A 115,343-nucleotide genomic window follows, 5' to 3' on the forward strand; every position below is an offset into this window, starting at 1 on the left:
GGGCGCTGCACCACGAGGTCCTGGAGCAAGGCACCCACGCCGCCAGCATCGGCGAGGCGTACCGCCGCGCGATGCTGTGGCTGTTCAGCGAGGAAGTCGCGGCGGCGCGGGCACGCATGCCTTCAAAGTGACGCGCCGCGAGGCAGCGCGTCATTCCGGACGCGACTCCAACTTCATGCGACGAGCATCCACCGTCTTGGCCGCGGTGCCCGCCCGGCCTACGGCCGCCAGTTCGCGTTGCGTTCCCAGAACGCGACGCTGCGACGGTACGCGTTCCGGTCCAGCGGCACGCCGGAGCCGCCCTCCCCGACGCCCAGCGCGTTGCGCATCATGGTGACCGGCGCCATCGGGATCTCCTCGGGCGTCATCGTGTAGAGACAGCCGACGATGCCCCAGTCGCCGTCGATCGGCGCGCCTTCCTTCTCCAGCTGCGCGGCGCTGTAGAGGATCACGACCAGGTATGCCGCGACCGGCGGTTCCACCCCCTCGAACCAGCGCACCAGCACCGGCAGTTCGTCCCTGGTGCGCGCCTCGTACGCGGAGCGCAGCAGGTGGCGGTTGTCGTTGGTGACCGGCACCGTCAGGCAGCGCGTGGAGGTCCAGTTGCGGTGCACGTGCAGGCGGCAGAACGGCGCGTAGCCCTCGAGCACCGCCAGCGGCGCTTCCCTGTCGATGCGGCGCTCGAACGCTTCCGGCGTGCAGTCTCGGATGGTGTTGCCGCGCGCCGCGCGCGGGAACAGGCGGGCGCGGGCGAACGGGGTCAGGACGATGGACATTGCGCGCGGATGGGGACAGGGTCGGACAGGTTAAACGGGCCGGCGGCCAACCGGCGCGCCCCGCCGCCGGAGAAAGTCTTAACATCCATCGCGATATAGAGATATAATCCCGCCGTTCCCGCCCGGCCGCCGCGATGACACCGATCAGTTTCGAGTTCTATCCGCCCAAGACCGACGAACAGCGCGCGCAGCTCGATCGCACGGTGGCCAGGCTCAAGGAGCACGCGCCCGAGTACGTGTCGTGCACGTTCGGCGCCGGCGGCTCGACCCTGAGCTACACCGCCGACACCGTGCAGCACCTGCTGCAGGCGCACGGGCTCGATGCCGCGCCGCACCTGTCCTGCGTCGGCGGCACCCGCGACGAGATCGCCGAACTGCTTGCACGCTACCGCGAACTCGGCTGCCGCCGCATCGTCGCCCTGCGCGGCGACCTGCCCTCGGGCATGGGCCATCCCGGCGACCTGCGCTACGCCTCGGACCTGATCGCCTTCATCCGCGAACGCCACGGCGACCACTTCCACATCGAGGTCGGCGCCTACCCGGAAATGCACCCGCAGGCCGAGGACGCGCTGGCCGACCTGCGCCACTTCAAGGCCAAGATCGACGCCGGTGCCGATGCCGCGATCACCCAGTACTTCTACAACGCCGACGCCTATTTCCATTTCGTCGACGCGGTGCGCGCGCTGGGCGTCGAGGCGCCGATCGTGCCGGGGATCATGCCGATCTCGAACTATTCGCAACTGCGGCGGTTCTCGGAACAGTGCGGCGCCGAGATCCCGCGCTGGATCTCGAAGAAGATGCAGGCTTTCGGCGACGACGCCGACAGCATCCGCGAGTTCGGCGCCGACGTCGTCGCGCGCCTGTGCCGGCAACTGCTGGCCGGCGGCGCGCCGGCGCTGCACTTCTACACGCTCAACCTCGCCAGGCCGACCCAGGCCGTGCTGGCGCGCATGGCCTGAACGCGGCGGCACACGCGGTGCGCGGTCACGCGTGTTCGGTGCGGTTGCGCCCGGCCTGCTTGGCCCGGTACAGCGCCGAATCGACATCGCCGTAGAACGCGTCGGCGTCCTCGTGCCGGGCCGGGTCGAACTGCCCGCAGCCGATGCTGACGGTCACCGTGACCGGCTGGCCGAGGACCTGCATCGGCTGCGCCGCGAGCGCGCCGCGGAAGCGCTCCGCGCGCAGGAACGCATCGTCCGCCAGCGCCTCGATCACCACGCCGAACTCTTCGCCGCCGAGCCGAACCGGCACGTCCCCCGGTTCGGCGAAATGCTCCCGCAGCCGCTGCGCCAGCGCGACCAGGCAGGCATCGCCGGCGCGGTGGCCCAGGCTGTCGTTGAGACGCTTGAAATGGTCGACGTCGATGATCAGCAGCGAGATCGCGCGCCCCGGCGCGAGCGATTCCACCGCGCGCACCAGCGCGGCGCCGAACTCGCGCCGGTTGGCGATGCCGGTGAGTCCGTCGACCTGGCTCTGCCGCTCGAACAGGTCGCGCTGCTGGCGCAGGTCCTCTTCCAGTTCCACGCGCGCCCGGTACTCGCGATGGCTGCGCCGCAGCACCATGAGCATGTACAGCATGTACACCGTCCACATCAGCGCCACCCAGCGCGAATCGCCGGCCCACAGCACCACCTGGCTGGGCACCATCACCCCCAGGATCGCCACCACCGCCGGCGTGGTGCGCATGCACATGGTGTGCGACAGGGCCATGCCGAACGCGCCGGAGAACAGCAGCGCCACCAGCGGCGCCGGCTCGGGCAGCGCGGCGAACGTCCATGCGCTGAACGCCCCCCAGGCGGTGGTCGACGCCAGCACCACGCCCCACAGCAGGCGAAGCTTGCGGCGCGCCTCGACCACGTCGGGCGCGCCCGAGGGTCCGATCAGGCAGCGCGCGACGGCCAGCACGAGCAGCGTGCCCACCACGATCGCGGCCTGCCAGCGCCATTGCATGATTCCGGCCGCGGCGAACGCGAGCAGCGCCGCCACCGGGTAGAAGAAGCCGCCCAGGCGCGCACGCTCGCAGGTCTCGCGCAACTCCTGCAGCAGCAGGTTGCGCCCGCGCTGCGCCACGCGCTTCCGGCTGAAGTCGTCCTGCCGCATGTCATGGCATGGTCGCGCCGCACTGCGCGACCATCGCCCCTCCCCCGAAGGTCCCGGCCTAGCCTAACCCTCCGGCCGCTCCCTGCACACGGGCGAACATGAACGACCCGCGGCGACGTGGGTCCCGGTTCGCGCGACGAGCGCCTGAACATCGTGCGGTCCGGGCTTCCCGGGGGCCGTAGCCGGCGATACGCTGGCCCGATGCACCTGCCGCGTCGAGCCTGCGCCGCCCTCCTGCTGCTGTCCGCGACGGCCTTCGCCGGCGGACCCGCGCACGCCCAGATCCGGCGCTGCATGACCGAAGACGGCGGCCACGTCTACACCGATCGCGAGTGCAAGGAAATCGGCGCCACCGAGCGCGCGCCGCGACCGGGCGCCGGCCGGGATGGAAGCCGGCTGATCCGCCGCGACTGCAGCCGCCGGCTCCAGGACCTGGTGTTCGAACTGACGGCCGCCATCGACAGCCGCGACGTCAACCGGCTGGCCGGCATCTATCACTGGCCCGGCACGTCCGCGCGCAACGCCTACGCGATCATGGGCCGGCTGGACGCCATCGTGAACCGGCCGCTGCTCCACATTACCCCGCTGCAGCCATCGCCCCCGCCGCGGCCCGCGGCCGCCCCGCCCCCCGCGCCCCTGACCTGGCGCACGCGCCCCGATGTCGCCGGCATGCAGGCGCCATCCGTGGCCGCTGGTCGCGCGTCGACAGCCGCCGACGCCGCGCTCCCCGAATCGGTCCATGCGGCCGCCACGCGCCACCAGCGTGCCAGGCAGGTGCCGACCGGCCTGGTGCTGGACCAGACCGTCGCCAACCGCATCACGCCGTTGCAGACCGTGCTCTCCCTGCGCCGGCACCTGGGGTGCTGGTGGGTGAGCCTCTAGGAAACCTCTGAACAGGTCCGGTTTGTCATTTCGAGCGCAGCGAGAAATCTCGAACAATCAGCGGCATGGATTTCTCGCTGCGCTCGAAATGACACTCGTTCAGAGGATCCCTGGCCGCGGCGCATGCGCATCGGTCTTCCCCGGCGCCGGCAGGTGTCCACCAGACCGTTCGGCGCCGCAGGTCCGGCGCAGGCCTCGAATCGGGCAAAATGCGCCTTTCCGCATCGAGGTCGCCCCATGCAGTACCCGGACCGGATCTGGCACAACGGCGCGATCAAGCCCTGGGCCGAGGCCACCACCCATGTGATGGCGCACGCACTGCATTACGGCTCGTCCGTGTTCGAGGGCATCCGCTGCTACGACACCGCCGACGGGCCGGCGATCTTCCGCCTCACCGACCACAACCGGCGCCTGTACCAGTCGGCCAAGATCCACGAGATCGACATCCCCTACTCGCTCGACGAGATCAACGCTGCCTGCCGCGAGGTGATCGCGGCCAACGGCCACGCCACCGACTACCTGCGCCCGGTCGCGTTCCGCGGGCTCGGCGGCTTCGGACTGTCGGCCGAGACCCCGGTCGACGTCGCGGTGGCGACCTGGAAGATGGGCAAGTACCTCGGCGACGAGGCGCTGGAAAACGGCATCGACGCCTGCGTCTCGAGCTGGCAGCGGTTCGCGCCCAACACGATTCCCGCGGGCGCCAAGGCCGGCGGCAACTACCTGTCGGGCACCCTGGTGGCGCGCGAGGCGCGGCGGCTCGGCTTCGGCGAAGGCATCGCGCTGGCGTCCACCGGCCTGCTCAGCGAAGGCGCGGGCGAAAACCTGTTCCTCGTGTTCGACGGCGTGCTGCACACCACGCCGGTGAGCGCCGCGCTGCTCAACGGCATCACCCGCAACTCGATCATCACGCTGGCGCGCGAAGCCGGATTGGACGTGGTCGAACGCGACCTGCCGCGCGAATACCTGTACCTGTGCGACGAGCTGTTCATGTGCGGCACCGCGGCGGAGATCACCCCGATCCGTTCGGTGGACGGCCGCCAGGTGGGCGCGGGCAAGGCCGGCCCGGTGACGCGGCGCATCCAGGCGTTGTTCTTCGGGCTGTTCGACGGCAGTACGCCGGACCGGCACGGCTGGCTGGAGGCGGTGTAGGAAGACCTTCGGGCGGAATGCCGCGACCTGCGCCCCACCCCGTCTCCCGCAGCCGGGGACGACGGGCAAGACGACAAGACGAGGCGGCGCGGCAGGAATGCCGGCGAGGGACCGCAGGAGGAAGTGCCGGCTCGACTCCCTCCCCCGCCTGCGGGGGAGGGTTGGGGTGGGGGCCACCGAAGCGATGGAACCCCAACCCTGCCACTGCCCCTATTCCGGGCCCCGATCCCGCTCCGCCGCCTCGCCCGTCAGGGGCACGAAGCGCACCGGGGCGATGTCCCGCTCGTGCAACTGTCCGCTCGCGTCCTTCTCCACCACGCGCAGTTCCTGGGCCGACTGAAGCGGTCCCACCGGGATCACCAGCCGGCCTCCGGGCTTGAGTTGCTCGAGCAGGGGCGCGGGGATGCGTTCGGGCGCGGCGGTCACCACGATGGCGTCGAACGGCGCGTGTTCCGGCCAGCCGGCATAGCCGTCGCCGGCCTTCACCACCACGTTCCGGTAACCCAGTTCCTCCAGCAATCGCTGCGCCTGCTGCGCCAGCGGCGCGACGATCTCGATGCTGTAGACCTGCGCGCCGAGTTCGCCGAGCACCGCCGCCTGGTAGCCCGAACCGGTGCCGACCTCCAGCACGCGATCGCCCGGGGACACACGCGCCAGCTGCGTCATCAACGCAACGATGTAGGGCTGGGAGATGGTCTGGTCGTGGCCGATCGGCAGCGGCTGGTCGCGATAGGCGTCGGCCGCCAGCGCCGCGGGCACGAAGCGGTGCCGCGGAACGGCGCGCATCGCCTCCAGCACGTGGGGGTCGTCTATGTCGCGCTCGGCCAATTGCTGTTCGACCATGCCGTTGCGCATCGCGACCGCATCGTTTGCGCGGGGGCCGGGCTGGGCGCACGCGGCGACGTGCACGCAGCACAGGCCCAGCGCCCAGCAGGACCACCGCCACGCCTTCCAGCTGGTACCGCCCACGGGCATCGTCCTCGTCCGGCCGCCATCCCGGGGTGATCATGCCGCGGCGGGTGTTGCGCCGCCGTCAAACCGGGCACGAACGCGAGTGATGGTGGCGCCTCGTTACGCGCATGCGCTAAAAATTGAAACAGCAACTAGCCTTGTGATAGCTTCAAACTGCCCGATTCTCGGGCACTTTTGAGCAGCCCATGGAGGAGCACTCATGCTAGATCTAGTATTGGCACTACTCTTGGCAAGCGGAGGCCAGAACCCACCTAATCCTTCGCCGCCAACGCCAGAACCCGAACCCGAATTGCCATGGGAGGACGAGCTCCCTTGGCATGACGAAGTAATCATTACTAACGGCGGCAATCCATTCGACGGAGAGTGCAATGCAGAAGATGGATGCTCTGTCCCCATTGTTGTCTATTGTCCGAATGGTGAAAACTGCCCTCCTTGATCCTGTGATCTGAATTGTTCGAGTTTGGACAGTGCGGCTTTGTAGCCGCGCTGTCCTCTTTCGGTTACTCGTTCGAGAAAGTCAACGTCGCAATTACACCGACGCTCTCTCCTGGCACTACCCGCACGCTCCAGCCGTACAGCGCGCACAGCCGGCGCACGATCGACAGCCCGATGCCGCCGCCCTGCGAGTGCTCGGCGTGGGTGCCGCGGTAACCGCGTTCGAACAGGCGCGCGGCGTCTTCGGCGCTGAGCCCCGGCCCCGAATCGATCACCTCGACCGCATCTCGGAGCAGCCTCACCACCACCTCGCCCTGCTGGGTGTACTTCACCGCATTGCCTATCAGATTGCCGAGCGCGACGGTCACCGCCGACTCCGGCGCATCGACCACCACCTGGCCATGCCCGCCGTCGAGCCGCAGCGCCAGCCGCTTGCTGCCGAGCTGGCCGCGATGCGCGTCGAACAACTGCTCGGCCACGCGCGCCACGTCGGTCGCGCCGTGGCCGCGCTCGTTGCGCGAGAGCAGCAGCAGGGCGCTGATCAGGTCGGTGCACTGCTGTTCGGCGCGCTGGATGCGCAGCAACCGCGCCCGGGTCTTGTCGTCGATCTCGGGGCGCGAGAGCAGCAGTTCCACCGCGCCGCGGATCACCGCCAGCGGCGTGCGCAGCTCGTGGCTGACGTCGGCATTGAACTCGCGGTCGCGCTGCACCACCTCGGTCAGCCGCGTGGCGTAGTCGTCGAGCGCCTTGGCCAGCTCGCCGACCTCGTCGTCGGGGAAGTGGCCCGCAAGCGCCTCGGGTCGCGTGGTCCCGCCAGAACTGCCGAGCCGGCGCGCCAGCTCGGACACCGGGCTCATGACCCGCGACGCCGACCACCAGCCCAGCACCAGCGACAGGATCGAGAACAGCACCACCGACAACACCAGCGCGCGCATGAGCTTGGCGCCGGTTTCGGCCGCACCGGTAACGTCGTAACGCACCAGACTGGTGAACGGTGTGCCGGTAGGACTCACACCCTGGCGGACCGCCACCTTGTAGTCGTGCCAGCTGCCGTCCGGTGCCTGCTGCCGTACATCGTGAATGCCGGCCGGCAGGTCGCGGTAGAGCGGATCGACCTTGAATGCGTTCTGCGGGCTCCAGGTGCGCGCATCGAAGATCAGAAAGAAGGGCGGCTCGTCCGGATTGCGTTCAACCTGCTCGACGAGGTTGCTCACCTCCCGCTCGAGCGTCTGCTCGATGAGCTGGTTTTCGAGCTTGCTGCGCACGTAGAGCGTAGCCAGCGCAAACAGCGTGGTCAGCCCCAGCCCCAGCAGCACGAACGACAGGATGATCCGGGTCCGCAGCCGCCTGCGGTAACGTCGCCCCGGCTGGCTGCGGACACTGTCGTCCGGCGCCGTTTCCTCAGCCTGCGCCATCGGGCGCCGCGATGCGGTAGCCGATGCCGTGGCGGGTCTGGATCAGCGGCACGTCGAATGGCTTGTCGATCACCGCGCGCAGGCCGTGGATGTGCACGCGCAGCGAATCCGAATCGGGCAGTTCCTCGCCCCAGACCCTGGTTTCCAGGTCCTGGCGGGTGACCACCGCCGGCGAGGCCTCCATCAGCGCCTGCAGGATCTTCAGCGCGGTCGGGTTGAGCTGCACCAGCTTGCCGCGGCGGCGGACCTCGAGCGTGTCGAGGTTGTATTCGAGATCGCCCACGTCCAGCACCCGGGTCTGCACGCCCTTGCCGCGGCGCGAGAACGCGTTCAGCCGGACTTCCACTTCCTGCAGCGCGAACGGCTTGACGAGGTAGTCGTCGGCGCCGGAGTCGAAGCCGGCCAGCTTGTTGTCGAGGCTGTCGCGGGCGGTGAGCATCAGCACCGGGGTCTGCTTGCGGGCGTCGTTGCGCAGCTTGCGGCAGACCTCCAGCCCGTCGATGCCCGGCAGGTTGAGGTCGAGCACGATCGCATCGAAGTCGTGGACCACCGCCAGGTGCAGGCCGGTCACCCCGTCGGCGGCGAAGTCGACGGTGTGGCCGCGATCCTCGAGGTAGTCGCCGAGGTTGGCGGCGATGTCCTGGTTGTCTTCGATGACGAGGATGCGCATGAACGGATTCCGTAGGGGCGGCCTGCTTGGACCGCGGGAGCACTGCGCGGTTCCGCCGGGCGCGGGAGGGGGATTCTGTCACACGCGCCGGTGCGCGCCGTGTCGGCGCGCGCCCACAAAAGAGCCCAGGCGATGCCATCGCCTGGGCCCAAAGGACTGCCCCGATTACCGTAATCCGTTGGCTGACCCTTGGACAAGGAAACAGGAGAGAGCGCGGAATCCGGTGGCGACAAGGTAGCCCCGGATCGATTAAACCCTCGTTAAATCCAGCCGCGCCGATCTGTTAAGCAGGCGCCGGTGGCGAGGCCTGACAGGCCTTTCCGATCCCGACATTTCAGCTCCGTTGACTGCGAGTTGAATGATTTTACCTGCAATATCGACGCCGGTCGCTTCCTCGATCCCCTCCAGCCCTGGCGACGCGTTGACCTCGAGCACCAGCGGCCCACGGTGGGAGCGGATCAGGTCCACCCCGGCCACCCCCAGCCCCACGGCCTGTGCCGCGCGCACGGCGACGGCGCGCTCTTCGGGCGTGGTGTCGATCGCGGTCGCGGTCCCTCCCCGGTGCAGGTTGGAGCGGAAGTCGCCGACCGGCGCCTGCCGCTGCATCGCGGCCACCACCTGCTCGCCCACCACGAAGCAGCGCAGGTCCGCGCCCTCCGCCTCGGCCACGAACTCCTGCACCAGGAAATTCGCGTACAGGCCGCGCAGCGCCTCGACCACCCCGCGCGAGGCCGACAGCTTCTCGGTCAGCAGCACCCCCGCGCCCTGGGACCCCTCGTTGAGCTTGACCACGTGCGGCGGCGGCCCGAGCAGCGCGAGCAGGTCGGCGGTGTCGTCGGGGTTGTCGCCGAACACTGTCGCCGGCAGGCCGATGCGCTGCGCCGCGAGCAACTGGTGGCAGCCGAGCTTGTCGCGCGCGCGCGCGATCGCCGCCGACGGATTCGGTGTGTGGCTGCCCATCAGTTCGAACTGGCGCAGCACCGCGCAGCCGTAGCGCGTGATCGACGCGCCGATGCGCGGGATCACGGCGCCGTAGCCGTCGATCGCGCGACCCTTGTAACGCATCGCGAAACCGTCGTCGCCGATCCGCATGTAGCAGCGCAGCGGATCGAGCACGCGCACGCTGTGCCCGGCCGTACGCGCGGCCTCCACCAGCCGCCGGGTCGAATAGAGCTTGCCGTTGCGGGACAGGATCGCGAGCTTCATGCGCCGGGCGCCAGTGAAAAACGGCGGCACCACCGTTCGATGATGCCGCCGCCTGGATTGGAGCGGGTGATGGGAATCGAACCCACGCTAGCAGCTTGGGAAGCTGCAGTTCTACCATTGAACTACACCCGCGTGCGGCGCCAGTCTAAGCCCTCGCGGCGCGCACTGGCAACGCAGGAACAGGACGCCTCGCGGGCGTCCCGCGCGGTCAGAAGCCGCCGCCCAGGGTGGCGAACGCGGTGGTCTGCTTGCCGCCCTTCTCGCCCGCATTCAGGCTGACGCCGAGGTTGGCGTCGAGCCCGAACACCGAGGTTCGCGCGCCGAGCGTCAGCGTGGTCCAGGCATCGTCGTAACCCGGGCCCGGCACGCCGTACTCCAGGCCGGTCGTCTGCGACTGCGCGAAGGCCTCTTCGGCGCCGTCCTCGAATTCACGGTCGACGGTCAGGCGTGCGTACGGCGCAAGGTGGGCGTTGATCGCGTAGCTGGCCTGCCAGCCGAGGCTTCCCACCAGCGAATCGAACTCCTGGTCGGGGAAGGCCAGCGAGGTGGACGAGGCGGGATCGCTTTCGGCGAAACCGTCGATCTCGATCTGCTGCGCCACCAGGCCCAGCACCGGGCCGTGGCTGAGCGCGCCTTCGCCCATGCGCCAGCCGCCATGCAGTGCGGCGGTGAGGTTGCTGCCGTCGGTGGACCCGCGGTGCACGCGCAGGGCGGGGCCGATCGGGACCTGGCGGTTGGTGTCGATGTCCAGCTGCGTGTAGCTCAGCTGGCCGCCTATCCAGGCGCCGCTGTCCGCCTGCCAGCCGAGGAAGCCGCCGAGCGTCGCCTCGCCCTGGTCCCAGTCGCCGCGGCGCAGGCCCCAGTCGTTGGCCTGGCGGCCGTAGCCGGCAAAGCCGCCGTACACCAGATTCCCCGTGCCCCAGCCCACGCCGGCGGTCAGCGCCGGGCCGGCGCCGTCGTAATTGTCGCCATGGTCGTAGCGCTGGAAGTCGCCGCGCACGTCGGCCCACCAGCGGCGCCCTTCGTGTTGCGTCGCAGCCCCGAACTGGGCGCCCACGCGCTCGGCGCGGCCGCGCCCGGTCATCGCCGCCGAACGCGGCAGCACCGCGACCTGGCGCGGCCCCTCGATCATGCCCAGCGCCAGGTCCGCGATCGCCCGGTGCGCCGCCGAAGACGGGTGCACCCCGTCGGCGAAGAGGTAGGTCTGGTCCGCGCCCGGGCTGACGTAGGTGCCGGGGTTGCAGGTGATCGACTGCGCGGTGATCTGCGGCTGGCACGCGGTGCCGGTGACGTTGCCGAAACCGTATTCGGCCGGGCTGGCCACCACCTCGCGCAGGAAGGTGAACGTGTCCATCGGAATCACGCGCAGGCCGTTCGCGGCCAACCCGCCGTACAGCGCGTCGTTGTAGGCGGCGGAAATGGCGGTGCCCTGCGCCGCGGCAGCGTCGCCCTGCGCCCGGAAGGACGGGGTGATGCCGAGGTCCGGGATGTTCGGCACCAGCACGTAGCGCGCGCCCGCCCCCTGCAGGGTGCCGACGATGCCGACCTGGGCGGTGACCGCCGCGCCGATGATCTGCTGGGCCTGCGAGGGATTGGCGGCGATCGAGAACAGGTCGTTGGCGCCGCCCCAGACGGTGTACAGCGCGTCGGGGTCGGCGCGGCCGCCGTTGGCGGCAAGGTAGTTCGTCGCCTGCGTCGCCAGCGAGGGCGTCAGACCGAACGGCGGACCCAGGCGGTCGTTGGCCACCATCGAGCCGCCCGCCGCGTAGTTGTCGCCGGACTGGCCGTTGCCGTTGGGCGTGGCGTCGGTGCCGTAGTAGTCGGCCAGCCACTCGGCCCACACCAGCCCGGGATTGGTGGTGAAGCGGCCCAGGATCGCGGCTGCGGGATCCTGCTGGACCAGCAGCGGGCGGAAGTAGCCGGCGTCGGTCAGGCTGTCGCCGAAGAAGACGGTGCGGGAGAACGTGTCCGCGGCGAATGCCGGGGCGGCGGCGAGCGCCAGCGCAGCCGCCAGCAGGCGGGTGGCGGGGACGGAACGGGACGTGGAACGGACCATGCGGCAACTCCGGAAAATGGGGACGGCAGTCCCAATACGGGACCGCACGGTGCGCAAGTGTCCACGAAGCGGCCGGCCCGCTCACGCCGCACTGCCGCAAGCGTCGGGCGCCGGCGCGTGCAGCCGCCACCGCATCGGGCGACAATCGCGGCATGGACATCCTGCTCAATGGCGACGCACTGCTCGTCGCGGAAGGCACGACGGTGCAGGCGCTGCTCGAGCGTCAGGGCCTGGGCGAGCGCCGAATTGCAGTCGAGGTGAACGGCGAGATCGTGCCCCGCGGCCGACACGCGACGCAGGTGCTGCAGCCCGGCGACCGCATCGAAATCGTCCACGCACTGGGAGGGGGGTGAGCCACCGCGATTGCGGGCCACTGGCTCGCGCGGTGGCGAACGCCCGCACATGGATGTGCGGGCCGGACCAACCGATGCCCGGGTGGTTGCGCCATGGACGACCATCGCCCCCGAATCCAGGCAACCCGACAAGCCGAGTTGCTCGTCTCCTGCGAATGCGCCCGATCCGCCGCCCTCCGGGACGCCTCGACTGTTTCCGGCTCGGTTGTCATCCCGAGCGCAGCGGGGGACCCATGCCCGACGATGGCAGAGCCGGATCCCTCGCCGCGCTCGGGATGACACTGGACCCGGGACGACCCTGGAGAACCGACTGCACCACCTGGGCCACTCGCCGCGCCGGCGGCAACTGGTGCGCCACGCACCCGTCCGCGCCCATCCGCGACCCGTCCGCACGTGACCACTCCCGCGTATCCGCGCCGCAGGGCCGTGCGTTTGCGCGATAATCCCGCGATGAATTCCACGCCCCCCAACGACGACGCGCTCGTCATCGCCGGAAAATCCTATGGTTCCCGCCTGCTGACCGGCACCGGCAAGTTCCGCGACCTCGACGAAACCCGCCGCGCCACCGAGGCCGCCGGCGCACAGATCGTCACCGTGGCCATCCGCCGCACCAACATCGGCCAGGATCCGAGCGAACCCAACCTGCTCGACGTGCTGCCGCCGGACCGCTACACCATCCTGCCCAACACCGCCGGCTGCTACACCGCCGAGGATGCGGTGCGCACCTGCCGCCTCGCGCGCGAGCTGCTCGATGGCCACAACCTCACCAAGCTCGAGGTACTGGGCGACCGGAAGACGCTGTTCCCCGACGTTGTGCAGACGCTCAAGGCCGCCGAGCAACTCGTCGCCGACGGCTTCGATGTGATGGTGTACACCAGCGACGATCCGATCCTGGCCCGGCGCCTGGAGGAGATCGGATGCGTCGCGGTGATGCCGCTGGCGGCGCCGATCGGCTCGGGCCTGGGCATCCAGAACAGGTGGAACCTGGTCGAGATCGTCGAGAACGCGAAGGTGCCGATCATCGTCGATGCCGGCGTCGGCACCGCCTCGGACGCCGCGATCGCGATGGAACTGGGCTGCGACGGCGTGCTGATGAACACCGCCATCGCCGCCGCGAAGGATCCCGTGCGCATGGCGCGGGCGATGCGCTTCGCGGTACAGGCCGGGCGCGACGCCTTCCTCGCCGGCCGCATCCCGCGCAAGCGGTTCGCGTCCGCCTCGTCGCCCGTCGACGGGCTGATCGGGTGAGCGATCGCCTGCGCAAGCGAAGCGAAGGGCGGGCCTCGATCCGGCATTCCCGCCTGCGGACCCGGCGGGGCGCCGCCCGGTCCGTGGATTGAGCGCATGACGGACCCGTTCTCCAGCGACGGCGCCAAGGTTCCGCCCAAACCGTTCACCGTCACCGAAGGCCGTCGCGCCATCCGCAGCTTCGTGCTGCGCCAGGGACGCTTCACCGAAGCGCAGCAGCGCGCGTTCGACGAACTCTGGCCGCGCTACGGCCTCGACTACAGCGGGCGGCCGCGCGATTTCGACGCCACCTTCGGCCGCCATGCCCCACGCGTGCTGGAAATCGGCTTCGGCAACGGTGAGGCGCTGCGCTTCGCCGCCGCCCACGACCCCGGCCGCGACCTCATCGGCATCGAGGTCCACGCCCCCGGTGTCGGCCGCCTGCTCAACGCGCTGGCCGCCGACGGCGCGGGCAACGTGCGCGTGTACCACCACGACGCGGTCGAGGTGCTCGAGCACGAGATCGCCGACGGCAGCCTCGACGAGATCCGCATCTACTTTCCCGATCCCTGGCACAAGAAGCGCCACCACAAGCGTCGCCTGGTGCAGCCCGCGTTCGCCGCGCGGCTGGCGCGCAAGCTCGCGCCCGGTGGCCGCTTGCACCTCGCCACCGATTGGCAGGACTATGCCGAGCAGATGTGGGACGTGCTCGACGCCACCCCGGGATTGCGCAACCGCGCCGGCGCGCGCGGCCACGTGCCGCGCCCCGACTGGCGCCCGCAGACGCACTTCGAGACCCGCGGCCAACGCCTGGGGCACGGGGTGTGGGATCTGTTGTACGACCGGGATTCGTGATTCGTGATTGGTGATTCGGAAGAGCAGGAGGTTTTCCGCATGCGGCGCGCACATCGTTGCCGCAGGCTCGTGGTTCCGACGGACGTCCCGCCTGCACCGCGCACCCGCTGTCTCGAATCACGAATCACCAATCACCAATCACTCCCAGCCTGATGGACACCCAGCTCGCGCTGACCACCGACATGCAGATCGTCCTGGGCCTGGTCGGCCTGACGATGCTGCTGTTCGTGTTCCAGCGCGTGCGGGCCGACCTGGTGGCGCTGGTGGTGCTGGTGATGCTGGGCCTGACCGGCCTGGTGCAGCCGGAAGACCTGTTCAACGGCTTCTCGTCGAACGCGGTGATCAGCGTGATCGCCACCATGATCCTGGGCATGGGCCTGGATCGCACCGGCGCGCTCAACCGTCTCGCCGCGTGGCTGCTGCGGCGCGCGCGCGGGGTCGAGCAGCGGCTGCTGGTGCTGGTGTCGGGCATCGCCGGCATCAACTCCTCGGTGATGCAGAACCCCTCGGTGATGGCGCTGTACCTGCCGGTGGTTTCGCGCCTGTCCTCGCGCACCGGCATCAGCCTGTCGCGGCTGCTACTGCCGGTGGCGGTGGCGATCGTGATGGGCGGTTCGCTGACCATGGTCGGCACCTCGCCGCTGATCCTGCTCAACGACCTGCTGGTCGCGGCCAATGCCAACCTGCCCTCGGGTGCGGCGACGCTGGAGCCGCTCAACATGTTCGCGCCGATGCCGATCGGGCTGGCGCTGCTGGCCGCGAGCCTGCTGTATTTCCGGTTCTTCGGCGACCGCAAGCTGCGCGACGACGGCGACAGCAACGTCACCCCCGCGCGCACCGAGAGCTACTTCTCGCGCACCTACGGGATCGAGGGCGAGGTCCACGAGCTCACCGTCACCGCCGACAGTCCGCTGGTGGGCATGACCTTCGGTGAGGCCGAGGCACTGCACAACGCGCCGCTCCTGCTCGCGCTGCAGACCGGCAACGAATCGCGCCTGGCGCCGCCGGCGGACGCGCGCATCTGGGTCGGCAGCGTGCTCGGCGCGATGGGGCCGCGGCAACAGGTGGCGGATTTCGCGCAGAACCAGTTCCTGCGCATGAACTCGCGGCTGCGCCAGTTCGCCGACCTGTTCAACCCCAGCCGCGCCGGCATCTCCGAGGCGGTGATCCCGCCGACTTCCAAGTTCATCGGCAAGACCGCCAGCGACCTGCAACTGCGCCGCCAGTTCGGCATCAGCCTGCTGGCGATCAACCGCGACAAGACCGTGATCCGCGACAACGTCCGCGACACGCCGCTGCGCGCCGGCGACATGCTGGTGCTGCACAGCATCTGGCACGACCTCGGCCAGGCCTCGTCCAAGCGCGATTTCGTGATCGTCACCGACTATCCCAAGGGCGAGCAGCGCCCGCACAAGTTCCGCATCGCGATGACGATCTTCGCGGTGACCATGCTGATCGCGGTGTCGGGGCGGGTGCCGACCTCGATCGCGCTGATGACCGGCGTCGCCGGCATGCTGGTGTTCGGCGTGCTGAAGATGGACGAGGCCTATTCGGCGATCAGCTGGAAGACCGTGTTCCTGATGGCCTGCCTGATCCCGTTGGGCTGGGCGATGGACGGCAGCGGCGCCGCGGCCTGGGTCGCCGGCCACACCATCGAGCGCCTGCCGACCGGCCTGCCGATCTGGGTGATCGAATTCGCGGTCGCCCTGCTCACGGCCGCGTTCTCGATGGTGATCAGCCACGTCGGCGCGACGATCGTGGTGGTGCCGCTGGCGATCAACCTGGCGCTGGCCGCCGGCGGCAACCCGACCGCGTTCGCGCTGATCGTGGCGCTGTCGGCCTCCAACAACTTCGTCACCCAGTCCAATCCGGTGATGTCGATGATCACCGGCCCCGGCGGCTACCGCCCGCGCGAACTGTGGAAGATCGGCGTACCGCTGTCGCTGGTGTACACGCTGATCGTGGTGCTGGTGGTGAACCTGATGTTCTGAGCGGGCCGCCGTGGTCGCCGCGGCGACGGCGAGCCGTGTCCTGACGACCGCACCGGCACCACGCGGCTGCCGGTTCGCCATGTACACGCGAAGACCCCACCCTGCCGCATTGCGGACAGAGGGGGAGCACCACGACGTCAAATCGAGCCCCGGATTTCTCGCTTCGCTCGAAATGACAATCCCGGGCTGCTACGGCGACGGCTCGACCAGCACCTCGCCATCCCTCACCTCCACCGCCACCGACCGCAGCGCCTCGCCCCTGCACGGACCCGCGACGCACTCGCCCCGGCCGAGTTCGAAAGTCGCGCCATGCGCGGCGCACACCAGCAGGCCGTCCTTCGTCTTCAGGAACTGGCCCGGCGACCAGTCGAGGCGACGGCCGGCATGCGGGCAGACGTTGAACCAGGCGCGCACCTGGCCGCCCTCGCGGTACAGCAGCAGCGACTCGGCGTCGCCGTCGATCGCCGCCTCGACCTCGGCGAAGCCGCCGTCGGGGATGGCGTCGAGCGCGATCAGGAAAAGATGCGGCGCGGAACTGGTCATCGCACTGGCTCGTGTCGCTCGTTCATGGCGGTGGTTTAACGAACTTGTTACAACTTGGTGAAGGCTGGGGACGATACTGGACGCCCCCGCATTGTCTCACTCCGCCGATGTCCTCCGTCTTCTTCCGCACCCTCCACGCCCGCTACGATGCCTCGGCGCTGCGCGGACTGTTCACGCCCCGCAAGCCGCGCAATCCGCTGCTGCGCGTGGTGCTGGGCCTGGTCGGCATCGCGATCCTCGCGGTCCTGCTGGTGGTCGGCCTGTTCGTCGGCGCGGCGATGGTGACGTTCGGGCTGCTGCGTGCCGCGCTGCGTGGACGCAGGCCGGCTTCCGCGAAGCGCGCGGACGTGCTCGACGCCGAGTACCGGATCGTGTCCAAGCCCGGCCAGCCCGCGCTGCGCTGAACCGCATGCAGGTGCACGACGTCGTTGAAGCGGCGCCGGTCCCCCGCGTCCCGGTGCGTGGCGGCGGCATGTTCCCGGTGCACCGCATCTACTGCGTGGGTCGCAACTTCGCCGACCACGCACGCGAGATGGGCGCCACCGCCCCCGCCTCGAAAGCCGAACGCGGCACGCCGGTGTTTTTCCACAAGCCGGCGGACGCGCTCGTGACCGGTGGCGGATTCGACTATCCGCCCGCCACGCAGGATCTGCACCACGAAGTGGAGCTGGTGGTGGCGCTCGGCCGCGACGCCCCGCCCGGCGAACTGCCGGTGGACGATGCGGCCGCGCTCGTGTTCGGCTACGGCATCGGCCTCGACCTCACCCGACGGGACCTGCAGGCCGCCGCCAAGGCCAAGGGCCTGCCCTGGGATACCGGCAAGGGTTTCGACCAGTCCGCGCCCGTCAGCGAACTGGTGCCGGCGGCCGACGTGGGAGACCTCGCGCCGCGCCTGCTGTCGCTGGACGTCAACGGCGAGCGCCGCCAGCAGGCCACGCTCGACCAGCTGATCTGGGACGTACCCGAGATCCTGCACGAGCTCTCGAAGCTCTATGCGCTGCGTGCGGGCGACCTGGTGTTCATGGGGACGCCCGCCGGCGTGGCCGCGCTGCATCCGGGCGACGAATGCGTCGCGCGCCTGGACGAACTGCTGGAACTGCGTTGCCACGTCCGCGACGCGGGCGCATAGTGGCCGCGGCCCGCGGCGGCCAGCCTGCCTCACCCCGAAGGAGTCTGCGATGGGCATGATCAGCGAGTTCCGTGAGTTCGCGATGCGCGGCAACGTCATCGACCTCGCCGTGGGCGTCGTCATCGGCGCCGCGTTCGGCAAGATCGTCACCTCGCTGGTGGAAAACGTGATCATGCCGCCGGTCGGGATGCTGCTGGGCGGCGTCGATTTCGCCGACATGGGCTGGACCCTGCGCGAGGCGACCGTCAACGCGGCAGGGGAGGAAGTCCCGGCGGTCGTGCTCGGGTACGGCGCGTTCGTCAATACGGTGATCCAGTTCGTCATCATCGCTTTCGCCATTTTCCTGCTGGTGCGCACGATCAACCGCTTCCACCGCAAGCCGGCAGAACCGGAGGCCCCGGCCGCACCGCCGGAGGACGTGGTGCTGCTGCGCGAGATCCGCGACCTGCTGCGTCGCTGACACGCGACTTCCCGCACATCCCCGCCGCGCCGCCGGCCTGTAGGCTGGCGGCTTCGCCGCGTCCGGAATCCAGATCCATGCGCCTTGCGTCCCTCGTGCTCGCCTGCCTGCTGCCCGCCGCTGCGTCCGCCGCCGAACCCACGCGCATCCCCGATGCAGCATTCGAGATCGCGGGCACCCTGCGCGAGCGCGCGCTCGCCGACGACACCGCATGGACCCTGGTCGAGTCGCTCACCACGGAGATCGGCCCGCGCCTGCCGGGCAGCGAGGCCGACGCGCGCGCGGTGGCCTGGGCGCAGGCGAAGCTGCGCGCGCTGGGCTACGACCGGGTGTGGACCGAGCCGGTGCGCTTTCCCACCTGGGAACGCCGCAGCGAACGCGCCGAGGTGCTGGGCGACCACGCGCAGCCGCTGCTGGTGACCGCCCTGGGCGGCAGCCCGGGCGGCACGGTGGACGCGGAGATCGTGCGCTTCGACAGTTTCGAGGCGCTCCAGGCCGCGCCCGCCGGTTCGCTCGACGGCAGGATCGCGTTCGTCGACCACGACATGGAGCGCACGCGCGACGGCAGCGGCTACGGCAAGGCCGGCGCGGTACGCAGCCGCGGCCCTTCGGAGGCGATCCGCAAGGGCGCGATCGGCTACCTGATGCGCTCGATCGGCACCAGCCCGCACCGGGTGGCGAACACCGGCATCACCCGCTTCGACGAGGGGCTGGAGCCGATCCCGTCCGCCGCCCTGTCGCTGGTGGATGCCGACCAGCTGACGCGCCTGCTTCGGCGCGGCCCGGTGCGCGTGCGCCTCGCGCTGGACTGCGGCTGGACCGGCGCCGAATACACCTCGCACAACGTGATCGGCGAGATCACCGGGCGCGAGGCGCCGGACGAGGTGGTGCTGATCGCCGGCCACCTCGATTCGTGGGACCTGGGCACCGGCGCGATCGACGATGCCTCGGGCGTCGGCATCACCATGGCCGCCGGCCACCTGATCGGCCAGTTGCCGCAGCGGCCGCGCCGCACGATCCGCGTGGTGGCCTTCGCCAACGAGGAACAGGGCCTGATCGGCGCGCGCGAATATGCGCGCCGGCATGCGGACGCGGTGTCGAACCACGTGCTCGCCGCCGAGAGCGACTTCGGCGCCGGGCGCATCTACGGCTTCAGCACCGGCGCACCGGCGCACGCACAGGCGGCCTCGCAGCGCATCGCCGAAGCGCTCGCACCGCTGGGCATCGAACACCTGCCGGGCAAGGGCGGACCCGGCCCGGACATCTCGCCGCTGGCGGCGATCGGCGGCACCTGGGCCTGGCTGGGCCAGGACGGCAGCGGGTACTTCGACCTGCACCACAACGCCGACGACACCCTCGACAAGATCGATCCCGACGCGCTGGCGCAGAACGTCGCCGCCTACGCGGTGTTCGCGTGGCTCGCGGCCGAAGCCGAAGGTGATTTCGGCAGCGCGCCGAAGGCGGCCGCGACGCCCTGATGGGCCGCGTTTCGCAGCGGCGACCCGTACACGGAGCCTCCGCCGGGCCTTCAGGCGCCGGGCGCACACCCGCAGGCGGCCACGTCGTCCGGACGTGATCCGGATGGCGGCAAAACACGAATGCGCGCGTGACCTCGCGCTATGCGAATTCGTATTCGAACTATTCCAGACACTGCGCAGGTGACCCGGTACGCTCGCGGTGTCACCCGGGTAGAGGATTCGCCATGCGCGGCCACGCCACGTTGCTCCTGCTCTTGTTGCTGGCCGTGGCCAGCCTCGCACACGCGGAGGCCGCCGAACCCCTGCAGCTGCGATCGCCCGCCGGCACGGCCTCGGCGTCGCTGACGCTGGACGAGGCGGGCCAGCCACGACTTTCGGTGTCCTGGCGCGATGAGCCGGTCCTGCTGCCGTCGCCGCTCGGCGCGCAGTTCGCCGACGACCGCCTCGAACGCGACCTGCGCATCACCGGCACCCGCACGCGCGAACACGACGCACGCTACCGCTTCGTCGCCGGCAAGGCGCGCGAGGGCCGCGACCACTACCGCGAACTGGAGGTCGACCTGGCCGACGCGCAGGGGCGCACGCTCGGCCTGGTACTGCGCGCCTACGACGACGGCATCGCCTTCCGCTACCGGCTGCCGCTGCCGGCGCAGGGCGACCTGCTGGTCCGGCAGGACCTGACCGGCTACCTGTTCCCGCGCGACTACCGCTGCTGGTCGTTCAACGTCGGCCGCTTCAATACCCCGCACGAGGGCGAGTTCGATCCGATCCAGGCCTCGAAGATCCGGCCGATGCACCTGATCGACCTGCCGCTGGTGTGCGAGACCGGACGCGGACAGGCGACCTTCGCCATCGCCGAGGCCGACCTCGACCGGTACGCGGCGTTCTACCTGTCCGGCCGTGGCGATGGCCGGCTGGGACTCGATACCCGCCTCTCGCCACGACACGACACGCCGGAGTTCGCCGTGCGCATCCCGCGCGCCGAGGTCGCCGCAGGCGGGCACCTCACGCCATGGCGCGTGCTGATGCTCGGCGACTCGCCCGGCGCGCTGGTGGAATCGAACCTGATCGCACACCTCAATCCGCCGACTCCGATCGAGGACACGTCGTGGATCGTTCCCGGCAAGAGCGCGTGGGACTGGTGGTCCGGCAGCGTGGCGCCGGACGTGCCGGAGCCCGGCATGAACACCGCGACCATGCGCCGCTACATCGACCACGCCGCGGACATGCAGCTCGACTACATGCTGATCGATGCCGGCTGGTACCCGGGCAGCAGCGGCGGCGACCTGTGGGACCCGTCCGCCGATGCAGGCCGCACGATCCCGGAGATCGACATGCCCGCACTGCTGGCGCATGCGCGCGAGCGCGGCGTCGGCATCTGGCTGTGGGTACACTTCAAGGCGCTCGACACGCGCATGGACGAGCTGTTCGCGCTGTATCGCGACTGGGGCGTGAAGGGCGTCAAGATCGACTACATGGACCGCAACGACCAGGAGATGGTCGCCTTCTTCCACCGCATGATGCGCAGCGCCGCCGAGCACGAACTGATGCTCGACCTGCACGGCGCCTACCGCCCGACCGGCCTCAACCGCACCTGGCCGCACTTCCTCACCCAGGAGGGGGTGCTCGGCGCCGAGTACAACAAGTGGAGCCGCCGGGTGACGCCCACCCACAACCTCACGCTGCCGTTCACGCGCATGCTGGTGGGGCCGATCGATTACACGCCCGGCGGCTTCCGCAACACCGCGCCGGAGAAGTTCGAGGCCTCGTTCGTGCGGCCGCAGGTGATGGGCACGCGCCCGCACCAGCTGGCGATGTTCGTGGTCTACGAGAGTCCGCTGCAGATGGTGGCCGACAGCCCGGACGTGTACGTCGACGCACCAGGCGCGGACTTCCTCACCCTGGTGCCCACCAGCTGGGACGAGACGCGCGTGCTGTCGGGTGCCATCGGCGAACACATCGTGGTCGCGCGGCGCCGTAGCGAAGACTGGTACGTGGGGGCGATGACCAACGAAACCGCGCGCACACTGGAGGTCGACCTGTCGTTCCTCGGCGATGGCCGGTTCGAGGCGACGCTGTGGCAGGATGGCGCCGCACCGACCGACGTGCGTCGCGAGGCGCGCACGCTCGATGCAGGCGAACGCGCGCTGTCGCTGCAGCTGTCTTCGGGTGGTGGCGCCGCGATCAGGCTGTCCCCGGCGCAGTAGTCCGCAGAAGGTCCCCGCGTGTTCGGCGGGCACACGATCAGGCCGCTGGCGTCGCGCCGCGCCCGCGCGGTTCCGGTTCGCTGCCGGGCCTCGCCGCACCGTCAGGACTGGTCTCCGCACGGGTACGCGCCCACTGCGCCAGCAGCACCGCCGTCGCCGCGGCGACGTTGAGGCTTTCCACCGCGCCGGTGCCGGGGATCGACAGGCGCAGGTCGCAGGCCGCCGCCAGCGCCGTGCCCATGCCCTCTCCCTCGGCACCGAGCACGTAGACCAGTCGCGGTGGCAAGGGCGCGGCGAACACGTCCGTGCCGTCGCGCACCACGGTCGCGGCGAGGGTGAAGCCCGCGCCACGCAGGCGCGCGATCGCCTCGGCGTCGGCGCCGAGGCGCACCATCGGCACCGCCTCCGCGCCGCCCTCGGCCACACGGGCGGCCGCGCCAGAGAGCGCCAGGGGGGAACGTTCCGCCAGCAGCAATCCCGCGACGCCGAAATGCGCCGACGCCCGCAGGATCGCGCCGAGGTTGTGCGGGTTGCCGACGCCGTCCAGCCACAGCGCGCAGCAGGGGCCTTCTGGCAGCGCGGCCAGCCAGTCTTCGAGCGTGCGCGGCGATTCGCGCAGCACGTCGGCCACCACGCCTTCGTGGTGGGTGCTGGATGCCAGCCGCCTGAGTTCGTCGACATCCTCGACCACGCGGTAGCCGATGCGCTGGGTAACGCACCATTTCAGCAGCGGCTGCAGCTGGCCGATGCGCTCCTGCGCCACGTACAGCTTGCGGATCGCCTGCGGCCGGCGCGCGAACACCGCGCGCACCGCGTTCAGGCCGTACAGGCGCAGCTCGCCGGGCCTGTCCGCGGGCGCGCGTTCCTCGCGGCCCGGCGCCACCGCCTCGCGCGTGCGCGATCCCCAGGGGCTGTCGCGACCCGGCGACGGCGGCGTGCGCCTGCCCGCCATGTCAATCGCGCTTGCGCCAGAAGTCCGCGTTGCGGATGCCGAGCGCGTCCGGATCGAAGGTCGGGTCGAGCCCCTCCCCCTTCTGCCGCTCGTAGTCGCGCAACGCGGCCAGCGCCGGCTTCTGCAGGATCAGGATCGCGATGATGTTGAGCCAGGCCATCAGCCCGACGCCGATGTCGCCCAGCGTCCATGCCATCTCCGCGCTCCGCACCGCGCCGAAGGTCACCGCGGCCAGGATCACCAGGCGAAGCAGCAGCGTCAGCCACGGCCGGTGCACCTTGCGGTTGATGTAAGCGACGTTGGTCTCCGCCATGTAGTAGTAGGCGATGATCGTGGTGAAGGCGAAGAACAGCAGTGCCAGCGCGACGAAGGCCGCGCCGAAGCCGGGCAGCACCTGCTCCACCGCGTTCTGGGCGAAGCCGGGCCCCACCGCCACGCCGGGCAGCGCCTCGAACAGCATCCCGCCCTCCGGATCGGTGACGTTGTACATGCCGGTCGACAGGATCATGAAGGCGGTCGCGCTGCACACCAGCAGCGTATCGACGTAGACGGAGAACGCCTGCACGTAGCCCTGCTTGGCCGGGTGCGAGACCTCGGCCGCGGCGGCGGCGTGCGGGCCGGTGCCCTGCCCGGCCTCGTTGGAATAGATGCCGCGCTTGACGCCCCACTCGATGGCGAGGCCCAGCACCGCGCCGAACGCGGCCTCCATCCCGAACGCGCTGCGGAACACCAGCAGGAACATCTCCGGGATCTGCGCGTAGTTGAGGAACATGATGACCAGCGCGACCAGGATGTAGGCCAGCGCCATGAACGGCACCACCACCTGCGCGAACGCGGCGATGCGCTTGACCCCGCCGAAGATGATGAAACCCAGCGCGATGACCAGGAACGTCGCGGTCGCCACCGGCGGGATGCCCCAGGCATTGGTCATGCTGGCGGCGATGCCGTTGGCCTGCACGCCCGGGAGCAGGAAGCCGGTGGCCACCACCGTCACCAGCGCGAACAGCCATGCGTACCAGCGCTGGCCCATCGCCTTCTCGATGTAGTACGCGGGACCGCCGCGGTACTGCCCCTTGTCGTCGGTTTCCTTGTAGATCTGGCCGAGGGTGGATTCGACGTACGCGGTCGACGCGCCCAGGAAGGCGACCACCCACATCCAGAACACAGCCCCCGGTCCGCCGAAGTAGATCGCCGTCGCCACGCCGGCGATGTTGCCGATGCCCACGCGCCCGGACAGCGACAGCGCCAGCGCCTGGAATGGCGAGACGCCGGCAGCGGACTTCTCGCCCGACAGCATCAGCCGGATCATCTCGGGCAGGCCGCGCACCTGCAGGAAGCGCGTGCGGATAGAGAAATACAGGCCCGCGCCAAGGCACAGCAAGATCAGCGGAGGGCTCCAGATCCAGCTGTTGAGGGTGTTGACGATCTGTTCCAACGCACGTTCCCCTTGCTTCGGATGGAGGTCGGGCAGCCGGCGCGCGGCTGGCGGACCGCCTGATTCTGACCCATCGGCCCGAAAACGCGAAGCGGCCGGCGGGCGCAGCGCGGTCTGCGCTGGGCGCAATCGCGGCCAGGAGAGGCTGTCGCCGGATGCAGGAGCGGCGGATTCGTCCCGGGAAACCGCACTTCGCCCCGGCGCCGCCTCAACCCTGGCCGGGAGAGGACGAGGACGAGGACAGCCGCGCGAACACGCGCAGGTCGTGCAGTCTCCCGCGCTTGCGCACCGCGCTGCGCAACACGCCTTCCTCGACGAAGCCGTTGCGCAGCAGCACGCGCGCCGATGCGGTGTTGAAGTCGAGCACGCTCGCCTGCAGGCGCAACACGCCGAGCATGTCCATCACCCACGGCGCGAACGCCGAGACCACGCGCGTCATGTGGCCACGCCCCCAATGCTCGCGGCCCAGCCAGTAGCCCAGTTCCGCACCGACCTCCCGCTCGCCTGCGAGCCGGCGCGCACCGATGCCGCCACAGGCCTCGCCGTCGATCTAGATCGCGAACACCGGTGCGGACAGGTCCACCACCCGCCCGGCGAGGAAGGCCTCGCCATCGGCGCGGGTGTAGGGAAACGGGAAACGGTCGCTGGTCCCGCGCGAGACCTGCGCATCGTTCGCGTGGCGCAGCAGCGCATGGAGGTCGGCCGCGCGCCAGGCGCGCAGGCGGATGCGGTGATCTATTGCGGGAATCGACGGGGACACGGTCAATGCACACCCTCCTCGGGCGAGCACCCCGCCCGGCAGACATCGTCCCAGGTATCTGCGGCCAGCGCCTCAGGCGTGGCCGCTCACCGGCTCGACTTCCTCTTCCAGTTTCTCCAGCTTCTTCGCCAGGGCATCGGGCGAGCGGGTGAACGGGGCCAGCAGGGCGTAGAACGCGGGCACCACGAACAGCGACAGCAGGGTGGCGAACGCGACGCCGAAGATGATCACCACGCCGATGGTGGCGCGGCTGGCCGAACCCGGCCCGCCCGCGACCACCAGCGGCACCGCGCCCATGATCGTCGCCGCCGAGGTCATCAGGATCGGGCGCAATCGCACCGCCGCCGATTCGGCGATCGCCTCGCGCACGCTCTGGCCCTCGTCCCGCAGCTGGTTGGCGAACTCGACGATCAGGATGCCGTTCTTCGCCGCCAGCCCCACCAGCATCACGATGCCGATCTGGCTGAACAGGTTGAGCGTGCCGCCCGTCACCCAGAGCCCGAGCAGCGCGCCGAGCACGGCCAGCGGCACCGTGAGCATGATCACCAGCGGGTGGATGAAGCTCTCGAACTGCGCCGCGAGCACCAGGTACACGATCAGCAGGGCCATGGTGAAGGTCAGCAGCACCGCACCGCCGGCGCGCTGGTACTCGCGCGTCTCGCCCTTCCAGTCGATCTGCGCATAGTCCGGGAGTTCCTCCTCCACCACCTGCAGGGTCCAGTCGATCGCCTCGCCCGTGCTGTAGCCGGGCGCGATGCCGGCGCTGATGGTGATCGCGCGCAGGCGGTTGAAGCGGTTGAAGCTGCCGGGCTCGGCGATCTCGCCGAGCGTCACCAGGTTCGACATCGGGATCATGGTGTCGTCGCGGCCACGCACGTAGGTATTGGCGAGGTCGGAGGGCGTCATCCGGGTCTCGCGACCGGCCTGCAGCATCACCTCGTATTCCTCGCCGTTGTCGACGTAGGTGGTGACGCGGCGCGAGCCCATCATCGTCTCCAGCGTGCGCCCGATCTCGGTGACCGAGACGCCGAGGTCCGCCGCGCGCACCCGGTCGATCTCCACGCGCATCTGCGGCCGGGTTTCCTTGTAGTCGGAATCGGGATCCATGATCCCCTCGTTCTCCTCCATGCGCGCTAGCACCCGGTCGCGCCACTGCGCGAGTTCCGCGTAATCCGGTCCACCCAGGACCAGCTGGTAGCGCTGCCCGCGGCTGCCGACCAGCCCGCCCGGCACGTTGGCGCGCACCTGCACGCCGGGCAACGCCGCGAACTGCGCGCGCAGGTCCGCCACCACCTCGTCGGTGGTCTGCTCGCGCGTACCCCAGTCTTCCAGGAACACGATGACGTGGCCGGTATGCATCTCCTCGCTGCCGCCCCAGCCGCGCGGTACCCGAGAATTGGCGCGCTCGATCGGCTTGCCCTCGCCCACCTGCGCGAGCACGATGCGCTCGAGCTGCTGCATCTGCGACACCGTGTAGTCGAAACCCGCGCCTTCCGGGCCGTCCATCATCACGAAGAAGCGCCCCCGGTCCTCCGCCGGCGCCAGTTCGCTCGGCACCCGCAGGAACAGCAGCGCGGCCACGACCGCGCACGCCGCCATCACCGCCATCACCACCAGCAGCAGGCGTGCGGAGGGCAGCGCCACCAACCGCGACACGCGCCGGCCGTAGCCGGCGCTCACCCGCGCCAGCTGGCGGTTCATCCAGGCATTGAAGCCGGTTTCCTTGCCGTGCGGTCGCAGCAGTTTCGAACACATCATCGGCGTGAGCGTCAGCGCGATGAACGCCGACAGCGCCACGGCCCCGGCCAGCGCCACCGACAGCTCCCGGAACAGGCGCCCGGTGTTCCCCTCCATGAACCCGATCGGGAGGAACACCGAGACCAGCACCGCGGTGGTGGCGATCACCGCGAACGCCACCTGCGCCGTCCCGCGCCGAGCCGCCACCAGTGGCGGCTCGCCCAGGTCCACCCGGCGCTGCGCGTTCTCCAGCACGATGATCGCATCGTCCACCACCAGCCCGATGCACAACACCAGCGCCAGCAGGGTGAGCAGGTTGATCGAGAAGCCGAAGGCATACAGTGCGATGAATGCCGCGATCAGGCACACCGGCACCGTGACCGCGGGGATCACCGCCGCGCGCAGGCTGCCCAGGAACAGCCAGATCACCAGGAACACCAGTCCGGTGGCCTCGAGCAGGGTCCAGTACACCCGCCTGATCGAGGCATCGATGAACGTGGTGCCGTCGTAGGCGATGAAGATCTCGGTGCCCGCGGGCAGCGTCTGCTGGATCACCTCGGCCTCGGCCCGCGCGGCGCGGGCCACGTCGAGCGCGTTCGCGGTGGAGGTGCGGACGATGCCCAGACCGACGTTCGGAACGCCGTTGCTGCGCAGGTAGGCACGTCGCTCCTCCGGCCCCAGTTCCACCTGCGCCACGTCGCCCAGCCGGACCACGTAGCCGTCCTCGCCCTTGCGCAGCGGCACCTGCGCGAACTGCTCCGGTTCGCGGTACCCCCGTTCTACCCGCAGGGTGAAGTCGCGATCCTCGGATTCGATCCGGCCCGCGGGAAGTTCGACGTTCTCGCTGCGCAACGCGGCCTCGACATCGGAGGCGGTGATACCGCGCGCGGCCATCGCGTCGCGGTCCAGCCAGATCCGCATCGCATAGCGCTGGCCGCCGCCCAGCTGCACCCGCGCCACGCCGTCGAGCGCGGACAGGCGGTCGACGATGTAGCGGTCGGCGTAGTCGGTCAGCTCCATCGTGTCCATCGCGGTGGAGCGCATGTTGAGCCAGACGATGACCTCGGCATCGGCCTCGACCTTCGAGATCTCAGGCGGGTCGGCCTCGTCCGGCATACGGTCCATCACCCGGCTGATGCGGTCGCGCACGTCGTTGGCGGCGGCTTCGATGTCGCGGGTGAGGTTGAACTCGATGGTGACGTCGGCGCGGCCGTTGCGACTCTGCGATTCGATCGTGTTGATGCCCTCGATGCCCGACAGCGCGTCCTCGAGGATCTGGGTGACGCGGGTCTCGACCACGGCGGCGGAGGCGCCGGGATAGGTCACCTCCACCGACACGATCGGCGGGTCGATGTTCGGCAGTTCGCGCAGGGTCAGGCGCATGAACGACATCAGCCCCAGCACCACGAGCAGCAGGCTCATGACGATCGCGAAGACCGGCCGCTTGATGGAGATGTCGGAAAGCTTCATGCCGGATCAGCCTGCGGGCGCCGCGGGTCGTGCCGGCGGCGTCGCCGGCTGGCGATCCTGCCCTGGCTGCGCCGGCGGTCGCGCCTGTTCCGGCTGCATGGGTGGCCGGTCCGGCTCCGCCTGCGGTCCACTCCCTTCGCTTACGGCCATGCCCGGTCGCAGCTTGCCAGTTCCTTCGACCACGATGCGATCGCCGGCAGCAAGTCCATCCAGTACCTCGACGCTTCCCGCGCGGCGCTCGCCGACGGTGATCGTGGCCCGCTCGACCGTCTGGTCGTCCTTCACCCGCCAGACGAAGGTTTCGTTGCCCACCTGCACCACTGCGATCTCCGGCACCACCAGCGCGTCGCGCTGCGACTGGGCGAGTTCCACCTGGAGCAGCATGCCCGGGCGCAGGCGGTGCTCGGGATTCGGGAAATCGCCGCGCACCAGCACCGCACGCGTGCCGGGATCGATGCGGGTATCGATGCTCGACACCTCGCCCTCGAACGAGCGGTCCGGGTACGCGACGCTGGTGCCGACGATCGACTGCCCCGGGGCGAGCAGGGCGATGTGCACTTCCGGCACCGGGAAATCGACGTGCACGCGCGAGATGTCGTCGAGGGTCGCCACCACCGTGCCCGGCGTGACCAGCGCGCCGGGACTCACCCGTCGGATGCCGAGCACGCCGGCGAACGGCGCGCGGATGCTGCGGTCGCCGATGTCCGCGCGCATCTGCGCCACCCGAGCGAGCGTCGCGTCGCGCGTGGCGCGCTGGCTGTCGAGCTGCGAACGCGCGATCAGCTGCTGCTGCACCAGCTCGCTGCCGCGCCGGTACTGCTGCTCGGCCTCCTTGGCCTCGGCCTCCGCGGCCTGCAGCGCCGCCCGCTGCTGGTTGCCCGACAGGGTGATCAACGTCGCGCCCGCAGCCACTTCGTCGCCACTGTCGAAATGCACGCGCTCGACGGTCTCGCTGACCTTGGCGGTGATCGTGACGGATTCACGCGCCGTGGCCGTGCCGAGCGCCGAGATGGTGTCGTTCCACGGCTGCAGCGACACCTGCTGCGTGCTCACGACGGCGGCGGGGGCGGCATTCGCCGGCCCGGCCGAGGCCGCGTCATTGCCGCAACCGGCCAACAGGAGACACGCCCCGCCCAGGAGCAGGGTCGGGAGCAACAGCACGCGGGGGTGGGAAGGCATCGTCGACGCAGGTGGGGAAACCGTCCGATTCTATCGGGCCGCCGTGAACGCCGACCCCTGCCATTAGCGGGGGCCATCCGCCGACCGATCGTGTCAACCGGAGTCGTGTCCAGGCGTTACGTGGCCACTCCCGCCCGCGACGTATGTCTTCACCCGGTCTCGACATCGGCCCGCGCGGCGCGCGGGATCCGATCCGCTGGGGAGAACGCGAACCGCCGGCATGCGCCGGCGGTCACGGGAAAACAGGCGTCGTCCGGGACGGGCCTCAGGCGGCGGCGCCCCACTTTCCACGCACCGCCAGGCCGTTGTCCCGCGCACGGGCGAACACCGTTTCCTGCGCCTTGCCGACGTTGCCTGCCAGGTCCTGCGACCAGATCTTCATCGCCGCCGACTGCATGGCGCGACCGTAGGAGAACGACAGCGGCCACGGGTGCGGCCCCATCCTGTTCATCGCATCGAGGTGTGCGGTAGCGGCTTCGTCGTCCTGCCCGCCGGACAGGAACACGATGCCGGGCAGGATCGCCGGCACGGTCGACTTCAGGCACATCAGGGTGGCCTCGGCGACTTCCTCGACACTGGCGGCCTCGCCGCTGTCCTTGCCGGGCAACACCATCGACGCCTTCAGGATCGTGCCTTCCAGCGCGACGTTGTGCTGGTACAGCGCGTCGAACAGCGAGCGCAGCACCACCTCGTGCACCTCGTAGCTGGTCTCGATGTCGTGGGCACCGTCCATCAGCACCTCCGGTTCGACCATCGGCACCAGGCCCTGCTCCTGGCACAGCGCGGCGAAGCGCGCCAGCGCATGGCTGTTGGCCTCGATGCATGTGCCCGACGGGATGTCGTCGCCGATGTGGATCACGGCGCGCCACTTGGCAAAGCGCGCACCGAGCTTGTAGTACTCCTCCAGGCGCGGGCGCAGGCCGTCGAGGCCCTCGGTCACCACCTCGCCGGGGCAGCCGGCCAGCGGCTGGGTGCCCTTGTCGACCTTGATCCCCGGCAGGATGCCGTTGTCGGCCATGAACCTGGCGAACGGCACGCCCTCGCGGGTGGACTGGCGGATGGTCTCGTCGTAGAGGATCGCGCCGCTGATGTACTGGTCGAGCCTCGGCGTGGTCAGCAGCAGCTCGCGATAGGCGCGGCGGTTGCCTTCGTTGTTGGCGATGCCGACGCCTTCGAAGCGCCTGGCGAGCGTGCTGGTCGACTCGTCGATCGCCAGGATGCCCTTGCCCGCGGCGACCATCGCCCGGGCGGTTTCGGCGAGCGTTTCGATGCTCATGGCGGTGCGGGGCCGGCTGGGAAGTTGCGGAATTATAGCGGCTGGCGAGATCCGGCCCGCGCAAGCGCGGCCGGGATCGACCCGTCGCGCATGCCGCGCGCCCGCACGCCGTTACAGTTCGCCCAGGCCTTCGGCACGGCCGTCGGCACCGATCTGCAGCAGCCGCAGGGTGTTGGTCGCGCCGTGCGTTTCCATGCGCTCGCCACTGGTGAACACCACCCGGTCGCCAGGCTCCAGCAGTCCGGCCTCGACCAGCAGGCGGATGCTGCCCCGGCCCGCCTCGCCGGGCGTCTGGCCGCGGCTGTCGTAGTCGATCGGGAACACGTCGCGCATCAGCGCCATGCGCCGGCGGGCGCCGCCATGGCGCGAGAACGCGTAGATCGGCGCACCCGAGCGGAAGCGCGACAGGTAGCGCGCGGTACCGCCGGATTCGGTCATCGCCACGATCGTGCCCACGCCGATGTGCTCGCTGAGGAACATCGCCGCCATCGCGATCGCGTGGTCGGCGCGCTCGAGGTTGCGCTGCGCCTTCTCGAAATCGGTATCGTGCGAGAACTGGCGCTCAGCGCCGACGCAGATCCGCGCCATCGCTTCCACCGCGCGCACCGGGAAATTGCCGGCCGCGGTCTCCGCCGACAACATCACCGCGTCGGTACCGTCGATCACCGCATTGGCCACGTCCAGCACTTCGGCGCGGGTGGGGATCGGCGATTCGACCATCGACTGCAGCATCTGGGTGGCGGTGATCACCACCTTGTTGCGCGCCAGCGACTCGCGGATGATCTTCTTCTGCAGGCCGGGCAGTTCGGCATCGCCGATTTCCACGCCCAGGTCGCCGCGCGCCACCATGACCACGTCGCTGGCATCGATGACCTCGGCGAGGTTCTCGATCGCCTCCGCGCGCTCGACCTTCGACACCAGCGCTGCGTCGCAGCCATGCGAGCGCGCGATCGAACGCGCCTCCTCCATGTCGGCCGCATTGCGGCAGAACGACACCGCGATGAAATCGACCCCGATCTGCGCGGCGACTCCGATCAGCTCGCGGTCGCGCTCGGTCAGCGCGCCCAGCGACAGGCCGCCGCCGAGCTTGTTCAGGCCCTTGCGGTCGGACAGCACGCTGTCGTTGAGCACGGTGTTGACGATGCGCTGGCCCTCGATGCGCTCGACCTTGAGCTGGACCATGCCGTCGTCGAGCATCAGCACGTCGCCTGGCGAGAGATCGGCGGGCAGGCCCAGGTAGCTCACGCCCACTTCGTGCTGCGTGCCCGGAGGCGCGTCCTCGCTGGCGACCAGGTCGAAACGGTCGCCGGTCTTGAGCGCGACCTTGCCTTCCGCGAAGCGCTCGACCCGGATCTTCGGCCCCGGCAGGTCGGCGAGGATGCCGACCTCGATGCCGACCCGCGCCGCGGCCTCGCGCACGGCCTGGGCGCGCGCGATCTGGCTCGAAGGATCGCCATGGGAAAAGTTCAGCCGCACCACGTCCACCCCCGCGCGCATGATGGCCTCCAGCACGCCCGGGGGATCGGTCGCCGGACCGAGGGTGGCGAGGATTCGGGTACGGCGGCGGTGTTCGGACATTGGACGGGAACCGGTTGCAGACGTAAGGATTGGCGCCGTCGGCGCCGCAAGAGCCCGCTATCCTAGCCCAGCCCGTTGGCGATATCGCACATGCCCGGCGACATCCATGCCCGTCTTGCCGCCCTGCCGGCGTTTCCCACGCTGACGGGCGCGCGCGTGCGCCTGCGCGAACCGCGCACCGACGACATCGACGGGCTGTTCGCGCTGTTCGCCGACCCGAGGGTCATGCGCTACTGGAGCAGCGCGCCCATGCGCTCGCGTATGCAGGCCGAGGGCAAGGTGGAGGAGATGCGCGAGGCGTTCGAGCGGCGCGAGTCGCTGGACTGGGTCGTCGCCGATCGCCGCGACGACCTCGCGATCGGCAGTTGCACCCTGTTCCGGTTCGACGCACGCCATCGCCGCGCGGAGATCGGCTATGCGCTGCGCTCCGCGCTGTGGGGTCGCGGGCTGGCGTCGGACGCCGTCGCGATGGCGCTCGACTGGGGTTTCCGCACCCTCGGCCTGCACCGCATCGAGGCCGACATCGATCCGCGCAACGAGGCCTCGCGCGCCTTGCTGCTCCGGCTGGGCTTCAGCAGCGAAGGCGTGCTCCGGGAGCGCTTCTTCGTCGGCGACCAAGCGACCGATTCGGAACTGTTCGGCCTGCTCGCGCAGGAGTGGCACGGACGCAGGCGATAGGTCAGGGTTCCCATGCCCGATGGCCGTTGGTCCAAGCCGCCCGATACCGCGGCCACTCGCATGGCTCGCGGCGGCGTCCCACTTCACTGGAAGTCGACTTCAGTGCGATGAGGCTCGACATACCGCTTGCGATCCCGGTACAGCGCCAGGCGCGCGGCATAGCCGTCTTCACGTCGTGAATCGCTAGCGGCCTCGCCGCTCGGGAGCGCGTCGATCGCTTCTTCCTGCAGTTCGACAGCCCTCGGGAACTCGCCCACCGCCGCATGGCAGGCCGCTACGGTGTCGAGCCAGGCGGCCCGGTCGGCATCGGCCAGCAACGGCATCGCCGCATCCCGGCCACCGACACCATCGAACAGCTCCGGCTCGGGCGCCGTGCACAGGGCCCAGGCCAGGTTGTTGCGTGCCACCGCCTCTCCCGCCTCGGCGCCCTTGCGCCAGAGCTCGATCCCGCGCCGACGACTGGCGAGCGTGTTGTCGTGACGATAGAAGTACCAGCCGCCATAGGCCACGTATGCGGGCGCATGTCCCTCCCCGATCGCCCGGTCCAGCCAGCGCTTGCCTTCAGCCTCGTCGCGAGCGCCCATCTCACCGGCAAGGAGGGCGTATCCCAGGCGGGCGGCCGACGCGCCATCTCCCTTCTCGGCGTCGGTCCGCAGCCAAGCAGCCGCGCGTACCGGATCCTTGTCCATCCCCCGGCCCGCGAGCGCCATGTCGGCGAGCCGGCGCCGGGCCTCCGCACTGTCGAGTTGGTCGGACAGTCCGCGATAGGTGTCCACGGCTTGTTGCGGCGTGCCGTGCACTCCCGGGCGCGCGTGTTCGTAGATACCGGCCAGCGCCAACAGGGAATCGACGTCGCCGGCTTGCGCGGCGCCGATCAGCCAGCCTTCCGCCTGTGACCACTCGCCCGTACGCAAGCTTTGCTGCGCACGTCTGCGTGCGCCGAAAGCGCTGCCGCCCTGGGCACCCAGCTCGACCAGTTGCATCGCCTGCCGCCGTTGCGCGTCGGTACTCGCGGCCGCGTACAAGGTCGCGCCCATCGCGGCCTGCGCGTTCGCGTCGCCCGCATCGGCGGCAGACTTCATCCAGCCGTTGACTGCCAGCGCCTCGCCACGTCGATGGTGATAGTTGACCAACAACGAGTAACCCTTGCCGACGCCGTTGTTGACAGGGTCGGCCAGCGCGCGCAATTCCACCGGGTCGAGCTGCGGCACGCCATCGACTGCGAGCTTCCAGGCCGCGGTGATCGCAGGGATCATCGGGTGTCCGTCCGCCTGGGCGGCCTGCATCCTCCGCAACAGGAACGCAGGCGGCGGTTCCTTGCCGGCGAGTTGGGTCCAGAGCCCGGCGAGCAGCACAGTGCCACCGCCGCGATGCCAACGCCGGTCCGCGGCATCCAGCAGCGCTGCCGCCGATTCTGGATTGCGCTCAACGCCTACGCCTAGTGCATAGGCCAACGCCAGCAACGCGGTGTGGGCGGCCTGCTCCCGCTCTGCCTGAGGCAGCAGGGCGTCCACGAGGCCATCTGCGCAGCCTTCGGTCGGGTGGAGCGCGCACGTCATGAGCCAGGCGCCGGATGACTGGACGCCGCCGGCCGAAGCACCGGGCCTCAGCTTGTCGACGACGTCCGGCTTGCCCCCGGCGATACGAAACGCAAGAAGTGCCTGCATGTCGATCGCCGCGACCTCGTTGCTTTCCGCAAGCGACTGGATGAAGCCGTGCGCGAGCTGGCTGCGCTGCACGGGATATCCGGAGAACGGGTCGCCGCGCACCAGGCTGTTGGCGGTGTCGATGTAATCGAACCAGAGGTGGCGCTCGGCAGCTAGCGTGTCGTCCCAAGCCGCTACCACCACGGGATAGTGACGCTGCGGCGCTAGCTGCGGGAAGTATTCGTAGCGGAACTCCAGGCCGCTGGAGGCGAGCAGGGCATAGATGTCCAGCGGCCCCATCACTCGCGCCGGCTCCGGCCAGAAGCCTTCCCGGCGGTCGGACAACGCCAGTTGCGACAGCGCGCCAGTCGCGAGCATCGCCTCCTCCGCAGCCGTCTCGTCGCCCACCGCTTCCGCGCACAGCATGCGCGCCCGATGCAGGGCGATGCTGACCGGCGCCTGGCGAACCGCCGCTTCCAGCCGAGCGCGATGCTCCTTGCACGCCGCGACATCGACCTCCACCAGGGCGTACCCGATCTCGCCCAGCACGTCGTAGGCATCGTAGGCATCGGCGTAGGCGGGATCGGACAGGAAGCGGTCCCAAGCCGCCTGCGGGGCATCGATCACGTCGCGCACCTGCAGGCGCGGCCCGTCGGCCATCGCAGGCCATGCGCACGCCAGCATGGCCGCCAGCAGCGTGGCGCGCAGTGGATGGGATCTCATGGGCCGCTTCCCTCGTCGATGGCTTTGCGCAGCAGTTTCTGCAGGCGCTGCTGCCGGTCATCGACGGCAGCGGCCACGGGAATCCGGAAACGCAGGGTAGCGGAGAGCTCATCCTGGAGCCTGCGGATCTCGCCCAGGTGTCCGGCGGCGTCCGGCCCGGCCACCTCCGGCTGTTTCACTTGCAGCTGGTAGACGATGCGCGCCGTGTTTCCAAGCGTCTCCACGCTGCGGGAATAGTCGAACGCCGCCGCGGACGCCTGAGACTGCTCCTTGCCGAACGTCGCTTTCCACTGCTCCGGCACGGCCACCTCGATCTCATGTCGATAGGCGCCGGGCGCGGCGTAGTCCAACGGCGAGGTCCGCACCATCGAGGCGGGAAGCTGGGTCAGCTCCTGGAGGGTTTCGGCATAGACGTCGAGCGCCTTGACAGTGCCCGGCTCGTCGTCGAACGGCGCCTTGAGCAGGTACTGCTCGGTGACCGTCAGCAAGTTGGCTTCACGGTCATCCTTGATCGTGGGCACGGACACCGCTTCCAGTTCGCCCAGGCGGCGACGGTAGTAGTCCGCGTACCGCCGCGACAGCTCGTCTCCACGCTCGCTCGCGAGGGAACGGCGGCGCTTGTCGGCGAGGTCGCCGCGATAGAGGGTTTCGACCCCGAATCGCACCTCGCGGGCATCGGGCTGCGGCACGTAGCGCTCGATGACCGTGACGCCGTTGCGATCGGCGACACCGCGCGGCGCGACGATCGGCTCGATGCGGGCACGGCCGGGCGTCACAGCCAGCGCCGCGCCGTATGCGCTCAGGTCATATTCGCCCGCGCGCCCACCCTGCAGGGTGATGGTCGGGTCGAGCCACAGCACTTCCCCGCCATCCTCGACCCGTGCGATCACATGGTCGAACACCGAGGCGGAGGGCGCGAACCCGGCCACCGCCTTGCCGCGCGCGGTGCTCACCAGCGCAGGCACGGCGCGGATGCCCATTCGCGTCAACAGGCTCACCAGCAGGTACACCTTGTCTTTGCAGTCCCCGTAGCGACGGCGCCATGTCTCCGCCGGTGGCGTGGGCCGATGGGTGTTCTCGCCCATCTCGACGCCGAAATAGCGGATGTCGTCCTGCACCAGACGCAACGCGGCGGTCATGCGCGCGCGCCGGTCGGACAGCCGCGCCCATTCGGCCAGTTTCTGCTCCAGGGGCTCCGGCAAGCGCTCCACCACCGGATAAAGCGGCAACGCCCACGCCACGACATCGTCCCAGCTGCGCGCCGCGCTCACCTGTGCCAGCGGATAGGGCTGATACCAGGCCGGATATTGTCCGTCGTCCACCACCAGCGGCAGCGCCGCCGCATCGAGCACCACTTCGACCGCATCGGTGCGGTCAAGAACCACTTCCCGGGGTGCGCCGTTTTCGCGATACACGCGGGGAGTGGTCCCTGGATCCAACAGCACCCGCAGTCGCGCGTGCAGCATCGGATGCTGCCAGCCGAAGCGAAGCCAGTCCGATCCCTGCCCGGCCAGCACCGGGTTGCTGCCAGCGATGGTGTACGCGATCCGCACCACGTCACGGGGACGTACGTCGTCCAGTACGATCAGCGCGGTCACGGTGCCGTCGGCCAGGTCCTGCTCGAAGCCGTCTTCGCGCCTTGCCAGCGAGACGCGCTCGGGAGACAGCCTGTCCTGCCAGGCACCGTCGCGTCGCAGCCTGACCTCATGGATCGTCAGTCGCTGGTAGCCGGGGTTGAAACTGACCTGGAAACGACCGGCATCGCCCACCAGCGAGGCACCCCGCGCCTCGTAGGCATAATCGACGAACAGCTGATCGCGACCCTCGCGGCGGTCGGCCTGCAAGTCGTACAGCCAGAAGCGCCAGCGCTCGTCATCCACCCCGGGTGCATCGGAAGGCCAATGGTCCGGAGGGGTCGCGCGCTCGACGAACGCGGGCACCGGTCCGGTCCCGAAGCTGTACTCGCCGCGCTCGTGCTCGACCACGGTCCCCTGCGCCGTTCCTGCCAGCAGGAACAGCACCCACGCTACTGCCCGTATCCCCATTCCCGTCCCACCGTGTCCCCCGGGACGGACGATACACCAGCCGAGCGCGTCCGGTGCAGGCCTTTCGTCAGGCTCGCGCCTCCAGCGCCGCCACCGCCGGCAGTGTCTTGCCTTCCAGGAACTCCAGGAAGGCGCCGCCGCCGGTGGAAATGTAGGACACGTCGCCGGCGATGCCGTACTTGTCGACCGCCGCCAGCGTGTCGCCGCCGCCGGCGATGGAGAACGCACCCGAGGCGGCGATGGCGCGCGCCAGCGTCTGCGTGCCCTTGCCGAACGCCTCGAACTCGAAGACGCCGACGGGCCCGTTCCAGACCACCGTACCGGCTTCGCCGATCATGGCCGCATAGCGCGCGGCCGTCTCCGGGCCGATGTCGAGGATGAGTTCGTCATCGGCGACGTCTGCCACCGCCTTCACCGTGGCCTCGGCATCGGGATGGAACTGCGTGGCCACGACCACATCGGTCGGGACCGGGATGTCCGCGCCTCGCGCTTTCGCGTCGGCCATGATCTGCCGCGCGGTGTCGAGCAGGTCCGGCTCGTGAAGCGACTTGCCCACCGGCAGGCCCTGCGCGGCGATGAAGGTGTTGGCGATGCCGCCGCCGACGATCAGCTGGTCGACCTTGCCGACCAGGTTGGACAGCAGTTCGAGCTTGGTCGAGACCTTGCTGCCGGCGACGATCGCCAGCAGCGGGCGCGCGGGATTGTCGAGCGCCTTGGCCAGCGCGTCGAGTTCGGCCATCAGCAGCGGGCCGCCGGCCGCCTGCTTCGCGAAGCGGATCACGCCATGGGTCGAGGCCTGCGCGCGGTGCGCGGTGCCGAAGGCGTCCATCACGAACACGTCGCACAGGGCCGCGTACTTCTTCGCCAGCTCCTCGCTGTCCTTGCCCTCGCCGGGATTCATGCGGCAGTTCTCGAGCAGGACCAGCCGGCCTGATTCCACCTCGACCCCGTCGACCCAGTCGCGCACCAGCGGCACCTTCATCGAGAGCAGCTCGCCGAGCCGGCGCGCGACCGGCGCGAGCGAGTCCTCTTCGCTCCACTGGCCTTCCTTCGGCCGGCCGAGGTGCGACATCACCATCACCGCGGCGCCTCTCTCTAGCGCCAGTTTCAGTGTCGGGATCGAGGCGGTGATGCGTTGCTCGGAAGTGATCTCGCCGTTGTCGATGGGCACGTTGAGGTCCTGCCGGATCAGCACGCGCTTGCCGGCGAGGTCGAGGTCGGTCATGCGGAGGATGGTCATCGTTGTCCGTCGGTTTGGCGTCACCGCTATTGTCGACGGCGCTGCCATGCCAGGCAAACGTTGCGCCTGGCACCAATCGCGATCAGGTCCGTGGCTTGCGCAACAGGCTCGCGGCGAACGCCGCCACCAGCAGCGCGCCGCCCGCGAGCAACGCCCACAACAACCACGTACGCCAGTCCGGGGGCGCGGGACCGAGCGCCCGCTCGCCGGCCAGGGGCTGCATCTGGCCTGGTGTCGCCACGCCCGGCCGCCAGCCTGCGCCGCGCGCGCGCCGGATGGCCCCGAGCGAGCGTTCCACCGGGGCGTCGGCGCGGCCGGCGCGGGTACTGCCGGCGACCAGGCGGTAGGGTGGCGTGCCCTGGGCGACGAACACCAGCGTCTCGGGGCGCCAGCCCAGCCGCAGCACCGGCGCTTGCGTCGTTGGCGTCGCGCCCACCAGCTTCCACTCGCGGTCGCGCGTGGGCCGCGCGAGCGGTTGCGGCGGGGAACGGTTCGCGCCATCGCCGTCGCCGATCGCAAACGCCACCCAGGGACCGGCGCGCGCGGTCCAGGGCGCATCCGGATCCTCGCGGCTGTACAGGGTCCATTGCCCGGTATCGTTGCCGGGATACCCGATGTCGGCGGATTCCACCGGATAGCGGCCATCGAGCGTGAACAGGTACGCGCGCTCGCCCTGGCCCCCCAGCGGCGTGCCGGACAGCGACTGCCACTGCAGCGTTGGACGTTCCGCCATCGACGCCAGTTCGGCCTGGACCGACCGCAGCCGGATCTCGCCCTGCCCGTGCGTCGGCATCAGCCGCAGGTAGCGCGCCTGCGCGTCCACCGGCACGCGGCGCTGCACGAGGCGTTCGCCCTCGCGCGCGAGGTCCACCAGCTGCGCGACCGGTTGCACCGTCCGCCACGACCGCAGGTCGTCGCTGGCCTCGATCCGGTAGGCCCGGTCGACGTCGCCGCCGCCGATCCAGTCCAGGTGCAGCGCCTGGATCGTCGTGTCGATGGCACTGGTGTCCAGCAGCCACGCATCCGGCCCCGCGGCCTCGTCCGTGCCTGCGCTGCGTGCCTCCACGCGCAGTACCCGGCCGTCGGTGCTGCGCTCGACCGCCATCGCCAGGTCGCCGCGCGAAAGCGAGGCCTGGCGCGGCAACACGAACCAGCGCACCGGCACGCGTCGAGCCTCCGCAGGCTCCACGTCGGGGCCGGACAACTGCGCGGGCACCGTCGCGCCCGCCGCGTTGACGACATCGACATCGCGCAGCGTCGTTGAACGGGCGGCGCGATAGACCGGCGCGCTGAGCGCCACCGCGTACGCGCCGGCGTCGTCGTCGGACAGGACGAGCGGCCATTGCACCGCGTAGTCGTCGGCCGGCGCCGCGAGCGCGAGGTAGGGGAGCAGGAGCAGGCAGGTCGTGGCGATCCGGCGCTTCATGCGGCCTCCTCCCGCAACGCGACCGCATCCCTCGGCGGTGCCGGCGCGAAGTAGCCCACCATCGTGCACAGCAGTCCGTAGGCGATGAACGAGCCGATGCCGAGCAGATCGCCCAGGTGCTGGCGATCGACCAGGACCAGCTTCGCGAGCACCACACCCATCAGCACCGCGCCGGCCAGCCACAGCATGCGCTGGCCGCGGCGGGAGCCCGCGATCCAGCCGATCACGCCGAGCAGGCTCCAGACCACGGTCAGGCTGGTCTGCGCCAGCGCGTCGTCCATCATGCCCGCGTCCCAGGGCACGCCGCCCCAGTGATGCACCGCGCGCAGGGCGACCTGGGTGATCCACAGGAAGCCCGCCGCCGACAGCAGCGGCACGCGCAGCAAGACCAGCGCACGCGCAGCCTGGTCGGACCAGAGCCAGCGCACCAGCAGCACCAGCACCAGCAACTGCCCCATCTCGAGCGGATTGAACAGTGGCACCCACGGCAGCGGCGCGGCGGCGCCTGCCGCGAACTGGGTCGCCAGCCACCACAGCGCCAGCAGGGCGAACGCCACCAGTTGCAGCGGCAGGCGCAGTGCATCGAACCGGGCGCCGCGGGGCGCGCGCAGCCAGCGCCAGCGCCACATCGACATCGCCACCAGCGCAGTCCACGGCAACGCGATCGCCACCAGCATCCAGCCCTGCGCCAGGCCGAAGCGGTCGGCCAGCCAGCCGGCGAACAGCGCCAGCACCGACGGCCATGCCAGCCACCAGGCGAACTGCGCCCAGTCGCCGATCCGGTCCTCGTCGCCGCGCAGGCACAGCAGGCTGCGGACGCCGAACGTCGCGTAGGCGAGCCAGGCCCAAAGGCCCGCGCCTTCGAACGGATGCGCGTGCACCGCGGTCTGCGCCAGCGCGAACGGGATCGCCGAGGCGAGCGCGAACAGCGCCGTCGCCGCCAGCGCGCGGGCCGGCCGCCAGCGATGCACTTCCGCCGCCAGCCACCCGGTGAGCGCAGTGGCCGCCAGCATGGCGTCCACTTGCGCCTCGCCGGCCACGAAGCCGACGATCTCCTGGTGCAGGTTGCCGCACCACCACAACAGGCCCCACGCGTAGTACCCCAGCGCGATGCGCGGTGCGGCTGCGTCGCGATAGGTCCACGCACTCGCGAATCCGGCGAGCGCGATCAGCAACGCGCCCATGAACACGGGATTGGCGATCGCCTGGACGCCGGCCGCGGGTGCGACCGACATGCCGATGGCGTAGGCGACCGCCGCCGCCAGCTGCAAGCCGAGCCCGGCCAGTTGCGGCAGCAGGCGACCCTGCTTCAGCCCGAGCCAGGCCAGCGCCGCGCCCTCCAGCGCGAACACGCTGGCGGTGGCGTTCGCCGACAGCGCCAGCGGCACCGACAGCGTGGCGAACCCCACCGCCAGCAATGCGTGCGCCTGCGCCAGCACCCCGTAGCCTTCGCGCCGCCGCAGCAGCCACGCCAGCACGGCGTACACGGCGGCAAGCGCCAGCGCACAGAACGCCAGCGGCATGCGCGCGCCGTCGAGCAGCGCCGCCTGCAGCGCGAACGCCACCAGTGGCGTGCCGAACAGCAGGCAGCCGTCGATCAGGTCGCGGCGTCCGGGCGGGCGCCGCCGCGCGTAGAGGATCGGCAGCAGCAGGTAGAACGCGAAGAACAGCACCAGGAACGGCTGCGTGCTCGCCTGCTTGTCCGGGGTATAGGCGAGTACGCCCCATGCGACACCGATGCCCCACGTGAATACGAAGCCGAGCAGGTTGAGCACCCGCCACGACTTCACCCAGGCAATCGCGAAGATCGCCGCGTTGAGCACCGCGTAGTACGAGAACAGCGCGACGTGGTTGCCGCTGCCGGTCGACAGCCAGATGGGCGCGAGGAAACCGGCGAGGATGCCGAGCACCGCCAGCGTGCGCGAATCCTGCAACACCGCGAGCACGCCCAGCCCGGCGACCAGTGCGATGCTCAGCGCGAACGCGGCGCCCGCCGGGACCAGCCCGTAGAGCTTGAAGGCCGCGAACACCACCAGCAGCAGCACGCCGATCGCGCCGCCCTGCAGCGCCAGTGCGAACGCCGGCTTGTCGATGCGCTTGCGCCAGCCGAACACCAGGCCCGCCAGCGCCGCGGCCGACACGCCCGCCAGGCGCAGCTCGATCGGCAACTGCAGCCAGCCCTGGTCGTTGGCGTACTTGAGCAGTGCGCCCACGCCCGCCAGCAGCACCAGCATGCCGACCTTGACCGGCACGTTCCCCTCGGTGAACCAGCGCCGCACCGCGCGCACGAAGGTGCCGGCGACGTCGCGCGGTGGCGGGCGGCGCGGCGGTGTGGGCGGGAGTGGCGCCGTGGCACCAGCCCCGCGTGACGGCAGGGGGGGCGGTTGCGGTGTCGGCTGATCGGGCTCGCTGGACAGCGGACCGGCGGCGCCGGTCGTCGAGGCGTCGGCCTCGCGCCGGACGGCGAAGTCATCCGCGATGGCAGGTGACTCGACCGCCGCGTCGGGCGTCGCCGGACGCGCCGCCGCACGCTCAGGCGAGCGCGATTCGGAATCGGCACCGTCGCCTGCCGCGTTCCACTGGGACTGCGATTGCGATTGGCGAGCCGCCTGCGCCCGCGTGGCCGCCCCCGGCGCGGGCACCCATCCCGCCACGCCATCGGTGGCCGACGCACCGGCGCGCAGTTGCGCGACCGCGTCCTCCAGTTCGGCCACGCGTTGCTTGAGTCCGCCGATCGACGCCAGCGCCACCACCAGCAGCACCGGCACGGCCAGCGCCGCCAGCCCCAGCAGGACCAGGAATCCTTCCATTGCGTCATCCCCTCGGGCGCCCGACCAGGCGCATTGCCGGCCACCTTAACGGGGCCGCGTACGAAAACAAGAAGCCCCGCACGGGCGGGGCTTCGGGTATCGCGGATGGCTACCGCCGGCTTACTTGCCGGCGACGACGCGGACCATTTCCAGGCACTTGTTGGAGTAGCCCCATTCGTTGTCGTACCAGGCCACCAGCTTGACGAAGGTGGGGTCGAGCGCGATGCCGGCGTCGGCGTCGAACACCGAGGTGCAGGTTTCGCCGACGAAGTCGGTGGCCACCACCTTGTCCTCGGTGTAGCCGAGGATGCCCTTGAGCGCGCCTTCGCTCTGCGCCTTCATCTCGGCCTTGATCTCGTCGTAGCTGGCGGGCTTCTCGAGCTCGGCGGTCAGGTCGACCACCGACACGTCCGAGGTCGGCACGCGGAAGCTCATGCCGGTGAGCTTCTTGTTGAGCTCGGGGATCACCACGCCCACGGCCTTGGCCGCGCCGGTGCTGGACGGGATGATGTTCTCGAGGATGCCGCGGCCGCCGCGCCAGTCCTTGTTGCTCGGGCCGTCGACCGTCTTCTGGGTGGCGGTGGCGGCGTGCACGGTGGTCATCAGGCCGCGCTTGATGCCCCACTTGTCGTTGAGCACCTTGGCCAGCGGCGCCAGGCAGTTGGTGGTGCACGAGGCGTTGGAGATGATCGCCTCGCCCTTGTAGGTCTTGTCGTTCACGCCGAAGACGAACATCGGCGTGTCGTCCTTCGACGGCGCCGACTGGATCACCTTCTTCGCACCGGCGTCGATGTGCTTCTGGCAGGTGTCCTTGGTCAGGAACAGGCCGGTGGATTCGATCACCACCTCGGCGCCCACCTCGTCCCACTTGAGGTTGGCCGGGTCGCGTTCCTGGGTGAGGCGGATGCGGTTGCCGTTGACCACAAGGATATTGCCGTCGACCGAGACCTCGCCCTTGAAGCGGCCGTGCACCGAGTCGTAGCGCAGCATGTAGGCCAGGTAATCGGGTTCGAGCAGGTCGTTGATGCCGACGATCTGGATGTCGTCGAAGTTCTGGACCGCCGAACGCAGCACGTTGCGGCCGATGCGGCCGAACCCGTTGATGCCTACCTTGATCGCCATGGTGCGCGGACTCCCGGACAGGGTTGGAAAGAACGCCGATTCTAGCAGCACCCGCATGACCGACCCGTGCCACCGCTGGCACGCGGCGGTGGTTGCGATTGCAATGATCCGGATCAAGGAGGCGCCGGCGCGCCGGTTCCAGACTGCGCGCAGACCCCACACGGAACCCGTGCCATGACCCGCACCCCTGCACTCCTGCTCGCGGCCCTTGCCGCCGCCCTCGCCCTGCCCGCCGCCGCCCAGTCCCGGGGCGACTGGACCCTGGGCCTCGGCGCCCACAACGTCGACCCGAAGTCCGACAACGGCAGCCTCGACGCCACCGCCCTGGGCCTGGGCCCGCTGCCGCCGACCGAAGTGGGCAGCAGCGTGCGCCCGACCATCACCGCCGAGTACTTCATCCGCGACAACCTCGGCATCGAAGTGCTGGCCGCGCTGCCCTTCCAGCACGACATCGAGATCCGCGGCGTCGGCAAGGTCGGCAGCACCAAGCACCTGCCGCCCACGTTCTCGCTGCAGTACCACTTCGCCAACGCCAGCAAGGCCACCCCGTTCGTCGGCGTGGGCCTGAACTACACCACCTTCTTCAGCGAGGAGACCACCGGCGCGCTCGCCGGTACCGAACTCTCGCTCGACGACTCCTGGGGCCTGGCCGCGCACGCCGGCATCGACTTCGCCGTCGGCGAACGCAGCGCGATCCGCATCGACGCACGCTGGGCCGACATCGATGCCGACGTGAAGGTGAACGGCGTCGAGGTCGGCACGGCCAACATCGACCCGCTCGTCTACGGCGCCGCGTGGGTGTTGAAGTTCTGATCCATCGCACGCCCGATCAGGCGCCCTTCGGCCGTCTGCGGCGCATTGCGCCCTTCACGGGTGGAGGGTGCCGAAGGCGGATGGGGGCGCGCCAGACAACCGAGGGCGGTGGATCGCCCACGCGACAGACCTCGCCACGCCGGAGCGCCACCGTCCAAACGCACACCGCCCTTCCCCCGCCCGTGGCGGGGAAGGGGCCGAAGGCGGATAGGGCGCGCCGGACAACCCTGGCCGATGCATCGCTACGCGACAGACGTCGATACGCCTGAGCGCAGCCATCCAAAAACACGTCCACCCCCTTCCCCCGCCCGCGGCGGGGGAAGGTGCCGAAGGCGGATGGGGGCGCGCCGCAGGCGCGTGTTGCGACGCCACGAATCGTTCCACTTGCCCGTGGCCAGCCGCGCGCACCACACGCGTCGCACCGTCCACGCGCCAGGCTTCGGTTAAAGTTCCAGCATGCATCGCCTGATCGCCATCCTCCTCATCGCCTGCGCCTTGGTCGGGGCGCCCGCCGCGCACGCCTGGGGCCCGCTCGGCCACCGCCTGGTGGCGCGCCTGGCCGAACCGCTGCTCACCCCGCCCGCGCACGCGGAAGTGCAGCGCCTGCTGGCCACGGAAGGACTGGATTCGCTGGCCGACGTCGCCAACTGGGCCGACGACGTGCGCGCCAACGACCCCGTTCTCGGCAAGCAATCGGCCAAGTGGCACTACATCAACATCGGCGAATACGCCTGCACCTACGACGCCGCCCGCGCCTGCCCGGGCGGCGACTGCGTGGTCGAGGCGATCCGCGCCCAGGTCGCGATCCTCGGCGACCGCAGCCGCAGCGATGCCGAGCGCCTGCAGGCGCTGAAGTTCCTCGTCCACTTCGTCGGCGACGTGCACCAGCCGATGCACGCCGGTTACGCCCGCGACCGCGGCGGCAACACCGTGCAGCTGCAACTGGGCGGCAAGGGCACCAACCTGCACGCGGTGTGGGACAGCCGCCTGCTGGCGTCGGCGCGCCTGGACGAGGACGCCTACGTCGACACGCTGCGCCTCGAAGGGGAACGCCTGCCGGCCGACACCGGCCCCTACGTGCCGGCCGCGCCGGCGGTGTGGGCAGAACAGTCGTGCCGGATCGCCATGGCGCCGGGGGTGTATCCGCAGGGGGCGAAGATCGACGACGCCTACCTGCAGCAGTACCGGCCGACCGCGGAGGCGCAGGTGCAGGCGGGAGGCGCCAGGCTGGCGCGCCTGCTGGACGACGCGCTGCGCTGATCCATCGCGTGAAATCCGCGCCTGCAACACAGGCTGCGTTACAGGGGCCGCCGGGCGGCCGTCGCCATCGGCCGGCCCACGGCTAGCCGCGGTTGCCTCCGTGCATCGGGGCGCCGGTCCCCGGGTGTCCGGGCTGTCCCGGCGCGCCCGGCTGGGTGGGGCCGAACGCGCTGTAGCCGGTGAACTGCCCGAGCGTGCCCTGGAACAGCATCGCCGCCATCGGTGGCGCGGCCACGATCAGTGCGGTGAGGATCATGCCGAGGCCCCCCTGCTGCATCGCCATGCCGGTGACACTCTCGTTCGAGCCGATGAAGGTGCTGCTCACCCAGAACGCCATGCCCACTGCGATCACCATGTCCAGCGCCAGCGTCACCATCACGCTCAGCAGGGCCATGGAGAACAGCGTGCCGATGCCGTAAAACAGCCAGCGCTGGAACAGGGATTTCGTCTGCTCGAACAGCAGGCAGAGAATGAACACCGGGCCTAGCCCGAGGATCAGGCCGATGGCGATCTTGTTCAGCAGCAACGCAGTGGCGGCCATGATCGCGGGCCCACCCAGTCCCACGCCGGTGAACCACATGGCCCGTGTCTTCTGCTCCTGGCTGACCACGTCGTCGCGAACGTCCACGGCATCGATCGCCGTCAGCGCGACCTGCATGATCGCCAGCGTCCGGTCGATGTCGTCGTATGAACCCTCGGCGGCTTCGTCACCGGTCATAGTCTCGTTGATCGTCCGAACCAGGCCATCGGTGAGCGTCTGGTAGACGGGTCCCCACGAAACCGCCACGCCGAGCGCGATCCCGATGATAAATGTCGCCCGCAGGGAACTCACCACGAGCGCCATCATCGATTCGCGTGACTGGCCGCTTGCCAGGGCGGTCGCCTACATGGCCGGCTACAACCTGCGGCTGCTGCCGATCATCCAGTCGATGGCGCAGCTCGATGCGGTATACGGCAAGGAGATCTCGCGCACCCTGATCACCAACCATGCGCTTCAGATCGTCTACGCGCCACGCGAACAGCAGGACGCCAACGACTACTCCGAGATGCTGGGCAGCACCACCGTGCGCCGTCGATCACGGACGCGCTCGCACGGGCGGGGGCGCGGCGTGTCCGACAACGAGGTGCTGGAGAAGCGCGCGCTGATGCTGCCACAGGAACTGAAGGCGCTGGGGCCGGAGAAGCAGATCCTGCTGTACGAGGGCCTGGCCCATCCGGTGCTGTGCCGGAAGATCCGCTATTACAAGGACGGATACTTCACCCGGCGCCTGCGGCCACGGGTGGAGATCGCGCCCTTGCGCGTCGATGTGGACTCGCGACTCTCCGGAGAGGTGACCGGCGCACCCCTGATGCCAACCGGAGCGGAACCGAAGCCGCATACTTTGCGCGACCCTAGTCGTCCGCAGGTGTCCTGGTGAGCCCCAGCCGCTCCCGCACCGCCGCCTCCAGCGCGGGATGCGTGAGCCCGGCGGATTGCCCGAACGCCAGCGCCTCGGTGGGGCTCATCGCGCCGGAGCGCGCGGCGCCGATCGCCAGCAGCGCGCCGGAGCGGTTGGCCGAGGCGCAGTGCACCAGCACCGTGCCTTCGCCGGCTTCCACCAGTTCCCACAGCTTCGCGGCGTTGGCGTCGGTGAGGTCGCCCGCGCCCGCCACGGGGAGGGCGTGGTAGGCCATGCCCGCGCCGGTCACTTCCGCGCGGGCGTCGCGGCCCTTCATTTCCGCCTCGGGCCGCAGGTTGACCACGGTGGTCACGCCGTCGTCCGCCAGCCGTTGCCAGTCGGAGGCGGCGGGCTGTCCGGCGGTGAGCAGGCCCGGGCGCGGCGCGTGCAGGGCGGGGATGGCCTGGGGCGCGGCGGCGGTGCCGGCGCCGGCCACCGGCGCGGGCGAGGTGGCGCAGCCGGCGGCAAGCGCGGCGGCGGCGAAACACGCGGCCAGGGCGGTGGTGCGCGGGATGGGCAGGGGCATGGCGGTGCTCCGCGGCGGGCGAGCCTCCACTTTACGCTTCCCGAATGCGGGGCGTGACAGCATCGCTGCACCCATGCCGCCACGCCCGCCGCCCCCGTGACGCCCGTCGTCGCCCCGTTCTTCCACGAGCCCAGCAGCACCTGGAGCTACGTGGTGTCCGATCCGGGCACGCGCCAGGCGGCGATCGTCGATCCGGTGCTGGATTTCGACGCGGCCTCGGGCCACACCGGTACCGCGTCGGCCCAGGGCCTGCTCGACCACGTGCACGGCAAGGGCCTGGACGTGCGCTGGCTGCTCGAAACGCACGCCCACGCCGACCACCTGTCCGCGGGCCATTGGCTCAAGGGGCGCCTGCCGGCGGCCACGCTGGCGATCGGCGAAGGCATCCGCACGGTGCAGGCGCGTTTCGCGCGGATGTTCAACCTGGGCGGCGATTTCCCGGTGGACGGCTCGCAGTTCGACCACCTGTTCGCCGACGGCGAGGGGTTCACGGTGGGCGGCATCGACGCGAGGGTGATCGCGGTGCCCGGGCACACCAGCGACAGCTGCGCATACCTGGTGGGCAATGCGCTGTTCACCGGCGATTCGCTGTTCATGCCCGACGGTGGCACCGCGCGCTGCGATTTTCCCGGGGGCAGCGCCGCGCAGCTGTTCCGCTCGATCCAGCGGCTCTACGCCCTGCCCGAGCCCACCCGCGTGTTCGTCTGCCACGACTACGGACCGGACGGCCGCGACGTGGCCTGTGAGACCAGCATCGGCGCGCAGAAGCGCGGCAACATCCACGTGCGCGCCGACACGACGGAAGGCGAGTTCGTCGCCGTGCGCGAGGCGCGCGACCGCACGCTGGACATGCCGGCGCTGATCCTGCCCGCGGTGCAGGTCAACATCCGCGCCGGCGCCCTGCCCGAGCCCGACGACAACGGCGTGCGCTACCTGCGGATTCCGATCGATACGTTGTGAGCGGCGGTGGTATCGCGGAGCTCCCGAGCCGCGGGAAATATCCGCGCGCGCGCCGCCGCAAGCCGCACGACCACGCCACGTTCGCGCAGCGCACGGCATGCTGCGCACCTGCCACACGGAGATCGCGATGAAGCCCGTCCGCAAGCGCGCCTTCCCGGTCGAACGCATCCGCCGGTTCCTCGAGCCGGGCCCGGTCCTGCTGCTGTGCACGCAATGGCGGGACGAGCGCGCGGTGATGACGCTGGGCTGGCACATGATGCTGGGCTACGACCTGGTGGGCACGTACATCTGGGACGCCAACCGCAGCCACGCGCTGGCGCGGCGCAGCCGCGAGTGCACGATCAACCTGCCCACCGCCGACCTGCTGGACGTGGTGGTGGGTATCGGCAACTGCTCGAGCCGCGAGGTCGACAAGTTCGAACGCTTCGGCCTGGACGCAGCGCCGTCGCGCCAGGTGGCCGCACCGGGGATCGCGCAATGCCACGCCACGCTCGAATGCACACTGCACGAAACACGGATCACCCGGGACTATCCGCTGTTCGTCTGGCGCGTGGTGGCGGCGCGCGCGGCCACGTCGCCGAAGCTGCCGCGCACCGTGCACTATCGCGGCGAGGGCCGGTTCATGCTGTCGGGCGACGAGGTGTCGCGCCGGCGCCTGTTCCGCCCCGACATGCTCGAACAGTGACGACGGAGCCACGATGACCCAGATGCTCACCGACCTCGACGATGCCGTCGGCTGGATGCTCGAACACCTGCCGCGCGAGTTGCAGGTAGGCGCGCCGCTCGGGCTGGGCAAGCCGCATCGCCTGCTCAACGCGCTGTACACGCGCGTGGCCGCCGATCCGGCGCGGCCGATGACGCTGTACACGGCGCTGTCGCTGGATCCGCCGCGCGCGGCGCCTGGGCTGGAGCGACGCTTCCTCGAGCCGTTCGCGCAGCGCCATTTCGGCGCGGATTTCCCGCGACTGGCCTACGTCGATGCGCAGCGGCGCGATGCCCTGCCCCCGCACGTGTCGGTGGAGGAGTTCTACCTGCAGTCGGGCGCGCTGCTGGGCTCGTCACAGGCGCAGCGGCGCTATGCCAGCCTCAACTACACCCACGTGGCGCGCGCGCTCGCCGACCGCGGCGTGAACTGCATCGTGCAGAAGGTGGCCGCGAACGAAGACGGCACGCAGCTCTCGCTGTCTTCCAACACCGACCTGACCTTCGATGCGGTGGACGCGATCGTGGCCGCCGGGCTGCCGCGGCCGATGCTGGTGGCCGAGATCGATCCGCAGCTGCCCTGGCTGGACGGCACCGCCGCGGTCGACGCCGAGTGGTTCGACCTGGTGGTGGCGCCGCCCGCGCCCTACCCGCGGCTGTTCGCGCTGCCGCGCCAGCCGGTGGGCGTGGCCGAGCATGCGATCGGGCTGTATGCCAGCACCCTGGTGCGCGACGGCGGCACGCTGCAGATCGGTATCGGTGCGCTGTCGGACGCGCTGTGCCATGCGCTGGCGCTGCGCCACGAGGACAACGCCGCCTACCGTCGCGTGCTGCATGCGCTGGATCCTTCCATCGAGCGGCATCCGGCGGTGCGGGCCAGCGGCGGGCTCGACCCCTTCGCGCAGGGACTGTACGGCTGCAGCGAGATGATCAACGAAGGCTTCCGCCGGCTGGTGGACGCGGGCGTGATCCGGCGCAAGGTGGTCGACAAGGCCTCGCTGATGCAGCGCGTGAACGAAGGCGGCGCCAGCGCGCTCGACCTGGAGCTGGTGGAGCGCGACGGTCAGTTCCTGCACGGCGCGTTCTACCTCGGCTCGCAGGACTTCTACGACTGGCTGCACGGGCTGGACGATGCCACCCGCAGCGGCATCGGCATGAAGCGCGTGAGCGAGGTCAACGAACTGTACGGGCTCGACGAAGGGCTCGAGCGCCTGCAGCGCCGCGACGGCCGCTTCTTCAACACCTGCATGATGGCGACCGCGCTGGGCGCGGCGGTGTCGGACGGGCTCGACGACGGCCGCGTGGTCTCGGGCGTGGGCGGGCAGTACAACTTCGTGGCGATGGCGCACGCACTGCCGGGCGGCCGCTCGGCGCTGCTGCTGCGGTCCACGCGCGAAGCCGGTGGCGAGGCCGAATCCAATATCCGCTGGAACTACGGCCACACCACCATCCCGCGCCACCTGCGCGATCTGTACATCACCGAGTACGGCATCGCCGACCTGCGCGGCCAGCCGGACGAGGACTGCATCGTGGCGATGGCGGGCGTGAGCGACGCGCGCTTCGCCGACGGGCTGCTGGCCACCGCGAAACGCCATCGCAAGCTGCGCGGCGACTTCGCCATGCCGGCAGCGTGGTCGGACCACAACGCCGACGCGCTGGCCGCGACGCTGGCGCCGTTCCGTCGCGACGGCACCCTGCCCGATTATCCGCTCGGCAGCGATTTCACCCCGGTGGAGCAGCGGCTGGTGCGGGCGCTGGGCTGGCTGAAGTCGCACACCGGGTCGCGTCGCGACAAGCTGGCGACGGTGGCGGCTGCGCTCGCGGGGCCGGGCGATGCGACCGATGCCGAGGCGATGGAACGCATGGACCTGTCGCAGCCGCGCTCGGCCGGCGACTGGCTGCAAGCGCGGTTGCTGCGCCTGGCGTTGCACCGCACGCAGGCAGCGGCGGCATGAACGCAACACTGCGATGCGGCCCCGGCGGCGCGCGATCACGACCCCAACCAGCGGCGGCGCGTATCATCGCGCCATGAGCACGAAAGCCGATTTGCTGCGCAGGGCCCTGCAGGCGCTGTCGCCCACGTACCTCGAGGTGGCGGACGAAAGCCACATGCACAGCCGTGGACTGGAGACGCATTACAAGGCGGTGATCGCCAGCGAAGCCTTCGCCGGCACGCGCGCGGTGCAGCGCCACCAGTTGGTCTACCGCACGCTCGGCCCGCTGATGCAACAGGTGCACGCACTTGCGCTGCATACCTACACGCCGGAAGAGTGGGCCCTGCAGGACGCGGCGCCCGACTCGCCGTCCTGCCGCGGCGGCAGCAAGCACGATCGCCCCGCGGGCTGAACTTCCGCGCATGGCGAAGCCCACGGTCGCCGGTCCGCCTGTCGTCAACGAACGCGGCGAGCGGCTGCTGGCGTTCCATGCCGCGCACGCGTCTCCTCCGCCCCGGCCCGCCGACTTCGCGCTGGTGCTGGCGTCGCGTGGCTCGCAGGTCCTGCTGGTCCGCAATGCACGCCGCGGCCTCTGGGAGCTGCCGGGCGGCTGGATCGAACCGGGCGAAGCGGCGGAGCATTGCGCGCTGCGCGAACTGCATGAGGAGTCCGGCTACCGCGCCACCGCCCTGCGTGCGCTGGGATGGATCGGGATCGCAGGGACGGCGACCGGGAATGGCGCGCCCTCGACCGGCGCGATCTTCGCTGCACGGATCGATGGCGAACACGCGTTCCTCGCAGGCGACGAGATCTCGGATGCGGCGCTGTGGCTACCAGCCGCGCTCCCGCCCGACACGTCCGCCATCGACGCCTGGCTGGTCGCGCGACTCGCGATGCCGGAATGAGCATGGGCGCTCGCCCCTGGCGCAGGATCACGATGTGGCAGGCGCCGAAAGTGTCGATACCGGTCACGGCACCATCGACAATCACGTGATCGCTACGTGTGCTTGGCGATCGATGCTCCGGGCAGGAAACCCGTCGACATATCGGGACGTTGGACGCTTCGTCAGGACGCCACCGAAAAATGACTTCCCCGCACGCGCGCGACCGCAAGCCAGCCCCGCCGTGGCCGCCGGCTTTGCGGCGAAATCAAGGGGGAGGCATCCGCCTGCAGGCGGATGCCGGAGGACATTCGCCGCAAAGGACCGGGGGTCGCGGCGGGGCCCGTCAGGTCGCGACGCGAGGGTGCGCAGATGCGGGATCGGCAGGTCGGCTATTCGTTGCCGACCTGTCGGAGGCGGGAACCAGCACGAGGACGGAGCACTCGCGTCCGCAAAGATGGGCCGACTTGCGCCGCGCGCTAGAGGGCCCTGGCCGCCTCGACCACCGCATCGACCGTGATGCCGAAGTGCTTGTACAGCTCGCCCGCCGGCGCGCTGGCACCGAAGGTGTCGATGCCGATCACGGCGCCATCGAGGCCCACGTACTGGCGCCAGAAACCGGTGACGCCCGCTTCCACGGCGATGCGCTTGCGCACGGCGTTCGGCAGCACGGATTCGCGGTAGGCCGCATCCTGGCGATCGAACACGGTGGTCGAAGGCATCGAAACCACGCGCACCTTATCGCCGAGTTGTTCGGCGGCCTTGGTCGCCAGTTCCACTTCCGAACCGGTGGCGATCAGGACCAGCTCGGGCGCGCCGACTGAATCCTTCAGCACATAACCACCGCGCGCGATGTCGCGCACCTGCTGCTCGTCACGCGGCTGGTGCTGCAGGTTCTGGCGCGAGAACACCAGGCAGGCAGGCCCATCCATGCGCTCGATCGCCGACTTCCATGCCACCGCCGACTCCACCGCGTCGCAGGGACGCCACACGTCGTTGTTGGGGATGTAGCGCAGCGAGGCCAGGTGCTCGACCGGCTGGTGGGTCGGGCCGTCCTCGCCCAGGCCGATCGAATCGTGGGTGTAGACGTGGATCGCGTGCGAGCGCATCAGCGCGCTCATGCGCACCGCGTTGCGCGCGTAGTCGCTGAAGACCAGGAAGGTCGCGTCGTAGGGGATGAAGCCGCAATGCATCGACAGCGCGTTGGCGATCGCGGTCATGGCGAACTCGCGCACGCCGTAGTTGATGTAGTTGGCCTCGGCCGACCCGCCGGTGACCGGCTGGCTGCCCTTCCACAGGGTGAGGTTGGAATGAGCGAGGTCGGCCGAGCCGCCGATCAGTTCCGGCAGCAGCGGCGCGAACGCCTCGATCGCCATCTGCGAAGCCTTGCGCGACGCGACCACCGGACCTTCGGTCTGGAGCTTCGCGATGTAGGCATCGGCCTGGCTGGAGAAGTCGGCCGGCAGCTCGCCGCGCAGGCGACGCCGCAGTTCGGTCGCCAGCTCCGGATGCGCCGCCGCATACGCCTCGAACAGCGCGTTCCATTCCGCTTCGCGCGTGGCGCCGGCGTCGTTGGCGCGCCAGGCATCGGCGATCGCCGGCGGCACTTCGAACGGTCCGTGCGGCCAGTCCAGCGCCTTGCGCGTGGCCTCGACCTCGTCCTTGCCCAGCGGCGCGCCGTGCGAGGACTCCTTGCCCGCCTTGGCCGGCGAACCGAAGCCGATCGTGGTGCGGCAGCACACCAGGGTGGGCTTGTCGTCGTGCTTGAGCGCGGTCTCGATCGCGATCCGGATCTCGTGCGGGTCGTGGCCGTCGACGTTGCGGATCACGCGCCAGCCGTAGGCCTCGAAGCGCGCCGGGGTGTCGTCGGTGAACCAGCCTTCGACCTCTCCGTCGATCGAGATGCCGTTGTCGTCCCAGAACGCCACCAGCTTGCCCAACCCCCAGGTGCCCGCCAGCGACGCGGCTTCGTGCGAGATGCCTTCCATCATGCAGCCGTCGCCCATGAACACCCAGGTGCGATGGTCGACCACGTCGAAGCCGGGGCGGTTGTAGCGCTGCGCCAGCAGCTTCTCGGCAAGCGCGAAGCCGACCGAGTTGGCGAAGCCCTGGCCGAGCGGACCCGTGGTCGTCTCGACGCCCGGCGTCATGAAATTCTCGGGATGCCCCGGTGTCTTCGACTCGAGCTGGCGGAAGCGCTTGATCTCATCGATCGACAGGTCGTAGCCGGACAGGTGCAGCAGCGCGTAGTGCAGCATCGAGCCGTGGCCGTTGGACAGCATGAAGCGGTCGCGGTCGGGCCAGCGCGGGTTGCCGGGGTTGTGCCGGAGGTAGTCGTTCCACAACACCTCGGCGATGTCGGCCATGCCCATGGGCATGCCGGGATGGCCGGACTTGGCCGCCTCGACACCGTCGATGGCGAGGAAACGGATGGCGTTGGCAAGCTCTCTGCGGCTGGGCGTCGTCATGTTCGGGCGTGTGCGGAAGGGGGTGGCCCCGGAACCGGGGCGCGCCATTGTCCCATGTCCCATGGGACATGTGGCGGACATCGCGACGATCGCGTGCGCTTTCGCCGGCAACCAATTGCGCCCGGGCATGCGCCGCGCGCGTTGGCGACAACGGATGCGGCGGTTCGTGCCGCCCGGGCGATCAGGCCCGCGGCACGGGTTCGGGTTCGGGCTCGGGTTCGCGCGCGCGCGCGAGCACCGAATCCGGATCGGTATCGGCCTCGCCCTTCGACACCAGCGCGGCGATGCCCAGGTCGCCGGTGACGTTGACCGTGGTCCGGCACATGTCGAGGAAATGATTGACGCCGAGCACCAGACCGATGCCCTCGGGCGGCACGCCGACCATCGCGCAGATCAGCGCGACCACCGGCAGCGAGCCCGACGGCACGCCGGCCGTGCCGATGCCACCGAGGATGCACACCAGCATCACCAGGAACTGCTGGCCGAAGGTCAGGTCCACGCCGAAGAACTGGGCGAGGAAGATCACGGTCACGCCCTCGAACAGCGCGGTGCCGTTCTGGTTGGCGGTCGCGCCGATGGTCAGCACGAAGCGCGAGACCTTCTTCGGCAGTTTCAGGTTCTCGTCCGCCACCTTCAGCGCGGTCGGCAGGGTGGCGTTGCTCGAGGCGGTCGAGAACGCCATCAGCATCGCTTCCTGCACGCCCTTGAAGAACGCCAGCGGCGACCAGCCGCCGATCAGGCGCAGCGCCAGCGAATACACCACCAGCATGTGGATCGCCAGCGCGCCGACCACCACCAGCACGAACGCGCCGAGCCGGATCAGCAGGTCCCAGCCGAACAGCACCGCGAGGTTGAACATGAAGCAGAACACCGCGTACGGCGCCAGCCGGATCACCAGCCCGATCAGGGTCATCGAGATCTGGAACAGCCCCTCGATGCCGCGCTTGAGCACCGCGGTCTGCGGCGTCTGCGTCAGCACCAGGCCGACGCCGAACATCAGCGCGAAGAACATCAGGGCGATGATGTTGGCATTGTTCGACGCCGCGCCGATCACGTTCTGCGGCACGATCGACAGCACCATCTCCATGCCGGTGGGCTGGGTGGCGCTGTCGCGGACGATCGACTGCGCGCGCTCCGCGCCCTCGGCCAGCAGTTGCTGCGCCAGCACCGGATCGACGCCGGCGCCGGGCTTGAAGATGTTGACCATGACCAGGCCCAGCACGACCGCGATGCCGGAAAGCAGGATGGTGTAGGCCAGCGTGCGCCAGCCGATGCGCCCGAGCGAGCCGATGTCGCCCATCTCCGACACGCCGACCACCAGCGCCGAGAACAGCAGCGGCACGATCAGCATGAAGATCAGGCTCAGGAACAGCTGCGAGAACGGCGTGGTGACGTAGCGCGTGAGCGCCTGCACCCAAGCGGCTTCGGCGCCGATGCCGTAGTGGACGAACAGGCCGAGCACCAGGCCGACGGCGAAGCCGATCGCGATCTTCCAGTGGAGTGGCATCGGCGTCTTCGCGCCCGGCGTCGTTCCACTCATCAGGTTCTGTCTCCGTTGCACCAGGCTCGGGAGCTTAGCAAACCGCCGCGCCGTCCCCGGCGGCGCGCCAGCGCCGCGGCACCAGTACCGAACGCACCCCGGAGCTCGACGGTCCTGCCCGCGCGTCCGGCCCGGGCCGCTCGCGGACCGGCCACCGGCACGGCCGGGATGCGCGAGGTCCGGCAGCATCCTGGCGGGACCGTGGCCGTCGGACCCGTATCCGCCGCAAGCTTGTCCGACCGCGTCGCCAGGCGCAGTATGCCCGCTCCCATCCGCGCCGGCCCCCGCCTGGCGCCGCTGGCACTTTCGGCAGATCCGACCCCCCGGCTGTACGGGTGATTGACCCGGGAATACCCCATGAGAATCGTTCGATCGCTGTTCCTGCTGGCTGCGTTGGCCCTGCCCTGGGGCACCGTCGCCGCGCAATCCCCGCCGACGACCATCACGCTGACGCGCAATGGCGATGTCGGCAACGCCGAACTGGTCAACCTCGGCATTCCGTTTCCGCAAGGCATGCTGACCGACGCGGCGCGGGTCCGGATCCTCGCGCCCGACGGCGCCGAAGTACCGGCCTTCGTCGCGCCGACGCTGCGCTGGCATTGGGCGGACAACAGCATCCGCGCGGTGCGCGTGCAGTTCCAGGCCGATCCGGACACGACATACCGCTTCGACATCAGCCGGCCGCGCACCCGCTCGCTCGCCGCGCAGCCCTACGACAACGGCACGCGCGCGGGCAAGATGGGGGCACCCGTGCCCCGCGTGATCGCCACGCTCGATCCGGCCTGGCTGACGCATTCCCAGATCGCGGGCCCGCAGCTCCCGTACGCCGCGGATCGGGACTACGACCGCTACGTCGACCGGCAATGGCAATGGGCCAGGGACACCTCCTACAGCGGCGTGCACGCGTTCCTGTTCGACCGCGCCTCGGTGATCGGCTACCAGTACGTGCGCAGCGGCCGGCCGGACGTGTTCCTGGAGTTCTACAACTCGGCCACGTTCTACCTGTCGAAAATCAAGCGCACCGGCGGCGGCGGCGGGTGGCCGGACTGCACCGGCGGATGGGAGTTCGACGGCGTCAGCCCCTGCGATCCCAAGTACGGCTACCTCACGCCGCACCTGCTGCTGGCCGCGCTGGCCGGCGACGACACGCGGCTGGATGCCGCGACGGTGCAGCACGTGTTCGACAACCAGGTGCGCGGGGGATGGAACGGTGCACTGGGACCGTACACCGGCGGCCATCAGGCCTGGACCGAACGGCAGGTCGGGCTGGCCCTTGCGCAGCTGGTTGCGGGCTACCAGCTCACCGGCGAGGCCTCCATGCGCCGCAGCATCGAGGACGTGCTGGGCTGGCTTTACGCGCACCAGCAGACGCCGCCGGCCAGCGATCCGTTCACGGGGGCGTGGACCCACTCCTGGCAGGCGCATGAAGGCCTCGACTACGATGCCGCGACCGATGTCCGCGGCGGCTCGCCCTGGATGAGCGCCAATATCGTCGGCGGCCTCTGGCATGCATGGCTGGTGACGGGCGACGAGCGCATCCCCACGATGCTGCGCGACTTCGGCCGCTACCTCGAGCAGCATGGTTTCGCGTCGGACGCGGAGGCCGGCGACTGGCTGTCCGGCTGCAACGCCGGCGGCACGATCGGCTGGTATTTCTCGTCGGCCGTGTCGCCGCGCTCGCGCGTGGTCGCGATCCAGGACGACCAGGGATATGGATCCGACGCGCACAACCCCGAACTGCTGATGGCGGTCGCCGCCGCGCGCCACTTCGAGGCCGATCCGGTCTGGCGCGCGCGGTTCGAACAGCGTGCGCAGCGGCTGGGCCGTTACCTCAACACCCAGTGCGCGGCCGCATCCCACACCCCGCGCGCGTTCAACTGGCAGCACCGCAATCCGGAGTTCGCATGGATGCTGGCACAGTCCGGCACCCGGTCCATCCGCCGCAACGGATCGTCGCCGCTGGCGCCACCCCGTGCCTCGGGCTCCGGCCATGCAGCAGCGCCCCCGCCTCGGGCGACGATGCCGGCAACCGCTTCGAACGCATCCGCCGCGGCGCAATCCCTGGCCGGAGCCCGTGCGGCGCCAGGGCCGCGGCGTGCGCCGCAGTCCCGGGTGAGCATCACGCCGGCGGTGGTGGTGTTCTGGCATCGCCTGCGCAATTGGATCGATGGACTGACCAGGCGGAGCGCGGCAGTCGAGGGCGACCGCTAGAGAGGTCCCGGCTCCGCCGGGTTCGCAGCTCCGCACGCGGAACCGACCGGTCCCTCGCACCGCGGGCAGGCAGAGCAGCGCCTGCAGGAGCGGCCTTCAGGTGCAGTGCTTCATCGCCCTGGCCGGCGGGGATAGAGCGGCGGCAACAGCGACGCTCGCGCCCCGGCCGTCGATGCGGGTTCGAGCCAGCGCGGGCCGCGGGCGAAGGCCTCCCGCAGGTGGGCGCGCGCGGCGGCCATGTCGCCGTCCGCCCAGCGCGCCTGCTGCAGGGAGGCGATCGCATCGCGTTGCACCGGGTCGGCGAGCCGCTCCGCCAGTGCGTCGAGGTGAGCGGCCGGCGGCGATGCGAGCGCGCACAGGGCGTGTTCGACTTCCGCCGGATCGCCCACCTGCAGCACGCGCGCCAGGTCGCGCAGCGAGGTGACGGGTGCGGTGGGCTCCGCTGCACCCGGGGCCGGCGCGGCTGGTGTCGTTCCGGTCCACCCGGCCGCCTGCCTGCGCAGCGCCCACGCCAGCGTACCCAGCCACAGCAGCGCGAATGCCAGGGCCAGCCACGGCCATGCGCCCCAGCGGCGCAAGGCGTCGTTCTCGCCGCGGGCCGCATCGAACGCCTCGTGCGCGCCGTCGTCGACCGCCGCTCCCGAGGCCGCGCCTGCCGCAACCTCCAGTTCGAGATCGGGCAGCGACGCGGTGCGCGCGATCCCCGCGCGCACATCCCACCAGGCCTGGCGCGGCCCGGCGATGCGCAGCGCGCCTTCGCGTGCCGGCACGACCGCGAACCGGCGCGTCACCTTCGTCCGCAGCCGCCCACGCTCGAAGCTCTCGTCGACCTGCGGCGGCTCGGGAAACATCTGCGCGCCGTCGCCCACCGGCAGCTGCAGTTCCGGCAGCTGGCTCGCCGCGGCACCGTCGGCGACCAGTTCGACATCGATCGTCGCCGCCTCGCCGGCGCGCAGCGATTGCGGCGTGGCGAGGTAGCGCAGCTCCATGCCGTGCAGCGGCAGCCAGGGTTGCGGCGCGGCATCCGGCACCGGGCGCACCTGCAGGATGCGCGGCGCGCCGTTCGCGCGCAGCGCGCGGCGTCCGTCGCCGAACATGTCGTCGAAGAAGCCGCCCACCCCGGTGCCTTCGAAGCGCGCGCCGGGAATGGTCAGCGTCCCGCTGCGCTCGGGCACGATCACGAACCGGCGCTCGACCACGGTGTAGCGTCGCCCGCCGAGTTCGCGGCTGTACTGCAGGTCGCTGCCGACGCGCTGCAGCGCGGCACCGTCGGGCGCGGGCTGGTCGAGCTGGCCCGACACCAGCGGCGTGGCGTAGTAGAGCCGCAGGGTATAGCCAACCGACTGCTGGACGTAGGGATCCTGGCTGTCGGCCTCGCCTTCGATGAAGACCGGCTCCCCTGCGCGCGCAGGCGCGGTGGAAGCGGGCACGACGGTGAGCGCCAGCGGCGCAGTGGTCTCGCCGCCCACGCGCAGCGCCGGCACGGTCATCAGTCCCTCGCGCCGGGGCCGGAGCGCCACCGCGAACAGCACGCGCGCGCGGCGCCGGCCGTTGTCCACCTCGATGCCGCGGCTGCTGCTGTGCCCGCTGAGCACGAAATCCGGCACGAGTTCGGCGAAATCGGGGATCTGCGCGGTCGCCTGGTCGGTCTCGATGTTGAGCGTCGCGGTCTCGCCGACCTCGATGCGGTCGCGATCCAGCCATGCACGCGTGGCCGCCTGCGCCTGCACGGTGCATGCGGCCAGCAGCAGGCATGCGCAGATCCAACGCATGGTGGCGCGTGGTGTCATGGCGTGCTCCCGGGTCCATTGCGACGCTCGTATTCGAGCCGGAAACGCGCGCGCAACAGCCCTCCCGGATCGTCGGGCACGCGCTGCAGCCAGGCTTCGCCGGCCTGGCGACGCTCGCGTTCGGCCTCGGTCTCGGCGCGATCCGGGTCGCCTTCGATGGTATCGCCGTCGTCCGCCGGCGTTCCGGCCTGTCGCAGCGCCTGCTGCATGCGCTGGCGTTGCGCCGCGTAGGCGTCTCGCTGCCCGGCATCGCCTTCGCCTTGCGACGACGGCGGAGCCTGGGTGTGTTCGCGCTCGCCCGCGCGCGAGGTATCGCCTTGCGGCGCCCGCGGCGGCGGGTCGGACCGGTCGCCGCTGCCATCGCCGGGCTGCGCGCCTTCCTGCTGCGACGCAGAGGAATCCTCGCCACCGGCTTCGCCTTCACCCGCCTTGTCCTCGTCCGCGCCGGGTTGCTGTCGCGGTTGGCCGGCGCCCGGGGGCGGCTGCCGTCGCATCGCGGCCTCGACCAGGGCCCGGTTGGCGATCGCATCCTCCATGCCCGGCTGGCGTTCGAGGGCGTCGTCGTATGCGGCGATCGCTTCCTCGTAGCGCCCGGCCTTCGCCAGCGCGTTGCCACGGTTGTAGGCCGCGTCCGCCCCGGGAAGGTCGCGCCAGGCGCGCTCTGCATCGTCGTGCCTGCCGGCGCGGTAGGCATCGAGGCCTTCGCGCATGCGCTGGTGCTCGACCTGGTCGGCACGACGCCAGGCATTGCCGGCCACGGGCGCGGCGGCGTACGCCTCGGGCAGCGGCAGCAGCAGGCAGGCGGCGAGCACGGCGAACGCGGCCCCGCGGCGGAACGCCAGCAGACCCAGCAACAGCAGCGGGAGCAGCAACCAGTAGCCCTCGTCGCGCCAGACCCGCGCATCCGCGCCGCTGCGCGAGGCCGCGCCAGTGCCCACGCCAGGCGACAGCACGTCGAGCGCAGCGAGGTCGCCATCGTCCGTCGACAGGGCGGCGTAGTGGCCACCACCCGCCACGGCGACCCGACGCAGCGATCCCGCATCCAGGCGCGATGACCGCAGGCTGCCATCTCGTGCTCGGTAGGTGGCGCCGCCGGGCCTGCCGAGGCCGAGCGCGGATACGCGCAGCCCCGCGGCACGCGCACGCGCCGCCGCCGCGACCGCAGCCTCGTCGCCCCGGTGGGCCAGCAGCAGGATGTCGCCATCGTGATAGCCGGCCTGCGCCAACAAAGTCATCGCATGGTGGATCGCGCGATCGGGGCGATGGCCGTCGACCGGCATCACGTCCGGGGCCAGCGCATCGAGGAAGATCGCCACGTTGGCGGAGTCTTCGGTGAGCGGCGCGACGGTGTAGGCATCGTCGGAAAACGCGACCAGCGCGACGTCGCCCCCGGTGCGTTCGCGCAGCAGGGTCGCCAGCTTCGCCCGCGCCTGCAGCAGGCGCGATGGCGGGAGGTCGGCGGCGAGCATCGCGTCCGACAGGTCGAGCACGACCACCAGGGCACGCCCGTGCTGCTGCAGCGGCACTTCGCCCTGGCGCCAGCTCGGGCCTGCGAGCGCCGCCACCGCCAGCGTCCACGCCAGCAGCCGTGCCAGCAACCCGCCGACGCCGCGTCGCGAGACGCCCCCTTCGACGAGGTGTGGCAACAGGTGCGGATCGACGTGCGCGCGCCAGACGCTCGCGCGGCGCCGCTGCCATTGCCACCAGGCCGCCAGCAGCGGCAGTGCGAGCAACGCCCAGAACCACTGCGGGCGCAGGAAATGCAGCTGCGACAGCAGCCCGCTCATGCGCCCGCCTCCGCGTCCACGCGACGCGCCCCGCCACCCTTGCGCCACCCGCCCGTGTCCGGCAGGCGCAGCAGCGCCAGCAGGCCTGCCAGCAGCGCGCCCGCCAGCGGCCACGGATAGCGTTCGACCCTCGGGCGCAACTGCTGGCCGGGTCGCGCAACCGGTTCCAGGCGATCGATCTCGGTATAGATGCCGGCGAGCTCATCGGCATCGCGCGCGCGGAACGCCCGGCCGCCGGTGGCTGCCGCGATGCGCTGGAGCGCCGCCTCGTCGATCTCCACCTCGTTGCCCGGCAACGGGACGCCGAACAGCGACATCGCATCACCGTCGCCGCCGAAGGCGATGGTGTGGATGCGCACGTCGTGGTCGCGCGCGAGTTCGGCGGCCTTGGCCGGATCGATCTGCCCCGCGGTGTTGACGCCATCCGTGAGCAGGACCAGGACCCGCTGCCCCCGCTCCTGCCCGCGCAGGCGTTTGACCGCGAGCGCGATCGCGTCGCCAAGCGCGGTCTCGCGTCCGGCCAGGCCGACCACGCTGTCGAGCAGCTGGTCGCGTACGCTGTCGCGGTCCAGGGTCAGCGGCGACAGCGCGTAGGCACGCTGGCCGAACACGATCAGGCCGACACGGTCGCCCGCGCGACGGTCGAGGAAGTCGGCGATCACCGCCTTGGCCGCGGTCAGGCGGTCGACCACGCGACCGCCCAGGCGCATGTCCTCCTCGCCCATGCTGCCCGACAGGTCGACCGCCAGCATCAGGTCGCGCGCGGAAGCCGGTGGCTGCACCACCTCGCCCAGTTGCTGCGGCCGCGCGGCCGCGATGCACAGCAGCGTCCATGCCAGCCACGCCAGCAGGGGCATGCGCCGCACGCCGCGCGTCGCGCCCTGGCGCACGATGCCATCCAGGCGACTGCCCCAGGGCACGCGCAACGCAGGCTGGTCCTGCCGGACCGGCGGCAGGCTCCAGCGCGCCAGCCACGGCAACGGCAACGCGAACAGCACCCACGGCCAGGCGAAGCCGGCGAACAGCGTGGCGACCCAGTCGGCGGCCGATGCGATCATCCGCGCCGCTCCATCCACTCGAGGAAGCGCGCTCGCGCGACCATGCGCAACGCTTCGACCGCCTCCGCGTCGACATCGGCACGGAAGGCACCATCGCGCAGCAGGGCGCCGGGCCCGTCGGTGAAAACGGCGTTCGGCATTCCACGATCGAGCAGTTGCAGCCAGTCGTCGCCCGCGCGCGTGGCGGCATCCGCATCGACGCGGCGCGCGGCCCGTCGAAGCAATTCCGACATCGCCGCGACCCGCGCCGGAAGCGTCGGCGCCGAGGAGACCGCCTCGTCGAACAGGCGTTCTGCCGCCCGCCGCCGGTGCCGGCGACGCAGGGACCACCAAGCCAGTGCGACGACGACCACCAGCAATCCTGCGCCCACGATCCACCAGCCCGGCGCCGGCGGCCACCACGGCGGTGCCACCGGCGCATGCACGTCGCGCAGCGGCAGTTCGACCGGCGTCACCGGCGACCAACCTGCGGCAGCCACGACTGGCTCGGCGCGTCGGCCGACAGCATTTCGACCCGGACACCCCGCGCGCGCAGCGTTTCCGCGGCCTGCAGCGCCGCGCCCGGAAAGGCCGCTTCCCAGCGCCGGCGCTGGCTGGCGGATGCCAGGTCGGGCTCGATGCGGCGGCCCGCACTGAGCAGCGGCAGTCGCTGCGCGGGCGGTGCGCGCTCGATCGGGTCGTCGATCAGCACCACCACCACCTCGTGGTGGCCGGTGAGCGAGGGCCAGGTCTCCACCGGCACCCGGGCGACGCTGCCGGCGTCTGCCAGCACCAGCAGCCTCGCGCCGGGGCGCAGCAGCCGTCGCGCCCGGTCGAGCGCGACGGACAGCCCGGCATCGTCGCCGGGTGGCCTGGCGTACCAGCGCACCAGGGCATCGAGCACGCGCAGCACGCCACGCGGCCCGCCGGCAGGAGGCACCAGCGCATCGGTACCACCACCACGCAGCGCCGCGATCCGGTCGCCATCGCGCAGCGCCGCCCACGCAGCGACCGCGCCCGCGCGCGCGGCCTGGACGGACTTGAAGCGTACCCGGGTGCCGAAGAACAGCTCCGGCGAAGTGTCCGCCACGATCAGGCTCAGCCGTTCGCGCTCGGCGTGGAACAGCTTGGTATGCATGCGTCCGCTGCGGGCGGTCAGGCGCCAGTCGATGTGGCGCGCATCGTCGCCCTGCGCGTATTCGCGCGATTCGGCATATTCCATGCCGCGACCGCGCTGCATCGACGGCGCCGGGCCGCTGATCCCGAGGCGGCCGCGCCGGGGGACGTGCCGCGCCTGCGCCACGCCACGCAGTGCGACGAGTTCGGACAGGGTCGGCACGATGCCGTCCGTGCCGGGAGGCACGACTGCGGCCTGTCGCGCGCGGTTTCCGGATGCGGGAAAGGCCATGGATCGCCTCGACCGCGCCTCAGGCGCGCGTTTCCGCGTGATCGCCCGGCATGCAGGGAAAACGCCGATGGATCACCGGCAGGCGATGCGGCCCGATGCCATGAGCGCGGAACCCGTCGGCAAACCCGTCCCATGCCGATCCGCGGGGTGCGAGGGCGGGTGCGACCCGGAGGCTCACGGCAGCGGCACCTTCGCCAGCAGCTCCGCCACCAGCCGATCGCCGTCCCACCCCTCGGCGGTGGCTTCGTAGCTGGGCAGCACGCGGTGGCGCAACACGTCCGGCGCCACTGCGCGCACGTCGTCCGGGGTGACGAAATCGCGTCCCGCCAGCCAGGCATGCGCGCGCGCGCAGCGTTCCAGCGCGATCGAACCGCGCGGACTCGCGCCCCAGGCGATGCGCCGCGCCAGCGCCGCGTCGTAGCGGGCCGCGTCGCGCGAAGCCAGCACCAGCTCCACCAGATAGCGCTCCACCGCGGGCGCGACATGCAGGTCGAGGACCGCCGCGCGGGCCGCGAACACGTCGGCCTGCGGCATCGGCGCGAAGGTCCGCGCCACCGGCTGCAGCGCGGCGCGTGCGCGTTCGCGGGCGAGCCGCAGGATCTCGGTTTCGGTGTCGATCTCGGGGTAGCCGATGCGCACGTGCATCAGGAAGCGATCGAGTTGCGCTTCCGGCAGCGGGAAGGTGCCTTCCTGCTCGATCGGATTCTGGGTCGCCATCACCAGGAACAGCGGCGGCAGCGCGTAGGTCTGGCGGCCCACGGTGACCTGGCGCTCGCCCATCGCTTCGAGCAGGGCCGACTGGACCTTGGCCGGTGCGCGGTTGATCTCGTCGGCGAGCAGCAGCGAATGGAAGATCGGCCCGGGCACGAATTCGAACCGCGCGTCCTGCGGTCGCCAGATCTCGGTGCCGGTGAGGTCGGCCGGCAGCAGGTCGGGCGTGAACTGCACGCGGGCGAAGTCGGCCTCGACCCGGGCGGCCAGCGCGCGGATGGCGGTCGTCTTCGCCAGCCCGGGCGCGCCTTCCACCAGCAGGTGGCCGTCGGCGAGCAGGGCGACCAGCAGGCGTTCGACCAGGGCCGCCTGGCCGACGATCTCGCCCGCCAGATCCAGGCGAAGCGCGGCGAATGCGGCGTGCAGGCGGGGAATGTCGTCGCGGGAGCTGTCCATGGGGCCCTTGGCGTGAGCGTCAGCCTGCATTGGACCAGAGTTCCCACGCATGGTTCAGTGCCGAAGGCCATCGGCCTGCATGCGCAGACCGGTCCGGAAACGAAGACGGGGCCCTAAGGCCCCGTCCTTGCTTGCCAGGCGGTCGCTCGGGTCAGCGCTGGGCGACGCGCAACACCTTGGGTGTGACGAAGATCAGCAACTCAGCCTTTTCGTCGTTCCGGCCGCGCCGCTTGAACAAGTTGCCGATGATCGGCAGATCGCCCAGGAACGGGACCTTTGATAGCTCGTTTCGGTTGCGGAACTCGTACACGCCACCAATCGACACCGTCTGCCCGTCTTCGACAAGAACAGCTGTCGTGATCTCGCGCTTGTTGATCTGTGGAACAGAACCAAGGCCATCACCAACGGAAACAAAGCCCTCAATCTCGTCCTTCTTCAGTGCCATGTTCAGGAACACGCGCCCGTCGTTGGTGATCGTCGGGGTGACCTTGAGTTCGAGCAGCACGTCCTTGAACTCCACCGTCGGAATGCTGTTGCTCTGACCACCAGTGACGGTCAGGTAACCCACCTCCTGCCCCTGGCGGATAATCGCCTCCTTCTGGTTGCTTGTGACAATCCGTGGATTCGAGACAACCTCGCCCCGTTCCTCCTCCTGGAGCGCCGACAGTTCGACAGCCCAGTCGATCGTATTGCCGAGAATGGTGAATGCCAGTGACCCGGCTCCGGTGCCGGCAGGTGCGGAGAAGTTCAATCCACTGGAAGTCGCACCTGACCCTGTAAGCTCTCCGCCCCACGAAGCACGATCCTTCGAGCCCGAGACGCCGAACTTCGCACCGAGGTCACGAGCGAAGCTCTCTGTCGCGATCACGATGCGGGCTTCGATGACAACCTGGTCCACCGGCTTGTCGAGCATGGTGACGAGTCGCTTGATCTCGGACACGCGCTGCGGAATGTCGATCACGAGCAGCGTATTGGTACGACGGTCGAAGCTCAGGCTGCCGCGTCGGGACAGGAACCCCCGGCTTTCCTGCTGGCCCTGGCTTCCGCCGCCACCACCACCGCTGCCCATGCTGTTCTTGCTCTCCTCGGTCAACAGCTTGGCGATGTCTTCTGCGTTGCCATAGCTGATCGGGATGTACTCCGTGACCATTTCGGCGCGGTCTTCCAGCTCGAGGCGCGCATCTTCCTTCGCCTTCTCGAAGCTTGCGATCTCGACTTGGGGGGCCACCCAGACCACGTTGCCGCTGCGGCGCTTGTCGAGCTGGCGCGCCTGCAGGACGATGTCGAGCGCCTGGTCCCAGGGCACATTGATCAGGCGCAGCGTCACGTTGCCGGTCACCGTATCGCTGGCGACGATGTTGAGGTTGGATTCCTCGGCGATCAGCTGCAGCACGGTGCGCACCGGCACGTCCTGGAAGTTGAACGTGACCGGGCGACCGCTGTAGGTACGTGCTGCAGACGCCTGCGAGGTCGATGCGACCGCCTCTGGACTGCTGGCACCGACGGCACGATCCGGGGCGGTCGAGGTACGCGGCACGATCTCGACCACGTAGTCGCGACCGGTCTGGTAGGCCATCGACTCGAAGTTGCCCTGCGCGCTCAGCACCAGTTGCGCACCCTCGCCGCCCTGGCGGGCGTCGATGCGCTGGACCGGCGTGGCGAAGTCGGTGACGTTCAGCGGTCGCTGCAGCGCAGCCGGCAACGTGGCGTTGCCGATGTTGACGATGACGCTGGATCCCTGGGTCCGCAGGTCGGGGTTCGCGCCGTCGCCGTCGAAGCGCAGGATCAGCTTGCCGGCACCGCCGTCGCCGCGCTTGAAGTCCACGGCCGAGACCGAGACGACACCGGGAACCTGCTTGGCGGGATCCGCGGACGCGACCTGCGCGATCGCCAGCAGCCCGGGGGCGTGCCCGCGCACGGCCGGCGCACCTGCCGCTGCGGAAGCCGACAGCAGGCCTGCGAAGAGGCCGATCGCCAGCGTCTGGACCGTGACGGCCTGCCGGGTCGGTTGCGGATTACGCACTTTGGTGACGATCATCTTTGACTTCCCCTGATCAATTGTCTTCGAGCGCAACCGAAGCCGGCCGTTCCAGCCAGCCGCCAGCGCCATCCGGCACGAGTTCGACGAGATCGATTCTATCTTCATGCACGCTGGTCACCCGGCCGTCGTTCTGGCCCATGTAGACGCCGGCCGACACGCGATAGGTCACCTTGTCGGGCGCCATCACCAGCGCGACCATGCCCGGCCCGGTATGCAGCGTGCCCACCATGTCGAGGCTGTCCAGCGGGAACTGCTCGAGCGTCTGCTTGCGGCGGTTGGAATCCGGCCTCGGACCGCTGCCGCTGCCGTCGTCGCTGAACACGGCGCTGAAGGGATCGCGAAGATCCTGCGCCGCGTACTCGAAGGTCTCGAACTGTTGCATGACCGGCAGCGGGTCGAGCGGTGGCGCTGGACGCGCCTTCACGTTGGCGACCCACTCCTCGAGGTTCGGTGCCTCGCCTGGCGTACTGGTGATTCCGCGCACGCAACCTGCGAGCGCCAGGACCAGCACGCATGCCGCGATCGTCCCGGTGGTATTCGACGTCCTGCGCATGTCAGCGTGCCCCCCCGGCAGCCGCGGCCGCGGCCTCTTCCTGAGCGGCGGCCTCTTCTTCGTCGAGATAGCGATAGGTCTTGACCGTGCCCGCGAGCTCCAGGCTCGAATTGGGCCCGATCGCCGCCGGTGCGTCGCCGCTCGCGCCACGCGGACGCAGCGAAATGTCGTGCATCGTCATGATCACCACCCGCGGCAGCGAAGCCACGCCGCTGACGAACGCGCCGAACTGGTGATAGGTCCCCACCATCTTCAGTTCGATCGGCTTCTCGGCGTAGAACTCCTTGGGCGCCTCCGGACCCGGCTTGAACAGCTCGTTGCTGATACCCGTGGCCAGCGCGGTCTGTGAAATGTCGTTGATCAGCGCGGGCATCTCCGTGCGGCTGGGCAGCTGCCGCAGCATCTGCTGCAGCTGCTGCTCCATCTGCACCAGTTGCTGCTTGAGCGGCTCGAGGTTGGCGGCCCGCCCCTGCTTCTCCTCGAAATCGGCCCGGAGCTCGGATTCGGTGCGCTCCAGCCCCTTGAGTTCCGTTCCCTTCGGTCGCGTCACCAGGTACCAGAGCAGGCCGAAGATCAGCAGGCCGATCAGCACGCAGAAGCCGATCTTGTACTCGCGCGGCCACGCGCCCATGTTGTTGAAGTCGAGCTCACGCAGCGAAACCTTCTTCTTGTTCACTGGGCAGCTCCTTCGGCAGGCGCAGTCGTCGCCGCAGGCTCCGCGGCAGGTTCGGCCGCAGGCTCATCCGCGAGCGCTTCAGCGGCCGGAGCGGCCGAAGCCGCCGCCGCATCGGCAGGCGCATCGGCCGGCGCCGCCGGCTCGGCATTGACCGGAGGCACCGGGTCGGGGATGCCGTCGCCATCCTCGTCCTTCGGCGCGTTGGGGTTGGCCAGCTGGACCGACAGGCTGAAGCTGTACGGCAGGCCGGCGACGCCGTCGCGCGCCTCGATGATCGACAGGTCCGGCTTGGTCATCCAGCCCGAACCCTCGAGATTGCGCATGTAGGTGCTGACGCGCGAGTTGGACTGCGAGCGCCCCTCCAGCGTCAGCTTCTCGCCTTCCTGCTTGATCGTCGTCAGGATCACGCCGTCGGGAATGGTGCGCACCAGCGAATCGAACAGGTGGACCATCTGCGAGCGGTTGGCCTGCAGCTGTTCGATCACCTCCTTGCGCGCCAGCAGCCGTGCCCGCTGCCGGTCGAGTTCGTCGATCTCGACGATCTTGGTGTCGACCTCGGCGATCTGCGCTTCCAGGTAGGCGTTGCGCTCCTGCTGCCCGGAGATCTGCGCGTTGTAGTACATGTTGAACAGGAACCACAGCGCCAGACCGGCCAGGGCCGCCAGCGCCAGCATCACGCCGAAGTCCTTCTGGCGCTGCTTGCGGCGCTCGGCGCGCCACGGGAGTAGGTTGATCCGGGCCATCAGTCGAAGCTCCTCAGGGCCAGGCCGCAGGCGATCATCAGGGCCGGGGCGTCCTGCGCGAGCGCATGTGCCTGCACCCGCGAGCCGAGGGTCATCTGCGCCAGCGGATTGGCGATGACGGTCTGCACGCCGAGCTGCTCCTCGACCATCTCGGCGATGCCGGGGATCGAGGCGCAACCGCCCGCCAGCACGATCTGGTCGACCCGGTTGAACTCGCTGCCGGCGTAGAAGAACTGCAGCAGGCGGCTGATCTGCTGGACCAGGGCCTCCTTGAACGGCTCGAGCACCTCGATCTCGTAACTCTCGGGCAGGCCGCCCTGGCGCTTGGCCAGGCCCGCCTCCTCGTAGCTCAGCCCGTAGCGGCGCATGACCTCGTCGGTCAGCTGCTTGCCGCCGAACACCTGTTCGCGCGCATACAGGCTGCGTCCGTTGCGCAGGATGTTGAGCGTGGTCATGGTCGCGCCGACATCCACCAGGGCGACGATCCCGTCGCGCGGGATGTTGAGCGTGTTCGCGAGCAGGCCGAACGCGTTCTCGATCGCGAAGGCCTCGACGTCGACGACTTTCGCGGTCAGGCCGCCGAGCTCGAGCGCGGAGGCGCGCATCTCGACATTCTCCGAGCGCGATGCCGCCAGCAGTACCTGCACCATCTCGGTGTTGCCGGGCATGCCGCCCAGCACCTCGAAATCGAGGTTCACTTCCTCGATCGGGTACGGGATGTAGTTGATCGCCTCGAGTTCGACCTGGGATTCCATGTCGTCGTCGTCGAGGTCGGCCGGCATCGGGATGATCTTGGTGATGACCGCCGAGCCGGAAACCGCGGCAGCCGCGAACTTCGCCTTGGTGCCCGAACGCGAGACCGCGCGCCTGATCGCCTCGCCCACCGCCTCGACCTCGACGATGTTCTTCTCCACCACCGCATTGGGCGGCAGGGGCTCGACGGCGTAATGCTCGACCCGATAGCGGTCCCCGGAGCGCGACAACTGCAGCAGCTTGACCGCGGTCGAACTAATGTCGACGCCGACAAGCGGTGCTTGACTTTTTGTGATCAGCCCCACGTTTTTCCCCTTTGTCACGGGCGCTTACGTGCGCAACGTGCCCCGGAGCATTAAATAACGGACTTTTCATCCGGTGGCAACTATCGATTCACCAGAGCGTGCCGGAATGCCCGGGTTGGGGCCAACCCTGCCCTTCCGCGACACCCGACGCAAAGTCCGTGCCGACCCGCCGCGCATGCCGCATCCGGGGTGGCCGGCCCGGCAAGGTCGGCAACGGCTCCCTCTATACTTGCGCGCCTATGTCCAGTCCCGACCCCCGGCCGCCCCGGAAGAAATCCCGTCCCCTGCTCCGCTTCCTGCGCTGGGCCCTGCTCGCCTGCGTGGTGCTCGGACTGGCCGCCGCGGCCGTCGGCGGACTCGTGTACTACACGGTGTCCTCGAAGCTGCCCGAGGTGCAGAGCCTGCGCGACGTCGAGATGCAGGAGCCGATGTACGTCTACTCGCGCGACGGCAAGCTGATCGCGCTGTTCGGCGAGATGCGCCGCTACCCGGTGCGGATCGAGGACGTGCCCGAACGGCTCAAGCAGGCCTTCCTCGCCACCGAGGACGCGCGCTTCTACGAGCACGGCGGCGTCGACTACAAGGGCGTGGCGCGCGCGATCTGGCTGATCGCCAAGACCGGCTCGAAGGAAGGCGTGCCCGGCGGTTCGACCATCACCCAGCAGGTGGCGCGCCAGTTCTACCTCAGCCCGGAAGTCAGCTACACCCGCAAGTTCGCCGAGATGCTGCTCGCCCGGAAGATGGAGCAGGAACTGAGCAAGGACGAGATCTTCGAGCTCTACCTCAACAAGAGCTTCTTCGGCAATCGCTCCTACGGCGTGGTCGCCGCGGCCGAGTTCTACTACGGCAAGACCCTGGCCGAACTCGACCTGGACGAGATGGCGTCATTGGCCGCCATCCCCAAGTTTCCCTCCAGCGGCAACCCGCTGAGCAATCCCACCCGGGCGCGCCAGCGCCGTGACGACTATGTGCTGGCACGCATGCGCGAACTCGATTTCATCAGCGAGGCCGAATACCGGCAGGCGCGCGCGGTGCCGATGCACGCCAAGCCGCACGAACGGCCGGTGGAGGCCTATGCGCCCTACGTGGCGGAGATGGTGCGCCAGGAAATGGAGGCGCGTTTCGGCGGCGACGTCCTGACCAAGGGCTACCACGTCACCACCACCATCGACCCGGTGCTGCAGACCGCCGCGGACGCCGCCGTGCGCAGCGGGCTGGCGGTCTACGACCATCGCCACGGCTGGACCGGAAAGCCCGAGCAGGTGTTCGAACTCGCCCCCGACGAAGATCCCGCCACCGTCGCCGCCCGCCTGCGCGGGATCCCGGCCCAGAGCGGCCTGATGCCGGCGATCGTGCTGGGCACCGGCAACGCGACCGCCGACGTGGTGCTCGCCGACGGCACCACGGTGACGCTCGATGCCGCCAGCAGCCGCTGGACCGGCAAGCACCCGGCCGCCCTGCTCGCGCGCGGCGAGCTGGTACGCGTGAAGCGCATCGAGACCCCGGCCAAACCGGCTGCGCAGGCCGCCGACGGGGAAGATGCCGCAGCCGACGCGCCGCCCGCCATCAGCTGGCAACTCGATCAGCTGCCGCGGGCGCAGGCCACGCTGGTGTCCCTGGAACCCGACACCGGGGCGCTTCGCGCGCTGGTGGGCGGCTTCAGCTATGCCGGCAACAAGTTCAACCGCACCACCCAGGCGCGCCGGCAGCCCGGGTCGAGCTTCAAGCCCTTCATCTATGCGGCCGCGTTCGAGCGCGGGTTCAACCCGGCCTCGATCGTGCTCGATGCACCGGTCGTGTTCCGGATGCGCCGCGGGCAGGACTGGCGCCCGCAGAACGACGATGGCCGCTTCGCCGGCCCGATGCGCCTGCGCGAGGCGCTGGTGCGCTCGCGCAACCTGGTCTCGGTGCGCCTGCTCGACGCGATCGGCGTCGACTATGCACGCCGCTATATCAGCCATTTCGGTTTCGAGGAAGCGGAACTGCCGCCCAACCTCTCGATCTCGCTGGGCACGCCGTCGCTGTCGCCGCTTTCGGTCGCGAGGGGCTATGCGGTGTTCGCCAACGGCGGTTTCCGCATCACGCCGTGGTTCATCGACGAAGTGCGGGACCGCAACGGCGAGGTCGTCTTCAAGGAAAACCCGCCGGTGGCGTGCCGCGGCTGCGGCGCCGGCAACCGTGCGATCCAGGTGGCGCGCGCGAACGTGGTGGACGGCTTCGACCTGGGTCCGGCGCGGCCCGCACCGGTGACGACCGCACCCGGCGCCGACGGCGACGAAGCCGGGACCGGGGCCGAACCGGAGGAACTTGCGGAAGACGCGATCCTCGCCCCGCGCGCGATCGACGAGCGCGTGGCCTACCAGCTGGTCTCGATGATGCGCGACGTGGTCCAGCGCGGCACCGGCACCGCGGCAAGGGTACTCGGCCGCGAAGACGTCGGCGGCAAGACCGGCTCCACCAACGACCATCGCGACGCCTGGTTCTCCGGCTTCGGCGGCAACCTGGTGACCTCGGTGTGGGTGGGTCGCGACGACAACCGCTCGCTCGGCTACCGCGAATATGGCGGACGCGCCGCATTGCCGATCTGGATCGACTACATGCGCGTGGCCCTGGAGGATGTCCCGCTGGCTGCCAACGAGCCTCCGCAAGGCATGGTCCAGGTCGCGGTCACGGCCGGGGGGCAGTTGCTGCCAACCACGTCCAGCGGCGGCATTGTCGAGTACGTCAAGGTCGAGGATCTCGATCGCATGCAGGCGGCGAACGAGTTCGAGTTCGACGACATGCCGGCCGAGGAAGCGTTCGACATCTTCTGAGTATCGCCGGGCCCTCCCTGCGGCGGGAGCACCGCCCGCGTTTCCGGCAACCGCCGCCAGCTGCAACACGCGACCGGTTCGCGTTGACGTTTCCGGCGCATAGGGTACAGTCGGCGCGACGCCGTACCGGGGGATCGTGATGCACCGCGCCCGCCAGCACGCCGAGACGCGCACCCGCGAACGCCGGCACCGCCTCGCCCACGAAGCCGCGAGGCTGATGGCCGAAGGCGGAATCCGCGACTTCCACCAGGCCAAGCTCAAGGCGGCAGACCGGCTCGGGTTCCACGACGATGCCTCGTTGCCGCGCAACCGCGAGATCGAGGACGCCCTGCGCGAGTACCAGCGCCTGTTCCTCGGCGACAGCCAGGCCCAACACCTGCGTGCGCGCCGCGAAGCCGCGTTGCGAGCGCTGGATTTCTTCGACCGCTTCGAACCGCGGCTGGTGGGACAGGTGCTGGATGGCACGGCGGATGCGCGTTCGCCGGTGTCGCTGCACCTGTACAGCGACGATGCCGACGCGGTGACACGCTTCCTGGAAGAAGCCGGCATCCCGGCCGAGTCGCGCAGCCGGCGGTTGCGCCTGGACCGGGCGCGCGAGGCAGAATTCCCTGCCTGGATGTTCAGTGCGGAGGACACGAGCTTCGAGCTCACCGTGCTGCCGATGGTCGCGCTTCGGCAGGCGCCGCTGTCGAGCGTCGACGAAAAGCCGATGAAACGCGCCTCCGCGGCCCAGCTGCGGCAACTGCTGGTGGACGAGGAGATCGCCGGCTACGACGTAGCCGGCGGCGCCTGACCCGATCCCTCGCCACGAAACGCAGGAACGCCCCGGATCACGGGGCGTTCGCGTGCTCGGACATTGCGCGTGGGCGCGGCTTCGGCGTCAGCGCTTGCCGACCGGCACGTAGTCGCGCACGTCGCTGCCAGTGTAGATCTGGCGCGGGCGACCGATCTTCGCCTCCGGATCGACCTGCTGCTCCAGCCAGTGCGCGACCCAGCCGGCGGTGCGGCCGATGGCGAACATGACGGTGAACATCTCGGTCGGGATCTTCAGCGCCTTGTAGATGATGCCGCTGTAGAAATCGACGTTGGGGTAGAGCTTGCGCTGGATGAAGTAGTCGTCCTTCAGCGCCGCTTCCTCCAGCCGCATCGCCACTTCCAGCAGCGGGTCGTCCACGCCCAGCTCGCCCAGCACCTTGTGGGTCATCTCGCGGATGATCTTGGCGCGCGGGTCGAAGTTCTTGTAGACGCGGTGGCCGAAGCCCATCAGGCGGAAGCCCGATTCCTTGTCCTTGGCCCTGGCGATCGCGGACTCGACGTTCTTCGGATCGCCGATCTCCTCGAGCATCTTCAGCACCGCCTCGTTGGCGCCACCGTGCGCAGGACCCCACAGCGCGGTGATGCCGGCGGCGATGCAGGCGTAGGGATTCGCCCCGGTAGAGCCGACCAGGCGCACGGTCGAGGTCGAGGCGTTCTGCTCGTGGTCGGCGTGCAGGATGAACAGCAGGTCCAGCGCCTTGGCCACCACCGGGTTGAGCTCCAGCGGCTCGCTCGGCACTTCGAACATCATGTGCAGGAAGCGGTCGACGTACTCGTGGTTGTTGCGCGGGTAGCGGATCGGCCAGCCGATCGAATAGCGGTAGGCGGCGGCGGCGAGGGTCGGCACCTTGGCGATCAGGCGGATCGCGGCCAGGCGCCGCTGCGCGGGATCCTCGAGGTCGAGGGTGTCGTGGTAGAAGGCCGAGAGCGACGCCACGGTGCCCGCCAGCATCGCCATCGGATGTGCGTCGTAGTGGAAGCCGTGCAGGAAGTTCTTCAGCGACTCGTGCATCATCGTGTGATGCGTCACCTCGTGCTCGAACTTCGCGAACTCGGCCTTGTCCGGCAGTTCGCCGTTCATCAGCAGGTAGGCCACTTCCAGGAAGCTGGAGTGCTCGGCCAGTTGCTCGATCGGGTAGCCGCGGTACAGCAGCACGCCGTTCTCGCCATCGATGTAGGTGATGGCGGACTTGCAGCTGGCGGTCGCGGTGAAGCCGGAATCGTAGGTGAAGAGTCCGGTTTCCTTCGTCAGCTTCGAGATGTCGACGCAATCGTTGCCGAGCGTGGGTTTCAGGACGGGCAGGTCGACGGACTTGCCGCCAGCGTTCAACACGACAGGATCTGACACGATGCGCTCCTCGGGTTCGGGACGTGCGGACGGGCCCGCACGGACCCGGCGACGGCGGCGCGCAGGGCTACCGCAACGCAACAATTATCGCACAGCCGGTTCGAGCGCCGACTCGGACTTTGGTCTGTCCCGATGCCATGGCGCGAGCTTTCGCGGACGCAAACGGCGACGGCCGCCCGAAGGCGGCCGTGCCTGCAACACATCGTCCGAAGACGCGATTACTTCGCGTAGCGGCGCTTGAACTTGTCGATGCGGCCGCTGGTGTCGACGATCTTGTTCTGGCCGGTGTAGAACGGATGCGTCGCCGAGGACACGTCGATCTTCACCAGCGGGTATTCGTTGCCGTCGTCCCACTTGACCGTTTCCTTGGTGGAAGCGGCCAGCGTGGAGCGGGTCAGGAACCTGAAATCCGAGGTCACGTCCTGGAAGACGACTTCACGGTAATCGGGATGGATGTCGGCCTTCATGGGCGGGCACCGGAGTTTGCGCGGGGAAAGAGCGGCATTTTAGCCCGCCGCCGCCGACCCGCGCAAGTCGCCCCTCAGCCAGCCGCCAGCGCGGCGCGGACCCGGGCCTCGAAGGCCGCCTGGTCGTACTTCATGAGGATCCGCGCCCGGTCCGGATGCCCGGTCTGGCGGTTCCAGTCGACCACGGTCGCCCCCCGGGCCGGCCCGGGGTCGAGGCAGACCTCGAGCGGCCGCTCGACGGCCTCGACAGCGCCTTCCGGCGCCAGCGCCCAGGCCATCGCCAGCGCGTCGGCCGCGAACCATCGGTCGCCGCGGCGATCGATGGACCAGCGGCGGGTCTGGCGGGAGATCGATTCGTAGAAGCGCGCGCGTTCCGAACCCACGCCCAGCCAGGCTTCGACTTCCGGATGGGGCAGGCCGTGCGCCACGGTGGCCTCCCAGTCGGCGAGGTCGAACCGGGGGAAGGCGTCGAACACGATGCGCGCAGCCTCCGGGTCGAAATAGGCGTTGAACTCGGCCGCCGGGGTGATGTTGCCGTGCGCGGTCACGGCGCCGCCCATGACCACCAGCCGCGCGACGCGCTGCGGCAGGGTCGGGTCGAGCTTGAGCGCCAGCGCGAGGTTGGTCAGCGGCCCCAGCGCGACCAGCAGCAGCCGGCCGGCGTGCGCGTGCGACAGGCGCACGATGGCGAGCGCGGCGTGCTCGGCGGCGGCGGTGCGGGTGGCGGGTGCGTAGCCGGTGTCGCCGAAGCCGTCCTGTCCGTGCACGTAGGCCGCGTCGGGCGCGGCATGCAGCAGCGGCGCGGCGCAGCCGGCGAATACCGGCACATCCTCGCGCCCGGCCACCTCGCACAGCTTCAGCGCATTGGCGACGGTGTGCGCCAGGCCCACGTTGCCGGCGGCGATGGTCAGGCCGACGATCTCGTGCGCTGGATCGTCGAAGGCCATGAGCAGCGCGAGTGCGTCGTCGACGCCGGGATCGGTATCGATGAGCAGGGGAAGGGGGTTGGGCATCGGGGAATGGGGAATGGGGAATGGGGAATGGGAGCAGCCTAGCCTGTCATCCCGAGCGTAGCGAGGGATCCTGCATCCGATCGCCGGAACGAAGATCCCTCGCTACGCTCGGGATGACAGTCGCAAGGCCCGGGGAACTTGCGGGCCCGGGGAAGTTGCGGGGCTCTGGGAAGTTGCGGGGCCCGGGGAAGTTGCGGGGCCCGGGATGACGGTTGCGACGCTTTTCCACTCGCCTGCCGCTCCGCGTCCCGATGCATGCGTTCTCGCAGTCCGCGGCGATGGACTCTCCACCTGCGCGCAAGAACCATCGATGGGGCCCGCGCGGCCGCAACGATGCGCCCCTGCCGGTGAAACGGCATCGGCGGCATCCCTCAGGCGGCGGCATAGCGCGCAGCGCCGCCGATCCAGCGATCGACCAGCCGGTCGGCGATGTCCGGCGTATCGCGCAGCAGCGTGTCGCCGATGCGATGGATGTCCGGCAGCAGGTCCGCGTCGCGGACGATGTCGGCGATGCGGAAATCCGCCAGTCCGGTCTGGCGCGTCCCGAGCAGTTCGCCGGGTCCGCGAAGTTCCAGGTCCTTTTCGGCGATGACGAAACCGTCGCTGGTCGAGCGCATGGTCTCCAGCCGCTGTCGCGCCATCGACGACAGCGGCGGCTGGTACAGCAGCACGCAGCTCGACGCCGCGCTCCCCCGCCCCACCCGCCCGCGCAACTGGTGAAGTTGCGACAGGCCGAGGCGTTCCGCGTTCTCGACGATCATCAGCGAGGCGTTGGGCACGTCGACCCCGACCTCGATCACCGTGGTCGCCACCAGCAGGTCGATCTCGCCGCGCTTGAACGCCAGCATTGTCGCCTGCTTGTCCCCGGCCTTCATTCGCCCGTGCACGAACCCCACGCGCAGCTCCGGCAGCGACGCGGTCAGCTGTTCCAGGGTGGTCTGCGCGGCCTGCGCGACGACTTCGTCGCTCTCGTCGATCAGGGTGCACACCCAGTACGCCTGGCGGCCTTCCGCGCAGGCCGCGCGGATGCGCTCGACCAGTTCCGGACGGCGTGCCGCGCCGAGCACCACCGTCTGCACCGGCGTGCGTCCCGGCGGAAGCTCGTCGATGGCGGAGACGTCGAGGTCGGCGTAGGCCGCCATGGCCAGGGTCCGCGGGATCGGGGTGGCGGTCATCACCAGCTGGTGCGGGACGATGCCGTCGGCGGCGCCCTTGTCGCGCAACGCCAGGCGCTGGTGCACGCCGAAGCGATGCTGCTCGTCGACGATCGCGAGCGCAAGGTCGCGGAACAGCACGCCCTCCTGCATCAGCGCATGCGTGCCCACGACCAGTTGCGCTGCACCACTGGCGGCCTCGGCCAGCACCGCGCTGCGTGCGCGTCCGGAGACCTTGCCGGCGAGCCAGGCGACCCTCACACCCAGCGGTTCCAGCCAGCCGCGCAGGTTGGCAAGATGCTGCTCGGCCAGCAGCTCGGTCGGCGCCATCAGCGCCGCCTGCCGGCCGCTGCCGATCGCCAGCAGCGCGGCCAGGGCGGCGACCACGGTCTTGCCACTGCCGACGTCGCCCTGCACCAGCCGCAGCATCGGCCGCGGCATGGCCAGGTCGGTACGGATCTCGTCGAACACCCGTTGCTGCGCGGCGGTGAGCGAGAACGGCAGCGCGTCGAGCAGTGCACGCACGCGTCCGCCGTCGTCGGCCAGCACGGGCGCGGCATGCGCCTGCAGCGCGATCCGCTGCCGACGCAGGCTCAGGTGATGCGCGAGCAGCTCCTCCATCGCGAGCCTGCGCTGCGCCGGATGCGTCCCGGCCAGGAGCGCCCCGACATCCGCATCGCGCGGCGGCCGGTGCAGGGTCAGCAGCGCATCGCGCAATGAAGGCAGCCCGCTCTGCTCGAGGTGCCTCGCGGGCAGCAGCTCCAGGACGCCCTCGTCCGGCAGCCGGTCGAGCGCCTGCGCGACCAGGCGGCGCAGGGTCGCGGGACCGATCCCCTCCACCACCGGGTACACCGGGTCCAATGCCTCGCCGAGCCCGTCGGTGTCGGTCTGGTCGAGCACGCGATAGCTCGGGTGCACGATCTCCAGTCCGATCTGTCCCGGACGCGGCGTGCCGTACGCGCGTACGCGCGCACCGACCTGGAACTGGTTCACCTGCTGCGAACGGAAATGGAAGAAGCGCAGCACGATCGTGGCGCGCGAGTCGTCGCCGAGCGCGACGCGCAGCGTCGGGCGGTAGCGGAAACCACGCTCGACCGCCTCCACACGCCCTTCCACCTGCGCCGCGATCCCCGGCTGCAGCGCGCGAATCGGCGTGATCCGGGTACGGTCCTCGTACTGCCTGGGCAGGTGCAGCCACAGGTCCTGCAGGGTGTGCAGGCCGCGCGCCGCGAGTTTCTCCGCCACTGCCTTGCCGACCCCCGGCAGCGCGGTCAGGCCGATGTCACCGGTGGCCGCGAGCGCGGGCGCGGGCTTCGCCATCAGGCCGGCAGGTCAGTCCAGCACCATCACCGCGTCGACCTCGAACAGCACGCCCTTGGGCAATGCGGACACCTCGATGGTCGAACGCGCGGGATAGGGCGATTCGAAATACTCGGCCATCACCGCGTTGACTGCCGCGAACTGCGACAGGTCGGTGAGGTACAGCCCCACGCGTGCGATGTCGGCCATCGAACCGCCGGCGGCCGCGGCCACGGCCTTGAGGTTGTCGAACGCGCGGCGCGCCTGGGCGTCGATGCCGCCCTCCACTACCTCGCCGGTGGCGGGGTCGAGCGGGATCTGACCGGAAAAGAACACCGTGTTGCCGGCGCGCGTCGCCTGGGAATAGGGGCCGATCGCGGAAGGCGCGGCATCGGTCTGGATCGGGATACGCGGCATGGGGCGGCTCCGGAAGAAGTGTGGGGTGATTGTAGCGACGGGACGCGGCGGCCGCGGCGACGCGTGCGGCGCCATGGTCTGCACGGGGCGCGCCGGATGCGGCCTCTGGCCTTATGCGGGCTACGGATCTGCGGTTACAGGCGCTGCACGCCGTGCACCACCCCGAGCCGGCGCGTGCGGCGGATGACCTCGGCCAGGTGTTCGCGGTTGCGGACCTCGATCGAGAAACGGATCACCGCGATGTTGGCATCGCGCTCGAGATACTCCACGCCCTCGATGTTGGAATCGGCCTTGGCGATCGCCGCGGCCACTTCCGCCAGCGAGCCGGGCTTGTTCTCGGTTTCGATCACCAGCGCCACCGGATAGTCGCCGGTGACCTCGCGGTCCCAGCCGATCGCGACCCAGCGGTCGGGCGACTTGCGGTACTCGACCACGTTGGGGCAGTCCATCCGGTGCACGACGATGCCCTTGCCCGCCGTGTGGTAGCCCATGATCTCGTCGCCCGGGATCGGCATGCAGCAGTTGGCGAAGCTGATCACGCCGCGCTCGTGCCCGGTGATCAGGATCCGTTCGCCGCGGCGCAGCGCCGGTTCGGCGCCGGACCCGTCGCCGGCCGAATCCTTCTGCGCCAGCGCCAGCGCCACCTGCGAGGGCATGCGGTTGCCGAGCGCGATGTCGGCCAGCAACTCCTCCAGCCGCGGGTAGCGCAGTTCGCCGAGGTAGGCGTCGAGGCGCGCCTGCGGCAGGCGGTCGAGCGAGGTCCCCAGGTCCTCCAGCGCGCGGTCGATCATGCGGTGGCCGAGCTGCACCGCGTCCTCGTGCTCGAGCTGCTTGAGCTGGGCGCGGATCGCGGTGCGTGCCTTGCCGGTGACCACGAACTCCAGCCACTGCGGCTTGGGCAGCGAGGACTTCGCGGTCACCACCTCCACCGACTGCCCGCTGACGAGCTTGGTGCGCAGCGGCACCAGCTTCTTGTCCACGCGCGCGGCCACCGCGGTGTTGCCGACGTCGGTGTGCACGGCGTAGGCGAAGTCGAGCGCGGTGGAGTTGCGCGGCAGCGAAAGGATGTCGCCCTTGGGCGTGAACAGGTAGACCTCGTCCGGGAACAGGTCCACCTTGACGTTCTCGAGGAACTCCAGCGACGAGCCGGTGGCGCGCTGCGACTCGAGCAGGTTCGCGATCCAGGAGTGCGCCCGCGCCTGGGCGCCGCTCGGCGCCATGCCGTGCTTGTAGGCCCAGTGCGCGGCGATCCCGCGCTCGGCGATCAGGTCCATCTCCTCGGTCCGGATCTGCACCTCGATCGGCGAGCCGTAGGGGCCGAACAGCACCGTGTGCAGCGACTGGTAGCCGTTGGCCTTGGGGATCGCGATGAAGTCGCGGAAGCGCCCGTCGAGCGGCTTGAACACCGAGTGCGCCACGCCGAGCGCGTGGTAGCAGTCGGCCACCGAATGCACCACGATGCGGAAGCCGAACACGTCCATCACCTGGGCGAAGGTCTTACCTTCCGCGCGCATCTTGTTGTAGATGCTCCAGGGCGACTTGACCCGGCTCACCAGCCGGTACTTCAATCCTTCGTTGGTCAGGCGCTGCGCAAGTTGCGCCTCGATCTTCGCCATCGCCTCGCGCCGCAGCATCGGCTGGCCGCGGATATGCTTTTCCAGGATCAGGTGGCGCAGCGGATGCAGCGCGTGGAAGCCGCGATCCTGCAGCTCGGCCTTGATCAGGTTCATGCCCAGCCGCTGCGCGATCGGCGCGTACACCTCGAGCGTCTCGTGCGCGATGCGCTCGCGCGCCGGCCCCGGCTGCGCGCCGAGCGTGCGCATGTTGTGCAGGCGGTCGCCGAGCTTGATCAGGATCACGCGCAGGTCGCGCGCCATCGCCAGCATCATCTTGCGGAAGCTCTCGGCCGCGGCTTCCTGGCGGCTGCTGAAGTGCAGCTTGTCGAGCTTGGTCACGCCGTCGACCAGGTCGGCGACGGTCGCGCCGAACTCCTCGGCGATCTGCTCGCGGGTGAGCGGCGTGTCCTCGAGGGTGTCGTGCAGGATCGCCGCGACCAGGGTTTCCACGTCGACCTTCTGCTCGGCCAGCGCCCGCGCCACCGCCACCGGGTGGGTGATGTAGGGTTCGCCCGACTTGCGGGTCTGGCCGGCATGCGCGGCCGCGCCCACGGCCCAGGCCCGTCGCAGCAGCACGCGCTGCTCCGAGGGCAGGTATCCGGCCGCCCGCTCGAGATCGCGCACGTAGTCGGGCACGTCCTCTTCCGACGAGGGCACGGGCTGGATCAGGACGGGGGCGCCTGGAGTCATGGCCGGAGCCTAAGGCGAAACGGCGGGAATGGGGAATAGGGACTGGGGAATGGGAAAGCCGTCCCGGCGCTTGTTCAGTATCCCGGCCCGATCGCCATTCCTGCGAACAAGCACGGAATCGAAGGGCTCGAAGGCGCATGAGGGCAGAAATGCCTGCTCCGTCCTGCACGCGGAGGATGGGCTTGCCGGGGAGCCCGACGACGCCACCCCGTGCCGCTCCCAGGAACGCCAAAGGCCCCGCCAGAGCGGGGCCTTTGGTATCAGATCCCGGAGGGGCCGGACGTCGGGATCGGTCTTTTCCGACTCCCCAATCCCCAATCCCGGCGTTTAAAGATCGTCGCCCTTCATGTCGTCGTCGCCGGCGACCACTTCGGCGGCGGCCCATTCCAGCGCCTCGCGTTCCTTGCGCTCGCGTTCGGCCTTGTCGACGGCGTCGATATAGGGCTGGTCGATGCGGCGGGCGGCGATCTCGCGCAGGGCCAGGACGGTCGGCTTGTCCTGGGCGTCGGCGTTGTCGATCTGCGGCTCCACGCCGTTGGCGAGCTGGCGCGCGCGCTTGGCGGCCATCATGACGAGCTCGAAGCGGTTGTCGACCACTTCCAGGCAATCTTCCACGGTGATGCGGGCCATAGGTCTCCCGGCGGCCGGCAGGCCGTCGATCAAAAACGGTGAGGGTGGGCGATTCTAGGCAAACACGCGCCGGGACGCAAGCTGCGGCGTTGGAAATCAGTAACTTAGGGGTCGAAACCCGCCCCCCCCCGCCACCGCAGATCAGGGTTCGGCCAGCAGCCCCTCGATCAGCCGGGCGTGGCGGCGCACCTGCTGCTCGCGGCGCAACCGGCTGGCGACGAACACCGCGCACATCTCTTCTACCGCGGTTTCGAACACCTCGTTGACGATGACGTAGTCGAACTCGCCGTGGTGCGACATCTCCTCGCGGGCGTTGGCCAGGCGGCGCGCCATCACCTCCTCGCTGTCCTGGCCGCGCTTGCGCATGCGCTGCTCCAGCGCCTCGCGCGAGGGCGGCAGGATGAAGACGCTGACCGCGTCGGGCACCTGCCGCTTGACCTGCTGCGCGCCCTGCCAGTCGATCTCCAGCAGCACGTCGCGGCCGCTGTCGAGCTGCGGCTCGACCGACTGCCGCGCCGTTCCCTTCCAGTCGCCGTGGACCTGGGCGTACTCGAAGAAGTCGCCGGCGCGGATCATCGCCTTGAACTCCTCGGCGGCGATGAAGTGGTAATGCTCGGCATGGCGCTCGCCCGGTCGCGGCGCGCGCGAAGTGAACGAGATCGACAGGCAGATGTTGCGGTCGCGCGCCAGGCAGGCGTTGACGATGCTCGACTTGCCGGCGCCCGACGGCGCCGCGACGATGAACAGGGTGCCTTTGAGGCCGGGATTCGGAATTCGGGATTCGGGATTGGACAAGGCGGGCTACCGGCTGTCGGCAAGCAAGCTGCAATCGTACCGCTTCGGCTTTACCGAATCCCCAATCCCCAGTCCCGACTCCCTGCCCTCATTCAATGTTCTGCACCTGCTCGCGGATCTGGTCGATCAGCACCTTCAGCTCGACCGCCGCACTGGAGGTGCGCGCATCGACCGACTTGCTACCCAGGGTGTTGGCCTCGCGATTGAACTCCTGCAGCAGGAAATCCAGCCGGCGGCCCACCGGTTCGGGTTGCCGGAACACGCGCCGGATCTCGACGACGTGGCTGGACAGGCGGTCGAGTTCCTCGTCCACGTCGAGCTTCTGCAGCGACAGCACCAGTTCCTGTTCCACGCGCCCGGGATCGGCGGCCTGGGCGAGATCGGCCAGGCGCGCCTCGAGTTTCGTACGCTGGCCTTCGCGGATCGCCGGCACCAGCGTGCGCACCTCGCCGGCGATGCGCTCGATGCCGTCGACGCGCTCGAGGATCGCCGCGACCAGCTTGCCGCCCTCGCGTTCCCGCGCGGCCAGGAACTCTTCGAGCACCTGGTCGAGCAGGGCCAGTGCCTCGCCCTGCAGCTCGGCCGGATCGGCCGCCTTCGATTTCAGCACGCCCGGGAACTGCAGCAGCTCGACCAGGCCGGTGCGCAGGTCGGGGAAGTGTCCACGCAGCGCCCCGGCCAGTTCGCCGAGGCGCGCGACCAGCGCCTCGTCGACCTGCAGCGAAAGCGCGCCTTCGACCTGGCGCAGCCGCAGCGCCAGATCGACCTTGCCGCGCGCGACGCGCGCGGACACCCGCTCGCGCAAGGCCGGCTCCAGCACCCGCAGTTCGTCCGGCAGGCGCGTGCCGAGCTCGAGGAAACGGTGGTTGACCGCGCGCAGCTCGCAGCCCAGCGTGCCCCAGGGCGTGCTGCGCTCGCCCGAGGCGTAGGCGGTCATGCTGCGGATCGGCATCGTGGGTCCCGTGGTCGCCGAGGCGGTGGCGAGGATCGCCAATGGTAATCTGGCGCACCCCACTTTGCCGGAAAACCCCGCATGACAATCGCCCGCCCAAGCGGCCGCGCGCCCGACCAGCTGCGCGAGGTCCGCATCGTGCGCGGCTTCACCCACCATGCGGAGGGCTCGGTCCTGGTCTCGTTCGGGGAAACCCGGGTGTTGTGCACCGCCAGCATCGACAACAAGGTACCGGCGTTCATGCGCGGCAAGGGCGAAGGCTGGGTGACGGCGGAGTACGGGATGCTGCCGCGCGCCACCCACACCCGCTCCGACCGCGAGGCCGCGCGCGGCAAGCAGGGCGGCCGGACGCTGGAGATCCAGCGCCTGATCGCCCGCGCCCTGCGCGCCTGCGTCGACCGCACCGCACTGGGCGAGCGCACCATCACCCTCGACTGCGACGTCCTGCAGGCCGATGGCGGCACCCGCACCGCGGCGATCACCGGCGCCTACGTCGCCCTGGTGGACGCGGTTCGCTGGCTGCGGGCCAGGCGCGAGATCGCGCGCGACCCGGTATTCGGCGCGGTGGCCGCGGTGTCGGTCGGCGTGTATCGCGGCGTGCCTGTGCTCGACCTCGACTACGCCGAGGACAGCGACTGCGACACCGACATGAACGTGGTGATGAACGACGGCGGCGGCTTCATCGAACTGCAGGGCACGGCCGAAGGCCATGCCTTCCGACGCGACGAACTCGATGCGCTGCTGGGGCTGGCCGAAACCGGCATCGGCGAGTTGCTCGAGAAGCAGCGCGAAGCATTGGCGCGATGAGCAGGGCGAGGCCGCTGGTGCTGGCGTCGAACAACGCCGGCAAGCTCGAGGAATTCCGCGCGCTGCTGGCGCACGACGGCTTCGAAGTCCGCGCGCAGGCGGAGTTCGGCGTGGAAGACGCCGAGGAAACCGGCCTGAGCTTCGTCGAGAACGCGCTGCTCAAGGCGCGCCACGCCTGCCGGTCCACCGGCCTGCCGGCGCTGGCGGACGACTCGGGGCTCTGCGTCGACGCCCTCGGCGGTGCGCCCGGGCTCTATTCGGCGCGCTACGCGGGCGGGCACGGCGATGCCGCACGCAACATCGACAAGCTGTTGCGCGAACTGTCCGACGTGCCCGACGCCGATCGGAGCGCGCAGTTCGTCTGCGCACTTGCGCTGCTGCGGCACGCGGAGGATCCGCATCCGGTCATCGTCGAGGGCAGCTGGCGCGGCTCGATCCTGCGCGCACCCCGCGGCAGCGGCGGGCACGGCTACGACCCCGTGTTCCTCGATCCCGTGCACGGCCAGACCGCCGCGGAGATGCCGTTGCCGCTCAAGAACGGGCTGAGCCATCGCGGCCAGGCGCTGGCGCTGCTGCGGCAAAGGCTTTCCGCGGTTTCAACGAGTGCTGGCGATGCCATCCATGGCGCCACACGATCGCCCTGACGGTCACCTGCCCGGCCATCCGTGGCCGGGCGTCCAGCAGGACGCGGGCCAGCCGCCCGCCCACGCGCTGCTTCACCCGCCGCTGTCGCTGTACGTGCACCTGCCCTGGTGCGTGCGCAAGTGCCCGTACTGCGACTTCAATTCGCACGAGGCGCGCGGCGCGCTGCCGTTCGACGCCTACGTCGACGCGCTGCTGGCCGACCTCGACCACGACCTGCCACTGGCCTGGGGCCGCACGGTGCACAGCGTGTTCTTCGGCGGCGGCACGCCCAGCCTGTTCCCGGCCGACGCGATCGACCGCTTCCTGCAGGGTGCCAGCGCGCGGCTGCGCTTCGCGCCCGGAGCCGAGATCACCCTGGAGACCAACCCGGGCACCGCCGAACACGGTCGCTTCGGGGATTACCGCGCGGCCGGCGTCAACCGCATCAGCTTCGGGATCCAGAGCTTCGACGACGACTGCCTGCGACGCCTGGGCCGGATCCACGACAGCGCCCAGGCCGAGGCCGCGGTGAAGCTGGCGCAGGACGCCGGCCTGGACAACCTCAATCTCGACCTGATGTATGCGCTGCCCGGGCAGGGACTGGCGGGCGCCGAGAATGACGTCGCACGCGCGCTCGCGCTGCAGCCGGCGCACGTCTCGCACTACCAGCTGACCCTGGAGCCCAACACCGTGTTCGCCGCGCGTCCGCCGCGGGACATCCCCGACGACGACCTCGCCTGGGACATGCAGGAGCACTGCCAGGCGCTGCTGGCCGAGGCGGGCTACGCGCAGTACGAGGTGTCCGCCTACGCCAGACCCGGACGCCGCTGCGCGCACAACCTGAACTACTGGCGGTTCGGCGACTACCTCGGGATCGGCGCCGGGGCGCACGGCAAGCTCACCCTCGGCGCGGAACAGGCGATCCTGCGGCGCTGGAAGCTCCGGCACCCGACGGCGTGGCTCGCCGCGGCAGGCAGCCCCGCGGCCATCGGCGGCGACGAGCGCGTCGAGCCCGCGCAGCGGCCGTTCGAGTTCATGCTCAATGCCCTGCGCCTGGTGGAAGGCTTCGCGCTGGCGGACTTCGAGGCGCGATGCGGCTTGCCACGGGCCGCGATCGAGGCGCCGCTGGCCGCTGCCGAGACGCGGGGCTGGCTGCGCCGGGAAAGCGGTTACATCGTGCCGACCCCGCTCGGCCGCCGCTTCGGCAACGATGTGATCGCCCTGTTCCTGCCCGGCTGAGACGGCTGGCCGCGCAAGTGGCCGATCCGCGTCTGTCATGTAAGTATTGCCCCGACCTCCCGTCGCAGCCCGCTTGATGCCCGCATCGTCCCCGCCCGTCGAACCCGCGGTCCCGAGGTCGCTCGCCGCCGCCGGCTTGCCGCCACGCGTGCGCCGGACGCTCGAGGCGGCCCTGACCCTGGTGACGGACGAGATCGAACCGCACCTGGGATCGATGCTCAACGAATTCGAGGAGGAGTTGTTCCGGCTCGCGGACCAGGCCCGCAACCCGGGCACGGAATCGGGCTACATGCAGACGCTGCGGACCTTCCGCCTCAACCGCTCCGACCTGATCCCGCGCTTCATCCTCGAGCTCGAGGCCACGGTCGCCGCCACCCGGTCGCCGACGCCGGCAAGCGTCGCCACCGGCAGCGCGGCGCGCGCCCAGCCCGCGCAGTCCGGGTTCGGCAGGCTCAGCCTCGTCGACGAGTCGGTGATGGACGAGGGCATGGTGATGCGCGAGATCGCCAGCCGCCAGGAGGCCCGCGCCAACCTCGCGCTGCACCTGCTCGGCCAGCGTTTCGGCGTGCTGGCGGCTTCGCCCGCCTTCGACACAGAGCGCCTGCCGCTGGGTCCGCAGTCGCTGTGCCGTGCCATGCGCGGCGCGGCGCAGGCGCTCGACATCGAACACGATTCGCGCCTGCTGCTCTACCGCATCTTCGACCGCCACGTGATGGCGCACTACTGGCGGGTGCTCGACCGGCTCGACGAACTGCTCGACCGCGAAGGCATCCTCGCCGGGCTGACCTACGTCCCGGTGCGCATCCGGCCATCGCCGCAGCCGCAGGAGCCTGGCGCGTCCACCCGGGCCGCCGACGCGGACCGCAGGCCCGGCGGGGTCGGCGCGCAGCCGGCGCGCGGCGGCGGCACGCCCGGCGCGCGCGCCGTGTACCACGCCTCCGACCCGCAGCGACCGCATACGGGCTGGATGGGCGAGCCGATCGAGGGCCTCGATGGCGATGAGCAGCTCGCCTCCGAGCAACTGCAACAGCTGCTGAGCAGCCGCCGCGAACTGCTCGGCAAGCTGCGCCCGGGTAAAAAGCCAAGGCCGGGCGCGATCATCGGCACCGAGGACGTGTCCGCCGCGCTGGCGCACCTGCAGGCACAGCCCCTGTCGGTGGCCGGCGCCCCGCAGACGCTTGCGGACGTGAAGCAGACGCTGCTCGCGCAGGCGCGCCAGCGTCGCGGCGCGCATGCCGAGCTGTCGGCGCGCGACAACGACACCTTCGAGCTGCTGGGCATGCTGTTCGGCAACCTCGACGAGGAAATCCGCGCCGACGCCCCGGCGGCGGCCCTCGTCAAGCGCCTGCAGGTGCCGCTGCTGCGGGTCGCACTGAGCGACAGCGCCTTCTTCGTGCGCAGCCGCCATCCCGCGCGCCAGCTGCTGAACACGGTGGCCGAGAGCGCGGCGAAGTGGCTCGACGACGCCGACTTCGATCCGCAGTTCCTGATGCCGCTGCAGCACGCGGTCAACCATGTGGTCGAGAAGTACGACGGCAACGTTGAGGTGTTCTCGGTCTCGAACGAGCAGTTGCAGACCCACCTGCAGGCCCAGGTGCGCAAGGCCGAGCTGCTGGAGAAGCGGCACACCGAGGCGGCGCGCGGCAAGGAGAAGCTCGAGGTCGCGAAGCTGCGGGCCGGCGAGATCATGGCCGGGGTGATCGGCGACCAGCGACTGCCGCGTTTCAGCCGCGCCCTGCTCAACCAGGCCTGGGCCGACGTGCTGACCCTGACCCTGCTGCGCCAGGGCGAGGACTCCGAGGGCTGGAACAAGCAGTTGGAACTCACCCGTCGCATCGTCGAGGCCTGCAGCCGCGACGACGCGCCGCGCGACCCCGAGCTGGTGGCCCACATCGAGGCCTCGCTCGCCCAGGTCGGCTACCACGGCGAGGAGGCCAGCGTCATCGCCCAGCGCCTGACCAGCAGCCGCTCCGACGAGGAGGAAGGCGACACCGCCTCGCGCACCGAGCTGGCGCTGAAGCTCAAGGCGCGCACCCGCCTCGGCGAGGACGCCAAGCAGAAGAAGAAGCCGCTGCCGCCGCGCACGCCCGAAGAGCAGGCGCGTTACGAACAGCTCAAGGTGCTGCCGTTCGGTACCTGGCTCGAGTTCGTCACCAACCAGCAGGGCGACGTGGTGCGCCGTCGTCTGTCGTGGTTCAGCCCGCTCACCGACAACGCGCTGTTCGTCAACCAGCGCGGCCAGCGGGTCGGCGAGCAGTCGCTCGACAGCGTGGCGCGGATGCTCGCGTCGGGGCAGGCGCGGATCGTCGTGGCCGGGCATGCGCGACTGGTCGACCGCGCCTGGCAGGCGGCCATGCACGCCCTGCGCAGTTTCGCCGGCCTCGGCGACAAGGACGCCGAAGGCGCGGGGGCACCGGCATGATGCACGAGTTCAGGCGCGCCAAGCGGCGCAAGGCGCCGGACACGATCCTGGTGACCGATGCGATGACCGAACGGGTCATCGGCCGCATCGGCAACGTGTCCGAAACCGGCATGCTGCTGATGGCGAGCGAACCGCTGGTCGACGACGCGCTCTACCAGCTCCGCTTCACCCTGCACGATGGCGGCAATGGCCAGGTGGTGGACGTGGGCGCGCACCTGCTGTGGATGGATCGCGCCAGCGCGCCGGCTCAGGCGTGGGCGGGCTTCCGCTTCATCGCCGTGTCCGAGGCGCAGTCGCGGCGCCTGCGGGCCTGGATCGAGGCACCCGGCAGCCACTACGAATAGCGGTGGGATCCGGCCTGCCGACACGGGGGCGGGGACGCCATCGCTTCGCGTTCGGGGACGGCGTGGACACTGCGCGCGTTCATACGCCGTGCCTGCAGCCGCAGCGGCGATGCGGCAGAATGCCGCATCGCATTCCGCCGAATACCGCACCGATGTCCAGCACTGCAGCGAGCCTCTACGCCGACCATCTCGCCACCCTCCAGTCGCGCACCGCGACCGCGCTCGAACGCGGTGGTTTCGATCACCTGGCGATCCCCAGCGGCACCCTGCACTACCAGGTGTTCGACGACCGCGACTATCCCTATGCGGTCAATCCCCAGTTCAAGCACTGGCTGCCACTGCAACGCAATCCCGGCAGTTGGCTGGTGGTCACGCCGGGCGCACGGCCGAAACTGGTCTACCTGCAGCCGCGCGACTACTGGCACGTGGTGCCGCAGGCGCCCGAGGGCTACTGGGTCGATCACTTCGACATCGTGGTGATCCGCAAGGCCGAGGACGCGATGCAGCACCTGCCCAGGAACGCGCAGCGCTGCGCGGTGCTCGGCGAGCCGCAGAGTGCGCTGGGCAAGTACGCGGCGTACCGGCCGAACAATCCGCAGCCGGTGCTCGACTACCTGGAATACCACCGCGCCTTCAAGACGCCCTACGAAATCGAGATGCTGCGCGAGGCCACGCGTCGCGGCGTACGTGCGCACAGGGCCGCCGAACGCGCGTTCCGCGCCGGCGCCAGCGAGTTCGGCATCCACCTGGCCTACTGCCAGGCCGCAGGCCAGGACGCGAACGAGCTGCCCTACAGCAACATCGTCGCGCTCAACGAACACGGCGCGGTGCTGCATTACACCGAGCTCGACCGCCTGCCCCCGAAGCCCGCGCGCAGCTTCCTGCTCGACGCCGGCGCCAGCCACGGCGGCTATGCCTGCGACATCACCCGCACCCACGCGCAGGACACGGCCGGCGAGTTCCAGGCGCTGGTCGACGCGGTGGATGCCGCGCAGCAGCGGATGTGCGCGCAGGTGCGCGACGGAGTCGACTACCGGCAGTTGCACCTGGACGCGCACCTGGCGCTGGCCGGCATCCTGCAGGACGCGGGCATCATCAGGGTCTCGCCGGAGGAAGCGCTCTCGACCGGCGTCAGCAGCACGTTCTTCCCGCATGGCATCGGCCACGGCCTGGGCCTGCAGGTGCACGAGGTCGCCGGCTTCGCCGCGAGCGATCGCGGCGGCACGATCCCGAAACCCGAGGGGCATCCCTACCTGCGCCTGACCCGCGTGCTGGAGCCCGGGTTCGTGGTCACGATCGAGCCGGGCCTCTACTTCATCGACATGCTGCTGGAGGACCTCAGGGCGGCGGGGCGTGGCGACAGCGTCGACTGGGACCGCGTCGACGCCTTCCGCCCGTACGGCGGCATCCGCATCGAGGACAACGTGGTCTGCACGGCGGACGAGCCGGTCAACCTGACGCGCGAGGCCTTCGCCGTCCCCTGAGGGGCGACCGGTCCCGCGCGCCTCGCCGCACCCGGCCATGCCGGCATTCGAAAGGGCCGCCCGGCGCGCCGAAACGGGGCGTGCGTGGCTCCGCTTTATCGCACTGCACAACAGCCCTGTCGCCGGGGATCGGCAGAATCGGGTGCGCCCGGATTGGTCGGCCCTTGCTCTTGTGCCATAGTCCGGGGGATTGTTTCGTCTGGTTCCATTTCCCGGGGAGGGGTTCATGCTCGAGCAGCACGGATTGACGCTGGCACTGGTGTGCGCGGCGGTGGCGATCGTCTACGGCATCATCTCGGCGCGATGGATCAACCGGCAGCCCGCCGGCAACGCGCGCATGCAGGAGATCGCGGGCGCGATCCAGGAAGGTGCCCGCGCCTACCTCAACCGCCAGTACCTGACGATCTCGGTCGCGGGCGCGGTGCTGTTCGTGCTGCTCGGCGTGTTCCTGGACTGGTACACGGCGGTCGGCTTCCTGCTCGGCGCGGTGCTCTCGGGGGCGGCCGGCTACATCGGCATGAACGTGTCGGTCCGCGCCAACGTGCGCACCGCGGAGGCCGCGCGCCGCGGCATCGGCCCGGCGATGGATGTCGCCTTCCGCGGCGGCGCGATCACCGGCATGCTCGTGGTGGGCCTGGGCCTGCTCGGCGTCGCCGGCTACTGGGCGGTGCTGAACCTGTACTTCCAGCTGCCGACCGGCGAGGTGCTGCACGCACTGGTCGGCGTCGCCTTCGGCTCCTCGCTGATCTCGATCTTCGCGCGCCTGGGTGGCGGCATCTTCACCAAGGGCGCCGACGTGGGCGCCGACCTGGTCGGCAAGGTGGAAGCCGGCATCCCCGAGGACGACCCGCGCAACCCGGCGGTGATCGCCGACAACGTGGGCGACAACGTCGGCGACTGCGCCGGCATGGCCGCCGACCTGTTCGAGACCTACGCGGTCACCGTGATCGCGACCATGCTGCTGGGCTACCTGATGGTCACCGAAGTCGGCAGCAACGGCGTGCTCTATCCGCTGGTGCTGGGCGGCGCGTCGATCATCGCCTCGATCATCGGCGCGTTCTTCGTCAAGGTGAAGACCGGCGGCTCGATCATGGGCGCGCTGTACAAGGGGGTGATCGTCTCGGGGGTGCTGGCGGCCATCGCCTACTACCCCATCACCACGCAGCTGATGGGCGACAACGCCCATGGTGCGATGAACATCTACTGGTGCGCGCTGATCGGCCTGGTGCTGACCGGTGCGATCGTCTGGATCACCGAGTACTACACCGGCACCCAGTACGGGCCGGTGCGGCACATCGCGCAGGCCAGCACCACCGGCCACGGCACCAACATCATCGCCGGGCTCGGCGTGTCGATGAAGTCCACCGCGCTGCCGGTGGTGGCGGTGTGCATCGCGATCTGGGCGTGCTTCGCGCTCGGCGGCCTGTACGGCATCGCCATCGCCGCGACCGCGATGCTGTCGATGGCGGGCATGATCGTCGCGCTCGACGCCTATGGCCCGATCACCGACAACGCCGGCGGCATCGCCGAGATGGCGGAGCTGCCGCCCGAGGTGCGCGACATCACCGACCCGCTCGATGCGGTCGGCAACACCACCAAGGCGGTGACCAAGGGCTATGCGATCGGTTCGGCCGCGCTGGCCGCGCTGGTGCTGTTCGCCGACTACACCCACAACCTGCAGGCCAGCAACCCGGGCGAGGTGTTCACCTTCGACCTGTCGAACCACTACGTGATCATCGGCCTGCTGATCGGCGGCCTGATCCCGTACCTGTTCGGCGCGATGGCGATGGAGGCGGTGGGCCGTGCGGCCGGCAGCGTGGTCGAGGAAGTGCGGCGCCAGTTCCGCGAGATCCCCGGGATCATGGAAGGCACCGGCAAGCCGGACTACAGCCGCGCGGTGGACATGCTGACCAAGTCGGCGATCAAGGAGATGGTCCTGCCGTCGCTGCTGCCGGTCGCAGTGCCGGTCGTGGTGGGCCTGCTGCTGGGGCCGCAGGCGCTGGGCGGGCTGCTGATCGGCACCATCGTCACCGGCCTGTTCGTCGCGATCTCGATGACCACCGGCGGCGGCGCCTGGGACAACGCCAAGAAGTACATCGAGGACGGCAACTTCGGCGGCAAGGGCTCGGAGGCGCACAAGGCCTCGGTCACCGGCGACACCGTGGGCGACCCCTACAAGGACACCGCGGGACCGGCGATCAACCCGCTGATCAAGATCATCAACATCGTCGCGCTGCTGCTGGTGCCGCTGCTCTAGGCGGGACCGATCACGCGATCCCGAAAGGGCGGCCATCGGCCGCCCTTTTCTTTGGTTCTCCGCCAAGGCGGGGCGGCCGGTGCGAAGTTGGAGAGGCGCTTTGCCGGATCGCGTCCCGTGATCACATCCCGTTGCGACCTGACGGGCCGCGCCCCGGCCGGGAGGCGTTCGCGGCGAATGTCCTCCGGCATCCGCCCCAGGCGGCTGCCTCCCCCTTGATTTCACCGCGAACGCCTCCCGGCCAGGGCGCGGCTTGGCTTACGGCGCGTTACTTGAGCCTCCTGCGCAACAGGGATTTCGCTGCGAAGAGCCAGCCCTCCTTGCGCGCCGGGTGCAGATGCGCGAAGCAAGTCGCCCCGGCAAAGCCGGGGCCTCAGAGGCGAGTCCTTCGATGAGGCCAAACACATCGTGCGCCGCCTGAACGCGACGGGTTCGATCCCTTCTCCCTCCGGGAGAAGGTGGCGCGAAGCGCCGGATGAGGGCCCGGCGGAGCGATACGGACTCGAACACCGCGAAGGTCGTGAACTGATGATTCGCGTTGCCGCTTCCAACCTCGTCTCTTCGCCGGACCCGCATCCCAGCCTCCGCTCCGCGCCCCTGCCCTGCGCCGCGCAGGGTTTTCCCACAATGACAAGCCACTTCTTCCGGATCCGGGCCAAGGCTTGCGGACGCGCGGTTGCGGCGGCCCGTGTCGGGCACCGACCTCCACCCGTCTTTGCCTGCCGCGCAGCGCGTGCCCACAATCCGTCATCGATCGCCGTGGATCCGCCATGCGCCGCACCACGCTCTGCGTCCTGTTCCTGTCCGCCCTGCTCGCGCTGCTGCCCGGGCCGGCGTGCGCTGCCGATCCCGAAACGCGGGCGCCGGGATCGCTTGCCCCCGGCGAATACCTGTGGCATCCGGAGATCTCGCCGCACGGCCCGATCGTGCTGGTGGTCAGCCTCGACGAACAGCGTGCCTACGTGTACCGCAACGGCCTGGCGATCGGGGTCTCGACGATCAGCTCCGGCAAGCAGGGCATGGAGACGCCCACCGGGGTGTTCACCATCCTGCAGAAGAGCCGCGACCACCGCTCCAACCTCTACAACGACGCGCCGATGCCCTACATGCAGCGGCTGACCTGGGACGGCATCGCCCTGCACGGCGGCGCCCTGCCCGGCTACCCGGCCTCGCACGGCTGCGTGCGCCTGCCGCTGGAGTTCGCCAGGCGGCTGTTCGCCGAGACCCGCAACGGCGACACGGTGGTGGTCGCCAACGCCAAGTCCGGCGCCGCCAGCCTGGCGCACCCGGCCCTGCTGGCACCGGTCGATGAACGCGGCGCGCAAGCGCTGCCGGCGCGGGCGACGGCTGGCGACACCTGGAGCGAGGACGCGAGTCCGACCGGCCCGGTCAGCGTCCTGGTGAGCCTGTCCGACCGCCGCGTCTTCGTCCTTCGCAACGGCATCGCCATCGGCGAGGCGGCGCTGCAGGTGCAGGACGGTTTCTCGATCGGCGGAACGGTGCTCATGGTCGCGGGCGAGGAGACCGTGGGCGCCAGCGCCACGGCCGCAGCGGACCGGCCCCGGCGCACCTGGTCGGCGCATCCGATCCTCGGGCCCGATGCCGATGCCATGGCGATGCTGCAACTGCGCCTGCAGGACCGTCCGCTGCGCGTGGAAGAAGCCTTCTCGCGCCGCCTGCGCGAACTGCTGGTGCCGGGCACCACGGTGCTGCTGACCGACCTGCCCGCCGTGCGGCCGGATCCGTCCGCACCGGTGCTGCAGCCGCTGCTGGACGCCGAAGGCCCGGAACTCGCCCGCCCCGGACCTGAGCCGCTGCCCGGGGATTAGCCCGGCCTGTTCATCGGGGAGGGCCGGGGCCGCTGCTATCCTGCGCCGATGAAGCTGCTCGGCGCCTGCATCCTGTTCACGGCCGTACTCGCCTGCGCGGCCCCGGCCCGCGCCGCGTCTTCCAATGCCGAGCCGCTGCTGGACCGGCTTGCGCAGGCAGCGCCGGGCATCGACCGCAGGGTGCTCTCGCTCGCTACCCGCGCCGTCTCCTGCACGATGCGCCAGCCGGGCGCCGACCCGCGCCCTTCCACCCTGAGCGTCATCGACTTTTCCAAGCCGTCCACCCAACCTCGCCTGTGGGTGTTCGACCTCGCCAGCCAGCGGTTGCTGTTCGAGGAACTGGTGGCGCACGGCCGCAACACCGGCCACAACATGGCCACGAAGTTCTCCAACCGCTCCGGCAGCCACATGTCCAGCCTCGGGGTGTTCCGGACCGCGGAATCGTATGTGGGCGCCAACGGCTACTCGCTGCGCCTGGACGGACTGGAACCGGGCTTCAACGATCTCGCGCGCGAACGCGCCATCGTCATCCATGGCGCCCCCTACGTCGCCCCGGACATCGCCCGCACCCAAGGTCGCCTGGGGCGGAGCCTGGGCTGCCCCGCGGTGCGCCCGGCGGTCGCGCGCGAACTGATCGACCGCATCCGCGGCGGCTCGGTGGTGTTCGCCTACTATCCCGACAGCGACTGGCTGCAGCGTTCGCGGCTGCTCGACGGCGATTGCGGCGGCCAGCGCCATGCCGGCACGGGCGATCCGCCGGTCGGCGGCGGCTGACGGAGGCGACGCGGGGCGGTTCGCGAAACGCCGGACTAGCCTGCCGCGAACGATCCTGCGGCCATATCGAACCACGGCGTGCACAGCATCCGCTGCGCCTGGACCGCCTCCTCGCCCGCCTGCCAGGTTTCTCCGGCTTCGGCTTGTTCGCGCGAGAAGAAGCGCTCGCGTTCGAACGGCGCCACGCCGAGGCACCAGCGCAGGCGCCCGGGCGGCGTCGCCGACGGGATCGCGAAGGTGAACTCGCCCTCCAGGATCGCACCCGGATCGAGTTTCAGCGCCAGCGGCGTCATCGGCACCGTCGGGCCGGTGGGACCACCCCGTGCCTCCGGCAACGCCACATGGCGCAACACGACGTCGCCGCCACCGGCCTCCTCGAACGTCGGTGCGCCGAGGGCCCCGGACGCCTGCCTTCCGGTGAGCACCGCATGCCGGTTGCCGCGGTCGAACACCGCCAACGGCGCTTCGCCCCCGTTGCGCAGGCGGTAGCGCACCCGCAGCGTATCTGCGGAGAGCGGCAAAAACGTGGCGTCGAGGCGGGTGGCGCCGTCTTCGACGCGGGTGGAGGCGGGGGCGGATTCGGCCATGGGTTCCACCTGGTGTGCGGGATGTTCTGCAACGGACGACGGAGCGTAGGCGCAGGCCTGCGCGCCGGTCAGCGCCAGGCACAGGAACGCGATGGCCCGGATCGGATGGGGAGCGCGCGTCATCGTGAGCATGGCTGCGTCAGATCGCATCCTCGAAAAGGAAAAGCATCCTGCAAAAAAAGGCGGGCAGCCCGCGTGACGCCGGCTGCCCGCCCCTCCATCCCTGGAGCATGGTGACCGCGGCTCCCTGCCCCGGTCACAACCTGTAGCTGGGACGATCCGGCAGGCCCAGTTCCTCGCGCAGTCCGTTCTCCGTCAGGTGGTCCGGATTGGCGGTGGTGGGAGGCGTGGCGGGATCGCCATCGAAATCGTAGGGTGCGGCCGTGGTCTCCAGTCCGACCGCCTGGCGTTCGGAGTTGGAGATGCCGCGATCGGCCAGGTCAGGCCCGTTGTAGTTGCCCGGCTGCAGGGTGCCGTTGGCGAAGTTGTAGGCATGCGACATCTCGTGGTACAGGACCACGACCGGCGCCGGGAACGCCTCCATGTGGAACGACGGGTTGTAGCGGATGTCGGTGTCCACGCCACCACCCGCGCGGCCGTTGGTGATCTGCACGTCGGCCCAGGTGGCGCCGGCCTCGGCGGGCATGGCGAAGCCGTTGTGTTCGTTCGACAGCTCCTTGATGGTGACGGTGTTGCCCTTGGTCGCGGCGGTCTGGTCGAACTCGGCGAGCATCCGCTGGCCGTTGGGCGAACTGCGCAGGAACTCGATGTCGGCCTGCACGCGCTGCACGAATGCGTCGGAACCCTCGACCGTCACGCTGCTGCCGACCTGCGGGTCGATCTCGACGTTGACCACCGTGGGCCGCGCGCCGATGGCCGCGTTGATCAGGTCGTTGGCCTCGGCATACACGGTGGTCTGGCCGCCGGCCCCTTCGATGGTGTCGCGGCCCGCGCCGGCGTAGATGCTGCTGGCGCCGCTGGCGGCATGGATGGTGTCGTCGCCGAGGCCACCCGAGACCATGTCGCCGGTGCCGCGGCTGCGGAGCGTGTCGTTGCCGAGGCCTCCCTCGAGGTAGTTGCGGCCGGCGCCGCCTTCGATGCTGTCGTCGCCATCGCCGCCGTAGATCACGTCGACGCCGCTGCCGCCCTGGATGATGTCGTCCCCGTTGCCGCCGAACACGTCATTGCGGCCACCGCCGGTGAGGGTGACGGCATCGTTGCCGTCGCCGGCGTCGATGCGGTGGTCGCCGGTGCCGGCGATGTCGATCTTGTCGTCGCCGTCCCCGGTCTCGGCGACGATGTTCACGGTGACGTTCGAGGCCACTTCGATCACGTCCTCGCCGCCGCCGCTGCGGATGGTCAGCTCCTGGCCCTCGGCGACGTGCACCTCGTAGGACTCGCCGTTCACGGTCACGTCGAGGGTGCCGTCGTCGCGCTGGGTGACGCCGACCTGATCGTTGCCGGCGCCGGTGGTGAACACCAGCTGGTCGGAACTGACGTAGGTCTGGCCGATGCCGGCCTCGGCCAGGGTCTGTTCGCGCGTGACCTGCACGCCATCCTGGCGATGCAGCACGTCGATCTGGATGTCCTTGCCATCGGGGGTCTGCCCCCGGCTGCGATCGGCGGGGTTGCTGCCGGTGCCGTCGATCTCGGTCGCGCCCAGGCTCGGCAGCGCCGACATCCGGGGCGAATCTTCGACGCTCGCCGGATCGACGGGGTTCCGGTCCAGGTCGGCTGGCGAGGCCAGCAGGTTGTGCTCGGCCGCCGGATCCTCCCAGTAGCCGTCGGTGCGCGGCGGCGTGGAGTCGGCAATCCGGCTGGAATCGGTCTGGATCGACATCGTGGCGTCCCGGTGGTGAGAAGTCGGGGACATGTATACGTTGGCGTATGGAAACCCGAAAAGCTGGGGCGTACCCTGCCCTGGGGAAAACCCTGGGGGGCGACCTGTGCCGCGCCACGGGCCGACAGGCGGCGTTTTCTGCATCGCAGCATACGGTCGCGTAGAATGCCGCTCCCTGATCTAGCGGGCCACGGCCCGCGCTGCCGGAGCTGCCGCCTCATGGGTCTCGACCACGTCTCCACCGGGAAGAATCCGCCCGACGAAATCAACGTGATCATCGAGATCCCGAAGGACGCCGAGCCGGTCAAGTACGAGGTCGACAAGGAGAGCGGCGCGATCTTCGTCGACCGCGTGCTGTCCACCCCGATGCGCTACCCCTGCAACTACGGCTACGTGCCGCACACCCTGTGCGGCGACGGCGACCCCGCCGATGTGCTGGTGGTGCTGCCCCTGCCGCTGGTGCCGGGCTCGGTGATCCGCTGCCGTCCGGTGGGCGTGCTGAAGATGACCGACGAGGCCGGCAGCGACGAAAAGCTGCTCGCGGTGCCGGTGACCAAGGTGTTCCAGGGCTATGCCCACGTCGAGAACATCGACCAGGTGAGCACCCACTGGCTGGAGCGCATCGGCCACTTCTTCGAGCACTACAAGGATCTCGAGAAGGGCAAGTGGGTCAAGCTCGAGGGCTGGGGCGGCGCCGAGGAGGCGAAGAAGATTCTCGTCTACGCGATCGAACGCCACAACGCGCAGGCGACGGGCAAGTCCAGGGCCTGACGCGCGAGGTCCGCTTGCCTGCAACGGTGTGCAGGCAGGCCGGGGGAGGCCCACCTCGACGAATGATCAGCGACCGACGCGCCGGCTGCCGGCGGCGGGCGAACCGGAACCGGACGACCTCCGCGGTCCTGCAGGCGCGAGAATCGTGCCCGCAGGTCCCGCCCGTCCGCGCTACTGCGCCCAGCGCCCCGGCACGGTCGATTCCGGCAGCACCTGCGCGGACAGCTGGCGGTCGTTGTTGAGCAGCCGCACCGCATCGGCGAGGATCGCCGCCGACTCCCGCAGCAGCGGATCCGGACGCTTTTCCGCCGCCTTCTCGCGCGCCGCATCCTCGGCGACGTTGCGCTCGCCGGCCTGCAGGCCATCGTCGGTGCTGCTTTCGGCCAGCGGATCGAGCGCAAGGCCCAGCGCCTTGCGCTGTTCCTGCCGCCGCTTGCGCTTGGCCTCGTCGCGGTCGCGCTCGGCGCGCCGCTCGGCCTCGTTGAGCGACACGTACTTCTTCTCGCGCTCGGCGCGGAACTCGGCCACGTCGGCCGACCACCACTGGAACTCCTTGTCCCCCGCCACGCGCTCCGCGTGCAGGGCTTCGAGCTTGGGCAGCAGCTGCGCGAAATCGCCGTAACGCTGGTGCGGCACCGCGGCGATCTGGCGCCATTCCAGGGCGTTGTCGTAGGTGCTTTCGCCGAATTCGCCCGCGTCCACCGTCACCGGAAAGGCGATGTCGGGCACCACGCCCCTGTTCTGGGTGCTGCTGCCGCCGGGGAGGAAGAACTGGGCGATGGTGAGCTTGACGTGGCCGTACTTGTCGCCCTCGTTGGCCGGCCAGCGGTCGAGCGGCACGATGTTCTGCACCGTGCCCTTGCCGAACGAGGTCTCGCCGATCACCAGGCCCCGCCCGTAATCCTGGATCGCGCCGGCGAAGATCTCCGAGGCCGAGGCCGAACCGCGGTTGATCAGCACCGCCAGCGGACCGTCCCAGCTCACGCCGGGGGTACGATCGCCTTCCACGCTCACCCGGCCGCCGGACTCGCGCACCTGCACCACCGGCCCCTTGTCGATGAACAGCCCGGTGAGCTCGATCGCCTCGTTCAGAGAACCGCCACCGTTGTTGCGCAGGTCGAGTACGACGCCATCGACGCCGTCCGCGCGGAACTGCTGCAGCAGCCGCGCGACATCGCGCGTGGCCGAGGTGTAGTCGCCGTGGCGGCTGCGCCGGCCTTCGAAGTCCTGGTAGAAGGCCGGCAGCTTGATCACGCCGATGCGCTTGTCCGCGCCCCCGCTGGCCGGCGCCGGCAGGCTGATGATCTCCGACTTCGCCGCCTGCTCCTCGAGCTTGATGCGGGCGCGGGTCAGCACGATGCGCACCGGTTTGCTGTCGAGCGTCGCTTCGCCGGGAATCACGTCCAGCCGCACCTGGGTGTCCTTCGGCCCCTTGATCTTCTCGACCACGTCGTCCAGGCGCCAGCCGACCACGTCCTCCATCGCGCCGCTCGCGCCCTGGCCGACGCCGACGATGCGGTCGCCGGCCTTGAACTTGCCGCTCATGGCGGCCGGACCGCCGGCGATGACCTCGCGGATCACCACCACGTCGTCCTGCTTCTGCAGTTGCGCGCCGATGCCTTCGAGCGACAGCGACATGCTCTGCGTGAACAGCTTCGCCGTGCGCGGGTTCATGTAGTCGGTATGCGGATCGACGGTCGACGTGTACGCGTTGAGGAAGGACTGGAACGCGTCCTCCTGGTCGAGCGCGGCGACGCTGTTGCCCATGTTCAGGTAGCGCCGGTCGAGGGTCTTGCGGATCTCGTCCGGCTTCTTGCCGGCGAGCTTGAGCCGCAGCCAGTCGTTGCGCACCGACTGCTTCCACAACGCATCGAGGGCCGCGGCGTCGGCAGCCCACGGCGCCTCCTCGCGGTCGTACTCCCAGCGGTCGTTGCCGCTGAAGTCGAAGATGTCCTGCTCGAGCAGGGCGCGCGCGTAGGCGACGCGGTCGGCCACGCGCTGCTTGTACATGGCGAAGATGGTGTAGGCGGGTTCGAGGTCGCCGCTGCGCACCGAGTCGCCCATGCCCGGTTCATGCGCGCGGAATCGCGCGATGTCCTGGGCGGTGAAGAACAGCTTGGCCCCGTCCAGCGATTCCAGGTAGTGGTCGAAGATCTCCGACGACATGGTCGCGTCCAGCGGCCGGGGCCGGTACGCGTAGCGGCTGTCCGACAGCAGGCCGTAGACCAGCCGGGAGGTCGTGGTCTGCTCGGCGGTCGGCGCCCCCGGGATCGGCTCGCCTTCCGCATGCGCCATGAACCCCAGCGGCAGGGCCAGCGCCAGGGCGAGCAGTGACACGGTCACGATGCGGTTCAATTTCATCTGGGACGATCCTGGGACGACCATGGGGGAGGCGGCGCATCCACTATGCCGCCAGGCTGTGACCGCGCAACAGTGCAACAAGTTGCACCATCGCAGGGATTCACTCTAGCGATCCGGGCTGGAGGCCGCGTGAACGCAGCGTTCCAGCCGGGAAACGCCTGCCGGCGTGCCAGCCGGCGCACACAGCCCCCGGCGACTCAGGCGGCGACGCCCGCCTCCATCGCCTGGCGGTCGGCGTGGTACGACGAGCGCACCAGCGGCCCAGAGGCGACATGGCTGAAACCCAGCGACATGCCGTAGTCCTCCAGCGCCTTGAACTCCTCCGGGGTCCAGTAGCGCAACACCGGGTGGTGATGGGCGCTTGGCTGCAGGTACTGGCCGATGGTGACCATCTCCACGTCGTGCGCGCGCAGGTCGCGCAGCGTTCCCTGCACCTGCTCCATGGTTTCGCCGAGGCCGAGCATGATCCCGGACTTGGTCGGCACGCCCGGATGTTGCGCCTTGAACTTCTGCAGCAGGGTCAGCGACCACTGGTAGTCGGCGCCGGGACGCACGTTGCGGTACAGCTCCGGCACCGTCTCCACGTTGTGGTTGAAGACGTCGGGCGGATCCGTGGCGAGGATCTCCAGCGCGCGTTCCATGCGGCCCTTGCCGCGGAAGTCGGGGGTCAGGATCTCGATGCGGATCGCGGGCGAGTGCGCCCGCACCTGGCGGATGCAATCGACGAAATGCCCGGCGCCGCCGTCGCGCAGGTCGTCGCGGTCGACCGAGGTGATGACCACGTACTTCAGCCCCATGTCGGCGATGGTCTGCGCCAGGTGCAGCGGTTCGGAGGCGTCCGGCGGCTTCGGCCGGCCGTGGGCGACGTCGCAGAAACTGCAGCGGCGGGTACAGACCTCGCCGAGGATCATGAAGGTCGCGGTGCCGTGGCCGAAGCACTCGTGGATGTTCGGGCAGCTGGCCTCCTCGCATACGGTCACCAGCCGGTTCGCGCGCAGCTTCGACTTGAGCGCGGCGACCGCGCCGTTCGACGGGATCCGCACCCGGATCCACGACGGCTTGCGCAGCACCGGCGCGTCCACGAACTCGACCGGCGAACGCGCGATCTTGTCGCCGGCCAGTTGCTTGGCGCCGGTCTCGAGCGGCGCCGGCGCGCCGGTCGTGACGACCTGCAGCGGGATCGAACGCGGGCTGGATTCGGACATGGGCTCAGGCGGCTTGCGGCGCGGAAGGCAGGGGTTGGGCGAGGTCGGGCGGAGGCGCGGGCCGCAGCGCCAGCCCGAACTGGCGGGCCAGTTCGTCCAGCAGGACAGGCTTGACCGCGTCCAGGCCGGAGGGACCGCCCAAGTCTAGCATCGAGATCACCTGCAGCCCGGCGTAGCCGCAGGGATTGATGCGCCGGAATGGCTCGAGATCCATGGCGATGTTGAACGCCAGGCCATGGAAGGTGCGACCGTGGCGCACGCGGATGCCGAGCGCGGCGACCTTCGCGTCGCCGACGTAGACGCCGGGCGCGCCGTCGCGGCGGACGCCGAGGATGTTCCACTCGAGCAGGGTGTCGATGATCGCCTGCTCGATCCGGCAGACGTAGTCGCGCACGCCGACCCTCAGGCGTTTGATGTCGAGCAGCGGATAGACCACGACCTGGCCCGGGCCGTGGTAGGTGACCTGGCCGCCGCGATCGACGTGCAGCACCGGGATGCCGCCGGGCATCAGCACGTGTTCGGGCCTGCCGGCCTGGCCGAGGGTGAACACCGGATCGTGTTCGACCACCCACAGCTCGTCGGGCGTCTGCTCGTCGCGCGCGTCGGTGAAGCGCTGCATCGCGCGCCAGACCGGCTCGTAGGGCTGGCGACCGAGGTCGCGGACGTAGGCGGGGTGTGCCGCTAGAGCGTCCACTTCACTTCCGGGTGCTCGCGCAGGGCGGCGTGCGCGGCCTCGTACTGCTCGCGATCCTCGGCCCGGAAGCTCAGCTTGACCGAGACGAAGCGGCCGCCGCTGGACTCTCGCCAGGCGATGGTTTCCTCCAGGACGGTCAGGCCAGCGGCCGTCAGCAGGCGCGGGATCTCGGATTCGAGGCCGATGTTGGCCGCGCCCATTGCGGTGATCTCGAAGGTGCCCGGGAACTGGAACCCGTGCTCGGGATTGTCGGATTTGATTTCCATGGGCCGATTATGGGGTTGCCGGCGCGGAACCCAAACCACCACCACCGGAACGCAAAAGGCCGCCCGGGGGCGGCCTTCGCGATGGAACCGATGCGGTCGCAGGGATCAGCGCGACAGTTCCAGCAGGGTCGACGACACCCAGCCCTTGTTGCCGAGTTCGTCCTCGACTTCCCACATCATGCCTTCCTTCACGCCGGTGGGATACAGCATCATCCCGACATCCAGCGAGCGCACCACGCCCTTGCCATCCGGGCCGGTGAACAGGCGCGCGGGCTTGGTCACCGTGACCGCCTGCTGCGCGTTCGCGGCCGAGGCGTTGTCCGGCAGGCCGCCGAGCTGGGCCACCAGATCGGTATAGGCCTGCAGGTAGGCCAGGGTGATCACCTGGCCGAGCTCGGTGTTGGCATAGCCGCCGACGCCTGCGGCGCCCAGGCCGCTGCCGCCGAACAGGCCGCCGCCCGCGCCCCAGCCGATGTCGGTCTTCTTGGCATGGCCCTCGGCCATCGCCAGTTGCTCGGACGAGCGCACATCGGTCACGGTGAGCACCACGTCGGCGGTCTTGCTGCGGAAATTCAGCCCGCCGACGATCGCGCCGGCGCGGCCACCGATCAGGCCGCCCAGCAGGCCGCCCACCGCATTGCCGCCGGAGTTGTTGTTGGCGCCGATGAGGTCCGGCACCATCACGTAGTCGGCGGCCTTGATCTGGCCCTTGCCCACGTTCGAACGCACCCGCAGTTCGCCGCCGGCGCCGAGATCGCGCTCGCGCATCGCCGCGTCCAGGCCCGCGCCGCGGTCGACCAGGGTGAAGCAGCGCGACTTGTTGACGAACACCTTGATCAGCCGCGACGGCGCCGGCAGTTGCTGCCCGGTCCACCAGTGCACGCCGTCCTCGGGTTCGAGCACCGAGATCGCGCCCAGTGGCTGGGCGCAGGTGGGGATCTGCGCCACCTGTTCCTGGCGCCGTTCCTGCGCGCTCTGGCGCTGGGCCAGCGCCGGTGTTGCCGCCGCGACCATCGCGACCGCCGTGAGCGCGAGCATCAGCCCGCGCCTGCCAGTGGATCCGGACATGTAGTACCCCTCGATTCTTCCTGAAAACGTTGATTTCGGGGCACGTTGCGCGCCCACCCCCTTGCCGGCCGCGACGCACTCCCGCGTCACGCCCGCAAGGTGGATCCTATCAAACACGCAATCCGGACCGGGGGCCGGTCAGCGGCTCAGTCGGCGTTCCACCACATCAGGAACTCGTGCCAGAGGCGCTTGAAGAACCCCGCCTCCTCGACCGCCTGCAGCGCCACCAGCGGCCGTTCCGCGACCACCTCGCCGTCGAGCGTGACGCGTACCTTGCCGATCGCCTGGCCCTTGGCGATCGGCGCCACCAGGGTCTGCGGCACGTCCATCGACGGCTTGAGCTGGTCGTACTTGCCGCGCGGCAGGCTCACCAGCAGCGGCACCGCGACGCCGAGCTGCACCTCGTTCTCCTGGCCTTTCCACACCTTCTGCGTGGAGATCGCCTTGCCGGCGTCGTACAGGCGGTGGGTTTCGTGGAAACGGAACCCCCAGTTGAGCAGGGCCAGCGAATCGGTGGCGCGCTGCGCCTCGCCGGTGGAGCCCATCACCACCGAGATCAGGCGCTGGTCGCCGCGCTTCGCCGACGCCAGCAGGCAGTAGCCGGCGCCGGAGTGGTGACCGGTCTTGATGCCGTCGACGCTGTCGTCGCGCCACAGCAGCAGGTTGCGGTTGCGCTGCGTGATCGGGCCGACGGTGAATTCCTTGAGCTTGTTGTAGGCGTACTCCTCGGGGAAGTCGCGCACCATCGCGCGCCCGAGCAGGGCGAGGTCGCGCGGCGTGGAATAGTGCTCGGGTTCGGACAGGCCATGCGAATTGACGAAGTTGGAGTTCTTCATGCCGATGCGCTGGGCATAGGCGTTCATCAACGCGGCGAAGGCCTCCTCGCTGCCGGCGACGTGCTCGGCCAGCGCGATCGCGGCGTCGTTGCCGGACTGCACCACCATGCCCTTTTCCATCTCCAGCAGCGGCGCGGTCTGGTTGACCGGGAAGCCGCTGTAGCTGCCGTCGGTGCCGGCCCCGCCCTTGCGCCAGGCGTTCTCGCTCATCATCACCTGGTCGTCGGGCTTGATCTTGCCGGCCTTCATCTCGGCCGCGATCACGTAACTGGTCAGCACCTTGGTGATGCTGGCCGGTTCGACGCGCTCGTCGATGTTCTCGCCGGCGAGCACCTGTCCGCTCGCGTAGTCCATCAGCAGCCACGCCGTACCCGTCACCGAAGGCGGTGGCGGCGCGGGCAGGTCGTCGCTCAGCGCGGCGGGGGCGGGCGCGGAAGCCGGCTGCGGCCGGTCCTGCGCGAGCGCGAGCCCGACGGCGAGGGCGGCCAGCGCGGCCACGGCGATGCGGCGGAAGACAGCAGCGGGTTTCATCGAGAACGGTACTCCGGTGGTCCGGGCATCCCTGGCCGGGCTGACAAGGAAACGCCGCGCGCGCGGCGATGGATGAAAAGTCTACTCGCGAACGATCCGCGGCACGCCGAGCCCGAGGCCGGTCACGCGCGAGGAGAGTTCCGCGATGGCCGCGTCCGCCACCGGGCCCACCCGCACGCGCCAGAGCGTACGTCCGGCGCTCACGACATCCTGCATCCGCGCTGCCGGGATGCCCGCGCCGTGCAGGGCCGCGAGTGCCCGCTCGGCGTTGTCGCGCACGGAGAAGACCCCGACCTGTAGGGTGACCCCATCGGCAGACGTGGGGGCCGGCGGAGACGGCCGCGCCTGCGTGGGCGCCGGAGCAGCAACGGAAGTCGCGGACGGGGTCCGCACGGCCGCCGGCGTCGTGGCCGCAGGTTGCAGGGCGGCGGTCGTCGTGCTCGCTCGCGCATCCGCCGGCACGGCCCTGCCCGATGCCGCGGCGTCGAGGCGTGCCTGGCGCGCGCGCATCCACGCGTCGAAGTCGTCGGCGGTCTTCACCCGTCCGTCCTCGCCGACCAGGCGGAACCGGTCTTGCTCCCGACCGTAGTCCGGATGGTCGGCCAGGCCGGCGGCGCGCCCGGCGGGGACGGTCGTCGGCGCGACGGCGGAAACGGGCGCGGCATGGCCGGTCGTGGCCGCAGCCGGCGGCGCGGCGGTCACGGGCGTGGCGGGAGGAAGGCGGCCCACCAGCGCGTCCAGCGCGCTGGGGGCAGCCGGGGCAGCCGCCGGCACCGAGGCCTGCAGGGTATCGGTATCGGCCGGGCGCAACGCGCGCACCTCGACCCGGCCGGTGCCGCGCCGGTGGATGTCGAGCTTCACCGCCGCGGCATAGCTCAGGTCGATCACCCGCCCTTCGTGGAAGGGACCGCGATCATTGACCCGCACCACCACCGAGCGGCCGTTGTCGAGGTTGGTCACGCGCGCGAAGCTCGGCAGCGGCAGCGACTTGTGCGCGGCGGTGAACGCGTACATGTCGTAGACCTCGTGGTTCGAGGTACGGCGCCCGTGGAACTTGTTGCCGTAGTACGAGGCCAGCCCGGTCTCGACGAAGCCGTCGGTCGAGGCGAGCACGCGGTACGACTTGCCGAGCACCTGGTAGGGCGACCGGTTGCCGTAGGCCGAGCGGGGCTCGTCGACCACGGCCGGCTCGGGGATGCAGGCGACGTTGGGCAGGTAATCCGGGGTGCTGTCGTCCACACCCGGCTTGTAGAGGCCGCCTGCGACGTAATCGCCCCGGGTGGACAGGTCTTCCTGCGCCTTCGGATACGGCTTGAAGCCGGTGCAATCGGGCGGTGGCCCGGCGCTGGCCTGTGGTGCCACCTGGCCGCCGGCGCTCGCAGCGGGAGGTTTTTTCGCCGTCCCGGCACACCCGGCCAGCAGCGCCAGCGCCAGCAGCGGCAGCAGCCGCCTCATCGAACGGTCCCGACCCCGTTCCGGATCGCCTGCGCCAGCTGGTACACCGACAGCGAATACATCGGCGAGCGGTTGTAGCGGGTGATCACGTAGAAGTTGCGGTACGCCAGCCAGTACTCCCTGCCTGCGTCGCCTTCGAGCGTGAGCAGGGTCGCGCCTTCCGCCACCGGCTGGCCCGGCTGGGGCCGGTAGCCTCGCGCGGCGAGGTCGGCCAGCGGATAGACCGGGTCCCAGTTCTCCGGCACGAAGTCTTCCGCGCCGGCATCGCGCATGGCGCGCGCGACCACCGGCGCATCGCGTTCCCAGCCGTGGACCACGAAATAGTTGGCGATCGAGGCGAACACGTCCGGCAGGTGGGTCAGCAAGTCGCGGCGGCCGTCGCCGTCGCCATCCTTCGCCCACAGCCGGTAGCTCGACGGCATGAACTGGCCCAGGCCCATCGCCCCGGCGTAGCTGCCCTTGAGCGCGAGCAGGTCGAGCTGCGGCTCCTGCTTCTTCAGCGCGAACAGCTGCGCCAGTTCCCCGGCGAAGAACGGCGCGCGCTTGGGGTAATCGAAGGCCAGCGTGTACAGCGCATCGACCACCCGGAAGCTGCCGGTGATGCGGCCATAGCTGGTCTCCACGCCGATGATCGCGACGATCATCTCGGCCGGCACGCCGGTATCCGCGGCAACGCGTTCGAGCGCCGTGCGGTTGGCGTTGTAGAACGCGATGCCGCCGTCGATGCGCGCATCGTTGAGGAAGATCGGACGGTATTCGTGCCACTTGCGCACCGCCTCGGCCGGGCGGTTCATGGCGTCGATGATGTTCTGCTTCTTCTCCGCCTGCGCGAGCACGCTGCGGATCAGTGCCGGATCCACGCCATACGTGGCCGACGCGTACTCGACGAATGCCTCGATGCGTTGCGCGCGCGGAATCGCGGGATCGGTCACCGCCGCCGGCGCCACCGGGCGCTCCGGCGGTTGCGGCACCTTCGGCAGCAGCGCGGGCGCGGCGGGCGCCTCGGCGACAGGCGCGGATGCGGGCGCGGGCGCGACCGGCTCTGGTTCGACTGGAGGCGGCGGGGCCGGCGTCGCGCACGCGGACAGCGCGATCGAAAGCAGGGAGACGGAGAGCGCGGCTGCGGAACGTCGGATCATCGGCGGCGAGGTTAGCACGCAGGCCCCGCGCGATGGCTTCGCGAACGATGAACGAAGCGCAACGCATGCGCGACTCGATGGCGCCGTCGGCGCCGCAGCGCTAGCGCTTCTTGCCCTGCGCGTGCGCGCCCACCGACATCACCACGCCCAGCCCCGCCAGCAGCGATACCGCCGCGGTGCCGCCGAAGCTCAGCAGCGGCATCGGCACGCCGACCACCGGCAGCAGGCCCGAGACCATGCCGCCGTTGACGACCACGTAGACGAACAGCGCCAGCCCGAGGCTGCCGGCGAGGATCCGCGCGTAGGCATCGCGCGCCTCGGCCGCGATCCACAGGCAGCGGCCGATGACGAAGGCGTACAGCGCCAGCACCGTCGCCACGCCGAGCCAGCCGAATTCCTCGGCGAGCACCGCGAAGATGAAGTCGGTGGTGTGCTCGGGCACGTAGTTCAGGTGCGACTGCGTCCCCTCCCCCCAGCCCTGCCCGGTCAGCCCGCCGGAGCCGATCGCGATCTTCGACTGGATGATGTTCCAGCCCGCCCCGAGCGGATCGTTCTGGGGGTCGCGGAATGTCAGGATGCGGTCCTGCTGGTACGGGCGCAGGAACGAGAACCACGAGATCGGCGCGAGCAGCGCCAGCCCCGCGGCGGTGGCGGCGCCCGCACCGGCGGCGAGGAACCAGCCCCACGACAGTCCGGCCAGGTACAGCGCGAACACGCCGCTGGCCGCGACCAGCATCGCGGTGCCGAAGTCCGGCTGCAGCAGGATCAGCCCGGTGGGCACGCCGATGATCGCCGCGGTGGCCAGCACCGGGCCGAACCGCGGCGGCAGCGGTGCCTGGCTCAGCATCCAGGCGGCCATCATCGGCAGGCTGAGCTTCATCAACTCGGCCGGCTGGAAGAAGAACACGCCCAGGTCGATCCAGTGCGCGCCGCTGCGCCCGGTGCCCACGACCAGCACCGTCAGCAGCGGCAGCAGCGACAACCCGTAAAGCACCGGCGTCGCGCGCCGCAGCGGCGGCGGCGGGATGCGCGAGAGCAACCACATCGCACCCAGTCCGACCGCGTAGCGCGCCGCCTGCGACTGCACCAGCGCCAGGTTCTGCCCGCTGGCGCTGTGCAGCACCGCCAGGCCGATTCCCATCAGCGCCAGCAGCGCGGCCAGCAGGGGCCAGTCGAGCGTGCGCGTGAAGCGCAGGAAGAGGTCGAACAGCCAGCGCAGGATGGTGTTCATGGCCGTGCCGGCGCTGGCTGGTGGTCGATCACTGGCGCTTCGTGCGCGCCGGATCGCCCGGCGCGCGGCGCAACCCCGGGCCGTGCATCCGTGAGGACGTTGCCGAAATCGGGGCGCGCATCCGGGCTCGGTGCCCCCGTAGCAGGCTCGACCGGGTCGGGCATCTTGCCCAGCAGCCAGGCGTCGAAGATCTTGCGCGCGATCGGCGCCGCGGCGCTGCCGCCGTAGCCACCGCCCTCGACCGCGATCGCCACCGCGATGGTCGGGGCCTCCACCGGGGCGAAGCCGATGAACAGGGCGCGATGGCGCAGGTGCAGCGGCAGGCTGCGCGGGTCGACCGAGGCGGTGCCGCGCCGGCTGATGACCTGCGCGGTGCCGGTCTTGCCGGCCATCGTGTACGGCGCGTCCAGGGCGACGCGCCAACCGGTGCCGCCGGGCTGCATGGTGTCGGCCATGCCCAGGCGCACGACCTCGACGTTCGCGGGATTGGGGCTCACGGGCACCGGCGCCGGCTGCGGCAGCGGCGACCACGGCGCCTCGAAGCCGGCACGCGTCTGCGCCACCAGATGCGGCCGCCGCAGCGAACCCTCGGCCAGCGCGGCCGTGGCGCGCACCAGTTGCAGCGCCGTCACCTTCCAGTCGCCCTGGCCGATCGCCACGTTGACGGTATCGCCCGGGTACCAGCGCTCCTGGCGCGCGGCCAGCTTGGTCGCAGGCGAAGGCAGGATGCCGCCGATCTCGCCGGCCAGGTCGATCCCGGTCGGCGATCCGAAGCCGTAGTGCGCCATGTACTGGTCGAACCGCTCGATGCCCAGGTCGAGCGCGAGCCGGTAGTAATACGTGTTGACCGACGCCGAGATCGATTTGCGCAGGTCGGTCCAGCCATGGCCGCCGCGGCTGGCGTCGCCCCAGCCGCGGCGGGTGCCTGGCAGGTAGAACATGCCGGTCGACAGCACCCGGTCCTCCGGTTTGCGCAGGCCGCTGTCCAGCCCCGCGAGCGCGATCAGCGGCTTGAGCGTCGAACCCGGCGCGACGCCCCCGAGCACCAGGCGGTTGAACAGCGGCCGCGACGGATCGTCCATCAGCCGCCGGTAGTCGACGCTGGAGATGCCGTTGACGAACAGGTTCGCGTCGAAGCTCGGCAGGCTGACCATCGCCAGGATCTGCCCGGTCGACGGATCCATCGCGATCGCCGAGCCGGTCTGCTCGCCGAAGGCCATCACCATCGCCCGCTGCAGCTCCAGGTCGATGCCCAGGCGCAGGTCGGTGCCGGCCTGCGCCGGGACCATGCCGACGCTGCGCAGGGCGCGCCCCTCGACGTTGGTCTCCACCTGCTCGTAGCCGATACGGCCACGCAGTTGCGCGTCGTAGTAGCGTTCGATGCCGGTGCGGCCGGTTTGCGGGAACAGGATCTGGTCCTCGCCGTAGCGCTCGACATCGTTCTCGTCGGTCCGGCCGACGTAACCGATGACATGCGCCAGCAGGTCGCCGTGCAGGTAGCGCCGGTTGAGGTAGGCCACCACCTCGACGCCGGGGAAGCGCCAACGGTCGACCGCGAACCGCGCTGCCTCCTCGTCGCTGACGCGCTGCTTGAGCGTGATCGCGCGGAAACTGCGCGTGGCCTTGCGGGTGGCCTCGAAGCGCGCGATCTCCTCCGGCGTCAATTCGACCACTTCCGACAGCGCCGCGAGCATGCGCGGGATGTCGCCCGCATCCTCGGGGGTCACGTCGATTCGGTAGGCGGGCACGTTGTCGGCCAGCAACCGGCCCTTGCGGTCGTAGATCAACCCGCGCGCGGGGACCACAGGGCGCGGCTTGACGCGGTTGGCCTCGGACTGTCGCGCATACTCGTCGTGCTCGATCACCTGCAGCCGGAAGTACCACGCCGCCAGCCCCGCCAGCGCCAGCAGCACCAGCCCGAAGCCGACGAACGCGCGCAGGCGGAACTGGGCGGCTTCGGCGGACGGGTTGCGGATCCGCTCGCGGCGCGCGCGCATCAGCGCGACCTCCGCCCCTGGCGGAAGGCGTCGAACAGCAGGAACAGCGGCGCCCACAGCAGCATGCCCACCAGCGGCGCGAGCCAGTACGGCCACGGCAGCTGCGGCAGCCCGAGCAGCAGGTGGATGGCCGCGGCGACCACGCGGTCGTTGAGCAGCAGCCCGCCGATCGCCAGCGCCTGCTGCGCGAGCGGGAAGAAGCGCAGCTGCGCGCGGAAGCGCTGCAGGATGAAGGCCATGACCACCAGCCGCAGCGCCTGCTCGCCGAGCAGCGCGCCGGACACGAGGTCCGCGAGCACCCCCACCAGGAAGGCGAAGCCGAGCCCCACGCGCTCGGGCTCCTCGATCACCCAGTAGGCCACCACCAGCGCCAGCCAGTAGGGCCGCAGCCCCTGCACCGGCTGCGGCAGCGGCAGCAACCCCAGCAGCAACGCGATCAGCACGCTGACCGGCAGCAGCCACATCCGTCCGCGACGGTTCATGGCGTGCGTCCCTGCGGCTGCGGGGCTGGCGGCTGGCCATCCGCCGCCCCCGCGGGCGGCGCTGCCGGCTGGGTGTCATCCGGTGGTGCGGAAGCGGGTGGAACCGGCGCGCCAGCGTCGACCGCATCGGCATTCCCCGTGGCCGCAGGCGCGGGCCGCAGCGGGGTCCGGGGCTGCTCGCGCAGCAGCAGCACGTCGCGGCCGCGATCGAGCTGGGCGGCCGGTTCGAGCGCCCCGACCAGGAAGGCGTGGCTGTCGTCGGGCCGCAGTTCGAGGATGGTCCCGACCGGGAACCCCGGCGGGAAGCGCCCGCCCAGGCCCGACGTGACCACCACGTCGCCGACCACCACGTCGCTCGACACCGGGATGTTGCGCAGCTCGAGCCGGTCGCTGCGGCCGATGCCATAGGCCACCAGGCGCACGCCGCTGCGCGAGACCGACACCGGTACCGCATGGTCGAGATCGGTAAGCAGCAGGACCGTCGCCGTGCCCGGCGTGACCGCGATGATCTGGCCGAGCAGCCCGCCGGCGTCGATCACGCTCTGGCCCTGGCGCACGCCTTCGCTGGCGCCGGCGTTGAGCAGCAGACGCTGCCGCGCAGGGTCGAGGTCGATGTCGAGGATCGGCGCCAGCTGCACGTCCAGCCGACCGCGCCCGGCCGCGCCGAGCAGGCCGCGCAGGCGCGCGTTCTCGTCGGCCTCGACCTGCAGACGCGCCTGGCGCGCACCCATCACCAGCAGTTCATTGCGGAGCCTGCGGTTGTCCTCGGCCAGGGTCGCGCGGGTGGCCGCGTCCTCGCGCATGGTCTGTCCCAGGCGCGACGGCAGACCCGCCAGCTGCCACAACGGCTGCACCACCACGCCGGCGGTGGCCCGCGCCTGCGCCAGCCAGCCGCCGCGATGGTCTAGCACGATCAGCACGACCGACAGCGCCAGGTACGCCAGCAGGCGCAGCGTCCCGGCGACATCGCCGGGGCGGGGTCCAGCCGGGTTGGCGAAGGAGGACACTCAGGAGCCGTGATTGGGGAGGGGTGATTCGTGATTGGGAACAGCAGGGCCCGCCTGCGCGGCCACGGCCGGGCGCGTCGGCCATTGAACACGGAGAGGTGACACGAAGCCTGTGCCCTTCGAATCACCAGTCACGAATCACCAATCACGTCCCTACTCCGACGCGAAGAACTCGTTCCCGTGCAGGTCCAGCAGTTCCAGCGCGCGGCCACCGCCGCGGGCGACGCAGGTCAGCGGATCCTCGGCCACCTGCACGTGCAGGCCGGTTTCCTCGCTCAGCAGGCGGTCGAGATCGCGCAGCAGCGCGCCGCCGCCGGTGAGCACGATGCCACGCTCGGCCACGTCCGCGCACAGTTCGGGCGGGGTCTGTTCCAGCGCCTGGCGCACGGCGGCGACGATGCCCGACAGCGGCTCGCGCAGGGCGTCGAGCACCTCGTTGGAGCTGATCTTGACCATCTTCGGCACGCCTTCGGCCAGATGGCGCCCCGAGATTTCCATCTCGACGTTGCGCTCCTGCGGGTAGGCGCAGCCGATCTCGATCTTGATCCGCTCGGCGGTGGCATCGCCGATCAGCATGCCGTGGTTGCGGCGCACGTAGTTGATGATCGACTCGTCGAAGCGGTCGCCGCCGATGCGCGCGGACTGCGAGTAGACGATGCCGTTGAGCGCGATCACCGCGACCTCGGTGGTACCGCCGCCGATGTCGACCACCATCGAGCCGCGTGCCTCGGTGACCGGCATCCCGGCGCCGATCGCGGCGGCCATCGGCTCCTCGATCAGCGACACGTCGCGGGCACCGGCCTCCAGCGCCGAGTCCTTGATCGCGCGCTTCTCCACCTGGGTCGAGCCGCAGGGCACGCAGATCAGCACCCGCGGGCTGGGTCGCAGGAAGCGGCTCTTGTGCACCTTGCGGATGAAGTGCTTGAGCATCTCCTCGGTGTAGGTGAAGTCGGCGATCACGCCGTCCTTCATCGGCCGGTGGGTGGTGATGTTGCCGGGGGTGCGGCCGAGCATCTGCTTGGCCTCGCTGCCGACCGCGGCGACCGCCTTCTGGCCACCGGAGCGGTCCTGGCGCACCGCCACCACCGACGGTTCATTGAGCACGATT

The 115,343-nt window shown here is 70.1% G+C and carries 92 protein-coding genes, 1 tRNA gene and 3 pseudogenes (2 of these 96 only partly in view); 35 read left to right on the top strand and 61 right to left on the bottom strand.

The genetic code is table 11. The features are described from left to right. Nucleotides 1–131: the 3' portion of an alpha/beta hydrolase gene (locus tag FZO89_RS05460; protein WP_187471049.1), read on the top strand. 790 nt of this gene lie to the left of the window's left edge; only the last 131 of its 921 coding nucleotides appear in the window; its start codon lies beyond the left edge, outside the window; its stop codon occupies nucleotides 129–131. A gap of 87 nt (nucleotides 132–218) precedes the next feature. Here FZO89_RS05460 and FZO89_RS05465 read toward each other — a convergent pair whose 3' ends face one another. Beyond that, nucleotides 219–776 (bottom strand): DUF3228 family protein, encoded by a 558-nt coding sequence (locus FZO89_RS05465; protein ID WP_149102293.1) that lies wholly within the window; start codon nucleotides 774–776, stop codon nucleotides 219–221. 134 nt (nucleotides 777–910) lie between these two features. Between FZO89_RS05465 and metF the strand changes: the two genes are divergently transcribed. Next, nucleotides 911–1,735 (top strand): methylenetetrahydrofolate reductase [NAD(P)H], encoded by an 825-nt coding sequence (gene metF / locus FZO89_RS05470; RefSeq protein ID WP_149102294.1) that lies wholly within the window; start codon nucleotides 911–913, stop codon nucleotides 1,733–1,735. 25 nt (nucleotides 1,736–1,760) lie between these two features. Here the strand turns inward: metF and FZO89_RS05475 are convergent, their stop codons facing one another. Next, entirely contained in the window at nucleotides 1,761–2,876 is a 1,116-nt protein-coding gene (locus tag FZO89_RS05475) for a GGDEF domain-containing protein (RefSeq protein ID WP_149102295.1), read from the bottom strand. Between the two features lie 294 nt (nucleotides 2,877–3,170). Between FZO89_RS05475 and FZO89_RS05480 the strand changes: the two genes are divergently transcribed. Both FZO89_RS05480 and FZO89_RS05485 read left to right on the top strand, forming a co-directional pair. Then, nucleotides 3,171–3,758 carry a DUF4124 domain-containing protein gene (locus FZO89_RS05480; protein WP_149102296.1) on the top strand — a complete coding sequence of 196 codons (588 nt, stop codon included), beginning with the start codon at nucleotides 3,171–3,173 and terminating at the stop codon, nucleotides 3,756–3,758. 237 nt (nucleotides 3,759–3,995) lie between these two features. Then, the gene (locus tag FZO89_RS05485; RefSeq protein ID WP_149102297.1) at nucleotides 3,996–4,907 is read left to right on the top strand and encodes a branched-chain amino acid transaminase; all 912 of its coding nucleotides are present in this window, start codon (nucleotides 3,996–3,998) and stop codon (nucleotides 4,905–4,907) included. Nucleotides 4,908–5,117: 210 nt separating this feature from the next. Here the strand turns inward: FZO89_RS05485 and FZO89_RS05490 are convergent, their stop codons facing one another. The 6 genes from FZO89_RS05490 to FZO89_RS05515 form a co-directional block, all read right to left on the bottom strand. Next, nucleotides 5,118–5,762, bottom strand: coding sequence for a protein-L-isoaspartate(D-aspartate) O-methyltransferase (locus FZO89_RS05490; RefSeq protein ID WP_262378534.1), 645 nt, complete (start codon nucleotides 5,760–5,762; stop codon nucleotides 5,118–5,120). 617 nt (nucleotides 5,763–6,379) lie between these two features. Further along, a complete protein-coding gene (locus tag FZO89_RS05495) occupies nucleotides 6,380–7,729 on the bottom strand; it encodes a sensor histidine kinase (RefSeq protein ID WP_149102298.1) in 1,350 nt (449 codons plus the stop codon). Further along, the gene (locus tag FZO89_RS05500) at nucleotides 7,716–8,399 is read right to left on the bottom strand and encodes a response regulator transcription factor (RefSeq protein WP_149102299.1); all 684 of its coding nucleotides are present in this window, start codon (nucleotides 8,397–8,399) and stop codon (nucleotides 7,716–7,718) included. Before FZO89_RS05500 ends, FZO89_RS05495 begins: the two co-directional genes overlap by 14 nt. Nucleotides 8,400–8,648: 249 nt before the next feature. After that, complete coding sequence (gene rimK / locus FZO89_RS05505; protein ID WP_149102300.1) at nucleotides 8,649–9,605, bottom strand: 30S ribosomal protein S6--L-glutamate ligase; 957 nt, start codon at nucleotides 9,603–9,605, stop codon at nucleotides 8,649–8,651. Nucleotides 9,606–9,663: 58 nt separating this feature from the next. After that, a tRNA-Gly gene (locus tag FZO89_RS05510) sits at nucleotides 9,664–9,737 on the bottom strand. Nucleotides 9,738–9,813: 76 nt separating this feature from the next. Next, nucleotides 9,814–11,619 (bottom strand): autotransporter domain-containing protein, encoded by a 1,806-nt coding sequence (locus FZO89_RS05515; RefSeq protein ID WP_425480459.1) that lies wholly within the window; start codon nucleotides 11,617–11,619, stop codon nucleotides 9,814–9,816. 194 nt (nucleotides 11,620–11,813) lie between these two features. On the opposite strand from FZO89_RS05515, the gene thiS reads away from it, so the two are divergent. From thiS to FZO89_RS05535, 4 genes are all read left to right on the top strand, one after another. After that, entirely contained in the window at nucleotides 11,814–12,014 is a 201-nt protein-coding gene (thiS, locus tag FZO89_RS05520; protein ID WP_149102302.1) for a sulfur carrier protein ThiS, read from the top strand. Between the two features lie 450 nt (nucleotides 12,015–12,464). Then, the gene (locus tag FZO89_RS05525; RefSeq protein WP_149102303.1) at nucleotides 12,465–13,262 is read left to right on the top strand and encodes a thiazole synthase; all 798 of its coding nucleotides are present in this window, start codon (nucleotides 12,465–12,467) and stop codon (nucleotides 13,260–13,262) included. Between the two features lie 96 nt (nucleotides 13,263–13,358). Then, nucleotides 13,359–14,096, top strand: a complete 738-nt coding sequence (gene trmB / locus FZO89_RS05530; protein WP_149102304.1) for a tRNA (guanosine(46)-N7)-methyltransferase TrmB — start codon at nucleotides 13,359–13,361, stop codon at nucleotides 14,094–14,096. Nucleotides 14,097–14,248: 152 nt separating this feature from the next. Then, nucleotides 14,249–16,087, top strand: a complete 1,839-nt coding sequence (locus tag FZO89_RS05535; protein WP_149102305.1) for an SLC13 family permease — start codon at nucleotides 14,249–14,251, stop codon at nucleotides 16,085–16,087. Between the two features lie 189 nt (nucleotides 16,088–16,276). Here FZO89_RS05535 and FZO89_RS05540 read toward each other — a convergent pair whose 3' ends face one another. Further along, the gene (locus FZO89_RS05540) at nucleotides 16,277–16,630 is read right to left on the bottom strand and encodes a Rieske (2Fe-2S) protein (RefSeq protein WP_149102306.1); all 354 of its coding nucleotides are present in this window, start codon (nucleotides 16,628–16,630) and stop codon (nucleotides 16,277–16,279) included. A gap of 107 nt (nucleotides 16,631–16,737) precedes the next feature. Between FZO89_RS05540 and FZO89_RS05545 the strand changes: the two genes are divergently transcribed. The 5 genes from FZO89_RS05545 to FZO89_RS05565 all read left to right on the top strand — a co-directional run bounded on the left by FZO89_RS05545 (nucleotide 16,738) and on the right by FZO89_RS05565 (nucleotide 21,904). Further along, entirely contained in the window at nucleotides 16,738–17,034 is a 297-nt protein-coding gene (locus FZO89_RS05545; protein WP_149102307.1) for a hypothetical protein, read from the top strand. 5 nt (nucleotides 17,035–17,039) lie between these two features. After that, complete coding sequence (locus tag FZO89_RS05550; protein ID WP_149102308.1) at nucleotides 17,040–17,759, top strand: fumarylacetoacetate hydrolase family protein; 720 nt, start codon at nucleotides 17,040–17,042, stop codon at nucleotides 17,757–17,759. Between the two features lie 49 nt (nucleotides 17,760–17,808). After that, nucleotides 17,809–18,219, top strand: coding sequence for a large-conductance mechanosensitive channel protein MscL (gene mscL / locus FZO89_RS05555; RefSeq protein ID WP_149102309.1), 411 nt, complete (start codon nucleotides 17,809–17,811; stop codon nucleotides 18,217–18,219). A 77-nt stretch (nucleotides 18,220–18,296) separates the two neighbouring features. Beyond that, nucleotides 18,297–19,697, top strand: coding sequence for a M28 family peptidase (locus tag FZO89_RS05560; RefSeq protein WP_149102310.1), 1,401 nt, complete (start codon nucleotides 18,297–18,299; stop codon nucleotides 19,695–19,697). Between the two features lie 224 nt (nucleotides 19,698–19,921). Continuing rightward, nucleotides 19,922–21,904 carry a glycoside hydrolase family 97 protein gene (locus FZO89_RS05565; RefSeq protein ID WP_149102311.1) on the top strand — a complete coding sequence of 661 codons (1,983 nt, stop codon included), beginning with the start codon at nucleotides 19,922–19,924 and terminating at the stop codon, nucleotides 21,902–21,904. A 130-nt stretch (nucleotides 21,905–22,034) separates the two neighbouring features. On the opposite strand, the pseudogene FZO89_RS05570 reads toward FZO89_RS05565, so the two are convergent. From FZO89_RS05570 to pyk, 7 genes and pseudogenes are all read right to left on the bottom strand, one after another. Continuing rightward, nucleotides 22,035–22,856: pseudogene (locus tag FZO89_RS05570) on the bottom strand (TrmH family RNA methyltransferase); the annotation flags it as partial. Nucleotide 22,857: 1 nt separating this feature from the next. After that, nucleotides 22,858–24,291, bottom strand: a complete 1,434-nt coding sequence (locus FZO89_RS05575) for an alanine/glycine:cation symporter family protein (protein WP_149102313.1) — start codon at nucleotides 24,289–24,291, stop codon at nucleotides 22,858–22,860. Between the two features lie 208 nt (nucleotides 24,292–24,499). Continuing rightward, nucleotides 24,500–25,051, bottom strand: a pseudogene (locus FZO89_RS05580) (GNAT family N-acetyltransferase). Nucleotides 25,052–25,123: 72 nt separating this feature from the next. Next, a complete protein-coding gene (locus FZO89_RS05585) occupies nucleotides 25,124–28,258 on the bottom strand; it encodes an efflux RND transporter permease subunit (RefSeq protein ID WP_149102314.1) in 3,135 nt (1,044 codons plus the stop codon). 6 nt (nucleotides 28,259–28,264) lie between these two features. Further along, nucleotides 28,265–29,419 (bottom strand): efflux RND transporter periplasmic adaptor subunit, encoded by a 1,155-nt coding sequence (locus tag FZO89_RS05590; protein ID WP_187471183.1) that lies wholly within the window; start codon nucleotides 29,417–29,419, stop codon nucleotides 28,265–28,267. Between the two features lie 283 nt (nucleotides 29,420–29,702). Then, nucleotides 29,703–30,713, bottom strand: a complete 1,011-nt coding sequence (locus tag FZO89_RS05595; RefSeq protein WP_149102316.1) for a class I fructose-bisphosphate aldolase — start codon at nucleotides 30,711–30,713, stop codon at nucleotides 29,703–29,705. Nucleotides 30,714–30,824: 111 nt separating this feature from the next. Then, the gene (gene pyk, locus FZO89_RS05600; RefSeq protein ID WP_149102317.1) at nucleotides 30,825–32,291 is read right to left on the bottom strand and encodes a pyruvate kinase; all 1,467 of its coding nucleotides are present in this window, start codon (nucleotides 32,289–32,291) and stop codon (nucleotides 30,825–30,827) included. Nucleotides 32,292–32,381: 90 nt separating this feature from the next. Here pyk and FZO89_RS05605 point away from each other — a divergent pair, with 90 nt between their 5' ends. Further along, a complete protein-coding gene (locus FZO89_RS05605) occupies nucleotides 32,382–32,969 on the top strand; it encodes a GNAT family N-acetyltransferase (RefSeq protein WP_149102318.1) in 588 nt (195 codons plus the stop codon). Nucleotides 32,970–33,052: 83 nt separating this feature from the next. On the opposite strand, the gene FZO89_RS05610 is transcribed toward FZO89_RS05605, so the two are convergent. The 6 genes from FZO89_RS05610 to gap form a co-directional block, all read right to left on the bottom strand. Then, nucleotides 33,053–35,338 (bottom strand): tetratricopeptide repeat protein, encoded by a 2,286-nt coding sequence (locus tag FZO89_RS05610; RefSeq protein ID WP_149102319.1) that lies wholly within the window; start codon nucleotides 35,336–35,338, stop codon nucleotides 33,053–33,055. After that, nucleotides 35,335–37,359: a DUF3857 domain-containing transglutaminase family protein gene (locus FZO89_RS05615; RefSeq protein ID WP_187471050.1), complete on the bottom strand. Its 2,025-nt coding sequence runs from the start codon at nucleotides 37,357–37,359 to the stop codon at nucleotides 35,335–35,337. Before FZO89_RS05615 ends, FZO89_RS05610 begins: the two co-directional genes overlap by 4 nt. 91 nt (nucleotides 37,360–37,450) lie before the next feature. Continuing rightward, nucleotides 37,451–38,623: a phosphoglycerate kinase gene (locus tag FZO89_RS05620; protein WP_149102321.1), complete on the bottom strand. Its 1,173-nt coding sequence runs from the start codon at nucleotides 38,621–38,623 to the stop codon at nucleotides 37,451–37,453. A gap of 82 nt (nucleotides 38,624–38,705) precedes the next feature. After that, complete coding sequence (locus FZO89_RS05625; protein ID WP_149102322.1) at nucleotides 38,706–40,049, bottom strand: DUF3999 domain-containing protein; 1,344 nt, start codon at nucleotides 40,047–40,049, stop codon at nucleotides 38,706–38,708. Beyond that, a complete protein-coding gene (locus tag FZO89_RS05630; protein ID WP_149102323.1) occupies nucleotides 40,046–42,859 on the bottom strand; it encodes a DUF2339 domain-containing protein in 2,814 nt (937 codons plus the stop codon). Before FZO89_RS05630 ends, FZO89_RS05625 begins: the two co-directional genes overlap by 4 nt. A 120-nt stretch (nucleotides 42,860–42,979) precedes the next feature. Next, a complete protein-coding gene (gene gap, locus FZO89_RS05635; protein ID WP_149102324.1) occupies nucleotides 42,980–43,981 on the bottom strand; it encodes a type I glyceraldehyde-3-phosphate dehydrogenase in 1,002 nt (333 codons plus the stop codon). Nucleotides 43,982–44,155: 174 nt separating this feature from the next. Between gap and FZO89_RS05640 the strand changes: the two genes are divergently transcribed. Next, a complete protein-coding gene (locus tag FZO89_RS05640; protein WP_149102325.1) occupies nucleotides 44,156–44,794 on the top strand; it encodes an OmpW/AlkL family protein in 639 nt (212 codons plus the stop codon). Nucleotides 44,795–45,250: 456 nt separating this feature from the next. Next, the gene (locus FZO89_RS05645; RefSeq protein WP_149102326.1) at nucleotides 45,251–46,054 is read left to right on the top strand and encodes a S1/P1 nuclease; all 804 of its coding nucleotides are present in this window, start codon (nucleotides 45,251–45,253) and stop codon (nucleotides 46,052–46,054) included. An 82-nt stretch (nucleotides 46,055–46,136) separates the two neighbouring features. Here the strand turns inward: FZO89_RS05645 and FZO89_RS05650 are convergent, their stop codons facing one another. Further along, complete coding sequence (locus FZO89_RS05650) at nucleotides 46,137–46,898, bottom strand: type IV secretion system protein (protein ID WP_187471051.1); 762 nt, start codon at nucleotides 46,896–46,898, stop codon at nucleotides 46,137–46,139. 22 nt (nucleotides 46,899–46,920) lie between these two features. Between FZO89_RS05650 and FZO89_RS05655 the strand changes: the two are divergent. Then, nucleotides 46,921–47,355 (top strand): annotated as a pseudogene (locus tag FZO89_RS05655) (type IV secretory system conjugative DNA transfer family protein); the annotation flags it as partial. 91 nt (nucleotides 47,356–47,446) lie between these two features. Here the strand turns inward: FZO89_RS05655 and FZO89_RS05660 are convergent. Further along, nucleotides 47,447–48,019, bottom strand: coding sequence for a protein tyrosine phosphatase family protein (locus tag FZO89_RS05660; protein ID WP_149102329.1), 573 nt, complete (start codon nucleotides 48,017–48,019; stop codon nucleotides 47,447–47,449). Between the two features lie 96 nt (nucleotides 48,020–48,115). Between FZO89_RS05660 and FZO89_RS05665 the strand changes: the two genes are divergently transcribed. The 5 genes from FZO89_RS05665 to FZO89_RS05685 all read left to right on the top strand — a co-directional run bounded on the left by FZO89_RS05665 (nucleotide 48,116) and on the right by FZO89_RS05685 (nucleotide 52,520). After that, nucleotides 48,116–48,979 (top strand): MBL fold metallo-hydrolase, encoded by an 864-nt coding sequence (locus tag FZO89_RS05665; RefSeq protein WP_149102330.1) that lies wholly within the window; start codon nucleotides 48,116–48,118, stop codon nucleotides 48,977–48,979. A 127-nt stretch (nucleotides 48,980–49,106) separates the two neighbouring features. Continuing rightward, entirely contained in the window at nucleotides 49,107–49,664 is a 558-nt protein-coding gene (locus FZO89_RS05670; RefSeq protein ID WP_149102331.1) for a flavin reductase family protein, read from the top strand. 13 nt (nucleotides 49,665–49,677) lie between these two features. Then, on the top strand, nucleotides 49,678–51,636 hold the full coding sequence (locus FZO89_RS05675; RefSeq protein ID WP_149102332.1) for an acetyl-CoA hydrolase/transferase C-terminal domain-containing protein: 1,959 nt from the start codon (nucleotides 49,678–49,680) through the stop codon (nucleotides 51,634–51,636). 73 nt (nucleotides 51,637–51,709) lie between these two features. Further along, nucleotides 51,710–52,027 carry a BolA family protein gene (locus tag FZO89_RS05680; RefSeq protein WP_149102333.1) on the top strand — a complete coding sequence of 106 codons (318 nt, stop codon included), beginning with the start codon at nucleotides 51,710–51,712 and terminating at the stop codon, nucleotides 52,025–52,027. Nucleotides 52,028–52,037: 10 nt separating this feature from the next. Next, nucleotides 52,038–52,520: an NUDIX domain-containing protein gene (locus tag FZO89_RS05685; RefSeq protein WP_149102334.1), complete on the top strand. Its 483-nt coding sequence runs from the start codon at nucleotides 52,038–52,040 to the stop codon at nucleotides 52,518–52,520. A 455-nt stretch (nucleotides 52,521–52,975) separates the two neighbouring features. Here the strand turns inward: FZO89_RS05685 and tkt are convergent, their stop codons facing one another. Beyond that, on the bottom strand, nucleotides 52,976–54,964 hold the full coding sequence (gene tkt / locus FZO89_RS05690; protein ID WP_149102335.1) for a transketolase: 1,989 nt from the start codon (nucleotides 54,962–54,964) through the stop codon (nucleotides 52,976–52,978). 181 nt (nucleotides 54,965–55,145) lie between these two features. Next, entirely contained in the window at nucleotides 55,146–56,504 is a 1,359-nt protein-coding gene (locus FZO89_RS05695) for a dicarboxylate/amino acid:cation symporter (protein ID WP_149102336.1), read from the bottom strand. Nucleotides 56,505–56,861: 357 nt separating this feature from the next. Here FZO89_RS05695 and FZO89_RS05700 point away from each other — a divergent pair, with 357 nt between their 5' ends. Next, on the top strand, nucleotides 56,862–58,715 hold the full coding sequence (locus FZO89_RS05700; protein WP_149102337.1) for a hypothetical protein: 1,854 nt from the start codon (nucleotides 56,862–56,864) through the stop codon (nucleotides 58,713–58,715). Between the two features lie 110 nt (nucleotides 58,716–58,825). On the opposite strand, the gene FZO89_RS05705 is transcribed toward FZO89_RS05700, so the two are convergent. The 11 genes from FZO89_RS05705 to FZO89_RS05755 form a co-directional block, all read right to left on the bottom strand. Next, nucleotides 58,826–60,505 carry a BatD family protein gene (locus FZO89_RS05705; RefSeq protein ID WP_262378542.1) on the bottom strand — a complete coding sequence of 560 codons (1,680 nt, stop codon included), beginning with the start codon at nucleotides 60,503–60,505 and terminating at the stop codon, nucleotides 58,826–58,828. After that, a complete protein-coding gene (locus FZO89_RS05710; RefSeq protein WP_149102338.1) occupies nucleotides 60,502–62,292 on the bottom strand; it encodes a VWA domain-containing protein in 1,791 nt (596 codons plus the stop codon). Before FZO89_RS05710 ends, FZO89_RS05705 begins: the two co-directional genes overlap by 4 nt. Next, nucleotides 62,289–63,350, bottom strand: a complete 1,062-nt coding sequence (locus FZO89_RS05715) for a vWA domain-containing protein (RefSeq protein WP_149102339.1) — start codon at nucleotides 63,348–63,350, stop codon at nucleotides 62,289–62,291. Before FZO89_RS05715 ends, FZO89_RS05710 begins: the two co-directional genes overlap by 4 nt. After that, nucleotides 63,347–63,829, bottom strand: coding sequence for a DUF4381 family protein (locus FZO89_RS05720; RefSeq protein WP_425480423.1), 483 nt, complete (start codon nucleotides 63,827–63,829; stop codon nucleotides 63,347–63,349). Before FZO89_RS05720 ends, FZO89_RS05715 begins: the two co-directional genes overlap by 4 nt. Next, nucleotides 63,802–64,737, bottom strand: a complete 936-nt coding sequence (locus FZO89_RS05725) for a DUF58 domain-containing protein (protein WP_149102340.1) — start codon at nucleotides 64,735–64,737, stop codon at nucleotides 63,802–63,804. Before FZO89_RS05725 ends, FZO89_RS05720 begins: the two co-directional genes overlap by 28 nt. A 174-nt stretch (nucleotides 64,738–64,911) precedes the next feature. Next, nucleotides 64,912–65,904 carry an AAA family ATPase gene (locus FZO89_RS05730; protein ID WP_149102341.1) on the bottom strand — a complete coding sequence of 331 codons (993 nt, stop codon included), beginning with the start codon at nucleotides 65,902–65,904 and terminating at the stop codon, nucleotides 64,912–64,914. A 151-nt stretch (nucleotides 65,905–66,055) separates the two neighbouring features. Continuing rightward, nucleotides 66,056–67,942 (bottom strand): type IV pilus secretin PilQ, encoded by a 1,887-nt coding sequence (locus FZO89_RS05735; protein ID WP_149102342.1) that lies wholly within the window; start codon nucleotides 67,940–67,942, stop codon nucleotides 66,056–66,058. 16 nt (nucleotides 67,943–67,958) lie between these two features. Next, nucleotides 67,959–68,498 (bottom strand): pilus assembly protein PilP, encoded by a 540-nt coding sequence (locus FZO89_RS05740; protein WP_149102343.1) that lies wholly within the window; start codon nucleotides 68,496–68,498, stop codon nucleotides 67,959–67,961. A gap of 1 nt (nucleotide 68,499) precedes the next feature. Beyond that, entirely contained in the window at nucleotides 68,500–69,174 is a 675-nt protein-coding gene (locus tag FZO89_RS05745; RefSeq protein ID WP_149102344.1) for a type IV pilus inner membrane component PilO, read from the bottom strand. After that, nucleotides 69,171–69,917: a PilN domain-containing protein gene (locus FZO89_RS05750; protein ID WP_149102345.1), complete on the bottom strand. Its 747-nt coding sequence runs from the start codon at nucleotides 69,915–69,917 to the stop codon at nucleotides 69,171–69,173. Before FZO89_RS05750 ends, FZO89_RS05745 begins: the two co-directional genes overlap by 4 nt. After that, on the bottom strand, nucleotides 69,917–70,975 hold the full coding sequence (locus FZO89_RS05755) for a pilus assembly protein PilM (protein WP_149104062.1): 1,059 nt from the start codon (nucleotides 70,973–70,975) through the stop codon (nucleotides 69,917–69,919). Before FZO89_RS05755 ends, FZO89_RS05750 begins: the two co-directional genes overlap by 1 nt. 239 nt (nucleotides 70,976–71,214) lie before the next feature. Between FZO89_RS05755 and FZO89_RS05760 the strand changes: the two genes are divergently transcribed. Both FZO89_RS05760 and FZO89_RS05765 read left to right on the top strand, forming a co-directional pair. After that, nucleotides 71,215–73,788 carry a penicillin-binding protein 1A gene (locus FZO89_RS05760; RefSeq protein ID WP_149102346.1) on the top strand — a complete coding sequence of 858 codons (2,574 nt, stop codon included), beginning with the start codon at nucleotides 71,215–71,217 and terminating at the stop codon, nucleotides 73,786–73,788. A 139-nt stretch (nucleotides 73,789–73,927) separates the two neighbouring features. Then, nucleotides 73,928–74,581, top strand: coding sequence for a hypothetical protein (locus FZO89_RS05765; RefSeq protein WP_149102347.1), 654 nt, complete (start codon nucleotides 73,928–73,930; stop codon nucleotides 74,579–74,581). An 87-nt stretch (nucleotides 74,582–74,668) separates the two neighbouring features. Here FZO89_RS05765 and FZO89_RS05770 read toward each other — a convergent pair whose 3' ends face one another. The 9 genes from FZO89_RS05770 to FZO89_RS05810 all read right to left on the bottom strand — a co-directional run bounded on the left by FZO89_RS05770 (nucleotide 74,669) and on the right by FZO89_RS05810 (nucleotide 84,970). After that, nucleotides 74,669–75,952 carry a citrate synthase gene (locus FZO89_RS05770; RefSeq protein WP_149102348.1) on the bottom strand — a complete coding sequence of 428 codons (1,284 nt, stop codon included), beginning with the start codon at nucleotides 75,950–75,952 and terminating at the stop codon, nucleotides 74,669–74,671. A 218-nt stretch (nucleotides 75,953–76,170) separates the two neighbouring features. Continuing rightward, nucleotides 76,171–76,419 (bottom strand): type B 50S ribosomal protein L31, encoded by a 249-nt coding sequence (locus tag FZO89_RS05775; protein WP_149102349.1) that lies wholly within the window; start codon nucleotides 76,417–76,419, stop codon nucleotides 76,171–76,173. A 74-nt stretch (nucleotides 76,420–76,493) separates the two neighbouring features. Continuing rightward, nucleotides 76,494–77,432, bottom strand: a complete 939-nt coding sequence (locus FZO89_RS05780) for a nucleoside hydrolase (RefSeq protein ID WP_149102350.1) — start codon at nucleotides 77,430–77,432, stop codon at nucleotides 76,494–76,496. A gap of 371 nt (nucleotides 77,433–77,803) precedes the next feature. Beyond that, nucleotides 77,804–79,906: an ATP-dependent DNA helicase RecG gene (recG, locus tag FZO89_RS05785; RefSeq protein WP_149102351.1), complete on the bottom strand. Its 2,103-nt coding sequence runs from the start codon at nucleotides 79,904–79,906 to the stop codon at nucleotides 77,804–77,806. A 12-nt stretch (nucleotides 79,907–79,918) separates the two neighbouring features. After that, entirely contained in the window at nucleotides 79,919–80,302 is a 384-nt protein-coding gene (locus FZO89_RS05790) for a RidA family protein (protein WP_149102352.1), read from the bottom strand. A 134-nt stretch (nucleotides 80,303–80,436) separates the two neighbouring features. Next, nucleotides 80,437–82,608, bottom strand: coding sequence for a RelA/SpoT family protein (locus FZO89_RS05795; RefSeq protein WP_149102353.1), 2,172 nt, complete (start codon nucleotides 82,606–82,608; stop codon nucleotides 80,437–80,439). A 327-nt stretch (nucleotides 82,609–82,935) separates the two neighbouring features. Continuing rightward, nucleotides 82,936–83,238 carry a DNA-directed RNA polymerase subunit omega gene (gene rpoZ, locus FZO89_RS05800; protein ID WP_149102354.1) on the bottom strand — a complete coding sequence of 101 codons (303 nt, stop codon included), beginning with the start codon at nucleotides 83,236–83,238 and terminating at the stop codon, nucleotides 82,936–82,938. Between the two features lie 141 nt (nucleotides 83,239–83,379). Then, nucleotides 83,380–84,012 (bottom strand): guanylate kinase, encoded by a 633-nt coding sequence (gene gmk / locus FZO89_RS05805; protein WP_149104063.1) that lies wholly within the window; start codon nucleotides 84,010–84,012, stop codon nucleotides 83,380–83,382. Nucleotides 84,013–84,121: 109 nt separating this feature from the next. Next, nucleotides 84,122–84,970, bottom strand: coding sequence for a YicC/YloC family endoribonuclease (locus tag FZO89_RS05810; RefSeq protein ID WP_149102355.1), 849 nt, complete (start codon nucleotides 84,968–84,970; stop codon nucleotides 84,122–84,124). A 96-nt stretch (nucleotides 84,971–85,066) separates the two neighbouring features. On the opposite strand from FZO89_RS05810, the gene rph reads away from it, so the two are divergent. The 9 genes from rph to FZO89_RS05855 all read left to right on the top strand — a co-directional run bounded on the left by rph (nucleotide 85,067) and on the right by FZO89_RS05855 (nucleotide 96,765). Next, entirely contained in the window at nucleotides 85,067–85,792 is a 726-nt protein-coding gene (rph, locus tag FZO89_RS05815) for a ribonuclease PH (RefSeq protein WP_149102356.1), read from the top strand. Then, nucleotides 85,789–86,436: an RdgB/HAM1 family non-canonical purine NTP pyrophosphatase gene (gene rdgB, locus FZO89_RS05820; RefSeq protein WP_149102357.1), complete on the top strand. Its 648-nt coding sequence runs from the start codon at nucleotides 85,789–85,791 to the stop codon at nucleotides 86,434–86,436. Before rph ends, rdgB begins: the two co-directional genes overlap by 4 nt. Beyond that, nucleotides 86,414–87,655 (top strand): radical SAM family heme chaperone HemW, encoded by a 1,242-nt coding sequence (gene hemW, locus FZO89_RS05825; protein WP_149102358.1) that lies wholly within the window; start codon nucleotides 86,414–86,416, stop codon nucleotides 87,653–87,655. Before rdgB ends, hemW begins: the two co-directional genes overlap by 23 nt. 76 nt (nucleotides 87,656–87,731) lie before the next feature. Beyond that, nucleotides 87,732–90,077, top strand: coding sequence for a DUF1631 domain-containing protein (locus tag FZO89_RS05830; protein WP_149102359.1), 2,346 nt, complete (start codon nucleotides 87,732–87,734; stop codon nucleotides 90,075–90,077). Next, nucleotides 90,074–90,421: a PilZ domain-containing protein gene (locus tag FZO89_RS05835; RefSeq protein WP_149102360.1), complete on the top strand. Its 348-nt coding sequence runs from the start codon at nucleotides 90,074–90,076 to the stop codon at nucleotides 90,419–90,421. Before FZO89_RS05830 ends, FZO89_RS05835 begins: the two co-directional genes overlap by 4 nt. A 152-nt stretch (nucleotides 90,422–90,573) precedes the next feature. After that, on the top strand, nucleotides 90,574–91,905 hold the full coding sequence (gene pepQ, locus FZO89_RS05840) for a Xaa-Pro dipeptidase (RefSeq protein ID WP_149102361.1): 1,332 nt from the start codon (nucleotides 90,574–90,576) through the stop codon (nucleotides 91,903–91,905). 226 nt (nucleotides 91,906–92,131) lie between these two features. Next, nucleotides 92,132–94,162 carry a sodium-translocating pyrophosphatase gene (locus FZO89_RS05845; RefSeq protein ID WP_149102362.1) on the top strand — a complete coding sequence of 677 codons (2,031 nt, stop codon included), beginning with the start codon at nucleotides 92,132–92,134 and terminating at the stop codon, nucleotides 94,160–94,162. Between the two features lie 770 nt (nucleotides 94,163–94,932). Then, a complete protein-coding gene (locus tag FZO89_RS05850; RefSeq protein ID WP_149102363.1) occupies nucleotides 94,933–95,991 on the top strand; it encodes a L,D-transpeptidase in 1,059 nt (352 codons plus the stop codon). A 48-nt stretch (nucleotides 95,992–96,039) separates the two neighbouring features. Next, nucleotides 96,040–96,765 (top strand): murein L,D-transpeptidase catalytic domain family protein, encoded by a 726-nt coding sequence (locus tag FZO89_RS05855; protein WP_149102364.1) that lies wholly within the window; start codon nucleotides 96,040–96,042, stop codon nucleotides 96,763–96,765. Between the two features lie 35 nt (nucleotides 96,766–96,800). On the opposite strand, the gene FZO89_RS05860 is transcribed toward FZO89_RS05855, so the two are convergent. Together FZO89_RS05860 and FZO89_RS05865 are read right to left on the bottom strand one after the other, a co-directional pair. Further along, nucleotides 96,801–97,475: a hypothetical protein gene (locus FZO89_RS05860; protein WP_187471052.1), complete on the bottom strand. Its 675-nt coding sequence runs from the start codon at nucleotides 97,473–97,475 to the stop codon at nucleotides 96,801–96,803. Nucleotides 97,476–97,608: 133 nt separating this feature from the next. Next, a complete protein-coding gene (locus tag FZO89_RS05865) occupies nucleotides 97,609–99,192 on the bottom strand; it encodes a M91 family zinc metallopeptidase (RefSeq protein ID WP_149102366.1) in 1,584 nt (527 codons plus the stop codon). A gap of 219 nt (nucleotides 99,193–99,411) precedes the next feature. On the opposite strand from FZO89_RS05865, the gene ppa reads away from it, so the two are divergent. Beyond that, on the top strand, nucleotides 99,412–99,963 hold the full coding sequence (gene ppa, locus FZO89_RS05870; protein WP_149102367.1) for an inorganic diphosphatase: 552 nt from the start codon (nucleotides 99,412–99,414) through the stop codon (nucleotides 99,961–99,963). A 171-nt stretch (nucleotides 99,964–100,134) separates the two neighbouring features. Here the strand turns inward: ppa and FZO89_RS05875 are convergent, their stop codons facing one another. From FZO89_RS05875 to FZO89_RS05935, 13 genes are all read right to left on the bottom strand, one after another. After that, the gene (locus tag FZO89_RS05875; protein ID WP_149102368.1) at nucleotides 100,135–102,324 is read right to left on the bottom strand and encodes a carboxy terminal-processing peptidase; all 2,190 of its coding nucleotides are present in this window, start codon (nucleotides 102,322–102,324) and stop codon (nucleotides 100,135–100,137) included. A gap of 197 nt (nucleotides 102,325–102,521) precedes the next feature. After that, nucleotides 102,522–103,529, bottom strand: coding sequence for a lipoyl synthase (lipA, locus tag FZO89_RS05880; RefSeq protein ID WP_149102369.1), 1,008 nt, complete (start codon nucleotides 103,527–103,529; stop codon nucleotides 102,522–102,524). A gap of 4 nt (nucleotides 103,530–103,533) precedes the next feature. Then, nucleotides 103,534–104,223, bottom strand: coding sequence for a lipoyl(octanoyl) transferase LipB (lipB, locus tag FZO89_RS05885; protein WP_149102370.1), 690 nt, complete (start codon nucleotides 104,221–104,223; stop codon nucleotides 103,534–103,536). Then, a complete protein-coding gene (locus FZO89_RS05890) occupies nucleotides 104,211–104,489 on the bottom strand; it encodes a DUF493 family protein (protein ID WP_149102371.1) in 279 nt (92 codons plus the stop codon). The genes lipB and FZO89_RS05890 overlap by 13 nt, the downstream gene beginning before the upstream one ends. Before the next feature lie 105 nt (nucleotides 104,490–104,594). Further along, nucleotides 104,595–105,557 carry a CsgG/HfaB family protein gene (locus FZO89_RS05895; RefSeq protein ID WP_149102372.1) on the bottom strand — a complete coding sequence of 321 codons (963 nt, stop codon included), beginning with the start codon at nucleotides 105,555–105,557 and terminating at the stop codon, nucleotides 104,595–104,597. Between the two features lie 146 nt (nucleotides 105,558–105,703). Next, on the bottom strand, nucleotides 105,704–106,924 hold the full coding sequence (locus FZO89_RS05900) for a D-alanyl-D-alanine carboxypeptidase family protein (RefSeq protein WP_149102373.1): 1,221 nt from the start codon (nucleotides 106,922–106,924) through the stop codon (nucleotides 105,704–105,706). Between the two features lie 81 nt (nucleotides 106,925–107,005). After that, complete coding sequence (locus tag FZO89_RS05905) at nucleotides 107,006–108,379, bottom strand: septal ring lytic transglycosylase RlpA family protein (RefSeq protein ID WP_149102374.1); 1,374 nt, start codon at nucleotides 108,377–108,379, stop codon at nucleotides 107,006–107,008. After that, nucleotides 108,376–109,518, bottom strand: coding sequence for a lytic murein transglycosylase B (gene mltB, locus FZO89_RS05910; RefSeq protein ID WP_149102375.1), 1,143 nt, complete (start codon nucleotides 109,516–109,518; stop codon nucleotides 108,376–108,378). The genes FZO89_RS05905 and mltB overlap by 4 nt, the downstream gene beginning before the upstream one ends. A 100-nt stretch (nucleotides 109,519–109,618) precedes the next feature. Beyond that, complete coding sequence (rodA, locus tag FZO89_RS05915) at nucleotides 109,619–110,749, bottom strand: rod shape-determining protein RodA (RefSeq protein ID WP_149102376.1); 1,131 nt, start codon at nucleotides 110,747–110,749, stop codon at nucleotides 109,619–109,621. Beyond that, entirely contained in the window at nucleotides 110,746–112,746 is a 2,001-nt protein-coding gene (gene mrdA / locus FZO89_RS05920; RefSeq protein WP_149102377.1) for a penicillin-binding protein 2, read from the bottom strand. The genes rodA and mrdA overlap by 4 nt, the downstream gene beginning before the upstream one ends. Next, complete coding sequence (mreD, locus tag FZO89_RS05925; protein ID WP_149102378.1) at nucleotides 112,746–113,228, bottom strand: rod shape-determining protein MreD; 483 nt, start codon at nucleotides 113,226–113,228, stop codon at nucleotides 112,746–112,748. The genes mrdA and mreD overlap by 1 nt, the downstream gene beginning before the upstream one ends. Continuing rightward, entirely contained in the window at nucleotides 113,225–114,235 is a 1,011-nt protein-coding gene (gene mreC / locus FZO89_RS05930; protein WP_149102379.1) for a rod shape-determining protein MreC, read from the bottom strand. Before mreC ends, mreD begins: the two co-directional genes overlap by 4 nt. A 153-nt stretch (nucleotides 114,236–114,388) precedes the next feature. After that, on the bottom strand, nucleotides 114,389–115,343 hold the 3' portion of the coding sequence (locus FZO89_RS05935) for a rod shape-determining protein (protein WP_149102380.1). It continues 89 nt past the right edge of the window; 955 of the gene's 1,044 nt are visible here — the last part of the coding sequence; its start codon lies beyond the right edge, outside the window; its stop codon occupies nucleotides 114,389–114,391.

The organism is Luteimonas viscosa, from assembly GCF_008244685.1.
Classification (GTDB): Bacteria; Pseudomonadota; Gammaproteobacteria; order Xanthomonadales; family Xanthomonadaceae; genus Luteimonas; species Luteimonas viscosa.

Coding starts and splice junctions, on each gene's coding strand:
- FZO89_RS05610 (WP_149102319.1), bottom strand. CDS start 35,338: ATGAGATCCCATCCACTGCGCGCCACGCTGCTGGCGGCCATGCTGGCG.
- FZO89_RS05645 (WP_149102326.1), top strand. CDS start 45,251: ATGCATCGCCTGATCGCCATCCTCCTCATCGCCTGCGCCTTGGTCGGG.
- FZO89_RS05680 (WP_149102333.1), top strand. CDS start 51,710: ATGAGCACGAAAGCCGATTTGCTGCGCAGGGCCCTGCAGGCGCTGTCG.
- FZO89_RS05565 (WP_149102311.1), top strand. CDS start 19,922: ATGCGCGGCCACGCCACGTTGCTCCTGCTCTTGTTGCTGGCCGTGGCC.
- FZO89_RS05560 (WP_149102310.1), top strand. CDS start 18,297: ATGCGCCTTGCGTCCCTCGTGCTCGCCTGCCTGCTGCCCGCCGCTGCG.
- FZO89_RS05650 (WP_187471051.1), bottom strand. CDS start 46,898: ATGGCGCTCGTGGTGAGTTCCCTGCGGGCGACATTTATCATCGGGATC.
- FZO89_RS05890 (WP_149102371.1), bottom strand. CDS start 104,489: ATGGAAATCAAATCCGACAATCCCGAGCACGGGTTCCAGTTCCCGGGC.
- FZO89_RS05830 (WP_149102359.1), top strand. CDS start 87,732: ATGCCCGCATCGTCCCCGCCCGTCGAACCCGCGGTCCCGAGGTCGCTC.
- pepQ (WP_149102361.1), top strand. CDS start 90,574: ATGTCCAGCACTGCAGCGAGCCTCTACGCCGACCATCTCGCCACCCTC.
- FZO89_RS05670 (WP_149102331.1), top strand. CDS start 49,107: ATGAAGCCCGTCCGCAAGCGCGCCTTCCCGGTCGAACGCATCCGCCGG.
- FZO89_RS05625 (WP_149102322.1), bottom strand. CDS start 40,049: ATGAAGCGCCGGATCGCCACGACCTGCCTGCTCCTGCTCCCCTACCTC.
- FZO89_RS05675 (WP_149102332.1), top strand. CDS start 49,678: ATGACCCAGATGCTCACCGACCTCGACGATGCCGTCGGCTGGATGCTC.
- lipA (WP_149102369.1), bottom strand. CDS start 103,529: ATGTCCGAATCCAGCCCGCGTTCGATCCCGCTGCAGGTCGTCACGACC.
- FZO89_RS05730 (WP_149102341.1), bottom strand. CDS start 65,904: ATGGACAGCTCCCGCGACGACATTCCCCGCCTGCACGCCGCATTCGCC.
- FZO89_RS05790 (WP_149102352.1), bottom strand. CDS start 80,302: ATGCCGCGTATCCCGATCCAGACCGATGCCGCGCCTTCCGCGATCGGC.
- FZO89_RS05700 (WP_149102337.1), top strand. CDS start 56,862: ATGAGAATCGTTCGATCGCTGTTCCTGCTGGCTGCGTTGGCCCTGCCC.
- FZO89_RS05630 (WP_149102323.1), bottom strand. CDS start 42,859: ATGGAAGGATTCCTGGTCCTGCTGGGGCTGGCGGCGCTGGCCGTGCCG.
- rph (WP_149102356.1), top strand. CDS start 85,067: ATGACAATCGCCCGCCCAAGCGGCCGCGCGCCCGACCAGCTGCGCGAG.
- FZO89_RS05500 (WP_149102299.1), bottom strand. CDS start 8,399: ATGCGCATCCTCGTCATCGAAGACAACCAGGACATCGCCGCCAACCTC.
- FZO89_RS05865 (WP_149102366.1), bottom strand. CDS start 99,192: ATGTCGATCCAGACCGATTCCAGCCGGATTGCCGACTCCACGCCGCCG.
- FZO89_RS05490 (WP_262378534.1), bottom strand. CDS start 5,762: ATGCGCAACGGCATGGTCGAACAGCAATTGGCCGAGCGCGACATAGAC.
- gap (WP_149102324.1), bottom strand. CDS start 43,981: ATGGCGATCAAGGTAGGCATCAACGGGTTCGGCCGCATCGGCCGCAAC.
- FZO89_RS05640 (WP_149102325.1), top strand. CDS start 44,156: ATGACCCGCACCCCTGCACTCCTGCTCGCGGCCCTTGCCGCCGCCCTC.
- FZO89_RS05750 (WP_149102345.1), bottom strand. CDS start 69,917: ATGGCCCGGATCAACCTACTCCCGTGGCGCGCCGAGCGCCGCAAGCAG.
- metF (WP_149102294.1), top strand. CDS start 911: ATGACACCGATCAGTTTCGAGTTCTATCCGCCCAAGACCGACGAACAG.
- thiS (WP_149102302.1), top strand. CDS start 11,814: ATGGACATCCTGCTCAATGGCGACGCACTGCTCGTCGCGGAAGGCACG.
- FZO89_RS05715 (WP_149102339.1), bottom strand. CDS start 63,350: ATGATCGCATCGGCCGCCGACTGGGTCGCCACGCTGTTCGCCGGCTTC.
- FZO89_RS05740 (WP_149102343.1), bottom strand. CDS start 68,498: ATGCGCAGGACGTCGAATACCACCGGGACGATCGCGGCATGCGTGCTG.
- FZO89_RS05810 (WP_149102355.1), bottom strand. CDS start 84,970: ATGACCGCCTACGCCTCGGGCGAGCGCAGCACGCCCTGGGGCACGCTG.
- FZO89_RS05835 (WP_149102360.1), top strand. CDS start 90,074: ATGATGCACGAGTTCAGGCGCGCCAAGCGGCGCAAGGCGCCGGACACG.
- FZO89_RS05525 (WP_149102303.1), top strand. CDS start 12,465: ATGAATTCCACGCCCCCCAACGACGACGCGCTCGTCATCGCCGGAAAA.
- FZO89_RS05595 (WP_149102316.1), bottom strand. CDS start 30,713: ATGAGCATCGAAACGCTCGCCGAAACCGCCCGGGCGATGGTCGCCGCG.
- FZO89_RS05660 (WP_149102329.1), bottom strand. CDS start 48,019: ATGCCCCTGCCCATCCCGCGCACCACCGCCCTGGCCGCGTGTTTCGCC.
- rdgB (WP_149102357.1), top strand. CDS start 85,789: ATGAGCAGGGCGAGGCCGCTGGTGCTGGCGTCGAACAACGCCGGCAAG.
- FZO89_RS05855 (WP_149102364.1), top strand. CDS start 96,040: ATGAAGCTGCTCGGCGCCTGCATCCTGTTCACGGCCGTACTCGCCTGC.
- mrdA (WP_149102377.1), bottom strand. CDS start 112,746: ATGCGCGCGCGCCGCGAGCGGATCCGCAACCCGTCCGCCGAAGCCGCC.
- mltB (WP_149102375.1), bottom strand. CDS start 109,518: ATGATCCGACGTTCCGCAGCCGCGCTCTCCGTCTCCCTGCTTTCGATC.
- FZO89_RS05875 (WP_149102368.1), bottom strand. CDS start 102,324: ATGAAATTGAACCGCATCGTGACCGTGTCACTGCTCGCCCTGGCGCTG.
- mscL (WP_149102309.1), top strand. CDS start 17,809: ATGGGCATGATCAGCGAGTTCCGTGAGTTCGCGATGCGCGGCAACGTC.
- FZO89_RS05780 (WP_149102350.1), bottom strand. CDS start 77,432: ATGCCCAACCCCCTTCCCCTGCTCATCGATACCGATCCCGGCGTCGAC.
- FZO89_RS05765 (WP_149102347.1), top strand. CDS start 73,928: ATGCACCGCGCCCGCCAGCACGCCGAGACGCGCACCCGCGAACGCCGG.
- rpoZ (WP_149102354.1), bottom strand. CDS start 83,238: ATGGCCCGCATCACCGTGGAAGATTGCCTGGAAGTGGTCGACAACCGC.
- FZO89_RS05845 (WP_149102362.1), top strand. CDS start 92,132: ATGCTCGAGCAGCACGGATTGACGCTGGCACTGGTGTGCGCGGCGGTG.
- mreD (WP_149102378.1), bottom strand. CDS start 113,228: ATGAACCGTCGCGGACGGATGTGGCTGCTGCCGGTCAGCGTGCTGATC.
- rimK (WP_149102300.1), bottom strand. CDS start 9,605: ATGAAGCTCGCGATCCTGTCCCGCAACGGCAAGCTCTATTCGACCCGG.
- FZO89_RS05465 (WP_149102293.1), bottom strand. CDS start 776: ATGTCCATCGTCCTGACCCCGTTCGCCCGCGCCCGCCTGTTCCCGCGC.
- tkt (WP_149102335.1), bottom strand. CDS start 54,964: ATGACGACGCCCAGCCGCAGAGAGCTTGCCAACGCCATCCGTTTCCTC.
- FZO89_RS05550 (WP_149102308.1), top strand. CDS start 17,040: ATGCAGGTGCACGACGTCGTTGAAGCGGCGCCGGTCCCCCGCGTCCCG.
- FZO89_RS05695 (WP_149102336.1), bottom strand. CDS start 56,504: ATGAGTGGAACGACGCCGGGCGCGAAGACGCCGATGCCACTCCACTGG.
- pyk (WP_149102317.1), bottom strand. CDS start 32,291: ATGTCCGAACACCGCCGCCGTACCCGAATCCTCGCCACCCTCGGTCCG.
- FZO89_RS05605 (WP_149102318.1), top strand. CDS start 32,382: ATGCCCGGCGACATCCATGCCCGTCTTGCCGCCCTGCCGGCGTTTCCC.
- FZO89_RS05775 (WP_149102349.1), bottom strand. CDS start 76,419: ATGAAGGCCGACATCCATCCCGATTACCGTGAAGTCGTCTTCCAGGAC.
- FZO89_RS05685 (WP_149102334.1), top strand. CDS start 52,038: ATGGCGAAGCCCACGGTCGCCGGTCCGCCTGTCGTCAACGAACGCGGC.
- FZO89_RS05475 (WP_149102295.1), bottom strand. CDS start 2,876: ATGCGGCAGGACGACTTCAGCCGGAAGCGCGTGGCGCAGCGCGGGCGC.
- FZO89_RS05795 (WP_149102353.1), bottom strand. CDS start 82,608: ATGACTCCAGGCGCCCCCGTCCTGATCCAGCCCGTGCCCTCGTCGGAA.
- FZO89_RS05585 (WP_149102314.1), bottom strand. CDS start 28,258: ATGAAGCTTTCCGACATCTCCATCAAGCGGCCGGTCTTCGCGATCGTC.
- FZO89_RS05895 (WP_149102372.1), bottom strand. CDS start 105,557: ATGTCCGGATCCACTGGCAGGCGCGGGCTGATGCTCGCGCTCACGGCG.
- trmB (WP_149102304.1), top strand. CDS start 13,359: ATGACGGACCCGTTCTCCAGCGACGGCGCCAAGGTTCCGCCCAAACCG.
- FZO89_RS05735 (WP_149102342.1), bottom strand. CDS start 67,942: ATGATCGTCACCAAAGTGCGTAATCCGCAACCGACCCGGCAGGCCGTC.
- FZO89_RS05725 (WP_149102340.1), bottom strand. CDS start 64,737: ATGGCCTTTCCCGCATCCGGAAACCGCGCGCGACAGGCCGCAGTCGTG.
- FZO89_RS05760 (WP_149102346.1), top strand. CDS start 71,215: ATGTCCAGTCCCGACCCCCGGCCGCCCCGGAAGAAATCCCGTCCCCTG.
- FZO89_RS05860 (WP_187471052.1), bottom strand. CDS start 97,475: ATGACGCGCGCTCCCCATCCGATCCGGGCCATCGCGTTCCTGTGCCTG.
- FZO89_RS05495 (WP_149102298.1), bottom strand. CDS start 7,729: ATGGCGCAGGCTGAGGAAACGGCGCCGGACGACAGTGTCCGCAGCCAG.
- FZO89_RS05540 (WP_149102306.1), bottom strand. CDS start 16,630: ATGACCAGTTCCGCGCCGCATCTTTTCCTGATCGCGCTCGACGCCATC.
- ppa (WP_149102367.1), top strand. CDS start 99,412: ATGGGTCTCGACCACGTCTCCACCGGGAAGAATCCGCCCGACGAAATC.
- FZO89_RS05620 (WP_149102321.1), bottom strand. CDS start 38,623: ATGACCATCCTCCGCATGACCGACCTCGACCTCGCCGGCAAGCGCGTG.
- FZO89_RS05850 (WP_149102363.1), top strand. CDS start 94,933: ATGCGCCGCACCACGCTCTGCGTCCTGTTCCTGTCCGCCCTGCTCGCG.
- hemW (WP_149102358.1), top strand. CDS start 86,414: ATGGCGCCACACGATCGCCCTGACGGTCACCTGCCCGGCCATCCGTGG.
- FZO89_RS05905 (WP_149102374.1), bottom strand. CDS start 108,379: ATGAGGCGGCTGCTGCCGCTGCTGGCGCTGGCGCTGCTGGCCGGGTGT.
- recG (WP_149102351.1), bottom strand. CDS start 79,906: ATGGCGAAGCCCGCGCCCGCGCTCGCGGCCACCGGTGACATCGGCCTG.
- FZO89_RS05485 (WP_149102297.1), top strand. CDS start 3,996: ATGCAGTACCCGGACCGGATCTGGCACAACGGCGCGATCAAGCCCTGG.
- FZO89_RS05705 (WP_262378542.1), bottom strand. CDS start 60,505: ATGACACCACGCGCCACCATGCGTTGGATCTGCGCATGCCTGCTGCTG.
- rodA (WP_149102376.1), bottom strand. CDS start 110,749: ATGAACACCATCCTGCGCTGGCTGTTCGACCTCTTCCTGCGCTTCACG.
- FZO89_RS05545 (WP_149102307.1), top strand. CDS start 16,738: ATGTCCTCCGTCTTCTTCCGCACCCTCCACGCCCGCTACGATGCCTCG.
- FZO89_RS05710 (WP_149102338.1), bottom strand. CDS start 62,292: ATGAGCGGGCTGCTGTCGCAGCTGCATTTCCTGCGCCCGCAGTGGTTC.
- FZO89_RS05900 (WP_149102373.1), bottom strand. CDS start 106,924: ATGAAACCCGCTGCTGTCTTCCGCCGCATCGCCGTGGCCGCGCTGGCC.
- FZO89_RS05535 (WP_149102305.1), top strand. CDS start 14,249: ATGGACACCCAGCTCGCGCTGACCACCGACATGCAGATCGTCCTGGGC.
- FZO89_RS05480 (WP_149102296.1), top strand. CDS start 3,171: ATGACCGAAGACGGCGGCCACGTCTACACCGATCGCGAGTGCAAGGAA.